Annotated in this window: 79 protein-coding genes and 1 riboswitch; of the genes, 21 read left to right on the top strand and 58 right to left on the bottom strand. The window is 72.7% G+C overall.

What is annotated here, in order from left to right:
- Positions 1 to 308 precede the first annotated feature (308 nt).
- Both IH00_RS0127305 and IH00_RS0127310 read right to left on the bottom strand, forming a co-directional pair.
- Complete coding sequence (locus IH00_RS0127305) at positions 309 to 1,934, bottom strand: amidohydrolase (protein ID WP_031078150.1); 1,626 nt, start codon at positions 1,932 to 1,934, stop codon at positions 309 to 311.
- A gap of 22 nt (positions 1,935 to 1,956) precedes the next feature.
- Positions 1,957 to 2,397, bottom strand: coding sequence for an Lrp/AsnC family transcriptional regulator (locus tag IH00_RS0127310; RefSeq protein ID WP_031078151.1), 441 nt, complete (start codon positions 2,395 to 2,397; stop codon positions 1,957 to 1,959).
- Between the two features lie 204 nt (positions 2,398 to 2,601).
- On the opposite strand from IH00_RS0127310, the gene IH00_RS0127315 reads away from it, so the two are divergent.
- A complete protein-coding gene (locus tag IH00_RS0127315; protein WP_031078152.1) occupies positions 2,602 to 2,985 on the top strand; it encodes a hypothetical protein in 384 nt (127 codons plus the stop codon).
- A gap of 525 nt (positions 2,986 to 3,510) precedes the next feature.
- Positions 3,511 to 3,762, top strand: a complete 252-nt coding sequence (locus IH00_RS37740) for a hypothetical protein (RefSeq protein ID WP_234334981.1) — start codon at positions 3,511 to 3,513, stop codon at positions 3,760 to 3,762.
- Positions 3,763 to 3,775: 13 nt separating this feature from the next.
- Here the strand turns inward: IH00_RS37740 and IH00_RS0127325 are convergent, their stop codons facing one another.
- Positions 3,776 to 4,345: a PadR family transcriptional regulator gene (locus tag IH00_RS0127325; protein WP_031078155.1), complete on the bottom strand. Its 570-nt coding sequence runs from the start codon at positions 4,343 to 4,345 to the stop codon at positions 3,776 to 3,778.
- Positions 4,346 to 4,463: 118 nt separating this feature from the next.
- Here IH00_RS0127325 and IH00_RS0127330 point away from each other — a divergent pair, with 118 nt between their 5' ends.
- Positions 4,464 to 4,937, top strand: a complete 474-nt coding sequence (locus IH00_RS0127330; protein ID WP_052411676.1) for a nuclear transport factor 2 family protein — start codon at positions 4,464 to 4,466, stop codon at positions 4,935 to 4,937.
- Positions 4,938 to 5,043: 106 nt separating this feature from the next.
- Here the strand turns inward: IH00_RS0127330 and IH00_RS0127335 are convergent, their stop codons facing one another.
- From IH00_RS0127335 to IH00_RS0127345, 3 genes are all read right to left on the bottom strand, one after another.
- Positions 5,044 to 6,216 (bottom strand): acyl-CoA dehydrogenase family protein, encoded by a 1,173-nt coding sequence (locus tag IH00_RS0127335; protein ID WP_031078160.1) that lies wholly within the window; start codon positions 6,214 to 6,216, stop codon positions 5,044 to 5,046.
- A gap of 208 nt (positions 6,217 to 6,424) precedes the next feature.
- Positions 6,425 to 6,565 (bottom strand): SCO1431 family membrane protein, encoded by a 141-nt coding sequence (locus IH00_RS42085; RefSeq protein ID WP_107064527.1) that lies wholly within the window; start codon positions 6,563 to 6,565, stop codon positions 6,425 to 6,427.
- Between the two features lie 129 nt (positions 6,566 to 6,694).
- Positions 6,695 to 8,083 carry a peptidase C39 family protein gene (locus IH00_RS0127345; protein ID WP_031078162.1) on the bottom strand — a complete coding sequence of 463 codons (1,389 nt, stop codon included), beginning with the start codon at positions 8,081 to 8,083 and terminating at the stop codon, positions 6,695 to 6,697.
- 223 nt (positions 8,084 to 8,306) lie between these two features.
- Here IH00_RS0127345 and IH00_RS0127350 point away from each other — a divergent pair, with 223 nt between their 5' ends.
- Together IH00_RS0127350 and IH00_RS0127355 are read left to right on the top strand one after the other, a co-directional pair.
- On the top strand, positions 8,307 to 8,942 hold the full coding sequence (locus IH00_RS0127350) for a uridine kinase family protein (protein ID WP_031078164.1): 636 nt from the start codon (positions 8,307 to 8,309) through the stop codon (positions 8,940 to 8,942).
- A gap of 419 nt (positions 8,943 to 9,361) precedes the next feature.
- Positions 9,362 to 11,284: an AAA family ATPase gene (locus tag IH00_RS0127355; RefSeq protein WP_031078167.1), complete on the top strand. Its 1,923-nt coding sequence runs from the start codon at positions 9,362 to 9,364 to the stop codon at positions 11,282 to 11,284.
- Here the strand turns inward: IH00_RS0127355 and IH00_RS0127360 are convergent.
- From IH00_RS0127360 to ribD, 10 genes are all read right to left on the bottom strand, one after another.
- On the bottom strand, positions 11,278 to 12,450 hold the full coding sequence (locus tag IH00_RS0127360) for a hemolysin family protein (protein ID WP_031078169.1): 1,173 nt from the start codon (positions 12,448 to 12,450) through the stop codon (positions 11,278 to 11,280). The two genes, IH00_RS0127355 and IH00_RS0127360, sit on opposite strands and share 7 nt — an antisense overlap.
- A complete protein-coding gene (locus IH00_RS0127365; RefSeq protein ID WP_031078171.1) occupies positions 12,447 to 13,799 on the bottom strand; it encodes a hemolysin family protein in 1,353 nt (450 codons plus the stop codon). The genes IH00_RS0127360 and IH00_RS0127365 overlap by 4 nt, the downstream gene beginning before the upstream one ends.
- Positions 13,800 to 14,064: 265 nt before the next feature.
- Positions 14,065 to 14,538, bottom strand: coding sequence for a PH domain-containing protein (locus IH00_RS0127370; protein ID WP_234334982.1), 474 nt, complete (start codon positions 14,536 to 14,538; stop codon positions 14,065 to 14,067).
- 22 nt (positions 14,539 to 14,560) lie between these two features.
- Positions 14,561 to 15,409, bottom strand: a complete 849-nt coding sequence (gene hisG / locus IH00_RS0127375) for an ATP phosphoribosyltransferase (RefSeq protein WP_031078174.1) — start codon at positions 15,407 to 15,409, stop codon at positions 14,561 to 14,563.
- 52 nt (positions 15,410 to 15,461) lie between these two features.
- The gene (locus IH00_RS0127380) at positions 15,462 to 15,734 is read right to left on the bottom strand and encodes a phosphoribosyl-ATP diphosphatase (RefSeq protein ID WP_031078175.1); all 273 of its coding nucleotides are present in this window, start codon (positions 15,732 to 15,734) and stop codon (positions 15,462 to 15,464) included.
- Between the two features lie 35 nt (positions 15,735 to 15,769).
- Complete coding sequence (gene ribH / locus IH00_RS0127385; protein ID WP_031078177.1) at positions 15,770 to 16,255, bottom strand: 6,7-dimethyl-8-ribityllumazine synthase; 486 nt, start codon at positions 16,253 to 16,255, stop codon at positions 15,770 to 15,772.
- A 46-nt stretch (positions 16,256 to 16,301) separates the two neighbouring features.
- The gene (locus IH00_RS0127390; RefSeq protein ID WP_052411677.1) at positions 16,302 to 17,633 is read right to left on the bottom strand and encodes a bifunctional 3,4-dihydroxy-2-butanone-4-phosphate synthase/GTP cyclohydrolase II; all 1,332 of its coding nucleotides are present in this window, start codon (positions 17,631 to 17,633) and stop codon (positions 16,302 to 16,304) included.
- A complete protein-coding gene (locus tag IH00_RS0127395; RefSeq protein WP_031078180.1) occupies positions 17,630 to 18,268 on the bottom strand; it encodes a nicotinamide mononucleotide transporter family protein in 639 nt (212 codons plus the stop codon). The genes IH00_RS0127390 and IH00_RS0127395 overlap by 4 nt, the downstream gene beginning before the upstream one ends.
- Entirely contained in the window at positions 18,265 to 18,873 is a 609-nt protein-coding gene (locus tag IH00_RS0127400; protein ID WP_031078181.1) for a riboflavin synthase, read from the bottom strand. Before IH00_RS0127400 ends, IH00_RS0127395 begins: the two co-directional genes overlap by 4 nt.
- A 2-nt stretch (positions 18,874 to 18,875) precedes the next feature.
- The gene (ribD, locus tag IH00_RS0127405; RefSeq protein ID WP_031078182.1) at positions 18,876 to 19,937 is read right to left on the bottom strand and encodes a bifunctional diaminohydroxyphosphoribosylaminopyrimidine deaminase/5-amino-6-(5-phosphoribosylamino)uracil reductase RibD; all 1,062 of its coding nucleotides are present in this window, start codon (positions 19,935 to 19,937) and stop codon (positions 18,876 to 18,878) included.
- A gap of 191 nt (positions 19,938 to 20,128) precedes the next feature.
- A riboswitch (FMN riboswitch) is annotated at positions 20,129 to 20,259 on the bottom strand.
- Between the two features lie 241 nt (positions 20,260 to 20,500).
- Here ribD and IH00_RS0127410 point away from each other — a divergent pair.
- The gene (locus IH00_RS0127410) at positions 20,501 to 22,855 is read left to right on the top strand and encodes a chitinase C-terminal domain-containing protein (RefSeq protein WP_031078183.1); all 2,355 of its coding nucleotides are present in this window, start codon (positions 20,501 to 20,503) and stop codon (positions 22,853 to 22,855) included.
- A 509-nt stretch (positions 22,856 to 23,364) separates the two neighbouring features.
- Here the strand turns inward: IH00_RS0127410 and IH00_RS0127415 are convergent.
- Complete coding sequence (locus IH00_RS0127415; protein WP_031078184.1) at positions 23,365 to 24,567, bottom strand: ROK family transcriptional regulator; 1,203 nt, start codon at positions 24,565 to 24,567, stop codon at positions 23,365 to 23,367.
- Between the two features lie 100 nt (positions 24,568 to 24,667).
- On the opposite strand from IH00_RS0127415, the gene IH00_RS0127420 reads away from it, so the two are divergent.
- On the top strand, positions 24,668 to 25,879 hold the full coding sequence (locus tag IH00_RS0127420; RefSeq protein WP_031078186.1) for an MFS transporter: 1,212 nt from the start codon (positions 24,668 to 24,670) through the stop codon (positions 25,877 to 25,879).
- Positions 25,880 to 26,063: 184 nt separating this feature from the next.
- Entirely contained in the window at positions 26,064 to 27,482 is a 1,419-nt protein-coding gene (locus IH00_RS0127425) for a uracil-xanthine permease family protein (RefSeq protein WP_031078188.1), read from the top strand.
- Here the strand turns inward: IH00_RS0127425 and IH00_RS0127430 are convergent.
- Complete coding sequence (locus IH00_RS0127430) at positions 27,461 to 28,666, bottom strand: glycoside hydrolase family 6 protein (RefSeq protein WP_420710926.1); 1,206 nt, start codon at positions 28,664 to 28,666, stop codon at positions 27,461 to 27,463. The two genes, IH00_RS0127425 and IH00_RS0127430, sit on opposite strands and share 22 nt — an antisense overlap.
- Before the next feature lie 112 nt (positions 28,667 to 28,778).
- On the opposite strand from IH00_RS0127430, the gene IH00_RS0127435 reads away from it, so the two are divergent.
- Complete coding sequence (locus IH00_RS0127435) at positions 28,779 to 29,519, top strand: DUF5995 family protein (protein ID WP_052411678.1); 741 nt, start codon at positions 28,779 to 28,781, stop codon at positions 29,517 to 29,519.
- On the opposite strand, the gene IH00_RS0127440 is transcribed toward IH00_RS0127435, so the two are convergent.
- The 4 genes from IH00_RS0127440 to IH00_RS0127455 all read right to left on the bottom strand — a co-directional run bounded on the left by IH00_RS0127440 (position 29,480) and on the right by IH00_RS0127455 (position 34,265).
- Entirely contained in the window at positions 29,480 to 31,171 is a 1,692-nt protein-coding gene (locus IH00_RS0127440) for a flavin monoamine oxidase family protein (RefSeq protein WP_031078191.1), read from the bottom strand. The genes IH00_RS0127435 and IH00_RS0127440 overlap by 40 nt on opposite strands.
- Positions 31,172 to 31,216: 45 nt before the next feature.
- Entirely contained in the window at positions 31,217 to 32,014 is a 798-nt protein-coding gene (locus IH00_RS0127445) for a carbon-nitrogen hydrolase family protein (RefSeq protein WP_031078193.1), read from the bottom strand.
- Between the two features lie 321 nt (positions 32,015 to 32,335).
- Complete coding sequence (locus IH00_RS0127450; RefSeq protein ID WP_031078195.1) at positions 32,336 to 32,791, bottom strand: Lrp/AsnC family transcriptional regulator; 456 nt, start codon at positions 32,789 to 32,791, stop codon at positions 32,336 to 32,338.
- A gap of 10 nt (positions 32,792 to 32,801) precedes the next feature.
- Positions 32,802 to 34,265 carry an amino acid permease gene (locus IH00_RS0127455; RefSeq protein ID WP_031078197.1) on the bottom strand — a complete coding sequence of 488 codons (1,464 nt, stop codon included), beginning with the start codon at positions 34,263 to 34,265 and terminating at the stop codon, positions 32,802 to 32,804.
- Positions 34,266 to 34,560: 295 nt separating this feature from the next.
- Between IH00_RS0127455 and IH00_RS0127460 the strand changes: the two genes are divergently transcribed.
- The 8 genes from IH00_RS0127460 (at position 34,561) to IH00_RS0127495 (ending at position 40,725) form a co-directional block, all read left to right on the top strand.
- Positions 34,561 to 35,628 (top strand): GDSL-type esterase/lipase family protein, encoded by a 1,068-nt coding sequence (locus IH00_RS0127460; RefSeq protein ID WP_039947478.1) that lies wholly within the window; start codon positions 34,561 to 34,563, stop codon positions 35,626 to 35,628.
- Between the two features lie 92 nt (positions 35,629 to 35,720).
- On the top strand, positions 35,721 to 35,948 hold the full coding sequence (locus IH00_RS0127465) for a DUF5133 domain-containing protein (RefSeq protein WP_420710929.1): 228 nt from the start codon (positions 35,721 to 35,723) through the stop codon (positions 35,946 to 35,948).
- Positions 35,949 to 36,154: 206 nt separating this feature from the next.
- Positions 36,155 to 37,054, top strand: a complete 900-nt coding sequence (locus IH00_RS0127470; protein ID WP_031078203.1) for an STAS domain-containing protein — start codon at positions 36,155 to 36,157, stop codon at positions 37,052 to 37,054.
- Positions 37,051 to 37,461: an STAS domain-containing protein gene (locus IH00_RS0127475; protein WP_031078205.1), complete on the top strand. Its 411-nt coding sequence runs from the start codon at positions 37,051 to 37,053 to the stop codon at positions 37,459 to 37,461. Before IH00_RS0127470 ends, IH00_RS0127475 begins: the two co-directional genes overlap by 4 nt.
- Positions 37,445 to 38,017, top strand: a complete 573-nt coding sequence (locus IH00_RS45305) for an ATP-binding protein (protein WP_324615806.1) — start codon at positions 37,445 to 37,447, stop codon at positions 38,015 to 38,017. The genes IH00_RS0127475 and IH00_RS45305 overlap by 17 nt, the downstream gene beginning before the upstream one ends.
- Entirely contained in the window at positions 38,017 to 39,018 is a 1,002-nt protein-coding gene (locus IH00_RS0127485) for an ATP-binding protein (protein WP_031078208.1), read from the top strand. The genes IH00_RS45305 and IH00_RS0127485 overlap by 1 nt, the downstream gene beginning before the upstream one ends.
- Positions 39,015 to 40,268: a PP2C family protein-serine/threonine phosphatase gene (locus tag IH00_RS0127490; RefSeq protein WP_031078210.1), complete on the top strand. Its 1,254-nt coding sequence runs from the start codon at positions 39,015 to 39,017 to the stop codon at positions 40,266 to 40,268. Before IH00_RS0127485 ends, IH00_RS0127490 begins: the two co-directional genes overlap by 4 nt.
- Before the next feature lie 76 nt (positions 40,269 to 40,344).
- Positions 40,345 to 40,725, top strand: a complete 381-nt coding sequence (locus tag IH00_RS0127495; protein ID WP_031078213.1) for an ATP-binding protein — start codon at positions 40,345 to 40,347, stop codon at positions 40,723 to 40,725.
- A gap of 171 nt (positions 40,726 to 40,896) precedes the next feature.
- Here IH00_RS0127495 and IH00_RS0127500 read toward each other — a convergent pair whose 3' ends face one another.
- The 6 genes from IH00_RS0127500 to fmt form a co-directional block, all read right to left on the bottom strand.
- A complete protein-coding gene (locus IH00_RS0127500) occupies positions 40,897 to 41,745 on the bottom strand; it encodes an RNA polymerase sigma factor SigF (protein WP_031078215.1) in 849 nt (282 codons plus the stop codon).
- 153 nt (positions 41,746 to 41,898) lie between these two features.
- The gene (locus IH00_RS0127505; RefSeq protein WP_031078217.1) at positions 41,899 to 43,341 is read right to left on the bottom strand and encodes a GuaB1 family IMP dehydrogenase-related protein; all 1,443 of its coding nucleotides are present in this window, start codon (positions 43,339 to 43,341) and stop codon (positions 41,899 to 41,901) included.
- A gap of 155 nt (positions 43,342 to 43,496) precedes the next feature.
- Positions 43,497 to 44,510, bottom strand: coding sequence for a sugar-binding transcriptional regulator (locus IH00_RS0127510; protein WP_031078219.1), 1,014 nt, complete (start codon positions 44,508 to 44,510; stop codon positions 43,497 to 43,499).
- A 121-nt stretch (positions 44,511 to 44,631) separates the two neighbouring features.
- Positions 44,632 to 45,315, bottom strand: a complete 684-nt coding sequence (gene rpe / locus IH00_RS0127515) for a ribulose-phosphate 3-epimerase (RefSeq protein WP_031078221.1) — start codon at positions 45,313 to 45,315, stop codon at positions 44,632 to 44,634.
- Positions 45,316 to 45,480: 165 nt separating this feature from the next.
- Positions 45,481 to 46,902 carry an RsmB/NOP family class I SAM-dependent RNA methyltransferase gene (locus IH00_RS0127520; RefSeq protein WP_031078223.1) on the bottom strand — a complete coding sequence of 474 codons (1,422 nt, stop codon included), beginning with the start codon at positions 46,900 to 46,902 and terminating at the stop codon, positions 45,481 to 45,483.
- A gap of 35 nt (positions 46,903 to 46,937) precedes the next feature.
- Complete coding sequence (fmt, locus tag IH00_RS0127525; RefSeq protein WP_031078225.1) at positions 46,938 to 47,882, bottom strand: methionyl-tRNA formyltransferase; 945 nt, start codon at positions 47,880 to 47,882, stop codon at positions 46,938 to 46,940.
- Positions 47,883 to 48,109: 227 nt separating this feature from the next.
- On the opposite strand from fmt, the gene IH00_RS0127530 reads away from it, so the two are divergent.
- Positions 48,110 to 48,637, top strand: coding sequence for a hypothetical protein (locus IH00_RS0127530; protein ID WP_031078227.1), 528 nt, complete (start codon positions 48,110 to 48,112; stop codon positions 48,635 to 48,637).
- A gap of 394 nt (positions 48,638 to 49,031) precedes the next feature.
- On the opposite strand, the gene IH00_RS0127535 is transcribed toward IH00_RS0127530, so the two are convergent.
- The 14 genes from IH00_RS0127535 to pyrR all read right to left on the bottom strand — a co-directional run bounded on the left by IH00_RS0127535 (position 49,032) and on the right by pyrR (position 65,676).
- Complete coding sequence (locus tag IH00_RS0127535) at positions 49,032 to 51,182, bottom strand: primosomal protein N' (RefSeq protein WP_031078228.1); 2,151 nt, start codon at positions 51,180 to 51,182, stop codon at positions 49,032 to 49,034.
- Between the two features lie 141 nt (positions 51,183 to 51,323).
- Positions 51,324 to 52,532 carry a methionine adenosyltransferase gene (metK, locus tag IH00_RS0127540; protein ID WP_031078230.1) on the bottom strand — a complete coding sequence of 403 codons (1,209 nt, stop codon included), beginning with the start codon at positions 52,530 to 52,532 and terminating at the stop codon, positions 51,324 to 51,326.
- A 252-nt stretch (positions 52,533 to 52,784) separates the two neighbouring features.
- Positions 52,785 to 53,996 (bottom strand): bifunctional phosphopantothenoylcysteine decarboxylase/phosphopantothenate--cysteine ligase CoaBC, encoded by a 1,212-nt coding sequence (gene coaBC / locus IH00_RS0127545; protein WP_031078232.1) that lies wholly within the window; start codon positions 53,994 to 53,996, stop codon positions 52,785 to 52,787.
- Positions 53,997 to 54,099: 103 nt separating this feature from the next.
- Positions 54,100 to 54,372 carry a DNA-directed RNA polymerase subunit omega gene (gene rpoZ, locus IH00_RS0127550; protein ID WP_003982715.1) on the bottom strand — a complete coding sequence of 91 codons (273 nt, stop codon included), beginning with the start codon at positions 54,370 to 54,372 and terminating at the stop codon, positions 54,100 to 54,102.
- 29 nt (positions 54,373 to 54,401) lie between these two features.
- Entirely contained in the window at positions 54,402 to 54,971 is a 570-nt protein-coding gene (gene gmk / locus IH00_RS0127555; RefSeq protein ID WP_031078234.1) for a guanylate kinase, read from the bottom strand.
- 49 nt (positions 54,972 to 55,020) lie between these two features.
- Positions 55,021 to 55,344 carry an integration host factor gene (locus IH00_RS0127560; RefSeq protein WP_031078235.1) on the bottom strand — a complete coding sequence of 108 codons (324 nt, stop codon included), beginning with the start codon at positions 55,342 to 55,344 and terminating at the stop codon, positions 55,021 to 55,023.
- Between the two features lie 341 nt (positions 55,345 to 55,685).
- Positions 55,686 to 56,528 (bottom strand): orotidine-5'-phosphate decarboxylase, encoded by an 843-nt coding sequence (pyrF, locus tag IH00_RS0127565; protein ID WP_031078236.1) that lies wholly within the window; start codon positions 56,526 to 56,528, stop codon positions 55,686 to 55,688.
- Entirely contained in the window at positions 56,525 to 57,628 is a 1,104-nt protein-coding gene (locus IH00_RS0127570; protein WP_031078238.1) for a quinone-dependent dihydroorotate dehydrogenase, read from the bottom strand. Before IH00_RS0127570 ends, pyrF begins: the two co-directional genes overlap by 4 nt.
- A gap of 75 nt (positions 57,629 to 57,703) precedes the next feature.
- A complete protein-coding gene (carB, locus tag IH00_RS0127575) occupies positions 57,704 to 61,015 on the bottom strand; it encodes a carbamoyl-phosphate synthase large subunit (protein ID WP_031078240.1) in 3,312 nt (1,103 codons plus the stop codon).
- Complete coding sequence (gene carA / locus IH00_RS0127580; protein ID WP_031078242.1) at positions 61,008 to 62,147, bottom strand: glutamine-hydrolyzing carbamoyl-phosphate synthase small subunit; 1,140 nt, start codon at positions 62,145 to 62,147, stop codon at positions 61,008 to 61,010. Before carA ends, carB begins: the two co-directional genes overlap by 8 nt.
- Positions 62,144 to 62,710, bottom strand: coding sequence for a PH-like domain-containing protein (locus IH00_RS0127585; RefSeq protein ID WP_031078244.1), 567 nt, complete (start codon positions 62,708 to 62,710; stop codon positions 62,144 to 62,146). The genes carA and IH00_RS0127585 overlap by 4 nt, the downstream gene beginning before the upstream one ends.
- Positions 62,707 to 63,993, bottom strand: coding sequence for a dihydroorotase (locus IH00_RS0127590; RefSeq protein ID WP_031078246.1), 1,287 nt, complete (start codon positions 63,991 to 63,993; stop codon positions 62,707 to 62,709). Before IH00_RS0127590 ends, IH00_RS0127585 begins: the two co-directional genes overlap by 4 nt.
- A 5-nt stretch (positions 63,994 to 63,998) precedes the next feature.
- The gene (locus IH00_RS0127595; RefSeq protein WP_031078248.1) at positions 63,999 to 64,976 is read right to left on the bottom strand and encodes an aspartate carbamoyltransferase catalytic subunit; all 978 of its coding nucleotides are present in this window, start codon (positions 64,974 to 64,976) and stop codon (positions 63,999 to 64,001) included.
- 121 nt (positions 64,977 to 65,097) lie between these two features.
- Positions 65,098 to 65,676 carry a bifunctional pyr operon transcriptional regulator/uracil phosphoribosyltransferase PyrR gene (pyrR, locus tag IH00_RS0127600; protein WP_031078249.1) on the bottom strand — a complete coding sequence of 193 codons (579 nt, stop codon included), beginning with the start codon at positions 65,674 to 65,676 and terminating at the stop codon, positions 65,098 to 65,100.
- A gap of 197 nt (positions 65,677 to 65,873) precedes the next feature.
- Here pyrR and bldD point away from each other — a divergent pair, with 197 nt between their 5' ends.
- Positions 65,874 to 66,374: a transcriptional regulator BldD gene (gene bldD, locus IH00_RS0127605; protein WP_028431622.1), complete on the top strand. Its 501-nt coding sequence runs from the start codon at positions 65,874 to 65,876 to the stop codon at positions 66,372 to 66,374.
- Between the two features lie 181 nt (positions 66,375 to 66,555).
- Here bldD and nusB read toward each other — a convergent pair whose 3' ends face one another.
- The 14 genes from nusB to IH00_RS0127675 form a co-directional block, all read right to left on the bottom strand.
- Positions 66,556 to 66,984 carry a transcription antitermination factor NusB gene (gene nusB / locus IH00_RS0127610; RefSeq protein WP_031078253.1) on the bottom strand — a complete coding sequence of 143 codons (429 nt, stop codon included), beginning with the start codon at positions 66,982 to 66,984 and terminating at the stop codon, positions 66,556 to 66,558.
- A 2-nt stretch (positions 66,985 to 66,986) separates the two neighbouring features.
- On the bottom strand, positions 66,987 to 67,553 hold the full coding sequence (gene efp / locus IH00_RS0127615; protein ID WP_031078254.1) for an elongation factor P: 567 nt from the start codon (positions 67,551 to 67,553) through the stop codon (positions 66,987 to 66,989).
- Positions 67,554 to 67,628: 75 nt separating this feature from the next.
- The gene (locus tag IH00_RS0127620; protein ID WP_031078256.1) at positions 67,629 to 68,735 is read right to left on the bottom strand and encodes an aminopeptidase P family protein; all 1,107 of its coding nucleotides are present in this window, start codon (positions 68,733 to 68,735) and stop codon (positions 67,629 to 67,631) included.
- Positions 68,736 to 68,851: 116 nt separating this feature from the next.
- Positions 68,852 to 69,694 carry a Pro-rich N-terminal domain-containing protein gene (locus IH00_RS0127625; protein WP_031078258.1) on the bottom strand — a complete coding sequence of 281 codons (843 nt, stop codon included), beginning with the start codon at positions 69,692 to 69,694 and terminating at the stop codon, positions 68,852 to 68,854.
- Positions 69,695 to 69,826: 132 nt separating this feature from the next.
- Entirely contained in the window at positions 69,827 to 70,267 is a 441-nt protein-coding gene (gene aroQ / locus IH00_RS0127630; protein WP_031078260.1) for a type II 3-dehydroquinate dehydratase, read from the bottom strand.
- Positions 70,264 to 71,355: a 3-dehydroquinate synthase gene (gene aroB, locus IH00_RS0127635; RefSeq protein ID WP_031078262.1), complete on the bottom strand. Its 1,092-nt coding sequence runs from the start codon at positions 71,353 to 71,355 to the stop codon at positions 70,264 to 70,266. Before aroB ends, aroQ begins: the two co-directional genes overlap by 4 nt.
- The gene (locus IH00_RS0127640) at positions 71,352 to 71,912 is read right to left on the bottom strand and encodes a shikimate kinase (protein WP_052411679.1); all 561 of its coding nucleotides are present in this window, start codon (positions 71,910 to 71,912) and stop codon (positions 71,352 to 71,354) included. The genes aroB and IH00_RS0127640 overlap by 4 nt, the downstream gene beginning before the upstream one ends.
- Positions 71,909 to 73,093: a chorismate synthase gene (gene aroC / locus IH00_RS0127645; protein WP_031078267.1), complete on the bottom strand. Its 1,185-nt coding sequence runs from the start codon at positions 73,091 to 73,093 to the stop codon at positions 71,909 to 71,911. The genes IH00_RS0127640 and aroC overlap by 4 nt, the downstream gene beginning before the upstream one ends.
- 196 nt (positions 73,094 to 73,289) lie before the next feature.
- Positions 73,290 to 74,177 (bottom strand): shikimate dehydrogenase, encoded by an 888-nt coding sequence (locus IH00_RS0127650; RefSeq protein ID WP_052411680.1) that lies wholly within the window; start codon positions 74,175 to 74,177, stop codon positions 73,290 to 73,292.
- Positions 74,155 to 75,780 carry an endolytic transglycosylase MltG gene (mltG, locus tag IH00_RS0127655; RefSeq protein ID WP_039947480.1) on the bottom strand — a complete coding sequence of 542 codons (1,626 nt, stop codon included), beginning with the start codon at positions 75,778 to 75,780 and terminating at the stop codon, positions 74,155 to 74,157. Before mltG ends, IH00_RS0127650 begins: the two co-directional genes overlap by 23 nt.
- Before the next feature lie 101 nt (positions 75,781 to 75,881).
- The gene (gene ruvX / locus IH00_RS0127660; protein WP_031078273.1) at positions 75,882 to 76,346 is read right to left on the bottom strand and encodes a Holliday junction resolvase RuvX; all 465 of its coding nucleotides are present in this window, start codon (positions 76,344 to 76,346) and stop codon (positions 75,882 to 75,884) included.
- A complete protein-coding gene (gene alaS / locus IH00_RS0127665) occupies positions 76,346 to 79,015 on the bottom strand; it encodes an alanine--tRNA ligase (protein WP_031078274.1) in 2,670 nt (889 codons plus the stop codon). The genes ruvX and alaS overlap by 1 nt, the downstream gene beginning before the upstream one ends.
- Positions 79,015 to 79,347 carry a DUF6167 family protein gene (locus IH00_RS0127670; RefSeq protein ID WP_031078275.1) on the bottom strand — a complete coding sequence of 111 codons (333 nt, stop codon included), beginning with the start codon at positions 79,345 to 79,347 and terminating at the stop codon, positions 79,015 to 79,017. Before IH00_RS0127670 ends, alaS begins: the two co-directional genes overlap by 1 nt.
- 7 nt (positions 79,348 to 79,354) lie before the next feature.
- Positions 79,355 to 79,792: a DUF948 domain-containing protein gene (locus IH00_RS0127675; protein WP_031078276.1), complete on the bottom strand. Its 438-nt coding sequence runs from the start codon at positions 79,790 to 79,792 to the stop codon at positions 79,355 to 79,357.
- 197 nt (positions 79,793 to 79,989) lie between these two features.
- On the opposite strand from IH00_RS0127675, the gene IH00_RS0127680 reads away from it, so the two are divergent.
- The gene (locus tag IH00_RS0127680; protein WP_052411682.1) at positions 79,990 to 82,173 is read left to right on the top strand and encodes an ATP-binding protein; all 2,184 of its coding nucleotides are present in this window, start codon (positions 79,990 to 79,992) and stop codon (positions 82,171 to 82,173) included.
- 96 nt (positions 82,174 to 82,269) lie between these two features.
- On the opposite strand, the gene rpsD is transcribed toward IH00_RS0127680, so the two are convergent.
- Positions 82,270 to 82,884, bottom strand: coding sequence for a 30S ribosomal protein S4 (gene rpsD, locus IH00_RS0127685; protein WP_023589640.1), 615 nt, complete (start codon positions 82,882 to 82,884; stop codon positions 82,270 to 82,272).
- Positions 82,885 to 83,078: 194 nt separating this feature from the next.
- On the opposite strand from rpsD, the gene IH00_RS0127690 reads away from it, so the two are divergent.
- A complete protein-coding gene (locus tag IH00_RS0127690) occupies positions 83,079 to 83,777 on the top strand; it encodes a DUF2470 domain-containing protein (protein ID WP_031078280.1) in 699 nt (232 codons plus the stop codon).
- Here the strand turns inward: IH00_RS0127690 and IH00_RS0127695 are convergent, their stop codons facing one another.
- Positions 83,778 to 85,136: a replication-associated recombination protein A gene (locus tag IH00_RS0127695; RefSeq protein WP_031078281.1), complete on the bottom strand. Its 1,359-nt coding sequence runs from the start codon at positions 85,134 to 85,136 to the stop codon at positions 83,778 to 83,780.
- Between the last annotated feature and the right edge of the window lie 62 nt (positions 85,137 to 85,198).

Below are 85,198 nucleotides of genomic sequence, written 5' to 3' on the forward strand. Positions count from 1 at the left end.
GCAGGGGGGACCCCCATCCGGAAAAACCTTCCCTCGTCCCCGAGGCGCGGACGCTGAACCTGGCTCCGGTGGTGGTGCGCCGGTGCGGCACACCACCCCCCATGACCCAGCGGCGTTCGACGATTGCGGGGAGGCCGACCGGTCGGACGTCCTGTGGTGGACTCGGCCGAACCTACCGGCCGTCGACCGTTCGCTGTCAACACCCGTTCGACCTGCGGTGTTTGATCGAACGACCAGGTCAGCGACGAAGATCCGCAGGTCGTGGACGACCCGGGGCACCGGTGGCCGGTGTACCAATTGTCCCCATGTCACTCGTTCGGTCGCACATGGACGGTCCGCCCGCCGACGACCGTGCGCAGGCAGACGGGGAGGTCACGGCCGGGGGTGAGGTCGGGCAGACCGGGCGTCCCCGAGCGCGGGTCCGTGGACCAGCGGGCGACCCGGTCGTCGGGCGCCTGGACGACGAGTTCACCGGTGCGCCAGACCGCGTAGTCGGCGGGTGCACCGGGCACGAGGATGCCCGCGTCGTCGCGGCCCGTCGCCCGCCAGCCGCCCCGCGTGTGGGCGGTGAACGCGGCCCGCACGGAGATCCGGTGCTCGGGGGTGCGGTGGAAGGCGGCGGCGCGCACGGTGCCCCACGGGTCCAGCGGTGTCACCGGGCTGTCGGAGCCGAAGGCCAGGGGCACCCCGGCGCGCAGGAGCGCCGCGTACGGATTGAGGGTGCGCGCCCGCTCGGCGCCGAGGCGCCGGGCGTACATCCCGTCCTCACCGCCCCAGGCCGCGTCGAAGGCGGGCTGCACGGAGGCGGTGAGCCCGAACTCGGCGAAGGCGGCGATGGTCTCGGGGGTGAGCATCTCGGCGTGTTCGACACGGTGGCGCGCGGCCCGCACCCGGGCCAGGCCCACGGCCTCGGCGGCCCGGCGCACGCCCTCGACGACCGCGCCGACGGCCGCGTCACCGATGGCGTGGAAGCCCGCCTGGAGTCCGGCCTCGGTGCAGGCGGTGACATGGGCCGCGACGGCGGCCGCGTCGAGGTGCGCGGTGCCGGTGTGGCCGGCGTCGGCGTACGGCTCGTGGAGGCAGGCGGTGTGGGAGCCGAGGGAACCGTCGGCGAAGAGGTCGCCCGCCGCGCCGACGGCGCCGAGTTCGCGGATCCGCCGGGCGTCCTTCTCGCCGCTCACGGCCTCGGCCCAGTAGCCGACGACGCGCGGGCCGGGCTCCTGGGCGGCGAGGGCCAGCAGCGCGGCGAAGTCCGCCTCGTCCGAGATCTCGGGGCCGGCGCACTCGTGGACGGTGCCGATGCCGAGCGAGGCGGCGTGGCGCAGCGCCGCGCGCTGCGCCTCGGCGCGCTGGCCGGGGGTGACGGCGGCGTGCGCGGCGGCGCGGACGGCGTGATGGGCGGCGGCGGTGAGCGGCTGGTCCGGGTGGTAACCGGTCAGGCCGGTGATCCCGGGGACGCGGTCGAGGAGGGCACTGGTCACGACGGCGGAGTGGACATCGATGCGGGGCAGGTAGAGCGGGCGCCCCCCGGTGGCTTCGTCGAGTTCCGCACGCGTCGGGGGGCGCTGCTCAGGCCAGCGCGTGGCGTCCCAGCCGTGCCCGAGGAGGACCTGGTCGCCGGGGCGCGCGGCACTGTGCGCGCGGACGAGTTCCAGGGCCTCGGCGAGGGTGCGCGCGCCGGACAGGTCGAGGCCGGTGAGGGCGAGCCCGGTGGCGGTGGTGTGCACGTGCGCGTCGGTGAAGGCGGGGGTCACCAGGGCGCCTTCGAGGTCGATCACCTCGTCCACACCGGAGGCGAAGGCGTCGGCCGCGCCCTCGGAACCCACCCAGGCGACATGGCCCCGCTCGACGACCATCGCGGTGGCGAAGGGGTCGGCGGGGCTGTGGACGTCTCCACCGCGCAGGAGCACGGTGCGGTGTGCGGTCTCGGTCATGGTGACCAGCCTAGATACGCGCTCACACGCGCGGCGGGCGGGCCTCGTACGGAGTGGAGAGGACGACCGTCGTACGGGTGGAGACGCCTGACTGGGAGCGGATCCGGGTGAGCAGGTGCTCCAGTTCCAGCGGAGTGGCGACGCGCACCTTGAGGATGTAGTTCTCGTCGCCGGCGACGCTGTGGCAGGCCTCGATCTCGGAGATGTCGGCGAGCCGTTCCGCGATGTCGTCGGGGGCGCTGGGGTCGAAGGGTTTGACCGAGATGAACGCCGTGAGCGGCAGGCCGACCGCTTCGGGGTCGACGACTGCGGCGTAGCCGCGGATGACTCCGCGCTGCTCCAGACGGCGTACGCGCTGATGCACCGCCGAGGTGGACAGGCCGGTGGCCTTGCCCAGGTCGGTGTAGCTCATGCGCCCGTCCTTGACGAGCAACTCGACGATCTGACGATCCAGCTCCTCCATGCGGTCAACCTATTGCCCCGGACGCCCCGCGGCACAGTCGGCGGCGCCCCGGAGGGGCACCCGCGAGCGCCATGTGACGAATGCCACAGGTTTGCGGACGCGGTCGCCCGTGACCGGATGGTTATCCGGGAGGACGGAAGGGAATTGGTTGCTGTGGTCGAGGCCGCATGAGCCTGGTCGGCCCACCCGAGGGGGAGATTCTCCATGCAGGAGCCTGTTGATTCGGTCGAGACGGACGAGCTCGACGCCTATGACACTTTCGAGATGTTCCGGGTCATCTGCCCGGACTGCGCACAACCGATCGCGCTGCTCGCGGACGAGGAGGTCCTGCCGGAGCACGCGCTGTGCCCCACGCCGTGGAACCCGTTCGTACTGTCGGTGTGTTCCGGCACGGGGCGGCCGGCCTCGGAGGCGCGTCCCGCCGACGAGTCGCTGGACGTCCAGGAGCAGGACACCGGACTGCTGTTGACGCTCCCCCAGGGGCTCGACTGGCGGACGCAGCCGTTCTCGCACGTGGGCGGCCCCGGGTCGCGTCCGATCAAGGTGCCGCGCAGGGCGCAGGTGCCGCGGATGCGGCGCGCCGCCTGACGTCCTCGCGGCGGCCACCCGGTCCCGGGTACCGACCTCCTGCACCATCGCCCGGAGCGCGGCGTGGTGCAGGATCGGGCCGTCCGGGTCGCCTCCCGGCCCCGCTCCCGCCGCAGTGGGCCCGCCGGGCGTCGACGCGGCGGCGCAGCGGGGCCAGCGGGCTCCCGCCGCTCGAGCTCCCGCCGCTCGCGGCCGGACCCGGTCAGCGGTGAGCGGCAGTCCGTCGACATCCCGGCCGCGGCGTCCGTTGGGCGTCACCAGGAACTGACGCTACGTCAGTCATCGCCGCGGAGACCGGACACGGGCCATCCGGCGAGCACGCCGGTGGGCGGCCCCGGCACCTTCCCGGCCCCGGCGCCTTCCCGGTCAGGAAGCCTGTGCCGGCCGGCCTGACGCCGGCAGGGACGCGGGCGCGGAGCCACGGACAAGATCCGCGGGCGGCCGCGGAGTTGGCGAGCGGGAGGCGAACCGGCGCCCGAGTACGGCCGGGGGTGACCAGCCGGGACCGCCGCGCGTTTGCATTGCATGAGCTCGCTGTACTCGACGCACCTCACGAGCGGCTACGGCGTCGGCCACCTGTTGATGCCGTCGGAAGAATCGGTTCCGCACCCCGCCGCGGATCCGCCCATCTACCGCGCCCTCCTGCGGCACTGGGCCGGCAGCGGTCGCACCGTCCCGGGCCGGCGCGACCAGGAGTGGGCCCGGCTCACCGCGACACCGGCGTGGACCCCGCTCGGCGTTCCGGATGCGCGCGAGCCACGGGATCCCAGGGGATGACGCCCGCCGCCGGTCACCGCCGCGCGCGGGCCCGCTGCCGCTCCCGCAGGACCGCCGCGCTGCGTTCGCACCATTCCTGATTGCCCTGTTCGAAGGCGAGGCCGCGCAGGCAGGTCAGATACGGGCCGATGCGCTCGCCCTCACGGAGGAACTCCTCCTCGCTGCGGTCCCCGCGGAGCGTGCGCAGGAGCGAGCCGAACAGTTCTACCTTGGCGCGGGCGAAGGCGGCCCGCTCCATCAGCTCCGCGATGACCTCATCGGCGCCGACACGGTCCGAAGCCTGGACCTTGACCAGCAGGTCGTCGCGGATGAAGGAGGGCTTGGCCGAGGCGGCGGCGAACCGGTCCAGCTCGGCGACGCCGGCTTCGGTGACCCGGAACAGGCGCTTGTTGGGCCGGGTGTCCTGGACCACTTCACGGCCTTCGACGAGCCCGTCCGCCTCCAGCCTGGCCAGCTCCGCGTACAGCTGCTGGGGAAGGGCGTGCCAGAAGTTGGCCACGCCCAGATCGAAGGCCTTGGCCAACTGGTAGCCGCTCAGTTCGCCGTCCAGCAGCGCCGCGAGCACGGCGTGACGCAGCGCCATCGGATGCCCTCCCGCCCGTCTCCGTACCGTCCGGCCCTCTATGCGCCGGGACCCGCCCCATGATACTCAAGGACCGGACTAGTCAGATTATTGACTATGAGAGCACCGAGGAGACGCCATGGCATCCGCACACACCTTCCGCGCCGCCGTCGAAGCGCGCGACCTCGCCGCCCTGGAGGACCTGTTCACCGACGACATCCGCCTCTACAGCCCGGTGAAGTTCACGCCCTTCGAGGGCAAGCGCATGGTGCTCGGGCTCTTCGGCGTGCTGCTGCGCACCTTCGAGGGCTTCCACTACATCGGGCAGTTCGACGGCACGGCCCGGACCAGCACCGACGGAACGGAGGCGCCGTCGGAGATCCTGCTGTTCCGGGCCACCGTGGACGGCAAGGAGATCCACGGCATCGACATGCTGCAGTTCGACGCGGACGGACGGATCAAGGAGTTCACCGTGATGGTGCGCCCCCAGTCCGCCGTCCAGGCCCTGGGCCGGGCCGTCCTCGAGGGGCTGGTCGCCGACGGGCTCGTACCGCGCCCGCCCGCGACCACCGACGACCGCCTCGCCGAACAGGGCCGTGTCCGGACCTCTTGATCCGCTACGAGCCGCACGGCCCGGGGCCACCTGCACGACCGCCCCGGCGGCCCCGGCCTGGACGGTCGGGGCCGCCGGGGCGGCGCGGCGGAAGGGCACGGGGGCGTCAGCGGGACTCGGGGCCGACGACCTGCCGGGCGATGACCATGCGCTGGATCTGGTTGGTGCCCTCGACGATCTGCAGCACCTTCGCCTCACGCATGTAGCGCTCGACCGGGAAGTCCGCGGTGTAGCCGTAGCCGCCGAGCACCTGGACCGCGTCCGTGGTGACCTTCATCGCGGCGTCCGTGCAGAACAGCTTGGCCATGGCCGCCTCCCGCGAGAAGGGGCGTCCCGCGTCGCGCAGCCGGGCGGCGGCGAGGTACAGCGAGCGGCCCGCCTCGATCTGCGTGGCCATGTCCGCGAGCATGAACCGCAGTCCCTGGAAGTCCGCGATGGGGCGTCCGAACTGCCGCCGCTGCGTGGCGTACTCCACGGCCTCGTCCAGCGCGGCCTGCGCGACGCCGATGGCGCACGCGGCGATGCCCAGGCGGCCGGAGTCCAGGGCGGACAGGGCGATCGCGAAGCCCTGCCCCTCGTCACCGATGCGCCGCGCGTCGGGGACGCGCACGCCGTCGAAGTGGAGCTGGGCGGTGGGCGAGCCCTTCATGCCCATCTTCTTCTCCGGCGCGGCGGCGGACAGGCCCTCGGCGTCGCCCGGCACCAGGAAGGCGGTGATGCCGCGGGGGCCCTCGACGCCCGTTCGGGCCAGGACGGTGCAGAAGTCGGCGACGCCGCCGTGGGTGATCCACGCCTTGGTGCCGCTGATGACCCAGTCGTCGCCGTCGCGGACGGCCTTGGTGCGCAGCGACGCCGCGTCGGAGCCGGAGGACGGCTCGGACAGGCAGTACGCGCCGAGCAGGCCGCCGCCGAGCATGGCGGGCAGGTGCTCGCTCCGCTGCTCCTTGGTCCCGTAGGAGGCGAGGGCATGACAGGACAGGGAGTGGACGCTCACGCCGAGGCCGACGGTGAGGCGGGCGGCGGCGAGCTCCTCCAGCACCTGGAGGTAGACCTCGTACGGCTGGTCACCGCCGCCGAAGCCGGAGTCGTAGGGCAGGCCGAGCAGTCCCGACTCGGACAGCAGCGTGAAGACCTCGCGCGGGAAGTGGCCGGCGTCCTCCTCCTCCGCCGCCCGGGGAGCGATCTCCCGCTGGACGATGTCGCGCACCAGGGCGATCAGATCCCTGGACTCCTCGGTGGGCAGCTGGCGTTCCACCGGCTGCCGGGCGCGGTCGGACATTAGGGCGCTCTCCTCCCTGTCGGGCGCTGCGACGGACGCGCGCGACTAGGGTGGGCGGCGCCGCCGATCTCACTGCCACACCGATGCTGCCCTTCCGGATCACGGAAACGAGCTGGCCAGCGGCTGTGGCGCGTTGAGTATGCCCGATCAGCGGGCTCCCGTCACGGGGTGGAAGGGAGCGCTCCGCCGGGGCGGCGGAGCGAGGGGGTCACATGAGGCCGGCGCGGGTGACGAGCATGGCGAACAGGACGACGAGCACCCAGCCCAGGATGTGCTCCAGCAGCTGGGGGCCGTCGTCCTTCGGGCCTCCGGTACGGACGCGGGGGGCGGCAGCGGCGGCAGTGGTCATGGCGTCTCGCTCTGCGTGTGAGTGGGGTGGTCCGGCCGGGGATGTCCCCCGTCGCCAGACCACAGTGCCAGCGAGGGCGGCAATGGGGGTAGAGACGTTCATCACGCCCTCGCTGCCGGGCACATGGGATCAGCGGACGCCGACCGCCTCCAAGGCCTTGCGCTGTGCGGCCGTGGGGCGGGCCGGCCAGTACAGGTAGCAGACGCCCCCTGTGCCGGAGACCACTTTCCCGGAGGCGTTGTGGCGCTTCGTCCGCAGCCAGATGTTCTCCCACTCGCGGCGCCGGTAGACGCGCCGCACGGCCTCGTTCGTGGGTGACGCCGGGTCGTTGGCGATCACGTCCCCGTCCTGTGTGAACCCGATGACGGTCATCAGGTGGCCCGCCGTGCCGTAGCCCGCGCCCGTCAGCTCCTTCTCCAGGAACGACTGGGACGTGATCGCCGGGATCCCGGCGCGGATCAGCGCCTCCAGTTCGGTCAGGGAGCGCAGCCGGGTGACGACGGCGTTCAGGTCGTCGTACGTGGCGGCGTAGGCGGCGTTGAAGGACCAGTTGCCGCACCCCTCGTACTGGTGGTCGTAGGTGTGGCGGGCCGCGTGGCAGACCTGAGGGTCGGCGAAGGCCGGGTTCACCCAGGCGAGCTCGGCCGCGGTCGGCCGGCGGCCCCAGTACTCGATGATCATCTGGGACGAGGTCGGGCTGCACCACGCCTCGCCTCCGTTGGCGTACTCCGGGTACTGCCCGATGTGGGTGTGCTGCGAGTAGCGCGGGACGACCAGCTCGCGGGCGGGTCCCGGCTCGGAGGCGGGCACCGTGAAGCGGTCCGGGACGTCGGACGCCATCGCGCCGAGCCGCCACACCCTCGGGGTCAGCCGGCTGCCGGGTGTGCGGTGGAGGGTGAGCCGCAGCCGGTACGAGACGACGCGCAGCCCGCTCGCGGCGTCGCCGACGGCGAGGGTGTCGGTCCAGACCGCGCTGCGGCCGTCGCTCTGGCCGTCGACGGAGGTCCGCCGGATGTCGCCGTCGCCGGCCGCCCAGCGCCCCATCACGAACCAGGGGGTGTCGGTGCCGTCCGCGTACCGCCCGCTCAGCTCCACGGTGATCCAGGTGCCGGACGGGGTGTCGGCGTTCCAGGAGGCGATGAGCTCGGTGGCCGGGACGGACGGGGTGTGGCGGGGGGAGGTCCAGGTCGCGTACTCCCAGGTGGCGGTGCGTCCCGTGTGCGGATCGGTGTAGTCGGTACGCCCGGCCGGGTCGGTGATCACCAGAGCGGGCCGCAGGTCGGCGACGGGCGACGTGCCGGCGTGCGTGCCGGAGCGCCAGTCCGTGTACGAGGTCCAGGAGCGGTTGTCGATGCCGCCGGCCGCCCGCGGCTCGCCCTGCGGAGCAGGAGCGGCGGCGCCGGTGGCCGGAGCCCCGGGCACGGGGACCGCGGAGGCCGGGGCAGCGGAGGCCGCGGCGCCCCCCGCGACGGCCAGCGCCGCCGCGAGCACCGCCCTGCGCGGCGCGGCCGGCGGCAGCGACGAAGGCCCGGCGGAGGCGGAAGCGGAGGAAGGGAGGGAGGGGGACGGGGAAGGGGACTCGGTCATGGCGGAATGACCCCCAGACGGGTGTACGGACGGGGCGACGAGCGCACGACGGGTGCGCCCACTATCCCGTTCCGGACCGTGCCCGGCCAGCAACCGCGCGTCGCGTCGCGCCACCAATATTGGTCTCCACCTGTGGCTTTGTAGAGTGGGCGGCGTGGAGCCCCTCGACTTCGACCGCCTCGCCGCCGGCCTGCACGCGCTGCCGCCCTCCTGCGGACCGGTGCGCCTCGTCGCCGTGGACGGCCACGCCGGCTCCGGCAAGTCCACGTTCGCGGATCGCCTGGCGGCCGCGCTCGGCGGCGCACCCGTGCTCCACCTGGACGACCTCGCCACCCACGAGGAACTGTTCGCGTGGACCGAGCGGCTGCGGACGCAGGTACTCGATCGGCTGATACGCGGCCACGCGGCGCAGTTTCACCCGTACGACTGGACCCTGCGCCGCTTCGGCCCGCCCCGGCCCCTTGCCCCGGCCCCGGTCGTCGTGATCGAAGGCGTGGGCGCCGGCCGCCGCGCCCTGCGGCCGCACCTCGCGCGACTGCTGTGGATGGACCGGGAGGCCGAGGAGTCCTGGGCGCGGGGCCGGCGCAGGGACGGGCCGGCGCAGGCCGCCTTCTGGGACGGATGGACGGTGGCGGAGACCCGCCATTTCGCGGCGGACCCCTCCCGGCCCTACGCCGACACCCTGGTACGGGAGTGTCCGGAGGGGTACGAGTGGCTGCCAGGACCTGCAGGGACAGCACGTCCCAACCGAATCATCACGGACAGTGACCGACTTTCGCCGCCGTACTAGCCAGTCGGAAATCAGCCTCCCAGACTGCCTCAACTTCGCTTGACCGACGGGGCGCACAGGTCTTACGTTCTCAATGTGCGGCTTTCCGGAGCCGCCGCAGACGCGAAGCCCCCGGTTGTTCCCCCGTGATCGGGGGCTTCGTTCTGCCCTTCACCCCCTCCTCCCCCGCCGCCCGAGTGGCTGACGCTCACCGTCGGTCACTGCCGGCCCGCAGCAGGTGGCGGCGTCCGGGCGCCTTCGGTGGTCCCTTTTGCGCCCTTCGATGCGCACGCCCTGCACCGGTACGATGCCTCTCGGTACACCTCGGTGCACCTCGGTGCGGTCAAATCCCGTTCACGAGAGGGCGATTGGGCAGGCTTCCGGCGGGCGGGCGGCGCCCGGCGGGAACAGGGACGAGGGCACGGCTTGTGGGGGACCCGATGAACTTCGGCACGCAGGGCGGCGTACTCGCTCCTGCCGACCTCGCCTGGCTGCGCGGCGTGGACGCCTACACCATGGGCGCGTATCCGCAGGCCGAGGAGGAATTCCGCACCGCGGTGCGGATCGATCCCGGGATGGCGGACGCCTGGCTCGGGCTGCACGCGCTGCGGGTCGACACGACCACGGCGCTGCTGCGGATGTACCGCAACAGAGTCAGGTTCGGCGAACAGCGCGCCCGCCACCGGCGCACGCTCAACTCCTGGTACTGGCTGGGCTGGTGGGTGCAGCCGGTGCTCGAGAGCCCGCGCGATCTGCTGCTCGCGCACGCCTCGCACTGGCTGGACGGCCGCCATGTGCCCGAGCTGGACCGGGCGCTCGCGGGGCTCCCGCCCGTCGACACCGACCCCCAGGTGCGGTTCCTGCACGCCTGCCGGGCCTACCTGGTCAAGGACTGGGACCAGCTCGTACGCCACACCGAGCCGCTCGTCGACGACCCGCTGCTGGGCATCGAGGCCGGGCTGTTCGGCGGCATGGCACGGGTCCGGCTGGAGATGTACGGGCAGGCCGAGCCGCTGCTGTCCGCGGCGCTGATGCGCTGCCGCAGCGAGCAGCCGCAGCGCAAGGAGTTGCGCTACTGGCTGGCACGTGCGCACGAGGGCACGGGCCGCACCGCCGCCGCCCTCCCCCTCTACCGGGCCGTGCACCGGGTGGACCCGGCTTTCATGGACACCGCGGCGCGGCTGGCGGCGATCGCCGAGTACGACGGGTTCGACGGCGCCGAGGAGGCGGCGGCCGGTCTGGCCGCGGTGTCGCTGGCGGGTGTCGGGCAGGACACCGCGGACGGCGGCCGTGAGGCCGGGGACCTGCCGGACGGCCCCGAGGCGCCGCCCGGCGACGGCCTGCGGCTCGGTGGCGACCCGCAGTCCCCGCCGGTTACGACGGCACCGCCCGCGCCGTCGTACGGCGTGCGGGAGAAGACGGCGGGACCGGGCCGGCCGGGGATCCCCCCGTTCCCCGCGAGCCCGACCGATCCGGAGCTGCTGGGCCAGGCGCTGGCGGAGCTGGAGCGGATGGTGGGCCTGGAGCCGGTGAAGCGCCAGGTGAAGGCGTTGTCGGCGCAGCTGGAGATGGCGCGGCTGCGGGCGGCGCAGGGGCTCCCGGTGCAACCGCCGAAACGTCACTTTGTCTTCTCCGGTCCCTCGGGTACCGGGAAGACCACGGTGGCCCGGATCCTGGGCCGCGTCTTCTACGCGCTCGGGCTCCTCGGCGGCGACCACCTGGTGGAGGCGCAACGCGCCGACCTGGTCGGCGAGTTCCTCGGCCAGACGGCGGTGAAGGCCAATGAGCTGATCGACTCGGCACTCGGCGGGGTGCTCTTCGTCGACGAGGCGTACTCGCTGTCCAACTCGGGTTACAGCAAGGGGGACGCGTACGGCGACGAGGCGCTGCAGGTGCTGCTCAAGCGCGCGGAGGACAACCGCGACCACCTGGTGGTGATCCTCGCCGGGTATCCCGAGGGCATGGACCGGCTGCTCGCCGCCAACCCCGGGCTGTCGTCCCGGTTCACCACGCGCGTGGACTTCCCCTCGTACCGGCCGCCGGAGCTCACGGCGATCGGCGAGGTGCTGGCGGCGGCGAACGGCGACGTGTGGGACGAGGAGGCGCTGGAGGAGCTCCGCTCGATCAGCCGTCACGTGGTGGAGCAGGCCTGGATCGACGAACTGGGCAACGGCCGGTTCCTGCGGACGCTGTACGAGAAGTCGTGCGCCTACCGCGATCTGCGGCTCTCCGTCTGTGCCGGTACGCCGACCCGTGACGACCTGGCCACGCTGCGGCTGCCCGATCTGATGCAGGCGTACGGGGAAGTGCTGTCGGGCCGCGGTCCGATGGACCGCGGCCCGCAGGAACCGCCGGGTTACTGACCGGCGAGCACTCCTTCGGCCTGCGCCGAGCCGGATCCGGCCGGCGGCGCCGAGCCCGTCGCGGCGGCCGGAGCCGCCGCGAGCCGCGTGGACGGGCGGCATTCCGCGCCGGTCACCGGCAGCAGGGGCACGGCCGTGCGGTGGGCGGGGTCGCGCACCTCACCGACCAGCATCTCCAGCACGTCCTCCAGCGCCACCAGCCCCAGCACCCGCCCGGACGCGTCCGCGACCTGGGCCAGGTGCGTCGCCGCCCGGCGCATCACGGTGAGCGCGTCGTCGAGCGGCAGCTCGGCCCGCAGGGTGGCCATGGGCCGCCACACGTGCTGCGGCACGGCCTTGCCCGGGTCCTCCAGGTCCAGCACGTCCTTGACGTGCACGAAGCCCATGAAGACCCCGGTCCCGCCCTCCGCGCGCACCGGGAACCGGGAGTAGCCGGTGCGGACGGTGAGCTCCTCGATCTCGGCGGGGGTGACCGACGGGGTGACCGTCACGAGCGACGCACGGGGGATGAGGACGTCGGAGACCGGGCGGCTGCCCAGCTCCAGGGCGTCCTCCAGCCGCTCCTGCTCGGCCGGGCCGAGCAGTCCGGCCTGCCGGGAGTCCTCCACGAGCCGGCCGAGTTCGGTGCTGGTGAAGACCGCCTCGACCTCGTCCTTGGGCTCGACCCCGAACGCCTTCAGCACCAGCCGGGAGCAGGCCCCGAGCGCCGCCGTCACGGGCCGGCACAGCCGCGCGAAGCCGACCAGGGCGGGGCTCAGCCACAGCGCGGTCCGCTCCGGCGCCGCCATGGCCAGGTTCTTCGGGAGCATCTCGCCGATGACGAGGTGGAGGAAGACGACCACCGCGAGGGCGATGACGTAACCGAGGGGGTGGATGAGCCCCTCCGGCAGGTGCACGGCGTGGAAGACGGGTTCCAGCAGGTGTGCCACCGTCGGTTCGGCGACGGCGCCGAGGGTCAGCGAGCAGACGGTGATGCCGAACTGCGCGGCGGCCATCATCTGCGGCAGGTTCTCCAGGCCGTACAGCACCTGGCGGGCGCGCTTGGAAGCGGCCGCGAGCGGCTCGATCTGGCTGCGGCGCACGGACACGAGGGCGAACTCGGCGCCCACGAAGAAGCCGTTCCCCAGGACCAGGAGGACGGCGAAGAGGAGTTGCAGCACGCTCATCGGGCGGCCTCCGCCAGATCCGGGACGCCGGCGGCGGCACCGGCGGTACGGACGAGCCGGACACGCTCGGCGCGGTAGCGGTCGACCTGGCGCACGGACAGGCGCCAGCCCGGGAGCTCGGCGCGGTCGCCGGGGGCCGGGATGCGGCCGAGCAGATCGGCGACGAGCCCGGCGACGGTCTCGTACGGCCCGTCGGGGACGTCGAGACCTATCCGCTTCAGGGTGTGGACGCGGCAGCTGCCGTCGGCCTCCCAGGCCGGGTGGCCGTCCTCGGCGGCGACGGCGGCCAGCTCGGGCAGCTCGTCGTCCTCGTCGTCGTGCTCGTCACGGACCTCGCCGACGAGCTCCTCGACGATGTCCTCCAGCGTGACCACACCGGCGGTGCCGCCGTACTCGTCCACGACGACGGCTATCGGCTGCTCGCTGCGCAGCCGCTCCAGCAGTGCCTGGACGGGCAGCGTCTCGGGCACGAGGAGCGGCGGCAGGGCGACGTCGGCCACCGGGGTGCGCAGCCGCTCGGCCGCGGGCACGGCGAGCGCGTCCTTGAGGTGGACCATGCCGATGATCTCGTCGATGCGGTCGCGGTAGACCGGGAATCGCGACAGGCCGGTGGCCCGGGTGAGGTTGAGGACGTCCGCGGCCGTGGCGTCGGACTGCAGGGCGCTGACCTTCACGCGCGGGGTCATCAGGTGCTGTGCGGTGAGCCCGCCGAGGGCGAGGGTGCGGACGAAGAGGTCCGCCGTGTCCTGTTCCAGGGCGCCGGCCCGCGCCGAGTGCCGGGCGAGCGAGACCAGCTCGCCGGGGGTGCGGGCGGAGGCGAGCTCCTCGGTGGGTTCGACGCCCAGCAGCCGGACGAGCCGGTTGGCGACGGCGTTGAGCAGCGCGATCACCGGCCGGAAGACGGTCGAGAAGACGTGCTGCGGGCCGGCGACGAACCGCGCCACCTGCAGGGGGCGGGAGACCGCCCAGTTCTTCGGGACGAGCTCACCGATCACCATCTGCACGGCGGAGGCGCCGAGCATGCCGATGAGGACGGCGACGCCGGAGACGGCCCCTTCGGGCAGTCCGGTCGCGGTCAGCGGCCCGTCGAGCAGCTGGGCGAGCGCGGGCTCGGCCAGCATGCCGACGACGAGGGAGGTGAGGGTGATGCCGAGCTGGGTGCCGGAGAGCTGGAACGACAGTTCCCGCAGCGCCCTGACGACGGTACGGGCCCGCCGGTCGCCCTCGGCGGCGGCGCGCTCGGCGTCCGCGCGCTCCACGGTGACCAGGCCGAACTCGGCGGCCACGAAGAAGCCGTTGGCGAGGATCAGCAGGAATGCCGCGGCGAGCAGCAGAAGGGGGATGATCATGCCGCCGCCTCGTGGGAAGGGGCGGCGCAGGTACTACCGGACGATCCGTCCATTGCTGGAGGGAATCACTCCTCGGGTCGCAGGTGCCCCGCCGGCGAAGGTGGTGCTGCCGTGTGCGCGAGGCGGTGGCGCGCTCGGCGCCACCGCCACAAGAGTAATCACGCGCGGGGCCGGTGGGGCAGGGGGCTTGCGTCCGTCCGGGGGACGGGCAGGGACGGGGACGGGAAGGGAGCGGCCTGCCGGGGCCGGGCTGCCCGGCGCCGGGTCAGGCTGTTTCCGTGCCCGTACCGCGGGTCTCGGCGAGAGCCCGCAGGGTGCGTGCGTCGCGGATGGCCTGCTGCTTGCCGATGCCCGGCTGGATGCCGAGCGCGGGCAGGCTCGTGCCGTCACTGAGGTCGAGGAACACCCAGGGGTCGCCCTCGCGCAGGTTGACCCGCAGGATCTCCGGCCACGCCAGCCGGCGCGTCCGAGTGAGGTTGACGACGGTGACGCCGGTGTCGTCGGCCACGACCTTCGGGCGGCTCAGCAGCGCCAGGACGCCGTAGAAGAGCGCGGCGACGAAGACGAAGCTCGCGCGCTCGCCCGGGCCCAGCTTCTCCAGCATCAGGGCGACGGCCGTGATGACGGCGAACATGAGGGCGCCGACGGTCAGCAGGACCACCCGGGTGCGGGTGGGCCGGAACGTGACCGGGAGGGCGGGGAGCTGGATGTCGGACATATCCGCTTCGACCTGTTTCATTCGACCTGGGGTGCCGGTGCGCTCAGAGGCGGCAGGCGTGGATCTCGGTCGTCAGGATCGCGCGTGCGCCGAGGGCGTACAGGTCGTCCATGATGCGCTGGGCCTCCCGGGCGGGGACCATGGCGCGGACGGCGACCCAGCCCTCGTGGTGCAGCGGGGAGACGGTCGGCGACTCCAGCCCCGGAGTGAGGGCGACGGCCTGCTCCAGGTGCTCGACCCGGCAGTCGTAGTCCATCATCACGTAGGAGCGGGCCACCAGGACGCCCTGGAGGCGGCGCAGGAACTGCTCCACCTTCGGGTCGTCGGCGGGGGCGCCGGTACGCCGGATGACGACGGCCTCGGAGGTGAGGATCGGCTCGCCGATCACCTCCAGGCCCGCGTTGCGCAGGGACGTGCCGGTCTCCACGACGTCCGCGATGACCTGGGCGACGCCGAGCTCGATGGCGGTCTCGACCGCGCCGTCGAGGTGGACGACGGACGCGTCGACGCCCTGGTCGGCGAGGTGCTTGGCGACGATCCCCTCGTAGGAGGTGGCGATCGTCATGCCGGCGAAGTCGGCCGGGCCGCTCGCCGTGCCCGGCTTGGTGGCGTACCGGAAGGTCGAGCGGGCGAAGCCGAGCTGGAGGATCTCCTCGGCGTTGGCGCCCGAGTCGAGCAGCAGGTCGCGGCCGGTGATGCCGATGTCGAGCTTGCCGGAGCTGACGTAAATCGCGATGTCGCGGGGGCGGAGGTAGAAGAACTCGACCTCGTTCTCCGGGTCGACCAGGACCAGCTCCTTGGACTCCTTGCGCTGCTGGTAGCCGGCCTCATGGAGCATCGCCGACGCAGGTCCGGACAGTGAACCCTTGTTGGGGACGGCGATGCGCAGCATGGGGTGGGCTTCCTAACTGTGAAAAGGAGTTCTGTGCGAAGAGCGGGCGGGCTCAGAGGTGGGCGTAGACGTCGTCGAGGGAGATCCCGCGCGCGACCATCATCACCTGGACGTGGTACAGCAGCTGCGAGATCTCCTCGGCGGCGGCTTCCTTGCCCTCGTACTCGGCGGCCATCCAGACCTCGGCGGCCTCCTCGACGACCTTCTTGCCGATGGCATGGACGCCCTTGTCCACCAGCTCGGCGGTACGGGAGGTGGCGGGGTCGCCGGTCTTGGCCTTGAGCTCCAGCTCGGCGAAGAGCTCTTCGAAGGTTTTGTTCGCCATGATGGTCCTAAGAGTACGGGGTGCCGCGCGCGCACTCAGCGCCAGGGCTCGCTGACGGTGCGCAGTGTGGCGGCGGTGGCGACGGCGGCGGTGACCGCCTCGTGCCCCTTGTCCTCGTTCGAGCCCTCCAGGCCGGCCCGGTCCAGGGCCTGCTCCTCGGTATCGCAGGTCAGTACGCCGAAGCCGACGGGGACGCCGGTGTCGACGGAGACCTGGACGAGGCCCTGGGTGACGCCCTGGCACACGTACTCGAAGTGGGGGGTGCCGCCCCGGATGACGACGCCGAGCGCGACGACGGCGTCGTAGCCGCGGCCGGCGAGGACCTTGGCGACGACCGGGAGCTCGAAGCTGCCCGGGACGCGCAGCAGGGTCGGCTCGTCGATGCCGAGCTCGTGCAGGGCGCGCAGGGCGCCGTTGACGAGGCCGTCCATGATCTTCTCGTGCCACTGCGCCGCGATCACGGCGACCCGGAGGTCGCCGCAGTTCTTCACGCTCAGTTCGGGTGCGCCCTTGCCGCTCACGTGCGTACTCTCCTCGTGCTTCTGTTCCGGTCTGATCTGGTGGGTCTTACTGGTTGTGGCAGGGGGACGCGCCGGCGGCGGCGTCGAGCCAGGGCAGGTCGTGGCCCATCCGGTCGCGCTTGGTGCGCAGGTACCGCAGGTTGTGCTCCCCGGCCTGGACGGGCATCGGCTCGCGTCCGTTGACGGTCAGGCCGTGCCGGACGAGCGCGCTCGTCTTCTCCGGGTTGTTGGTCATCAGCCGAAGACTGCGTACGCCCAGGTCGGTGAGCATCTGCGCACCGGCGGCGTAGTCGCGGGCGTCGGCGGGCAGGCCGAGCTCCAGGTTGGCGTCGAGGGTGTCCCGGCCGCGCTCCTGGAGTTCGTACGCGCGCAGCTTGGACAGCAGGCCGATGCCGCGTCCCTCGTGGCCGCGCAGGTAGACGACGACGCCGCGGCCGGCCTCGGTGACGCGTTCCATGGAGGCCTGCAACTGCGGGCCGCAGTCGCAGCGCAGCGAGTGGAAGATGTCGCCGGTCAGGCACTCGGAGTGGACACGGACGAGGACGTCCTCGCCGTCGCCGATGTCGCCGTGGACGAGGGCGACGTGCTCGACGCCGTCGACGGTGGAGCGGTAGCCGTACGCCGTGAAGTCGCCGTACGCCGTCGGCAGGCTGACCTCGGCCTCGCGGCGGACGGTCGGTTCGTTGCTGCGGCGGTAGGCGATGAGGTCCTCGATCGAGATGATCGTCAGGCCGTGCTTGCGGGCGAACGGCACGAGCTCCGGCAGCCGCAGCATGACCCCGTCCTCGCCGGCGATCTCGACGATGGCGCCCGCCGGGCGCAGTCCGGCGAGGCGCGCCAGGTCGACGGCGGCCTCGGTGTGGCCGTTGCGGACGAGGACGCCGCCGGGCTGGGCCCGCAGCGGGAAGACGTGGCCGGGGCGGACGAAGTCGGAGGGTCCGGCGACGCCGCCGGCCAGCAGCTGGAGGGTGGTGGCGCGGTCCGCGGCCGAGATGCCGGTGGTGACGCCGTGGACGGGCGCCGCGTCGACCGAGACGGTGAAGGCGGTCTTCATCGACTCGGTGTTGTCGGTGACCATCTGCGGCAGCTGGAGGCGCTCGAGCTCGTCGGCTTCCATGGGCGCGCAGATCAGGCCGCGGCACTCGCTCATCATGAAGGCGACGATCTCGGGGGTGGCCTTCTCGGCGGCGATGACGAGGTCTCCCTCGTTCTCGCGGTCCTCGTCGTCGACGACCACCACGGGGCGGCCGGCGGCGATGTCGCGCACGGCCTGCTCGACCGGGTCGAGGGCGAGGTCGGTGACGTCCCAGAGGGAGCTCGGAGCGGCGGCGCGGACCGGCTCGTCCGGGACGGCGGAGGCAGACGGGCGGGCGGTCATGCGGGTGCTCCTTCCAGAGGGGACTCGCTCGCGCGGGAGCGCAGCCACCAGTCGCGCAGGCCCCACAGGACGAGCGCACCATAGATGACGTAGACGAAGCCGGAGAACGCGTAGCCGTTGGTGAAGTTGAGCGGCACGCCCACCAGGTCCACGAGAAGCCAGGCGAACCAGAACTCGACCATGCCGCGGGCCTGGGCGTACATGGCGACCAGGGTGCCGACGAAGATGTACGCGTCCGGCCACGGGTCCCAGGACAGCGACGGGTAGGCGGTGAACAGGCCGCCGACGGCCAGGGTGCCGACGAGCGCGCCGCCCGCCATCAGGCCGCGCTCGCGCCAGGTGGCGAAGCGCACGGCGATCGAGCCGTCCTGGCTCCGCTGCCGGCCGCGGCTCCACTGCCACCAGCCCCAGGCGGCGACGGCCATGACGACGACCTGCTTGCCGGCGCTGCCGGTGAGGTGGCCGGCGAAGGCGGCGAAGAGGATGAGGCCCGAGAGGAACTGCACGGGCCAGGTGAGGAGGGAGCGCCGCCAGCCGAGCACCAGGGCGACGAGGCCGATGGTGTTGCCGGCCATGTCGGACCACTTGATGTGCTGCCCGAAGGCGGTGAAGGCCTCCGCGTTGAGCCAGTTCACCGGTCGGTCCCCCCGTTCCGGTCCCCGACGAGCCGCTCGACGTACTTGGCGATCACGTCGACCTCGAGGTTGACCGGGTCGCCGGGCTGCTTGATGCCGAGCGTGGTCAGCCCGAGGGTGGTCGGGATGAGGCTGACGGTGAAGTGCTCGCGCCCGGCCTCGACCACGGTGAGGCTGACGCCGTCCACGGTGATGGAGCCCTTCTCGACGACGTAGCGGCTCAGGCCGGCCGGGAGGGAGATCTTCACGATCTCCCAGTTCTCGGAGGGCGTGCGCGCGAGGACCGTGCCGGTCCCGTCGACGTGGCCCTGCACGATGTGCCCGCCGAGCCGGTCGCCGACCGCCGTGGGCCGCTCCAGGTTGACCCGGGAGCCGGTGGTCAGCGCCCCGAGGCTGGAGCGGTCGAGCGTCTCGGCCATGACGTCGGCGGTGAATTCGCCGTCGGCGGTCTCCACGACGGTGAGGCAGACGCCGTTGACGGCGATCGAGTCGCCGTGCTTGGCGCCCTCGGTGACGAGGGGGCCGCGCAGACGGAAGCGGGAGGCGTCACCGAGGGTCTCCACGGCGGTGACCTCGCCCAGTTCTTCGACGATTCCGGTGAACACGCTCAGCGCTCCTTGGGGGTGGCAGTGATACGGAGGTCGGGGCCGATGCGTACGGTCTCGGTGACGTCGAGCCGCAGCGCGTCGGCGAGGGTGGTGATGCCGGCGCCGGCGAGGGTGGCGGGTCCCGCCCCGAGGAGGACGGGGGCGAGGTAGCCGACGACCTTGTCGACGGCGCCGGCGGCGACGAAGGATCCGGCGAGGGCCGGTCCGCCCTCCAGCAGCGCGGAGCGGACGCCCCGCTCGTGCAGGGCGGCCAGCAGCGCCGGCACGGACAGGCCCCGGCCGTCCCTGGGGAGCCGTACGACGCGGCTGTCGGGCAGACCGGTCGTGGCGTCCTCGGCGATCGCGACCAGGGTGGGCGCCGCGTCGTCCAGGACGCGGGCGCCGGGCTTCACGGCGGTGGCCTCGGTGTCGACCACGACGCGCAGCGGCTGGACGACGCCTTCGAGGCCGCGGACGGCGAGGTGGGGGTCGTCCGCACGGGCGGTACCGGACCCGACGATCACGGCGTCGGCCTCGGCCCGCAGCCGGTGGACGTCGGCGCGGGACTCGGGCGAGCTGATCCAGCGGCTGGTGCCGTCCTGCGCGGCGATGCGGCCGTCGAGGGTGGCGGCGTACTTCCACAGCACGTAGGGGCGGCCACGGCGTACGGAGGTGAGCCAGGCGGCGTTGCCGGCCTCGGCCTCGGCCTCCAGGAGCCCGGCCACGACCTCGACGCCGGCCGCGCGCAGGGTGGCGGCACCGCCGGTGGCCTGCGGGTCCGGGTCGCCGACCGCGTACACGACCCGGGCGATGCCGGCCTCGATCAAAGCCTGGGCGCAGGGTCCGGTACGGCCGGTGTGGTTGCAGGGTTCGAGGGTGACGTACGCGGTGCCGCCGCGGGCGAGGACGCCGGCCTGGCGCAGGGCGTGGACCTCGGCGTGCGGACCGCCGGCGCGCTCGTGCCAGCCCTCGCCGACCTGGTGGCCGGAGGCGTCGAGGATGACGCAGCCGACGACGGGGTTGGGGCTGGTGGAGCCGAGGCCGCGGGCGGCGAGCGCGACGGCTCGGCGCATGGCGGCCATGTCGGCCGTGGGGGCGTCCGCTGCGGGGGCCACCGGGTCCTCCTGCCTCTTCGGGCGCGGACTCCGGGGCCTGCCGATGACGACAGGGAGCGGAACGACATCGCACGGGGTCGCCTGCGCCGAGGACACCGGTCGCCGGTGGACGGCGACCAGCGGACATACGGCCGGCACACACCCGTGAGGGTCGCCCGCCGCGCACTGCCTCCCATCCGGACTTTCACCGTCGGTCCAGGAATTTCACCTGGTCAACCGGCCACTGGATGCGGCCGGGTCGCGGACTGTAACCGCCGGTTCGGAATTGCACCGACCCCGGAGTGCGCTGCTGCTGATACAGGGCAAGTGTGCCACGGCCGGTCCTCGCCCATGCGGGTGAATGCTGTGTCCTGGCTCACAGGCCGACCGGTCGGATGAAGTGGTCCAGACCTATTGACCGTCTGGTCTAGTCCTTTTAATGTCTGCGTCACCTCCATGGAGCGGCCCGCCGGTGTGCGCACGCCAGGGCCTCAACTCGAGCCCTTCCCCTCGTCAGTTGTGTGTCCCCACCTCCCCAGGAGGAACCGACCGTGCTGTCCCCCACCCGCGCGGGAAACCGCGCGAGAGCCACGCTGCTCGCGACGGGTGCCGCCGTCGCCGGGCTCCTGCTCGGCTCGCTCTCCGGTGGCGTCTCGCACGCCGCCACCGACCACGAATCCTGTCGCCCCGACGGCCTGTACAAGAGCTCCGGAGTCGACGTCCCATACTGCTCCGTGTACGACGCCGAGGGCCGCGAGAAGATGGGTGCGGACCACCAGCGCCGCGTCATCGGCTACTTCACCGGCTGGCGCACCGGCAAGGACGGCACGCCCGCCTATCTGGCCCCGGACATCCCGTGGGGCAAGGTCACCCACATCAATTACGCCTTCGGCCACATCGACTCCGGCAACCGGCTGTCGGTCGGCACGGACGGCCCGGCGAACGCCGCCACCGGCATGACCTGGCCGGGCGTCGCGGGCGCCGAGATGGACCCCTCGTACACGTACAAGGGGCACTTCAACCTGCTGAACAAGTTCAAGAAGCAGCACCCGGACGTCAAGACGCTGATCTCGGTGGGCGGCTGGGCCGAGACCGGCGGGTACTTCGACGACAGCGGCAAGCGCGTCGACTCCGGCGGCTTCTACTCGATGGCCACCAACGCGGACGGCTCGGTCAACCAGGCGGGGATCGACACCTTCGCCGACTCGGCGGTCGCTTTCATCAAGAAGTACGGCTTCAACGGCGTCGACATCGACTACGAGTACCCGACCTCGATGAAGGACGCGGGCAACCCGCTGGACCACTCCGTCTCCAACGCCCGCCGCGCGGGGCTCGTCAAGGGCTACGCGGCGCTGATGAAGACGCTGCGCGAGAAGCTCGACCGGGCGGGCGCGGCCGACGGCAGGCACTACCTGCTGACCGTCGCCGCCCCCTCCTCCGGCTACCTGCTGCGCGGCATGGAGACCTTCCAGGTCCAGAAGTACCTGGACTACGTCAACATCATGTCCTACGACCTGCACGGCGCCTGGAACGAGTACGTCGGCCCGAACGCCTCCCTCTTCGACGACGGCAAGGACGCGGAGCTGGCGGCGGCGAACGTCTACGGCAGCCAGCAGTACGGCGGCATCGGGTACCTCAACACCGACTGGGCGTACCACTACTTCCGCGGCTCCATGCCGGCCGGCCGCATCAACATCGGCCTGCCGTACTACACGCGCGGCTTCAAGAACGTGCAGGGCGGGACGGACGGGCTGTGGGGCAGGGCGGCGGCGACCACCTGCCCGGCCGGGTCCGGCCTGACCAAGTGCGGTGACGGCGCCGTCGGCATCGACAACCTGTGGCACGACAAGGACGACAACGGCAAGGAGTCCCCGGCCGGCTCCAACCCGATGTGGCACGCCAAGAACCTGGAGAAGGGCGTCCTCGGCGACTACCTGCCGAAGTACGGCTTCGGCGCCGACACCAGGCTGACCGGCACCTACGCCCGCAAGTACGACTCCACGCTGGTGGCACCGTGGCTGTGGAACGCGGAGAAGAAGGTCTTCCTGTCGACGGAGGACGAGCAGTCGGTGGCCCGCAAGGCCGACTACGTGGTCGACAAGGGCATCGGCGGCACGATGGTGTGGGAGCTGGCCGGCGACTACGGCTGGAACGCCGCCAAGGGCCAGTACGAGCCCGGCTCCACGCTGACGTCCCTGATGTACGACAAGTTCAAGGCGGCCACGCCGTACGGCGCGAAGGTCTCGAACAAGGCGCTGCCCACCAAGGCCGTGAACATCGGGGTCGAGTTCGGCGAGTTCAAGCTCGGCGACTCCAACTACCCGATCACACCGAAGGTAAAGATCACCAACAACACGAGGACGACGCTGCCGGGCGGTACGGAGTTCCAGTTCGACTACTCCACATCGGCCCCGGGCAACGCCTCGGACCAGTCCGGCTTCGGCACCAAGGTGATCAGCAGCGACCACACCGGCACCAACGCGGGGGGCCTGAAGGGCGACTTCCACCGGGTCTCGCTGAAGCTCCCGGCGTGGCAGACGCTGGCGCCCGGCGCTTCGGTGGAGCTGTCCTTCAACTACTACCTGCCGGTGTCGACGCCGTGGAACTGGACCGTGAACATCGGCGGCACCACGTACGCACTCGCCGGTGACCTGGCGCGGGGCACGACGGTGACCGAGCCGGGGTCCGGCTCCGCGCCGTCGCCGGACCCGACCGGCCCGAACCCGACGCCCACGCCGACCCCGGGGGCGTGCACCGCGCCCGCCTGGAGCGCGACGGCCGAGTACGGCGGCGGGTCCACGGTGTCCCATGCGTCCCGCACGTGGAAGGCGAAGTGGTGGACCAAGGGCGAGGAGCCCGGCACCACCGGCGAGTGGGGTGTCTGGCAGGACCTCGGCGCCTGCTGACCGTGTGACGGGACGGAGCCCGGCGGTGGAGAACGGCCCTTGCCACCGCCGGGCCTCTCCGCGTCCCACGCCGGGCCGGGCGCGGGCTGCGGAGCGTTGGCGACCGACGTCAACGCCGCGAGGTGCGGTGTCCGGACGCCCGCGTCCCCGGAGGAATCCGGGCCGAGTACGCCGGCAGCGCCGCCGCCCAGCGGCACGCCCACCACTCCCGTCCGCCCTGGCCCACCGCTCCCGTCCGCCCGGCTCCGCGCACCGGATGCCCGGCTCCGCCGCGGCAGGCCGGGGAGACCGCCCAGGACGCGTGCCCGCCCGCCGGCCGGGGCCTCGTCGGTACCGCCCGCCGGGTCCTCGTCGGCGCTGCCCGCGCGGGCGGGTGGTGCCCGGCCGGCTCCGGGCGGTCCGGGCACGTGCCGGGCGGCGCGGGCGGGTGGTGCCCGGCCGCCTCCGGGCGGTCCGGGCACGTGCCGGGCGCGGTGGCCGCCGACGTGCCGCGGCCCCGGGCGGGGGTGTCAGCGCGTGGGGGCGAACAGTTCGTCCTGGGCCTTGTCGCGCACCGTCAGGAGCGCTCCGCGCAGGACCGCCGCGCCGCCCAGGGTGCTCGCGCGGACCTCGGTGCGCAGCGGGGAGAGGGCGGTCAGCCGGGCCTCCACGCGGGCCGCCAGCGCCGGGCCGCCCGCGTGCCCGATCTCGCCGCCGAGGACCACGCAGCCAGGGTCGAGGACCGCGGTGACGGCGGCCGCGCCGAGGGCGATGCGCTCGGCGAGCGCGTCCAGGAAGACACCGGCCCCCGCGGCGAGGGCTCCGCGGACCACCACCGCGCCAGGCGGCTCCTGAACGGGGCCGTCACCCGCCGCCGCCAGGCCGTGCTCCCCCGCCAGGGCGAGGATCGCCGCCGAACCGGCGAGCGCGTGGAAGCCGCCCTCGCAGCCGGTGGCCGAGGGCAGCGTCCCGGTTCCCGGCACCGGCAGGAAGCCGATCTCGCCGGCACCGCCGGACGCCCCCCGCCGGGGCCTGCCGTCGAGCACGACCGCCGCGCCGACGCCGTGTCCGAGCCACAGCAGGACGAAGGTGTCGCGGTCGCGCGCAACCCCCTCGCGCTGTTCCGCGACGGCCGCGACGTTGGTCTCGTTCTCGACGTGGACGGTGGCGGCGGGCAGCCGCTGTTGCAGGACCGGCACCAGCCGCCGGTGCCACGCGGGCAGCTTCGCCGAGTCGCGCAGCTCGCCGGTGACGGGGTCGATCAGCCCCGGCGCACCGATGCCGACGCTGTGCAGCCGGGTCGCGCCGGCCCGGCGGGCGGTGCGCTCCAGCAGGGCCGCCGCGCGTTCCACCGCCGGCTCCGTCCCGGTGCTGGTACCGGTGGCCGGGTCGTCGGCCCGCATGGGCAGGGACGCCTCGGCGAGCGGGACGCCCAGCAGGTCGGTCACGACGACGGAGACGCTGCTCGTGCGGACGTCGAGGGCGGCGAGGTGGGCCTGGTCGGCGACGATGCCGTACAGCCGGGCGTTGGGGCCGCGCCGGTCCGCGCCCGTCTCGCCGACGACCTGGATCAGCCCGGAGCCCTGGAGCCGCTCGACCAGATCGGCGACCGTGGGGCGGGACAGTCCTGTCAGCTCCTTCAGCTGACCTGCCGTCAACGGCCCTTCGTCCTGGAGGAGTCGCAGGGCGAGGCGGTCGTTGATGGCCCGGGCGGTGCTGGGCGATGCGGGCATGACGTGATCCTCTCAGAACTCGTCATATCAACTTACTATCAGGCAGCCTTCCTGATAATTTACCGGGACGGGGAAGGACGGACGGATCCGGGGAGGGCCTGTGGCACAGGGACAGGAGTTCAGCCAGGAGAGGCTGCGGCGGGCACGATTCGCGGTCGCGGCCGTGTTCTGTGTGCACGGAGCCGTCACCGGCAGCTTCGCCACCCGGATCCCCTGGATCCAGGAGCACTCCGGGGTCAGTGCCGGCCTGCTGGGGCTCGCGCTCGCCTTCCCCGCGATCGGCGCCTCGGTGGCGATGCCGCTGGCGGGCGCGATCAGCCACCGCTTCGGCGCGCGCACCGCCCTGCGCGGCCTGCTCGCGCTGTGGACCCTCTCGCTGGTCCTGCCCTCTCTCGCCCCGGACGTCTACGCGCTGTGCGGCGCGCTCTTCGTCTACGGCGCCGCCGCCGGCATGTCCGACGTGGCGATGAACGCGCTGGGCGTCGAGGTCGAGAACCGGCTCGACAAGTCGATCATGTCCAGCCTGCACGGCATGTGGAGCGTGGGTGCGCTGATCGGCTCCGCCTCCGGCACGCTCGCCGCGCACCTCGGCGGCGACGCCCGGCTGCACCACCTCGTCGCGGCCGTCGTCCTCACCGCCCTCGGCCTGTTCTTCTGCCAGGGCGTCCTGGACCTGCGCAGCGCACCGGACGAGGAGCCTCCGCCGCGGTTCGCCCTGCCGCCCAGGTCGGCCCTGGTGATCGGCGCGATCGGCTTCTGCGGGGTGTTCGCGGAAGGCGCGAGCCTCGACTGGTCGGCGGTCCACCTGAAGGACGAACTCGGTACGTCGGCGGGGCTCGCGGCCGCCTCGACCACCGCCTTCGCGCTGACGATGGCGGTGGCCCGGCTGGTCGGCGACAAGGTCGTCGACCGGTTCGGCGCGGTGCGCACCGTGCGGGTCGGCGGCTTCGCGGCGACGGCGGGCGGCGTCCTGGTCGTGCTGGCCTCCCACCCGGTGGCCGCGATGGCGGGCTTCGGGCTCATCGGGCTCGGCGTCGCCGTCGTCGTCCCCCTGGCCTTCGCCGCGGCCGGGCGCAGCGGCCCGAACCCCAGCCAGGCCATCGCGGGTGTCGCGACCATCACGTACACCTCGGGGCTCATCGCCCCCTCGGCGATCGGCGGGGTGGCCGACGTGACGTCCCTGACGGTGTCGTTCGGCCTGGTGACGCTCCTGGCCTTCGGCCTGGTGCTCGGCGCGGGGGTCCTGCGCACCGGCGACCGGACAACGCGCACGCCGTCGAGCACGGCACTCGGGGAGAAGACCCGCGGCTGACCCCGGACCTCCGGGCGGGCACGGAGCGGGTCCCGGACGGGGGCCCGGACGCGGCCCCCGCGGCTGCCACCAGGGCCGTGTCCGGGGCCGTCTACCATGGCCGCTGGTCTTTTTCGGCCGCGCCCCGGCCGGGATCCGGCCCCACGGCGTGGCCGCCCGAACCGGAGAACTGGAGCCACCCCCCATGAACCTCGGCGTGCGCTGGACCCTGCACGGCGACGGACGGACACCCGCTCCCGGAGCCGTCGTCCGCCCCGACGAACGGCTCTCGTGGCCCCGTACCGTCGGACTCGGCGCACAGCACGTGGTGGCCATGTTCGGAGCGTCGTTCGTCGCGCCCGTGCTGATGGGGCTCGACCCCAACCTCGCGATCATGATGTCGGGCGTGGCGACGGTGATCTTCCTGCTCGCCACCCGCGGCACGGTACCCAGCTACCTCGGCTGCTCGCTCTCCTTCGTCGGCGTGGCCGCCACCATCCGCGCCTCCGGCGGTGACAGCGCCACGGTCACCGGCGCCGTGCTGGCGGTCGGCGTCGTGCTGCTGCTGGCGGGCCTGGCGGTGCGGCGGTTCGGCGCGCGGATCATCCACGCCGCGATGCCGCCGGTGGTGACCGGCGCCGTGGTCATGCTCATCGGGTTCAACCTGGCACCGGTGACGGCGTCGACGTACTGGCCGCAGGACCAGTGGACCGCGCTGCTGGTGATGCTGTTCACCGGCCTGGCCGTGGTCTGCCTGCGCGGATTCTGGTCCCGCGTGGCGATCTTCCTCGGGCTGGTCTTCGGTTACGCCGTCTCCTGGGTTTCCGACCTCGTCCTCGGGAAGATCCACTCCCCGCTGGGCGGCCCCGAGGCCGTGGACCACTGGCGGCTGGACCTGTCCGGCGTCGCCCAGGCCGACTGGATCGGGCTGCCGTCGTTCCACGCCCCGGCCTTCGAGTGGTCCGCGATCCTCGTCGCCCTCCCGGTCGTCATCGCGCTGGTCGCCGAGAACGCCGGACACGTCAAGGCCGTGGGCGAGATGACCGGTGACCCGCTCGACGACAAGCTGGGCACCGCCATCGCGGCCGACGGCGCCGCCTCGATCCTCTCCACCGCCGTGGGCGGCCCCCCGAACACGACCTACTCCGAGAACATCGGCGTCATGGCCGCCACCCGCGTCTACTCGACCGCCGCCTACTGGGCCGCGGCCGGCTTCGCCCTCCTCTTCGGGCTGTGCCCCAAGTTCGGCGCGGTCGTCGCCGCCATCCCCGGTGGTGTGCTCGGCGGGATCACCGTCATCCTGTACGGCATGATCGGCCTGCTGGGCGCGCAGATCTGGATCAATTCCGGCGTCGACCTGCGCAACCCGCTGAACCTGGTCCCGGCCGCCGCGGGCATCATCATCGGCGTCGGCGGGGTCAGCCTGAAGATCTCCGACAACTTCGAACTGGGCGGCATCGCCCTCGGCACGATCGTGGTCATCACCGGCTACCACGTCCTGCGCGCCTTCGCCCCGCCCCATCTCAAGGAGCAGGAGCCCCTGCTGGACGCAGGCACCAGCGCGTACGACGACGACAACGGCGGCGGCCGTGACGACGGCGGTCAGCCGGTCGCGAGGTCGTAGGCGTACTCCGGGGTGAACGTGCCGGCCGCGCCCTTGCAGCCGTCCGACTCCCCCGGCAGCTTGACCCACAGATAGGCGTCGATGCGGGGCTCGCCCGTCGAGGTCGTCGGCGGGCGGCCCAGCGCGCGCTCGGCCGGGTCGCACCACTCGCCCGGCGGGGGCGCCCCGTTGCCGTTGCGGCTCGTGTCGATCACCGCGCCCAGGTGCGACGGCCCGCCCAACTCCGCGAGGACGCGCCGGGCGTAGGCCACCTCGTCGGCGGTGCGGTGGAAGTTCGAGACGTTGGTGAAGATGCCGTCGCCGCTGGTCCCGGCCCCCGCCCGGCGCAGGGCGGCGGCCATCTTCCCGGCGGGGTGCCACCCGGAGTGGCCCGCGTCGAAGTAGACCCTCGCCCGGGGGTTGGCGCCCTTGAGGGTTCTGGCCGCGCGGCCCAGCGCGGCGTACCGGGCCGCCCGCTGCTCCTCCGAGAGGCAGTCCGCCAGCGCGATCGCGTCCGGTTCCAGGACCACGACCACCGGCCCGTCGCCGAGCCCGGCCGCGAACCCGCCCACCCAGTCGTCGTACGCGGCGAGGTCGGGCGCGCCGCCCCGCGACGCTCCCCCGCAGTCCCGGTCGGGGATCGCGTACGGCACGAGAACGGGTGTCCGGCCGGCCGCGGCCGCGCCGGAGGTCACCGCGCGGACCCTGCCGGTGATGGTGCCGGGGTCGTACTCGGCGAACCAGACCGCGGCCGGCTGCGCGGCGATGCGCGCCTCGATGAGCGGTCGGCGCGGATCGTCGCGGTGGGCGCGCACCCAGTCCAGCACCCGCGACTGCGGGTGGCGGTAGAGCTCCGCCGATGCGGCGGGGGACGCCGGGGCCCGCTTCTCCTTCGGCGCGGGACGCGGGGAGGGCCGGGCCGGCGGACGCGCGGGGGCGGTGGCCGCGGCGGGCGGCGACGACGAGGGCGGCGACGGGACCGCGGTGGGCCGCGCGGGCAGCGGCACGGGCGCGGCGCTGCTGACGGCCTCCGGTACCCGGGCCGTGCCGTCCCGCCCGCCGCCGGTCGCGGTGAACAGCCCGCCGACCGTGCCGGCGGCGACCACCGCCGACGCCAGCGCCGCCATCGTGTGGCGGCGCGCGGCCCGGCGCCGTTCGATCCGCCTGCGCCGCTCGGCCCGGCGCTGTGCGCGCACGCCTGACACTCCGCTCCCCCTCCCCCACGGTGCCCCGCCGGTCCCCGGCTGCGTTCCCCCGTTTCGGGGAAGCCCGGCGCGATGACACCTCCGTGAGGGTACCGACTGGGAGGCTGCCCCCATGGGGCAGATCGAGCAGTTCACCGCCCGCACCCCGTCGGTCGGTCCGGTCGTGGCACGGATGCGCGCGTTCCGCTCGCTGTGGCCGCCGGAGGACGGCGTAGCGGTCTTCAACCGCGTCTACCTGGCGGTCACGGAGGAGATCGACCGGCGGATCGACGCGGGCGCGTTCGGGGACCGGCGGGCCGCCGCCACGCTGGACGTGCTGTTCGCCGAGCGCTATCTGACGGCTGTGGACACCGCGTGCGCGGGCGGTGTCCCGCCGGCGTGCTGGCGGCCGCTGTTCCAGGCGCGGCGCCATCCCGGCCTACGGCCGCTGCAGTTCGCGCTGGCCGGTATCAACGCGCACATCGGGCACGACCTGGCGCTGGCCGTGGTGGACACCTGCCGTACGCTCGGCTGCGAACCGCCCGACCTGGAGAAGGACTTCGACCAGGTGGGCGATGTCCTCGCGGTGCTGGAGGAGCACATCCGCGAAGAGCTGATGCCGGGCCCCGATCTGCTGGAGATCGCCGACCCGCTGACGCATCTGCTGGGCTGCTGGAGCCTGGAGCGGGCCCGGGACGGAGCGTGGCTCGCGGCCCGGACCCTGTGGCAGCTGACCCGGCTGCGGCGGCTGCCGGAGCTGGCCGAGGAGTTCACCGAACGCCTCGACCGCTCCGTCGGCCTGGTGGGCCGGATGCTGCTCACCCCGCTGGTGGCTCAGTCCTCCGGGAGCTCGACCGGCGCGATCTCGTCGTAGACGTCGCCCGGGCCGGGGTTCGAGGCGTCCGTCCCGCCGCCGAAGTGGTGCATGACGCCCCACACGGCGTTCAGCGCGGTCTGCACGGCACCCTCGGCCCAGCCGGCCGTCCAGGAGATGTCGTCGCCCGCGAGGAAGATGCCCCGCTTGTCCTCGGGCAGCCGGTCCTGCATGAAGTGCGTGAACAGACGGCGCTGGTAGCGGTAGTGGCCGGGCAGGTTCGCCTTGAACGCGCCCATGAAGTAGGGCTCGTTCTCCCAGGACACGGTCACCGGGTTGCCGATGATGTGCTTGCGGATGTCGACCTTCGGGTAGATCTCGCCGAGCGACTTGAGCATGACCTCCATGCGCTCCTGCGCGGACAGCGGCAGCCACTTCAGGCTGTCGTCGCACCAGGTGTACGACAGGCAGATGACGGCCGGCTTGTCGGGGCCGTCGTCCAGGAGGTACGTACCGCGGGTCATGCGGTCGGTGAGCGTCATCGACATGACGTCCCGGCCGGTCTCCTCGTCCTTGTCCAGCCAGAACGGCCGGTCGACCGGGACGAACAGCTTGGAGGACTCCATGTAGTGGGTGCGCTCCATCGCCGTCCAGTGGTCGATGGGGAACAGCGAGTCGTCACAGGCGATCTTGGACAGCAGCATCCAGGACTGGGCGGTGAAGATCGCCGCCTGGTACGTGCGGATGTCACCGTTGGCGTCGGTGACGGTGATGCGGTTGCCGGCGGTGCGGTGCAGGCGGGTGACGGCGGGCCTGGGGTCGCCCTCGTGCAGCGACTTCAGCGACGTGCCGTACGGCCAGTGGACGATCTTCTCCGGCTCGCGCTCCCACAGGCGCAGCGGGAGCTGCTGGGAGCCGCCGACGATGCCGCGGTGGTGGTCGTCGGCCTCGGTGTAGACGACGCGGAGGATCTCCAGGATGGAGTTGGGGAAGTCGGTGTCCCAGCCGCCGGTGCCGAAGCCGACCTGGCCGAAGATCTCCCGGTGGCGGAAGGACTTGAACGCCTCGGACTCGCACAGGAAGCCGTAGAAGGTCTGGTTGTCGAGCTTCTCGACGAGCTTCGCCCAGATCTCGCGGATGCGCGGGACGTCACGCTCACGCATGGCGCGGTTCATGTCGGAGAAGTCCGCGCCCTCCTCCAGGCAGTCGTTCCACGCCTTGGCGACGTCGCGGTAGACCTGCGGCAGGTCCTCGATGGTCTGCGCGTAGTGCGACTCGCCCTTGAGGTCGACGACGGTCGAGGGGGTGGCCTCGGCCAGCGGGTTCGGGAACGGCCGGGTCTCCAGCCCCACGAGGTCGATGTAGTGCTGGAGCGCGGTCGAGGAGGGCGGGAAGCGCATGGCGCCCATCTCGGCGGTCAGCGACGGGTCGCAGCCCTCGAAGCCGACGGTGCGCAGCCGCCCGCCGATCTGGTCGGCCTCGTAGACGACGGGCTTGAGGCCCATCTTCATCAGCTCGTACGCGGCGACGATGCCGGAGAGCCCGCCGCCGATGACGGCGACCTCGGTGCCGTGCTCGGTCGCGGGTATCTGGCCGAGCCCGGCCGGGTGGGCCAGGTAGTCGTCGTACGCGTACGGGAAGTCCGGTCCGAACATGGTGATCGGCGGCTGCGCGTCGGTGTGCTGGACGGCGGTGGGCACCGTGGACGTCATGGGGTACGGACTCCTTGCGGGGAAAGCTGGTGCGGAGGGGGAAGCTCAGATCAGGGAGGTGTAGAGGCCGGGGCGGCGGTCGCGCAGGTAGGGGTTGGCCTCGCGCGAGGCGCGCAGCAGCTCCGGGTCGACGTCGCCGGTGACCAGTTCCTCGGCGCGGCCGGCGCGGGCGCGGGCGGTGCCGTCGGGGCCGGCGAGGGCGGACAGGCCGACGAACTCGAACTCGCCCTCCTGCCCGGTCCGGTTGGCGTACGCGATGTACAGCTGGTTCTCGAAGGCGCGCACCGGTACGACGGACTCGGCGACGACCTCGGCGGGGTGCATCAGCGCGGTGGGCACGAGGAGGAGCTCGGTGCCGGCCAGGGCGTGCGCCCGGACGTTCTCGGGGAACTCCACGTCGTAGCAGATCATGAGGCCGACGCGCAGTCCGCCGAGCTCGGCCTGGACGACCGGCTGGTCGCCGGGGGTGAAGGAGGCGGTCTCGAAGCCGCCGTAGAGGTGGGTCTTGCGGTAGCTCAGGAGCCGGGTGCCGTCCGGTCCGATCAGCTGCGCGGAGTTGTACACGGCCTCGCCGTCGCGCTCCGGGTACCCGTACGCGACGGCGAGGCCGTGGCGCTCGGCGATGTCGGCGACGGCGTCGGCGGAGTCGCCGTCGGCGGGCTCGGCCAGCCGGGCGACGTCGTCGCCGATCGCGTACCCGGTCAGGAACATCTCGGGGGCGACCAGCAGACCGGCGCCGGTGGCGGCGGCGCGGGCGGCGGCCTGGTCGAGGGCCTTGAGGTTGGCGGCGACGTCACCGGGCTGTCCGGAGCTCTGGAGCAGGGCGGTGCGCAGCGGCGGCATCGGCAGACCTCTGTCGGGTGCGTAACGGGGAGGGGAAGGCGTCGCGAAGACGTTCAAAACGGTACGGTCCGGTGTTCTTCCCGGACAAGGCGTGAGCGTTGCGGACCGGCGAGTGATCCGTTGCGCGTAGGGCACCCTCGGCGGCGATTCGTTGCACGCCTGTGCCGGTGGGGCCGTACGGGTGCCCCGGCCGCGCCGCGGAGGCGTCGGCGATCAGGTCGCGGGGGTGGTGGAGGGGGCGCCGGGCCGCGGCCACACCGCAGGGGCGGGGCGCCGTCCGGAGCAGCGGGGCGCCGTCCGGAGGAGCGGGGCCGGCGGGCCCTAGGCCGGTGAGCCGGACGAGAAGCGCCGCAGGAGCGGTGAGAGCACCAGCACCGATTTGGTGCGCTCGACGAACGGTTCCCCGGCGATGCGCTCCAGCACGCGCTCGAAGTGGCGCATGTCGGAGGCGAAGACCTGGACGATCGCGTCCGCGTCCCCCGTGACGGTGGACGCGGACGCGATCTCCGGGTAGCGCTCCAGACCACGCTGGATGGTCTCCGGCGAGGTGTTGCCGCGTGCGTAGATCTCGATGAAGCCCTCGGTCTCCCAGCCGAGCGCCGCCGGGTCGACCCGGACCGTGAAGCCGGTGATGGCTCCCTCCGCCCGCAGCCGGTCCACGCGCCGCTTGACGGCGGGCGCGGACAGACCGACGAGCGAGCCGATGTCCGCGTAGGACCGGCGGGCGTCCTCGGCGAGGGCGTGGACGATACGTTCGTCGAGATCGTTCAGTCGCACTGGGGGTGGGTCACTTCTCTGCGGTGGCCAAACGGGAGCGGCTCATGCCGTAGAGGAAGTAGAACACGAGACCCACGGCCATCCAGATTCCGAAGACCACCCAGGTGACGGAGTCGAGGCTGAACATGTTGTACGCGCAGAACAGGAAGCCCAGCACCGGGAAGAGCCAGCCCAGCGGCACCTTGAAGGTGCGCGGCATGTCGGGGCGGGTGCGGCGCAGCACGATCACCGCGATGTTGACCAGGGCGAAGGCGAAGAGCGTGCCGATGCTGGTGGCGTCGACGAGCTTGCCGAGCGGGATCACGGAGGCGAGGGCGCCGCAGAACAGCGACACGATGACCGTGTTGAGGCGCGGGGTGCCGGTCTTGCCGCTGACCTTGCCGAAGGCCTTGGGGACCAGGCCGTCGCGGGACATCGCGAACAGCACGCGGGTCTGGCCGTAGAGCACGGTCAGGACCACGCTCGCGATGGAGATGACGGCGCCGGCGGCGAGCAGGGTGCCCCAGAACGTCTGGCCGCTGACGTCGTTCATGATCGCGGTCAGGGATGCCTCGGAGCCCTCGAACTCCTTCCAGTTCCAGGCGCCGACGGCGACGGCGGCGACCAGGACGTAGAGCGCGGTGACGATGATCAGCGACAGCATGATCGCGCGGGGCAGGTCGCGCTGCGGGTTCTTCGCCTCCTCACCGGCGGTGGAGGCGGCGTCGAAGCCGATGTACGAGAAGAACAGGCTCGCTCCGGCGGCGCTGACGCCGGCCATGCCGAGCGGCATGAAGTCGGCGTAGTTGCCGGACTTGAACCCCATGAAGCCGACCGCGCAGAAGAGGACCAGTGCGGCGATCTTCACCACGACCATGATCGTGTTGGCGCGGGCGGACTCCTTGGCGCCGCCGAGCAGGAAGACCATGGCGAGGAGGACGACGATCAGGCCGGGCAGGTTGATGATGCCGCCCTCACCGGGCGCCGAGGAGAGCACGGCCGGGATCGTGACGCCGATGGTTCCGTCGAGGAGCTCGTTGAGGTACTCGCCCCAGCCGACGGCCACGGCGGCCACCGACACGCCGTACTCGAGGACCAGGCACCAGCCGCACACCCAGGCGACGAGTTCACCCATCGTTGCGTACGCGTACGAGTACGAGGAGCCCGCGACCGGTATGGAGCCGGCCAGCTCGGCGTACGACAGTGCCGAGAAGAGAGCGGTCAGTCCGGCGAGCACGAACGCCAGGGTGACGGCCGGGCCGGCCTTGGGCACGCTGTCGCCGAGGACCACGAAGATCCCGGTGCCGAGCGTGGCGCCGATGCTGATCATGGTCAGCTGCCACATGGACAGGGAGCGGCGGAGCGTGCCGCCCTCACCCTTCCCACCCTCTGCGACCAGCGTGTCCACCGACTTGCGGCGGGTGAGTGCGGAGAGCCGGGACGCCTTCGTCGCGGATGGCTCGGTGGCGGGAGGGGCTGCGCCTTGGTCCAGCACTGCGTACGGCTCCTTCGTGGCTGCGGGTCGAACGACGGCGACTCGCGGCGGCTCGCGGGTGGGTTGCGTCACACCCGCGGGGGAAGGGGAACCGCCGAGCAGGCGGTCGCCGCCACTCCTGGTACGGGGCACGAGCCTAAGGGCCGGACTTCGCGCTCGTAATGCATCGTTGTTGCGCATCGACGAATGATCATTGCGCGCTCGGGGCACAGACGGGGAAACATTGCGCCCTGCCGCACGAATCGACACATTGAGGCCGGGAGCAGGCACTTTCGCCGAGCGGAGGAGACCCCCGATGAGCTGGCTGGACCCGGTGCCGTTCCTGCGCGGAACGGCGTGGCTGGACGAGGGCCGTGCCGTACGCGCCGACCCCGGCGCCCTGGACCGGCTGCCGTGGGACACCGCCGCGCGGGCGGCGCTGCCCATCGGCGTACGGCTGGAATTCACCGCCTCACCGGGGACCCGGGCCCTCGAGATCCGCTACCGGCCGGCCGCGCCGGAGGAGGCGGGCATCGGCGCGGTGGCGCCCGACGGGCCCGACGGGCTGCGTGAGCTCGCGCACTGCTTCGCGCTCTGGCAGGGCGACCGCTGCCTGCGCGAGCGGTGTCCCGAAGCGGCGCCGGCCTCCCCCGGCGAGCAGACCGTCGTCACGCTGGAGCTGCCGGCGTCGGCCGGGCCCTTCACGGTCCACCCGCCCGAGACGCGGGCCCCGGTGCTGCTGGGCCTGCGCGCGGTCGGCGGCGCCGTCGCGCCCGCGCCCCGGCGCCCGCGGTGGGTCGTGCACGGCGACTCGATCACCGAGGGCTGGTGGGCCACGCGGCCGGCGTACGCCTGGCCCGCCGCCGCCGGGCGGGCGCTCGGCCTGGACGCGGTGAACCTGGGCTACGCCGGCTCGGCGCGGGGTGAGCTGCCGGTGGCCGAGCAGCTCGCGACCCTCCCGGCCGACCTGCTCACCCTCGCCTACGGCACCAACTGCTGGTCGGGCACCCCGTTCTCGGCGCCGCTGATGTACGAGACGACGCGGGCGTTCGTCGCGCTCGTGCGGCGCGGCCATCCGGACACGCCCCTGCTGGTGGTCTCGCCGGTGCTGCGCCCGGAGGCCGAGACCACCCCCAACGCCCTGGGGGCGACGCTGGCGGAGCTGCGCACGGCGATGGAGGAGGCCGTCCGGGACATGACGGCAGGCGGGGACACGCGGCTGTCGCTGCTGCCGGGCCGCGACGTGCTGGGCCCCGAGCACCTGATGGACGGGCTCCACCCGGACGACGCGGGCCACGCGCGGATCGCGGCGGCGGTCGTGCGGGCCATGCGCCCGCTGCGCGCCGCGGCGGACGGAAGTGGCGTGCGTCACGCGGTCGGGTAGCGGCGGGAATTCGCGGGAATGACCGCCGGGACTCCGGGTAGACGCGCTCTCGGCCGGTGACACCCCGCTCAGAGGAGGAAAGCGTCGTGCTGATGGCCCACCCGACGGTCCTGCGCGGTCTCGTGACGCGCTACGAGGCGCTGTCGGCCGCCGACTCGGCGGCCGCGAGTCCGTCCGTCCTGCGTCAACGCGAGGACGTCGCCTACACCTTGTGCGTATCGACCGGCACGCGCGACGTGCGGGACGCCCTCCGGGTGGCCAGGCGCGTCCTGGAAGCGGCGGAGGGCCGGGACGCCCCCGTGGCGTCCGCCGCGCGCTGAAGCGGGCGGGGGAGGCGGCGGGACGCGGCCGGCCGCCGCCCCTCCCTGCCGAGCGACCGGATCGTTTTCCCCGGGAGGTCCGGGGTGATTACGATCCAACGGCCGTTGAACATGAGAAGCAGGCCGGGCGGCCACCCCTCACCGATGCTTCCGGCACTCCCGTCCGGAAAGCCCGCCCGCCCCGTTTCCGAATGCGAGAGGTGCTTGTGAACACCAGCGAATCGAGCGCGCGGGAGCGCCTGTGCGAGGCCCTGCGGGAACGCGAGGAGGAGATCGCGGACCAGTGGGTCCGGCTCCAGCTGGAACAGGCGGTGCTGGGCACCGACATGAGTGAGCACGAGGTCCGGGAAGAAGCCGATCTGCTCATCTCCGCCCTGGCGACGGGGCTGGCGGGCGACACCCCGGTGGGGCGGCTCGTCTCGTCCAGCAACGAGCTGCGGCAGGCGGTGATAGAGCTCTCGCTGCGCCGGGCGCGCGCGGGCGTCTCACCGACCGCCACCTCCATGGCCGTCCTCTCGCTCAAGGAAGTCCTGCTCGCCGCCGTCCAGCACACCACCCGCGACTCTGCCGAGCTCTTCTCCGCCGCCATCGTGATCAACCGGCTGCTGGACGCCGCCGGCGTGCTCTCCTTCGAGACGTACGTGGAGGGCCGCGAGGAGATCATCCAGCGGCAGAGCCGCCAGCTCCTGGAGATCTCCACGCCCGTCGTACGGCTGTGGCGGCACGTGCTGGCCGTTCCGCTGATCGGCACGCTGGACACCACCCGCACCCAGGTCGTGATGGAGAGCCTGCTGCAGGCGATCGAGACCAACGAGGCGCAGGTCGCCATCATCGACATCACCGGCGTCCCGGCCGTCGACACCGCCGTGGCGCAGCACCTGATGCACACCGTCAACGCCGTGCGGCTGATGGGCGCCGACTGCGTCATCAGCGGCATCCGGCCGCCCATCGCCCAGACGATCGCACAGTTGGGCATCGACTTGTCGACCATCCTCACCCGGGCGACGCTGGCGGACGCCCTCGCCGCGGCGATCCAGCTCACGGACCAGCCGAGCGTGGACTCCGCGGTGTCCGGTCACCGCCCGCCCCGGCCGGTGACGGCGTGACGCCCCCCCGCGCCACAGGCGTACCGATTCTCCGGCTCGGTGACGTGCTGATCACCGGGTTGCTCAACGAACTGGACGACCAGTCGGCGGTGGCGTTCACCGACGAACTCACCGAGCGGATCGCCTCCGACGGCGCCCGCGGCGTGCTGATCGACATCTCCCGGCTGGACATCATCGACTCGTTCGTGGCGCGCACGCTGATGGAGCTCACCACCATGGCCCGCCTGCTGGGCGCGCGGGTCATCGTGGCCGGGATGCGGCCCGCCGTGGCCATCACCCTGGTGGAGCTCGGGCTCCAGCTGACCGGTGTCGAGACCGCCCTCAACGCGGAGCAAGGCCTGACGGCCCTCGGCTGGCATCGTTTGCCCCATCCCGTGGGGGAGGTCCGACGTGGCTCTCCGCAGTGAACGGCTGGCGCCGGGCGCGGAACTCGTCGCGCAGCGCAGGCCCGCCGCCGGCGGCGACCCGGACGGCCACGGCGCCGCCGGCCGCCCGGCGGGGCACCCGGGACGGGGTGCCGGGGCGCCGGACGACGACCCGTCCACCGGCGGTTCCCTCCAGGACGGTCCGGCACGCTACGACGTCGCCTCGGAGGAGGACCTCCTGACGGCGCGCCACGCCGTCCGCGCCGCGACGGTGGCCGCCGGGTTCGGGCTCGTCGACCAGACGCGCATCGTGACCGCCGCCAGCGAACTGGCCCGCAACGCCTATGTGCACGGCGGCGGCGGGGTGCTGGAGCTGGAGCTCGTCGCCCGGGCGGGCCGGCGCGGGCTGCGCCTCACCGTCGAGGACCACGGCCCCGGCATCCCGGACGTGGAGAAGGCCCTCGCCGACGGGTTCACCACCGGCACGGGTCTCGGCCACGGCCTGGGCGGTGCGCGCCGGCTCATGCACGAGTTCCAGGTGCGCAGTGCCCCCGGGGAGGGGACCACCGTGGTCGCCACCCGCTGGAACGACCGCTGATGTCCCTCACCACCCACATCCGCGTCGACCACTACAGCGCGGTCCAGCTCGCGGCGTCCGCCGCCCGCCGCGTGGCGGTCGAGCAGGGACTCAGCGGCGCCCTGCCCGACCGGGCGGCCGTGCTCGCCAGCGAGCTCGCCAGCAACGCCGCCCGGCACGCCGTGAGCGGCTCGCTGTACGTGCAGCCGCTGCCGCTGCGCCGGGGCGTGGAGGTGCTGGCCGTGGACCGGGGGCCGGGGATGGCGGATCCCGAGCGGTGCATGGCCGACGGCTTCTCCACCGGCACCTCGCTCGGCTCGGGCCTCGGGGCCGTACGGCGGATCGCCGACGAGTTCACCCTCCGCTCCAGGGAGGGGACCGGGACCCTGGTGTGCGCGCGGCTCGGGGAACCGGGCGACGCGCCGGCCGACGGCGACCCGGTCGCCGGGGCGGTGCGGGTCCCCGCCGACGGGGAGGATTCGTGCGGGGACTCCTGGGGCGTGGCGGTCACCGACGGTGCCCACACGGCCCTGGTCGTCGACGGTCTGGGCCACGGCACCGCCGCGGCCGAGGCCGCGGATCTCGCGGTGCGCACCTTCCACCGGGACCCCGCCCGCCCGCTGCCGGAGCTGCTGCGGTCCATGAACCGGGCGCTGCGGCGCAGCCGGGGCGCCGCGGTGGCCCTGCTGCGCCGGACGGAGGACACGATGGAGCTGTCGTCGGTGGGCAATGTGCGCATCGTGCTGCTGACGCGCGACGGCGTGCGGTACCGGTTCGGCGGTCAGCCGGGGGTCGTGGGCTGGAACATGCCGGAGCCACGGGTGCAGCGGATGCCCGCCGAGCCGGGCGTCGTCCCGCTGCTGCACAGCGACGGTGTCGACGACCGCTGGACGCACTCCCCGTCGTCCTTCCTCACCGCGCTGCCCGCTCCGCTGCTCGCCGCCGCCCTGGTCCACGAGCACCGGCGCAGCCGCGACGACGCGACCGTGCTGACCCTCGGCCCGGTGAGGAGCCAGCCATGAAACGGCAGACGACCACGCACCACTCCCTGGCCGGGCTGCGCGCGACGGTGCGCCGCCTCGCGCACCGCGCGGGGCTGTCCGTGGAGATCCGCTACCGGCTCGCGCTGTCGGCGACCCGGGTGGCGGCCGAGGAGCTGGCGGCCGGCCGGCCCGTGTTCCTGGAGACGGTGCCACCGAGCCCACCGGAGGACTGCCGGCTGACGGTACGGCTCCACCTGCCGTACGCGCCGCACCGGCCGTCCCTGGAAGGGCTGCCCCTGCCGGCGGAACGGACGCCCGGGCCCGCCGCCGTGTGGCGGGTGCCCACCCCCTCCCCCGCGCCCCGGCGCTCCTCCCCCTCCCCCGCGGCGGAGGCGTCCGGCGACGGCGGCCCGCCGGGGCTGGTGGAGCTGCTGGAGGAGGAGCTGGGTGCGGCGGTCGAACGTCTGGACGCGCTCGCGGCGGAGCACCAGCGGCTCAAGCACGAGATGGCCGAGACGAACAGCGGCGTGCTCGCCCTCTACGTACAGCTGGAGGAGCGCGACGAGCAGCTGCGCCAGGCGCACGGCCGGATACTGCGGCAGCTGGAGGACGCGCTGCGCCCGCCGCCGGTGCGGGTGCCCGGGCTGGAGATGGCGGTGCACTACGAGCCGGCGGAGAAGCACGCCCCGACCGGTGGGGACCTGTACGACTGGTTCGTCCTGCCCGACGGCACCGTGCACATCACGGTGGTCGACGCCCTGGGGCACGGGCTGACCAGTACGCGCAGCGCGCTCAACGTGACGCACGCCGTCCGGACGCTGGCGCTGGAGGGCCACCCGGTGGAGTCGATCGTGGCGCGGACGGACGAGGTGCTGGCCACCTTCGACCACGAGCTGATGGCCACGGTGCAGCTGGTCCGGCTCGACCCGGTGAGCGGCGGACTGGTGCTGGCCAACGGCAGCCACCCGCCCGCCCTGCTCGTCCGGGCGGACGGGGCGACGGAGCTGCTGGAGGTGCGCGGCCGGGGCATCGGCTTCCCCCTGCCCGGCAGTGAGCGGCTGCTGCGCGAGCGGCTGGCCCCGGGCGACCTGCTGGTGCTCTACACCGACGGGCTCACCGAGAGCCGCCGCGACCCGCGCGAGGGCGAGGAGCGGCTGGCGAAGGCGGCACGGCGCCACCGGCACCTGCCCATAGAGGAGGTCCCGGCCGCCATCGCGGCGGAGATGCACACGGTCATCCTGCACCCCGACGACACCGTCGCCCTCACGGTCCGGCGCAGCGGCGGCTGACTCCGCCGGGACGCGGTTATCCGCCGGTGGGCGGGTATGCGAGCGGTGATGTGAAAAGGAGCTTCCCGTGTATGTCATGGAGTCGCCGCCCGAAGACAGCGCCTCGGCCCGTTCGGTGACCGTCCGGTTCCTGGCGGAGCACTGTCCGTGGGCCGATCCGGCCGCCGTCCAGCTCGTCGTGACGGAACTGACGACGAACGCGCTGCGCCACACCGCCGGCTGGTGGCGGCTGCGGCTGCGTGCCGAGAGCGATGAGCTCACGGTGGAGCTGGACGACTCCAGTACGCGTCTTCCCGAGGCGCGGGTGCCGGACTTCGGGGGCCGTGGCGGTTTCGGCTGGCCGATGGTGCTGAACCTGGCGGGCCGGGTGGAGGTCCGCCGCCACGCGGAGGGCAAGACCGTACGGGCGGTGTGGTCGCGCCCGGGCATCGTGGCGGGTCCGGCCGCGGCCGCCTGAATCGTTTCCGCGTGGTTCCGTCCGAATCGTTTCCGCGTGGTCCCGTCCGTCCGTCCGTCCCGTCCGGCCTGCGACGGACGCCGCTCCGCGGACGCTCCCCGGGATGCCGGACTCCCGGCCCCGCGCCGGTACGGGACACGGCCCCGCGGGCGGGGCCGTCGGCCCGAGGTCTCACTCCACCGCCAGGAGCCCCTCCCGCAGCCTCGCGGTGATCCGTGCGAGCAGCCGCGACACATGCATCTGCGAGACGCCCAGCTCGGCGCCGATCTGTGCCTGGGTCATCTCCTCCACGAAGCGCATTCGCAGGATCCGCCGGTCCCGCTCGTCGAACTCCTCGATGAGCGGCTTGAGCGCCTGGACGTTCTCCACGATCTCCATGTCGTGGTCGAGCTCGCCCAGCCGGTCGCCCAGGGTCTCCGACCCCGGGTCCCCCGCGTCGTCGAGCGGCAGGTCCAGCGAGCCCGCGGAGTACCCGTTGGCGGCGACGAGCCCCTCGATGACCTCGTTCTCCTCGACGCCCAGATGGGCGGCGAGCTCGGCGGGGGTCGGGGAGCGGTCCAGCTGCTGGAAGAGCACGTCGGTGGCGCGGGCCAGGTCGATGCGGAGCTCCTGGAGCCGCCGCGGCACGTGCACGGACCAGCTGGTGTCACGGAAGAAGCGCTTGATCTCACCGATGACGCACGGCATCGCGAAGGTGGTGAACTCCACCTCGCGGCTCAGCTCGAAGCGGTCGATGGCCTTGATCAGCCCGATCGTGCCGACCTGGATGATGTCCTCCATCTGGTCGGAACGGCTGCGGAAGCGCGTCGCCGCGTACTTGACCAGGGAGAGGTTCAGCTCGATGAGGGTGTTGCGGACGTACTGGTACTCCTCCGTGCCTTCCTCCAGCACGGCCAGCCGCTCGAAGAACTGCTTCGAGAGTTCCTTCGCGTCCCTCGGGGCCACCTCGGCCGGGTTGGCTACGTCCGGCAGTGCGGTTCGGTCGGCGGTACCGGTCGAGATCGTGGTCGCGATGGACACAGTGCCCCTCCCCTTCGGTGTTCGAGTATTCGGCCGCGCGGTTCGTGTACCCCGACTCGCTCCGCCCACACGTGCGGATGCGCGAAGGAGCCGCCCCCGGTCCGGGAACGGCTCCTCTCGGTCGTGCGGTACGCGCCCGGGGCGCGCGGCTCGTCAGCTCCAGCTGGCGTGGAGCGGCTTGCCCTCGGCGTAACCGGCCGCGCTCTGGATGCCGACGACGGCCTTCTCGGCGAACTCCTCCAGGGAGCCCGCACCGGCGTACGTGCAGGACGAGCGGACGCCCGCGATGATCGAGTCGATCAGGTCCTCGACGCCCGGACGGGTCGGGTCGAGGAACATCCGCGAGTGGGAGATGCCCTCCTCGAACAGCGCCTTGCGGGCCCGGTCGTACGCGGACTCCTCGCTCGTGCGGTTGCGGACGGCGCGCGCGGACGCCATGCCGAAGGACTCCTTGTAGAGGCGGCCGTCGGCGTCCTGCTGGAGGTCGCCGGGGGACTCGTACGTGCCGGCGAACCAGGAGCCGATCATGACGTTGGACGCACCGGCGGCCAGTGCCATGGCGACGTCGCGCGGGTGGCGCACACCGCCGTCGGCCCAGACGTGCTTGCCGTACTTCTTCGCCTCGGCGGCGCACTCCAGCACGGCGGAGAACTGCGGCCGGCCGACGCCGGTCATCATGCGGGTGGTGCACATGGCGCCGGGGCCCACGCCGACCTTGATGATGTCGGCACCGGCCTCGACGAGGTCGCGGACGCCTTCGGCGGCGACGATGTTGCCCGCGACGATCGGGACGTGCGGGTCCAGGCCGCGGACGGTCCGGATCGCGCTGATCATCGACTCCTGGTGGCCGTGCGCGGTGTCGATGACCAGCGTGTCGACGCCCGCGTCGAGGAGCTGCTTGGCCTTGCCCGCCACGTCGCCGTTGATGCCGACGGCGGCCGCGATGCGCAGCCTGCCCTTGTCGTCGACCGCCGGGGTGTAGAGCGTCGCGCGCAGGGCGCCCTTGCGGGTCAGGATGCCGGCGAGGCGGCCGTCGGCGTCGACGGCGGGCGCGTAGCGGCGGTTGTGGTGGTCGAGCGTGTTGAACGCCTCGCGCGGGTCGATGTCCGCGTCGAGCAGCAGCAGGTCCTTCGACATGACCTCGGACAGCTGGGTGAAGCGGTCCACACCGGTGAGGTCCCGGTCGGTGACGACACCGACCGGCCGCTGGTCGGCGTCGACGACCACGCCGGCGTTGTGCGCCCGCTTGGGCAGCAGCGACAGGGCGTCGGCGACGGTCTGGTGCGGGTCGAGGACGATCGGGGTGTCGAGCACGTGGTGACGGCTCTTGACCCAGGAGATGACGTCGGTGACGACCTCGATCGGGATGTCCTGCGGGATGACGACGAGGCCGCCGCGGCGGGCGACGGTCTCGGCCATCCGGCGGCCGGCGATCGCGGTCATGTTGGCGACGACCAGCGGGATGGTGGTCCCGGTGCCGTCGGGCGATGCGAGGTCCACGCCCTGGCGAGAGCCCACGGCCGAGCGGCTAGGCACCATGAACACATCGTCGTACGTGAGGTCGTACGGCGGCTTCAGGTCATTGAGGAAACGCACGTGCTGAACATCCCAGTCGTTCGGAGTTGGCCCCCGGGCATTTCAGCCGGGGGGAAAACGCACGTACTTCATTGTCCCATGGCACCGGCCGTACGGACCCCGGGCGGAAGCTCCAGGCCGCGCGGGGCGGCCTGGTGCGTTCCTCCGAAGCCGGGTCACGCGTCGGGGTCGGCGCGGTCCAGGGCGGGTCGCGGCCCGGGCGTGAACTCCGTGAGCAGGTGGTCGGCGGCGGACGTGTCCGTGACCAGGCTGGTGACCAGTCCGGAACGCAGGACGGCACCGATCGCGGCGGCCTTGCGCTGCCCGCCCGCGATCGCCACCACCTCGGGGATGCGGCGCAGCCGGTCGGCCTCGACCGTGATGCACCGCTCGCCGAGGTCGCGGCCGACGCGGCGGCCGTTGGCGTCGAAGAGGTGGGCGGACATCTCGGCGGCGACACCGAGCGAGGCGTAGTGGGCGCGCTCCTCGTCGGTGAGCATGTCGTGGACGGTGGAGATGCCGGGCTCCCAGGAGCCGATGGAGACCGCGGCGACCGTCACCTTGTCGAAGTACTCGAAGGCGCGGGCGATGCCGGTCTGGCTGCGCAGCGCGGCCGCGGTCGCCGGGTCGGGCAGCAGCATCGGCGCGTAGATGGGGTGCGCCTCGCCGCCGGAGACCTGGGCGGCACGCCGTACGGCCTCCACGGAGCCGCGCTCGGCGGTGCCCGCGTCGTACACGCCGGTGAGCTGCACGACCGTGCACGGCGGGAGCCGGTCCAGGGCGGCCGCCATGTGGATGGTCGACCGGCCCCAGGCGAGGCCCAGGACGTCGCCCTCGTTCACGAGCTCGCCGAGCAAGTCGGCCGCGACCTCGCCGAGGTTCTCCGGGTCGGGCGATTCGTCCTCGCCCTCCGGCGGGGACTCGACGACGACCGCGTGCCGCAGCCCGTAGCGGGCGCGCAGCGCATCGGAGCGCTCCGCGTCGAGCTCGGCGGGCACGCGGATCTCGATCCGTACGAGGTCGCGCTCGAGGGCGGTTTCCAGGACCCTGGCCACCTTGAAGCGGCTGACGCCGAACTCCTCCGCGATCTGGATCTTGGACTTGCCCTCGAGATAGAAGCGACGGGCCATGGCCGCCGCCTGCACGAGCTCCGCGGGTCCCATCCGCAGGGCTGGCCGTCCCGCCGACATTGCAGACACCGCGATCTCCTCACTGCTGTTCGCACTCCGGATTGCCATCCTTGCAGATCCGGCGTGCCGTGATCAGTCCTGTTGGTTTGCGTTCACCAGGGCGTTGCCGAGCGGACCGCCCTCAGTGGGCGCAGGCCCACGCGGCCCCGGCGGTGGCCCGTGCGGCCTTGTCGCGCAGGGCCCGCACGGCGGCGGCCGGGTCCTCGGCCCCGTACACCGCCGAGCCGGCGACGAAGACGTCGGCGCCGGCCTCGGCACAGCGCTCGATGGTGGCCTCCGAGACACCGCCGTCGACCTGGAGCCAGAGCTGGAGTCCGTGCTTGGAGATCAGCTCCCGGGTACGGCGGATCTTCGGCAGCATGATGTCGAGGAAGGCCTGCCCGCCGAAGCCCGGCTCGACGGTCATGATCAGCAGCATGTCGAGCTCGGGAAGCAGGTCCTCGTAGGGCTCGATGGGCGTCGCGGGCTTCAGCGCCATGGACGCCCGCGCCCCCTTGGCGCGGATCTCCCGCGCCAGGCGCACGGGCGCGGCGGCGGCCTCGACGTGGAAGGTGACCGACCCGGCGCCGGCCTCCACGTACTGCGGGGCCCAGCGGTCCGGGTCCTCGATCATCAGGTGGCAGTCCAGCGGGGTGTCCGTCGCACGCCGCAGCGACTCGACGACCGGCACGCCCAGGGTGAGGTTGGGCACGAAGTGGTTGTCCATGACATCGACATGGAGCCAGTCGGCGCCTTCCACGGCCTTCGCCTCCTCGGCGAGACGGGCGAAGTCGGCGGACAGGATGCTGGGGTTGATCTGGGCCATGGGCCAAGCCTGCCACGTCCCATGGTGTTTCTTTCACCCGATGCCCGGCCGGGAGCGTTCCGGCCGGGCACACAAGCCGCAAGGCGGGCGTATCGCTCCCCCTCCGGGCCGTTCACCGTCCCGTCCCGGCAGGGCCGGCACGGCGCGGCCGGGACGCGAGGGCGGTCAGTCCGTGCGCCGCAGCAGCGCCAGGTACATCGCGTCGGTGCCGTGCAGGTGCGGCCACAGCTGTACGTCGGGTCCGTCGCCGAGCGCCGGGACGTCCGGCATCAGCGGCCTGGCGTCGATCAGCTCCGCGCCGCCCTGCTTCTTGAGGACGTCGTCCACGACGACCCGGGTCTCGGCCAGGTGCGGCGAGCACGTCGCGTACCCGACGACCCCGCCCACCCGTACCGCCTTCAACGCCTCGGCGAGCAGGGTGCGTTGCAGCGGGGCGAAGCTCTCCAGGTCCTCCGGGCGGCGGCGCCAGCGCGCCTCGGGGCGGCGGCGCAGCGCACCCAGGCCCGAGCACGGCACGTCCACGAGGACGCGGTCGAAGGAGCCGGGCTGCCACGGCGGGCGCGTGCCGTCCGCGGTGATGACCTGGTACGGGCCGGGGTTCCCGGCCAGCGCGCGGTCCACCAGCCGGGCGCGGTGCGGCTGCTTCTCGGCGGCGAGCAGCGCGGCGCCGCGCTCGGCGGCCAGGGCGCCCAGCAGGGCGGCCTTGCCACCGGGGCCCGCGCAGCCGTCCAGCCAGCGCTTGTCCGGGCCGTCCAGCGGGGCGTTCGCCAGCGCCACGGCGACGAGCTGGCTGCCCTCGTCCTGGACGCCCGCGCGGCCCTCGCGCACGGCGTCGATCGCGCCCGGCTCGCCGCCCTCGGCGAGCCGTACGGCGTAGGGCGACCAGCGGCCCGGCAGACCGGCCTCCTCGCCCAGCACGTCCAGCAGCTCGTCGACGGTGGAGCGGCCGGGGCGGGCCACCAGCGTGACCTCCGGGCGCTCGTTGTCCGCCTCCAGCAGGTCCTCGATCCCGGCGCGGCCGCCGCCGAGCGCGTCCCACAGCGCCGAGACGACCCACCGCGGGTGCGAGTGCACGACCGCCAGGTGGTCCTCGGCGTCCTCGTCGTAAGGCGGGGCCACCTCGTCCAGCCAGGCGTCGAGGTCCCGCTGCGAGATCTTGCGCAGGACGGCGTTGACGAACTTGGCGCGGCCGTCGCCGAGCACCACACGAGCCAGCTCGACGCTGGCCGAGACAGCCGCGTGCGTGGGGATCCGCGTGCCCAGCAGCTGGTGCGCGCCGAGCGCGAGCACGTCCAGCACCGGCGGGTCGACCTCGCGCAGCGGCCGGTCGATGCAGGCCGCGATGATCGCGTCATACGTGCCCTGCCGCCGCAGCGTGCCGTACACCAGCTCGGTCGCGAGCGCCGCGTCCCGCCCGTCGAAGCCCTCCTTCTCGCGCGCCTTGCGCAGCAGCGGCGGCAGCACGAGGTTGGCGTACGCGTCACGCTCGTCGACGGCGCGCAGCGCCTCGAAGGCCAGCATGCGCACCGGGTCCTTCTTGGGGCGGCGGTACTGCTTGGGGGGACGGCGACGGGACTGCTCGCTCAAAAGGTGCTCCGCTTTCCGGTGAGGCTCGATCCCCTTCAGCCTACGTCGGTCCCGCCGAGCTTCTCGCCCGCGGTGATCCGCACACCACGGGCCCAGTCGGCGCCGCGCATCGGCTTCTTGCCCTGGGGCTGGACCCAGAGGAGCTCGACGGCGTGCGAGCCGGTCCCGACGTACACGTTGTTCTTGGCGGCCGACAGCTCGCCGGGCGCCAGGTCGGTGCGGTCGGGCACCGGGGCGGCCTGGACGACCTTGAGCCGCTCGCCGCGGAAGGCCGACCAGGCGCCGGGCGCGGGGGTGCAGCCGCGCACGACGCGGTCGACGCGGAGCGCGGGGGCGGTCCAGTCGATGTGCGCGTCCTCGACGGTGATCTTGGGAGCGAGGGTGACGCCGTCGGCGGGCTGCGGTACGGCCTCGAGGGTGGCGTCCTGGATGCCGTCCATCGTCGCGACGAGCAGCCCGGCGCCGGCGAAGGCGAGCCGGGTGAGCAGGTCGCCGCTGGTGTCGGTGGGCCGCACCTGCTCGGTGACCACGCCGTAGACGGGCCCCGAGTCCAGTCCCTCCTCGATCAGGAAGGTCGAGGCACCGGTCACCTCGTCCCCGGCCATGATCGCGTGCTGTACGGGCGCGGCGCCGCGCCAGGCGGGCAGCAGCGAGAAGTGCAGGTTCACCCAGCCGTGCGCGGGGATGTCGAGCGCCGCCTTGGGCAGCAGGGCCCCGTACGCGACGACCGGGCAGCAGTCGGGCGCGATCTCCCGCAGCCGGGCGAGGAAGTCCTCGTCACGGGGCCGGGCCGGCTTGAGGACCTCGATGCCCTCCTCCTCGGCGCGGCGGGCTACGGGACTGGCGACCAGCCGGCGGCCGCGCCCGGCGGGCGCGTCGGGGCGGGTGACGACAGCGGCCACCTCGTGCCGGTCCGAGGCGATCAGGGCGTCCAGGGCGGGTACGGCGACCTCGGGGGTGCCTGCGAAGACGAGCTTCATCAGTGGCTGACTGCCTGTCTGTTCGGGGGCGGTGGTGAGCAACGCACCAGTCTATGCGCCGGTGCCGCGGGGGGCGTACGGAGCGGCGTGCGCCCTGCGTATATGCGGATACGCCCCCGCAGCGTGACCCCGACCGCAGGTGGAGCGTTGGTCAAGCAGAGATTGACCGAAACGGGCCGCCCCGGTGCGGCCCACCCCTTTTCAACGCCGGTTCGAGAGGCTTGTAAATGGCCGACCACGCAACCCACGACGCCCAAGCCCGGGCAAGCCTGCACCTGTTGGTGCGGGACATCGAGCGGGTCCGCCGGCAGGTGGACGCACTGCGCACGCTCACGGCCCAGCTGGGCAATGTGTACCGCCCGCGGCGATCCGGCCCGTCCACGGGCTTCGTCGTCTACGGCAGGGCCCCGGCCCCGACCGTCAGGCTCGCGCAGGAGCTGCGGGACAGCGTCGAGACCCTGGTGACCGCGGCGGTCGACTTCGACCGGTCGCTGGGGTTCTCGTGGGACGCCGTGGGCTCGGCGCTCGGGGTCACCAAGCAGGCGGTCCACCGCCGCTACGGCTCACGCCGTCAGCAGACGGCCGCGCAGGAGGCGGAGCACCCGTCGGAGGCCGGCGCCACGCGGACGATGCCGGTGGCCCCGCCGTCCGTCCCCTCCGTCCCCGCGGCCCGCTCGATGCCGCCGCAGCCGACGGCGGGCTCGCTGCGCGAGGACCCCCGCCCCAGCGCCTTCCCGGCCCCCCGCAACGGCTGACGCTCCCCCTTCGGCCGCCCCGCCGCCCCTCACGCACGGCGGGGCGGCCGTTCCCGTGCGCTCGTTGCGGGGGCGGGCGCCTGACTGCGTGCGCCTCCCGGCGCTCGCCTCCCCGCGGGCCCTTCCTGGCAGGCATTCCCGCGCGGACACTCCCCGGACGCCCGTCCGACCACGAGCGCCTCCGGGCGCTCGCCTCCCCGCGGGCGCCTCCAGGGTGGCGCTCCCGGGCGGCGGCCTCGTACGGGCGCTTCGACGCGGCCGATTCCGCAGGGCCCTACCCCAACGGGCCCTCCCGCGCGGCCAACCCCGCGCGGGTCGTACGCCCGCTCGTGCGCCGGAGTCACGTCACGCGTGCGTTCGTGCGCTGCGGGCGCGCGCCGGCGCCGACGCCGCCTCAGCCGATGTCCGGCGGGTCGACGCGGACGCGGACCGGGTCCGCCGCGCCCCGCGCGAGACGCCCCGCCTGCGCGGACTTCAGCGCGGCGGCCAGCGCGGCACCGCTGCCCGGCGGGACGCGCAGCAGCGCCCGTTCCCACACCTCGCCCGGCGGAGGATCGCCCGGGCGGCGTGGCGCGCCCGGCGGTGGGGGCGGCAGGGGCACCGGCCCCAGCACCTCCGTCTCGTGCGGCAGCTCCGCGGCCGCGAGGAACGCCGCCACCGCCTCCGCCCGCCCGGTCACCGACGCCATCCGCGAGACCGGGGGGAAGCCCAGCTCCGCCCGCTCGGCGAGTTCCCGCTGCGCGTGGCCCACCGGGTCCCAGCGGACCAGCGCCTGCACCGGCCGCAGCGTGGGCTCGGCGACCACCACGACCGTGCCGCCCTCGCTCTGGCTGCGCACCAGCGAGGCCGCGTCGATCCAGCGCCGCAGCGCCTCCTCACCGGCGCGCAGGTCGGGCCGCCCGAGCATGGCCCAGCCGTCGAGCAGCAGCGCCGCCGCGTAGCCGCCCTCCGCGACCGGCTCCGCGCCCGGGGTGCTCACCACCAGCGCGGGCCGTGCGGGCACCGAGTCCAGCACGTGGTCCCGCCCCGACGTACGGACCGGTACCGCCGGGAACGCCCGCCCGAGTTCCTCCGCCGTGCGCCGGGCGCCCACCACCTGAGCCCGCAGCCGCGTGGAGCCGCACTCGACGCAGTGCCAGCCCGGGGCGCCCCGTCCGCACCAGCCGCACCGCAGCTCCTGCTGCTCCGGCGCCTCCAGCGGCCCCGCGCAGTGCCGGCACCGTGCGGGTGCACGGCACCGCTCGCAGGCCAGCTTCGGTACGTACCCCCGCCGCGGCACCTGCACCAGCACCGGCCCGGACTTCAGGCCGTCCCGTACGGTCTGCCAGGCCAGTGACGGCAGGCGGGCGGCCCGGGCGGCCTCGTCCCGCGCGAGCTCGCCGTCCCCGACGGTCCGCACGAGCGGCGCGGCGGCGCGCACCTGGTCGCGGGGTGCCACCAGCGGCCGTGCCCAGCCGCTCTCGACGAGCTGCGCGGCCTCCACGGTGCAGCTCGTGCCGCCCAGGAGGAAACCGCACCTGTCGTGCGCGGCGCGCAGCAGCAGCACTTCGCGCGCGTGGGGCAGCGGCGCGTGCTGTTCGCTGTGGCTGGAGTCCCCGTCGTCCCACAGGGCCACGAGCCCGAGATCCGCCACGGGCGCGAACATCGCCGCGCGCGTGCCGACGACGGCGCGCACGGCACCGCGCCGCACCGCGAGCCACTGCGCGTACCGCTTCTCGGGGCCCGCCTCGGCGGTCAGCAGCGCGTGCCGCCCCTCCCCCAGTATGTCCATGAGGGCCGCGTCCACCCGCGCGGCGGCCCGCCCGTCGGGCACCACGACCAGGGCGCCGCGCCCGGATGCCAGGGTGGCGCCCACCGCCCGGGCGAGCTCCTCCGCCCAGTGCGGGCCGGGCAGCGCGTTCCACACGGCCCTCGGCGAACCGCCCTGCGCCAGGGAGCGCAGGAAGGCAGCGCCCTGCGCGTACCGCTCCCACGTCCCGGCGCCGGGTGCCGGGGGCGGCGGCAGCGGCTGCGGCGACGGCCGCCCCTCCGCACGGGCGTTGCGCGGCGGGATCGCCAGCTGCAGCACATCGGCGAGGCTCCCGGCATACCGGTCGGCCACCGCCCGGGCCAGGCCCAGCAGCTCCGGACTGAGCACCGGCTCGGGCGAGACGACGCCGGCGAGCGCCGCGAGGGGTCCGGAGTAGTCGGACTCGGCCCGCCGCTCGACCAGGAACCCGTCGATGAGCCGACCGCCCTCGCGCCGCCCGTCCCGCACCTGGTGCGACCCGGCCCCGAACCGCACCCGTACCCGCACCCCCGGCTGCGCCGCGGCGTCGAGCTCCTCGGGCACGGCGTAGTCGAAGAACTGGTCGAGGTGGAGCACGCCCTTGTTCACCACGACGCGCGCGACGGGCAGCTCCTTGGCCAGCGCCGCCCCCCGCCATGTCCGGGGCTTGGCCCGCGGCACCTTGGCCTTGCGCACGGTTTCGCGTATGAGCGCGAGCTGCTCGGGCGGCTCGGCCGCCCCGCCGCCGCCCTCCGGCTTCCCGTCCCCGCTGCTCACAGCCACATTCCTACCAGACCTCACTGACACCGCCCGCTGCCGCGGCGGGGCGGTGCGGGCGCCCCGGTGCACCGTCCCGGGAACGCCGAAGTCCGGCACCCGTTGCGGGGTGCCGGACTTCGGCGAGCGGTGCGGGGCGGGCTACAGCCCGGCGGCCTTGCGCAGGGCGTCCACGCGGTCGGTGCGCTCCCAGGTGAAGTCGGGGAGCTCCCGGCCGAAGTGGCCGTACGCCGCGGTCTGGGCGTAGATCGGGCGCAGCAGGTCGAGGTCGCGGATGATCGCGGCCGGGCGGAGGTCGAAGACCTCGGCGATGGCGTTCTCGATCTTCTCGGTCTCCACCTTGGCGGTGCCGAAGGTCTCGACGAACAGACCGACGGGCTCGGCCTTGCCGATGGCGTAGGCGACCTGGACCTCGCAGCGCGAGGCGAGACCCGCGGCCACGACGTTCTTCGCGACCCAGCGCATGGCGTAGGCGGCCGAGCGGTCCACCTTGGACGGGTCCTTGCCCGAGAAGGCGCCGCCGCCGTGGCGGGCCATGCCGCCGTAGGTGTCGATGATGATCTTGCGGCCGGTCAGGCCGGCGTCGCCCATCGGGCCGCCGATCTCGAAACGGCCGGTCGGGTTGACCAGCAGCCGGTAGCCCTCGGTCTCCAGCTTGATCCCGTCGTCGAGGAGCTGCTTGAGCACGTGCTCGACGACGAACTCGCGGATGTCGGGGGCGAGCAGCGACTCCAGGTCGATGTCCGATGCGTGCTGCGAGGAGACGACGACCGTGTCGAGGCGGACGGCCTTGTCTCCGTCGTACTCGATGGTGACCTGCGTCTTGCCGTCGGGGCGCAGGTAGGGGATGGTGCCGTTCTTGCGGACCTCGGTCAGGCGCTTGGACAGCCGGTGGGCGAGGTGGATCGGCAGCGGCATCAGCTCGGGCGTCTCGTCCGACGCGTACCCGAACATCAGGCCCTGGTCGCCGGCGCCCTGCTTGTCGAGCTCGTCCTCGTCGCCCTCGACCCGCTTCTCGTACGCGGTGTCGACACCCTGCGCGATGTCCGGGGACTGCGCGCCGATGGAGACGGAGACACCGCAGGAGGCGCCGTCGAAGCCCTTCTTCGAGGAGTCGTAACCGATCTCCAGGATCTTGTTGCGCACCAGCGTGGGGATGTCGGCGTACGCCTTGGTCGTCACCTCGCCGGCCACGTGCACCAGGCCGGTGGTGATCAACGTCTCCACGGCGACACGGGAGGTGGGGTCCTCCCGCAGCAGCGCATCGAGAATCGTGTCGCTGATCTGGTCAGCGATCTTGTCGGGGTGACCCTCGGTCACGGACTCCGAGGTGAAGAGACGACGGGACACAACGCTCCCTGGGTTTGCAGCGGCTGCTGGCTGATCGTTTGCGGACCGGCAGGGGGCTGCGCCCCGCGTCGTTCCGTGGACAGTTTATCGGGCACTCCCGTCCGTCGGACCAGGTGTCTCGCACCGTGGGAGTCGGATCGGCCACGTCGAGCTCCCTGAGGCGCGTGTTCCGCCTCCCCGTCCATGAACAGAACGCCGGTCTTCATACGGTTTCATCCCGCCGACGGGACGAATGTGACATTCATCGGGGTTTCATGCGAATCGCCCCAGACGGGGGACGACGAGATCCCAGACGGTGTCGGCGAGCGCTTCCTTGGGGCCGTAGGGAACAGGCGTCTCGGTGCCGTCCGCCGCAAGCACCACGGCCTCGTTCTCCGCTGATCCGAAGGTCTTGCGCTCCCCCACCTCGTTCACCACGAGGAAGTCGCACCCCTTGCGGCGCAGCTTCTCCCGACCATTGGCCAAAACATCATCCGTCTCGGCGGCGAATCCGACCACGACTTGATCAGGTCGGGCCCGCTCGGCGGAGATCTCGGCCAGGATGTCCGGGTTGCGGACCAGAGCGACGGGCGCCGGCTCCTGGCCCTCCCGCTTCTTGATCTTCCCTTCGGCGTACGTGGCGGGACGGAAGTCCGCGACGGCCGCGGCCATCACCACGGCGTCCGCGTCCGGAGCCGCCTTGAGCACGGCCTCGCGCAGCTGCACGGCGGTCCCGACGTGGACCACGTCGACGCCGGCCGGGTCGGCCATGCCGGTGTTCGCCTCGATGAGCGTCACCCGGGCGCCCCGCGCCGCCGCGGTCCTGGCCAGGGCGTACCCCTGCTTCCCGGAGGAACGGTTCCCCAGGTACCGGACCGGGTCCAGCGGCTCACGCGTACCGCCCGCGCTGATGACGACGTGGCGGCCCGCGAGGTCGGGGGCGGCGGCGCCGCGCGCCAGCACCCGCCGGCAGACCTCGAAGATCTCGTCGGGCTCGGGCAGCCGGCCCTTGCCCGTGTCGGCGCCGGTGAGGCGGCCCACGGCGGGGTCGACGACCACGGCGCCGCGCCGCCGCAGCGTGGCGACGTTCTCCTGGGTGGCGGGGTGCTCCCACATCTCGGTGTGCATGGCGGGGGCGAATACGACCGGGCACCGCGCGGTGAGCAGGGTGTTGGTGAGCAGGTCGTCGGCGAGCCCGTGCGCCGCCTTGGCCAGCATGTCGGCGGTGGCGGGGGCGACGACGACGAGGTCGGCCTGCTGTCCGATCCGCACGTGCGGGACCTCGTGCACGTCGGACCAGACCTCGGTGGCGACCGGATTGCCGGAGAGGGCGGACCAGGTGGCGGCGCCCACGAAGTGCAGCGCGGAGCCGGTCGGGACCACCCGCACGTCGTGACCCGACTCGGTCAGCCGCCTCAGCAGCTCGCAGGCCTTGTAGGCGGCGATGCCGCCGCTGACGCCCAGGACGACCTTCGGCTTGTGCACTCGTGCCTCCTCAAGGCAATGACACACCGCAATGACACACCACAGGCCCGGCGGACGGTTCCCGCCGGGCCTGCGAACGACGTGCTGAAACGCTGGGTGCTGCTTACTGTGCCGGGCCCTCGACGGCCTCGGAGGTCAGCAGACCCGCGTTGATCTCGCGCAGGGCGATCGAGAGCGGCTTCTCGTGGACGTGGGTGTCCACCAGCGGACCGACGTACTCCAGCAGGCCCTCACCGAGCTGCGAGTAGTACGCGTTGATCTGACGCGCGCGCTTGGCCGCGTAGATCACGAGGCTGTACTTCGAGTCAGTGGCCTCGAGCAGCTCGTCGATCGGCGGGTTGATGATGCCCTCGGGCGCAGTGATGGAAGAGGACACGCTCTACCTTCCGAAAAAGTGGACAAAGATCAAACAACTCGCATCAAGGCTAGCAGCTCACGCGCCACGTCCTCGACCGAGGTGTTGACCAGGGTGGTGTCGAACTCGGATTCGGCCGCGAGCTCGATCCTGGCGGCTGCGAGGCGGCGCTCGATGACCTCCGGCGGCTCGGTGCCCCGACCGGTGAGCCGGCGGACCAGTTCGTCCCAGCTCGGCGGTGCGAGGAAGACCAGCTGGGCCTCGGGCATCGACTCGCGGACGAGCCGGGCGCCCTGGAGGTCGATCTCCAGCAGGACCGGCTCGCCCGACTCCAGCCGCTCCATGACGGCGCGGCGCGGAGTGCCGTAGCGGTTGCCCGCGAACTCGGCCCATTCCAGCAGCTCGCCGTTGGCGATCAGCTTGTCGAACTCGTCGTCGGTGACGAAGTAGTACTGGACGCCGTCCCGCTCGCCGGGTCGCGGCTTACGGGTCGTGGCGGACACCGACAGCCAGACCTCGGGGTGCACCTTGCGCATATGAGCGACGACCGTGCTCTTGCCGACCCCGGAGGGGCCGGAGAGCACGGTCAGCCGCGGACGTACGTCCGATGTTGCAGCCATGGGGCGATTATTCCAGGTTTACCTCGGTGCCCCGGACCGGCCCCGGAACTCAGGCTCCGGTGCCGCCGAACTCGCGCTCCAGGGACGCGATCTGGTTGGAGCCGAGGCCACGCACGCGACGGCTCTCGGAGATGCCCAGCCGCTCCATGATCTGCTTGGCGCGGACCTTGCCCACGCCCGGCAGCGACTCGAGGAGGGCGGACACCTTCATCTTGCCGATGACGTCGTTCTTCTGGCCCTGCTGGATGACGTCGTGGAGGGAGGCACCGGAGTGCTTGAGTCGATTCTTGACCTCGGCCCGCTCCCGGCGAGCCGCGGCGGCCTTTTCGAGCGCGGCTGCGCGCTGTTCAGGGGTAAGGGGCGGAAGAGCCACGCCTACGTCACCTCGGATGTCGAACTGTCGGATACGGACCGGTGAGGAACCTAGTCGGCCCACACCAGGGGAGCAACGAGCAACGCAGTGCACGTTGGCTCTGCGACGGAGACTAGCGGCCATGGCCGCCGGAGTCAGCGAGAACAGACGAAAAGTCCTGGTCAGGATCGAGACAGCGCGACATAACAGGCATATCGCCTCGGTTTTGGGGGCGAATCCGGCGAATGAAGATCATCAAGGGTGTTCCAGCCCCTGTGAGACGCGTCACAAGGAGCGAAAACGGCAGCCCGCGGCCACCGGGAACGTGGCCGCGGGCCGGTGCGCGGGAGCCCCCGCGCCGGTCAGGAGCCGGTCGCCTCGCGCACCTCGTCCGCGTACCGCAGGGCCGCCCCGCGCAGCGCCGCCGCGTCCGGACCGTGGCGCAGCACGCCCCGGCTGACGTTCGGCACGACGTTGCGCACGGCGGCGCCGAAGACGCGCGGCAGGTCCGCCGGGGTGGCGCCCTGCGCGCCGATGCCGGGTGCGAGCAGCGGGCCGTTGATGTCGAGGTCGTACGAGGAGAGGTCCCCGAGCGTGGCGCCGACGACCGCGCCGAAGGAGCCCATCGGCCGGGCTCCGGCGTTGTCCCGGGCGAGGTGGGCGAGCATGGTCGCGCCGACGGTGCGGCCGTCCTCGCGCGTCGCCCGCTGCACCTCGGCGCCCTCCGGGTTGGAGGTGAGCGCGAGGACGAAGAGCCCGGCGCCGCTCTCCCGCGCCAGGTCGACGGCCGGCTTCAGCGAGCCGTACCCCAGGTACGGGGAGACGGTCAGCGCGTCCGAGAAGAGCGGGGAGTCCTTGCGCAGGTAGGTCTCGGCGTAGGCGGCCATGGTGGAGCCGATGTCGCCGCGCTTGGCGTCCATGACGACCAGCGCGCCCGCGTCGCGCAGGTCCGCGACGGCCCGCTCCAGGACGGCGATGCCGCGCGAGCCGAACCGCTCGAAGAAGGCGCTCTGCGGCTTGAAGACGGCGACGGTGCCGGCGAGGGCGTCGACGACCGTGCGCGTGAAGGCCTCCAGGCCCGCCACGTCGTCGTTCAGGCCCCAGTCGGCCAGCAGGGAGCCGTGCGGGTCGATGCCGACGCACAGCGGGCCACGGGCGTCCATGGCGGCGCGCAGCCGGGCGCCGAAGGGGGCGAGCGGGCTCATGCGGTGGCCTTTCGGGTGTCGGCGCCGACGGCCTCGGCGAGGGAGGCGTACGGGGAGGCGTGCAGCCGGGCGGCGAGGCCCTTGTGGATCGCGCGGGCGTAGAACGGGCCTTCGTAGATGAAGGCGCTGTAGCCCTGGACGAGGGTGGCGCCGGCGAGGATGCGCTGCCAGGCGTCCTCGGCGTTCTCGATGCCGCCGACGCCCACGAGGGTGAGGCGGTCGCCCACACGCGCGTAGAGGCGGCGCAGGACCTCCAGGGAGCGCGCCTTCAGCGGTGCCCCGGACAGGCCGCCGGTCTCGCTCGTCAGGTACGCGGGGGACTTCAGGCCCGAGCGGCCGATGGTGGTGTTGGTGGCGATGATGCCGTCCAGGCCGAGCTCGACCGCCAGGTCGGCGACGGCGTCGACGTCCTCGTCGGCCAGATCCGGCGCGATCTTGACGAGGAGGGGCACGCGGCGGCCGGTGACGGTGCGGTCGGCGGCCTCGCGGACGGCGCTCAGCAGGGGGCGCAGGTGCTCCACGGCCTGGAGGTTGCGCAGGCCGGGCGTGTTCGGCGAGGAGACGTTGACGACGAGGTAGTCGGCGTGGCGGGCGAGCCGCTCGGTCGACTTCACGTAGTCGGCCACGGCCTCGGCCTCCGGGACGGCCTTGGTCTTGCCGATGTTGACGCCCACGACCGTCCGGAAGACCGGCACGCGCGCGCGGAGGCGGTCGGCGACGGCCGCCGAGCCGTCGTTGTTGAAGCCCATGCGGTTGATCAGCGCCCGGTCCGGCACCAGGCGGAAGAGGCGCTTCCTGGGGTTTCCGGGCTGCGGCTCGCCGGTGACCGTGCCGATCTCGACGTGGTCGAAGCCCAGCATGGCCATGCCGTCGATGGCGACGGCGTTCTTGTCGAAGCCGGCCGCGAGGCCGAAGGGGCCGTGCATGCGCAGGCCGAGCGCTTCGGTGCGCAGCTCCTTGTGGCGCGGGGCCAGGACGGCGGCGACGAAGGTGCGCAGCACGGGGACGCGGGCGGCGAGGCGGATCCAGCGGAAGGCGAGGTGGTGCGCCTGCTCGGGGTCCATCCGCGTGAAGACGAGGTGGAAGAAGAGCTTGTACATGTGTGTCCTCATGAACGACTTCATGAGAAGGGGGACACCGGTCTGCTGCCGGTGCCCCCCTCCCCCGTGGGCTGGTCAGTCCTCGCGGGCCGCGATCAGGTGCTGGGCGTGTTCCTGGAGGGAACGGACCCCGACCCCGCCGTGGTTGAGGGCGTCGATGCCCTGGACGGCGGCGGCGAGCGCCTGGACCGTCGTCAGGCACGGGACGCCGCGCGCCACGGCCGCCGTACGGATCTCGTAGCCGTCGAGGCGGCCGCCGGTGCCGTACGGGGTGTTGACGATGAGGTCGACCTCGCCGTCGTGGATGAGGCGGACGATGGTCTTCTCCCCGCCGGGGCCCTCGCCCTCGGACAGCTTGCGCACGACGGTGGCGTTGATGCCGTTGCGCTTGAGGACCTCGGCGGTGCCGGAGGTGGCGAGCAGCTCGAAGCCGTGGGCGACCAGCTCGCGCGCCGGGAAGATCATGGAGCGCTTGTCGCGGTTGGCGACCGAGATGAACGCGCGGCCCTTGGTGGGCAGCGGGCCGTACGCGCCGGCCTGCGACTTGGCGTAGGCCGTGCCGAAGACGGCGTCGATGCCCATGACCTCGCCGGTCGAGCGCATCTCCGGGCCGAGGACGGTGTCCACACCGCGGCCGTGCACGTCACGGAAGCGCGACCACGGCATCACGGCCTCCTTGACGGAGATGGGCGCGTCCAGCGGCAGGGTGCCGCCGTCGCCGTGCTTCGGCAGCAGGCCCTCCGCGCGGAGCTCGGCGACGGTGGCGCCCAGCGAGATACGGGCGGCGGCCTTCGCCAGCGGTACGGCGGTGGCCTTCGAGGTGAAGGGGACGGTCCGGGAGGCGCGCGGGTTGGCCTCCAGGACGTACAGGATGTCCCCGGCCATGGCGAACTGGATGTTGATCAGGCCGCGGACGCCGACGCCCTTGGCGATCGCCTCGGTGGAGGCGCGCAGGCGCTTGATGTCGAAGCCGCCGAGGGTGATCGGGGGCAGGGCGCACGCCGAGTCGCCGGAGTGGATGCCGGCCTCCTCGATGTGCTCCATGACGCCGCCGAGGTACAGCTCGGTGCCGTCGTAGAGGGCGTCGACGTCGATCTCGATGGCGTCGTCGAGGAACCGGTCGACCAGGACCGGGCGGTCCGGGGAGATCTCGGTGGACTCGGCGATGTACGTCTCCAGGCGCGCCTCGTCGTAGACGATCTCCATGCCGCGGCCGCCGAGCACGTACGACGGGCGGACGAGGACCGGGTAGCCGATCTCGTCGGCGATGGCCTTGGCCTCGGCGAAGGTGGTGGCGGTGCCGTGCTTGGGCGCCGGCAGGCCGGCCTCCAGCAGGACGCGGCCGAAGGCGCCGCGGTCCTCGGCGGCGTGGATGGCCTCGGGGGAGGTGCCGACGACCGGTACGCCGTTGTCCTTGAGCGCCTGGGCGAGGCCGAGCGGGGTCTGGCCGCCGAGCTGGACGACGACGCCGGCCAGCGGACCCGCCTGCTGCTCGGCGTGGACGATCTCCAGCACGTCCTCGAGCGTCAGCGGCTCGAAGTACAGGCGGTCGGAGGTGTCGTAGTCCGTCGAGACGGTCTCGGGGTTGCAGTTGACCATCACGGTCTCGTAGCCGGCGTCGCTGAGCGCGAAGGAGGCGTGGACGCAGGAGTAGTCGAACTCGATGCCCTGGCCGATGCGGTTCGGGCCGGAGCCCAGGATGATGACGGCGGGCTTCTCGCGCGGCGCGACCTCGCTCTCCTCGTCGTACGAGGAGTAGAAGTACGGCGTCTTCGCGGCGAACTCGGCGGCGCAGGTGTCGACCGTCTTGTAGACCGGGCGGACGCCGAGGGCCTGGCGGACCTCGCGGACGACGTCCTCGCGCAGGCCGCGGATGGCGGCGATCTGGGCGTCGGAGAAGCCGTGGCGCTTGGCCTCGGCGAGCAGGTCGGCGTCCAGGCGGTCGGCGGCGGCCAGTTCGTCGGCGATCTCCTTGATCAGGAAGAGCTGGTCGACGAACCAGGGGTCGATCTTCGTCGTGCCGAAGACCTCCTCGGGGGTCGCGCCGGCGCGGATGGCCTGCATGACGGTGTTGATGCGGCCGTCGGTCGGGCGGACCGCCTCGCGCAGCAGTTCGTCCTTGTCACCGACCGGGCCGGTGAAGGCGAACTGGCTGCCCTTCTTCTCCAGCGAGCGCAGGGCCTTCTGCAGGGCCTCGGTGAAGTTCCGGCCGATGGCCATGGCCTCGCCGACCGACTTCATGGTCGTGGTCAGCGTGGAGTCGGCGGACGGGAACTTCTCGAAGGCGAACCGCGGCGCCTTGACGACGACGTAGTCGAGGGTGGGCTCGAAGGACGCCGGGGTCTTCTCGGTGATGTCGTTGGGGATCTCGTCCAGCGTGTAGCCGACGGCGAGCCGTGCCGCGATCTTGGCGATCGGGAAGCCGGTGGCCTTCGACGCGAGCGCGGAGGAGCGGGAGACGCGGGGGTTCATCTCGATGACGATGACCCGGCCGTCCTCGGGGTTGACCGCGAACTGGATGTTGCAGCCGCCGGTGTCGACGCCGACCTCACGGATGATCGCGATGCCGATGTCCCGGAGGATCTGGTACTCGCGGTCGGTGAGCGTCATCGCCGGGGCGACGGTGATGGAGTCACCGGTGTGCACGCCCATGGGGTCGAAGTTCTCGATGGAGCAGACGACCACGACGTTGTCGTGCTTGTCGCGCATCAGCTCCAGCTCGTACTCCTTCCAGCCGAGGATGGACTCCTCCAGGAGCACCTCGGTGGTGGGAGACAGCGTCAGGCCCTGGCCGGCGATACGGCGCAGCTCCTCCTCGTCGTGGGCGAAGCCGGAGCCGGCGCCGCCCATGGTGAAGGAGGGGCGGACGACGACGGGGTAGCCGCCGAGCGTCTCGACGCCCTTGAGGACGTCGTCCATGGAGTGGCAGATCACCGAGCGGGCGGACTCGCCGTGGCCGATCTTGGCGCGGACGGCCTCGACGACGCCCTTGAACAGGTCGCGGTCCTCGCCCTTGTGGATGGCCTCCACGTTGGCGCCGATGAGCTCGACGCCGTACTTCTCCAGCACACCCTGCTCATGCATGGAGATCGCGGTGTTGAGCGCGGTCTGGCCGCCGAGGGTGGGCAGCAGCGCGTCGGGGCGCTCCTTGGCGATGATCTTCTCGACGAACTCGGGGGTGATCGGCTCGACGTAGGTGGCGTCGGCGATCTCCGGGTCGGTCATGATCGTCGCCGGGTTGGAGTTCACCAGGATGACGCGCAGACCCTCGGACTTGAGGACGCGGCAGGCCTGGGTGCCGGAGTAGTCGAACTCGGCTGCCTGGCCGATGACGATCGGGCCGGAGCCGATGACCAGGACGGACTGGATATCGGTGCGCTTAGGCACGCTCGGCCTCCATCAGGGATACGAAGCGGTCGAAGAGGTACGCGGCGTCGTGCGGGCCGGCGGCCGCTTCGGGGTGGTACTGGACGCTGAAGGCCGGCTGGTCGAGCAGCTGGAGGCCCTCCACCACGTTGTCGTTGAGGCAGACGTGGGAGACCTCGGCGCGGCCGTAGGGGGTGTCGGACACCGTGTCGAGGGGGGCGTCGACGGCGAAGCCGTGGTTGTGCGCGGTGACCTCGACCTTGCCGGTCGTGCGGTCCTGCACGGGCTGGTTGATGCCGCGGTGGCCGTACTTCAGCTTGTAGGTGCCGAAGCCGAGCGCGCGGCCCAGGATCTGGTTGCCGAAGCAGATGCCGAACAGGGGCGTCTTCCGCGCCAGGACGGCCTGCATGACGGAGACGGGGCCGTCGGCGGTGGCGGGGTCGCCGGGGCCGTTGGAGAAGAACACACCGTCGGGGTTGACGGCGTACACCTCCTCGGCGGTGGCGGTGGCGGGCAGCACGTGCACCTCGATGCCCCGCTCGGCCATCCGGTGCGGGGTCATGCCCTTGATGCCGAGGTCGACGGCGGCCACGGTGAACTTCTTCTCACCGATGGCGGGGACGACGTACGGCTCGGTGGTGGCGACCTCGGCGGCGAGGTCGGCGCCCTTCATCTGCGGGGCGGCCTGCACCTTGGCGAGCAGGGCCGCGTCGTCGGCGACGGCGTCGCCGGAGAAGATCCCGACGCGCATGGCGCCGCGCTCGCGCAGGTGGCGGGTGAGGGCGCGGGTGTCGATGCCGCTGATGCCGACGACGCCCTGGGCGGCCAGCTCCTCGTCGAGGGTGCGGCGGGAGCGCCAGTTGGAGGGGACGCGGGCGGGGTCGCGGACGACGTACCCGGCGACCCAGATCCTCCCGGACTCGGGGTCCTCGTCGTTGACGCCGGTGTTGCCGACGTGCGGCGCGGTCATCACGACGACCTGGCGGTGGTACGACGGGTCGGTCAGGGTCTCCTGGTAGCCGGTCATGCCGGTGGAGAAGACGGCCTCGCCGAAGGTCTCCCCCACGGCCCCGTAGGCGCGGCCGCGGAACGTGCGGCCGTCCTCCAGGACGAGTACGGCGGGAACCCTGGTTCCCCTGGTGGAGGTCGTCATCGTGCGGTGCCTTCCGTCGTGCTTGCGTGGTTCATGGAGGTGATGGCCTCGACCCAGGCGGTGTGGTCGGCCGCCGTGTCGGAGCGGAAGCCGGAGTCGATCAGCGTGCCGCCGTGCTCCCAGGTGACGACCAGCAGACCGCCCTCGGCGAGGACCTTGCCCGCGATGCCCTTGTCGAGCCGGGCCCCGCGCAGCTGCCCGGCCGGCACGAAGAAGTCGCGCGCCCCGGGGCGTACGACGTCCAGGCCGGCGTCGGTGAGCGTCAGCTCGGCGCGACTGCGGGTACCCAGTCCGTGGGCGACGATCCGGTCGAGCCACTGTCCGGCGGTGGTGGAGCCGTGGTAGCGGCCGCTCATGGTCAGCCGGGAGGCGCCGGGCGCCTCGGGCGCGGTGGGGAGGTCCGGGAGGCCGGACTGGAGGCTGCCGCGCCACTTCCAGCCCTGGCGCATCAGCCAGTAGACCAGGGCGATGAAGAGCAGCAGTCCGGCGACCCAGCCGAGCCGGGCGGCCCAGTCGGTCACCTCGGCGGATTTCTGCTCCGCGGCCAGTTCGAAGAGTGTCACGCCAGCTTCCCGTCCATCAGCGTCGCCCGGCCCCGCAGGAAGGTGTGGGTGACGCGCCCCGGCAGCTCACGGCCCTCGTAGGGGGTGTTGCGGCTGCGGGAGGCGAAGCCCGCGGGGTCCACGGCTCCACGGTATGCCGGATCGACCAGGGTGAGGTTGGCGGGCTCACCAGCCGAGACGGGGCGGCCGTGGCCGGTGGCCCGGCCGATCCGCGCGGGCGCGAAGGACATGCGGTCGGCGACGCCGGCCCAGTCCAGCAGCCCGGTCTCGACCATGGTGTGCTGGACGACGGAGAGCGCGGTCTCCAGGCCGACCATGCCCATGGCGGCCGCGGCCCACTCGCAGTCCTTGTCCTCGTGCGGGTGCGGGGCGTGGTCGGTGGCGACGATGTCGATCGTGCCGTCGGCCAGGGCCTCGCGCAGCGCCATGACGTCACGCTCGGTGCGCAGCGGCGGGTTGACCTTGTAGACCGGGTTGTACGTGCGGACCATCTCGTCGGTCAGCAGGAGGTGGTGCGGGGTGACCTCGGCGGTGACGTCGATGCCGCGGGACTTGGCCCAGCGGACGATCTCGACGGACCCGGCGGTCGACAGGTGGCAGATGTGGACGCGGGAGCCGACGTGCTCGGCGAGGAGCACGTCGCGGGCGATGACCGACTCCTCGGCGACGGCCGGCCAGCCGCCGAGGCCCAGTTCGGCGGAGACGACGCCCTCGTTCATCTGGGCGCCCTCGGTGAGGCGGGGCTCCTGGGCGTGCTGGGCGACGACGCCGCCGAAGGCCTTCACGTACTCGAGGGCGCGGCGCATGATCACGGCGTCGTCCACGCACTTGCCGTCGTCGGAGAAGACGGTGACGCCGGCGGCGGACTCGTGCATGGCGCCGAGTTCGGCGAGCTTCTTGCCCTCCAGGCCGACGGTGACGGCGCCGATGGGCTGCACGTCGCAGTAGCCGTGCTCGCGGCCGAGCCGGTAGACCTGCTCCACCACGCCGGCGGTGTCGGCGACCGGGAAGGTGTTGGCCATGGCGAAGACGGACGTGTAGCCGCCGCTCGCGGCGGCGCGGGTGCCGGTGAGCACCGTCTCGGAGTCCTCGCGGCCCGGCTCGCGCAGGTGGGTGTGGAGGTCGACCAGGCCGGGCAGCAGGACGCGCTCCCCTGCCTCGACGACGGTCGCGCCCTCGGCGCTCAGACCGGTGCCGACGGCGGCGATGGTCTCGCCGTCGATCAGGACGTCCTGGGCCTCGCCGCCGAGTACCTTCGCACCACGGATCAGGATCTTGCTCATCTGTCTTACTTCTCCTCGGTACGGGGGTTGGCGACGGCGGATTCGTTCCCGCCCAGCAGCAGGTAGAGGACGGCCATGCGGATGGAGACGCCGTTGGCGACCTGCTCGACGACCGTGCAGCGGCCGGAGTCGGCGACCTCGGCGGTGATCTCCATGCCGCGCACCATGGGGCCGGGGTGCATCACGACGGCGTGCTCGGGCATCCTCGCCATCCGCTCACCGTTCAGGCCGTAGCGGCGCGAGTACTCGCGCTCGGTGGGGAAGAACGCGGCGTTCATCCGCTCGCGCTGGACGCGCAGCATCATCACGGCGTCGGACTTCGGCAGGGTGCTGTCGAGGTCGTACGACACGTCGCAGGGCCAGCTCTCGACGCCGACGGGGACGAGGGTGGGCGGGGCGACGAGGGTGACCTGGGCGCCGAGGGTGTGCAGCAGGTCGACGTTGGAGCGGGCGACCCGGCTGTGCAGGACGTCGCCGACGATCGTGATGCGCTTGCCGGACAGGTCCTGGCCCAGGCCGGCGTCGCGGCCGATCAGGCGGCGGCGCATGGTGAAGGCGTCGAGCAGGGCCTGGGTGGGGTGCTGGTGGGTGCCGTCGCCGGCGTTGATGACGGCGGCGTCGATCCAGCCGGAGGTGGCGAGCCGGTAGGGGGCGCCGGAGGCGCCGTGCCGGATGACGACGGCGTCGACGCCCATCGCCTCCAGGGTCTGCGCGGTGTCCTTCAGGGACTCGCCCTTGGAGACGGAGGAGCCCTTGGCGCTGAAGTTGATGACGTCGGCGGAGAGGCGCTTCTCCGCGGCCTCGAAGGAGATGCGGGTGCGGGTGGAGTCCTCGAAGAAGAGGTTGACCACGGTCCGGCCGCGCAGGGTCGGCAGCTTCTTGATCGGCCGGTCGGCGACCCTGGCCATCTCCTCGGCGGTGTCGAGGATGAGGACGGCGTCGTCGCGGGTGAGGTCGGCGGCCGAGATGAGGTGGCGCATCATCGGGGTTTTTTCTCCGGTTTTGTGGAGTTGGAGGCCCGAGGGGTGTCCCGTCGAGGGGCCCGGGAGGCATGCGGGCGCGCAGCACGGCGCGCCGTACGCGGTGGGTCGTACGGAGCGCGGGCTACTGCTCGCCGGCCGGGGCGGTCTCCCGCACGCCGAGCAGCACGGTGTCGCGACCGTCCTCCTCGGCGAGCTGGACCTTGACCGTCTCGCGCAGCGACGTGGGGAGGTTCTTGCCGACGTAGTCGGCGCGGATGGGGAGCTCGCGGTGGCCGCGGTCGACGAGGACCGCGAGCTGGACGGCGCGGGGGCGGCCGAGGTCGCCGAGCGCGTCGAGGGCGGCGCGGATGGTGCGGCCGGAGAAGAGCACGTCGTCGACGAGGACGACGAGGCGGCCGTCGATGCCGTCACCGGGGATGTCGGTGCGGGCGAGCGCACGGGCGGGGCGCATGCGCAGGTCGTCGCGGTACATCGTGATGTCGAGCGAGCCGACCGGCGTCGTGCGGCCGGTGATCTGCTCGAGCTTGTCGGCCAGCCGGCGGGCGAGGAAGACGCCCCGCGTGGGGATGCCGAGGAGGACCACGTCGTCGGCGCCCTTGGCGCGTTCGACGATCTCGTGGGCGATGCGGGTCAGGACCCGCGCGATGTCGGGGCCCTCGAGGACGGGGCGCGCGGCATCGGACTGCTGAATGGCGTCCATACGAAACGGACCTCCTTCTCCGCCTCACGGGACGGACCTTAAAGGACGTCGGAATTGCGCCATCCACGGTACCAGGGCGGAAGGAGTGCTCCCGCCCCACCCCCGGAAGAGAGTCGGTACGGACCATTCGGCTTGACGCAGCCAGGTAACGCTGCGTAACCTCACAGTGAGTTACCACTCTTCGTCCCGGGAGCTATATGTCCAGCGAATACGCAAAACAGCTCGGGGCCAAGCTCCGCGCCATCCGCACCCAGCAGGGCCTCTCCCTCCACGGGGTGGAGGAGAAGTCGCAGGGCCGCTGGAAGGCCGTGGTGGTCGGTTCGTACGAGCGCGGCGACCGCGCCGTGACCGTACAGCGCCTCGCCGAGCTGGCCGACTTCTATGGCGTCCCGGTGCAGGAGCTCCTGCCGGGCACCACGCCGGGCGGGGCCGCCGAGCCGCCGCCGAAGCTCGTCCTGGACCTGGAGCGCCTGGCGCACGTCCCGGCCGAGAAGGCCGGCCCGCTGCAGCGCTACGCCGCGACGATCCAGTCGCAGCGCGGCGACTACAACGGCAAGGTGCTGTCGATCCGCCAGGACGACCTGCGCACCCTCGCCGTCATCTACGACCAGTCGCCGTCGGTCCTCACCGAGCAGCTGATCAGTTGGGGCGTTCTGGACGCGGACGCGCGTCGGGCGGTCGCCCACGAGGACGCCTGAGCCACCACCGGTTCAGCAGAAACGTTGCCGCCGGGTGCGGCGGGAGCCCCTGGGCATCCCGCCGCACCCGGCGGCTTTCTGCGTGCCGCGACGGGCCGGCCGGCCCCCGGGTACGCCGAAGGGCCCGTCGCGCGCGATACGCGCCACGGGCCCTTCGTGCGGGTCGTTCCGGCTCGGGAGGTCAGTCCCGGCGCAGGCTCGGCTTCAGGTCCTTGAAGCGGCCGAGGAGGCCGTTGACGAACGACGGGGAGTCGTCCGTGGAGAACTCCTTGGCGAGCTGCACCGCCTCGTCGATGGCGACGGCGTCCGGCGTGCCGTCCTCCCAGATCAGCTCGTACGCGCCGAGGCGCACGATGTTCCGGTCGGCGACCGGCATCCGGTCGAGCGTCCAGCCCACCGTGTAGGTGGAGATCAGCTCGTCGATCCGGTCGACGTGGTCGGCGTAGCCCTCGACCAGCTGCATCGTGTACTCGCTGACCGGCGGCTGCCGGTCGTCGGAGCGTGCGTGCCGGATCCAGTCCGCCAGGACGTTCCGTACACCGGTGCCGCGCTGGTCGGCCTCGAAGAGGATCTGGAACGCACGCTTGCGCGCGTTGCTCCGGGCAGCCACGGTTAGCTGTTCACCCGGCCGAGGTAGTCGCCGGAACGGGTGTCGACCTTGATCTTCTCACCGGTGGTGATGAAGAGCGGGACCTGGATGGTGTAGCCCGTCTCCAGGGTGGCCGGCTTGGTGCCGCCGGTGGAGCGGTCGCCCTGGACGCCCGGCTCGGTCTCCTGGATGGTGAGCTCGACGGCGGCGGGGAGCTCGACGTAGAGCACCTCGCCCTCGTGCGTGGCGACGGTGGCGGTGAAGCCCTCGATCAGGTAGTTGGCGGCGTCGCCGACGGCCTTGCGGTCGACGTGCAGCTGGTCGTAGGTCTGCATGTCCATGAAGACGAAGTACTCGCCGTCCATGTACGAGAACTGCATGTCGCGGCGGTCGACGGTGGCCGTCTCGACCTTCACACCGGCGTTGAAGGTCTTGTCGACGATCTTGCCGGAGAGCACGTTCTTGAGCTTGGTGCGCACGAAGGCCGGGCCCTTGCCGGGCTTGACGTGCTGGAACTCGACGACGGACCACAGCTGGTCGTTGTCGAGCTTGAGCACCATGCCGTTCTTGAGGTCGTTCGTGGTGGCCACGGTTGCGGAATCTCCTGGACTGACGCTGGTGGACGACCGAGGCGTGGTGCCCTGCGCGCTGACAGGGAGCGAGCCCTAGAGCGCGAGCAGCTCCTTGGTCGTGATGGTGAGTAGCTCGGGTCCGCCGTCCGCCTCCTGGCGTACGACGAGCGTGTCATCGATCCGGACCCCGCCCCGGCCCGGGAGGTGGACCCCCGGTTCGACGGTGACCGGCACACAAGCGTCCAGTTTACCCATGGCGGAGGGGGCGAGCTGCGGGTCCTCCTCGATTTCGAGCCCCACGCCGTGTCCGAGGAACGGTGCGACCGCGTCGGAGTACCCGGCCGCGTCCAGGATCTGGCGGGCGGCGCGGTCCACGTCGCGGTACGCCGCACCGGGTGCGAGGGCTTGCCGGGCGGCGCGCTGAGCGGCGAAGACGAGGTCGTAGAGCTCGATCTGCCAGTCGGCCGGCGCGGTGCCGATGACGAAGGTGCGGCCGATCTCGCAGCGGTAGCCGCGGTAGTTGGCGCCGAGGCAGACGGACAGGAAATCACCTTCCTCGACGCGGCGGTCGGAGGGCCGGTGGCCGCCGCGGCCCGCGTTGGGCCCGGTGGCGACGGAGGTGGGGAACGCGGGGCCGTCGGCGCCGTGGTCCACCAGGCGCCGCTCCAGTTCCAGCGCGAGGTGCCGTTCGGTACGGCCCACCAGGATGGACTCGAGGAGCTCGCCGAGCGCCTGGTCGGTGATCTCGGCCGCGATGCGCAGGCAGGTGATCTCGTCCTCGTCCTTGACGATCCGCTCCTGCTCGATGGCGTGGCCGAGGTCGCTCAGGCGCGTCCGGGGCGCGACCGAGCTCATGGCGCGGTGGCGGGTCACGGTCAGGTGGTGCTCCTCGACGGCGAGCGCGTCGGCCCCCGCCTTGGCGGCGAAGTCGACGGCCGCCACCGCCGGGTCGCCACCGGACGGCGGCAGGACCACCTGGCGCAACTGCTCGTCGAGACGGCCCTCGGCCGGGTCGCCGGTGGGCGGGCGGGGGCAGACGAGGACGTCGTCCCCGGCGCCGACCAGGAGCACCGCGCCGGGGGGCGAGCCGCCCGCGAGGTAGCGGACGTTCGCGGGGCGGGAAACCAGGGCCGCCGCTGTCCCGGACGCCGCGCACCGGTCGCGCAGCCGCGCACGGCGGACCGCATACACCTCTGACATGTCACGAGCCTACGAGTGCCCGCGCTCCTCGGCAGGTCGGGCAGGTCCGGACGGGGCGCGCCGGCGCTCGGGACGGACCGGGAGCGGCGCCCGGCCGGGCGCCGCCCGCGCGGAGCTCAGTACGCGGGCGGGCTGGAGATGGCCCGGGCCAGCACGTCGTCGAGGACGCGGGCGGTGGTTTCGACGTCGTACGTCGAGTTGTCGATGATCGGCAGACCCGACCCGTACCAGCCCGCCATGCGGCCGTGGATGCCGGCGACCTCCTCGTCGGAGAGGCGGCGGTTGCCGCTGCGCTCGGCGTTGCGTTCCAGGACGATCTCCAGGCCGGGCAGGAGCACCACCGGGAGCAGGCCGGGGCCGACGTGCCGCTTCCAGCCGCCGAGGCCGACGACGGGCCGGTCGGGGAAGACGGCGTCGTCGAGGATGCAGGAGATCCCGTTGGCCAGGAAGTTCCGCGCGGCGAAGCCGCAGGTGCGGCGGGCCAGCCGGTACTGGGCCTCGGACTGGTCGTTCCAGCCGTCCTGGGGGTCGGCGAAGCCGGCGCACACCCATTCGCGGACGTCGTCGAGGCTGATGTGCGCGGTGGGGACCTGGCGGTTCCTGGCCCAGTACCGGGCGACGGTCGTCTTGCCGGCGCCGGCCGGGCCGATGAGCAGCACCGCGAGGGTGGCGCTCCCGGTGCCGTGCCCGGGATGCGGGGGCGTCGGGGCGGCCACCGGTCCGCCGGGCGGCAGGTGGATGTGGCCGGTGGCGTCCCGCGGCGGCGCCGGCTGGGCGGGCGCGGCCTGCGGGGCGGTGGCGGTCCAGCCCGGGGCGGGCGGGGTGTGCGGGACGGGCGGCGGTGGCCCGTGCGGGGTGGGGGGCTGGGGAAGCGGGGGGTGTGCGTGGTTCATCCATGCGGCGGCCGCGTGCCTCGGCTGGTGGGGGGGCGGAAGCGGAGCCCCCACTGCGTGCTGCATCCGGTGCCACTCCGTCTCGTCCGATCGGCGCTGGTGGGGCGGCCGTTGGGGTCGCCCGTCACCGAACCGTACCCTCCCCGGCCGCCGCAGTGGGAATGGCCGGGGCGGGCGGGCGGTGCCCGGTGGCCGGGGTCAGTCCGTGAGTTCGTCGGCGAGGGCGCGCAGGGCGAGCCGGTAGGAGCCGATGCCGAAGCCGGCGACCGTACCGCTGGCGACCGCCGCGACGACGGAGGTGTGCCGGAACTCCTCGCGTGTGTACGGGTTGGAGATGTGCACCTCGATGAGGGGCGCGGTGCGCTGCGCGGCCGCGTCCCTCATCCCGTACGAGTAGTGCGTGAAGGCACCGGGGTTGAGGACGACCGGGACCGAGCCGTCGGCCGCCTCGTGGAGCCAGCGGATCATCTCGCCCTCGTCGTTCGTCTCGCGCACGTCGACGTCGAAGCCGAGCTCCTTGCCCAGGGACCGGCAGGCGTCGACCAGCCCGGCGTAGGAGGTGGAGCCGTACACGTCGGGCTCGCGCGAGCCGAGGCGGCCGAGGTTGGGGCCGTTGAGCACCAGCACCCTGCGGGTCACTCGGAGACCTCCCCGTAGGCGGCGACGAGGACGGCCGGGTCGGGGCCTTCGAGCACGGTCGGCTTGGCGAGGCCGTCGAGGACGATGAAGCGCAGCAGGTCGCCGCGGGACTTCTTGTCGACCTTCATGGTCTCCAGCAGCTTGGGCCACTGGTCGCCGCGGTAGGTCAGCGGCAGGCCCACCGCCTCCAGGACGGTGCGGTGGCGGTCGGCGGTGGCGTCGTCCAGCCGGCCCGCCAGGCGGCCGAGTTCGGCGGCGAAGACCATGCCGACGGAGACGGCGGCGCCGTGGCGCCACTTGTAGCGCTCGTTCTTCTCGATGGCGTGGGCGAGGGTGTGGCCGTAGTTGAGGATCTCCCGCAGCCCGGACTCCTTGAGGTCGGACGACACGACGTCGGCCTTGACCCGGATGGAGCGCTCGATGAGCTCCGCGGTGTGCGGGCCCCCGGGGGTGCGGGCGGCGGCCGGGTCGGCCTCGATGAGGTCGAGGATCACCGGGTCGGCGATGAAACCGGCCTTGATGACCTCGGCCAGGCCGCTGACGTAGTCGTGGACCGACAGCGAGTCGAGGGCGGCGAGGTCGCACAGGACGCCCGCGGGCGGGTGGAAGGCACCGACGAGGTTCTTGCCCTCGGCGGTGTTGATGCCGGTCTTGCCGCCGACGGCCGCGTCGACCATGGCCAGCACGGTCGTCGGTACGGCGATCCAGCGCACCCCGCGCAGCCAGGTGGCGGCGACGAACCCGGCCAGGTCTGTGGTGGCGCCGCCGCCGACGCCGACGATGACGTCGGTGCGGGTGAAGCCGGTCTGGCCGAGCGCCTTCCAGCAGTACGCCGCGACCTCGGCGGTCTTGGCCTCCTCGGCGTTCGGCACCTGGATGGCGATCGCGTCGTACCCCTGCTCCGCGAGGTCGGCGCGCAGCGCCTCGCCCGTCTCGGCGAGGGCCTCGGGGTGGATGACGGCGACGCGCTTGGCCCGGGGGCCGACGAGGGCGGGGAGTTCGCCGAGCAACTGCCGGCCGACGAGCACCTCGTACGGGTCGGTGCCGGCCGTGCCGCCGACCTGGATACGGGTCACTGCCTGGGTCACTTCTTCTCCTGCCGGGGGTCCGGGGCTTCTCCCCCGGGAGTTGCCGTCTTCGGTCCGAGTGCGTCCAGGACCGCCTGGGCGACCTCGTCGGGGGTCTTGTCGTCGGTGGCCACCACCGCGCGGGCCACCTCGGTGTACAGGTGCCGGCGGGCCTCCATCAGCTCGCGCCACTGGCGGCGCGGGTTGACGGCGAGCAGCGGGCGGGCCGTGTTGAGGCCGACGCGCCGCACCGCCTCCTCGACGTCCATCGACAGGTAGGCGACCGGGAGCCCGGAGAGCAGCGCGCGGGTGCCGGAGTCGAGGACGGCGCCGCCGCCGAGGGCGAGGACCCCCGTGTGCTCGGCGACGGCCGTGCGCACGGCTTCGCGCTCCAGCTCGCGGAAGTGCTCCTCGCCGTCGTCGACGAAGATGTCGGCGATCTCGCGGCCCTGGGCGGCGACGATGTCGGCGTCGGTGTCCCGGTAGGGCACGCCGAGCCGTTCGGCGAGCAGCGCGCCCACGGTGGACTTGCCGGAGCCCATCGGTCCGACCAGGACGATCAGCGGGCCGGTGCTCACCGGATGCGGAGGTTGTCGAGGTACGAGCGGACGTTGCGGCGGGTCTCGGCGACGCTGTCGCCGCCGAACTTCTCCGCGACCGCGTCGGCCAGGACCAGCGCCACCATGGCCTCGGCCACGATGCCGGCGGCCGGGACGGCGCACACGTCGGAGCGCTGGTGGTGCGCGGCGGCGGGCTCGCCGGTGACGACGTCGACGGTCTTCAGCGCCCGGGGCACGGTGGCGATGGGCTTCATCGCGGCGCGGACGCGCAGCAGCTCACCGGTGGTCAGGCCGCCCTCGGTGCCGCCGGAGCGGCCGGAGGTGCGCTTGATGCCCTCGGGGGTGGAGACGATCTCGTCATGGGCCTGGGAGCCGGGCACACGGGCCAGCTCGAAGCCGTCGCCGACCTCGACGCCCTTGATGGCCTGGATGCCCATCAGGGCGGCGGCCAGCCGGGCGTCCAGGCGCCGGTCCCAGTGGACGTGCGAGCCGAGGCCGACGGGCACGCCGTAGGCGAGGACCTCGACCACGCCACCGAGGGTGTCGCCGTCCTTGTGGGCCTGGTCGATCTCGGCGACCATCGCCTTCGACGCGTCCGCGTCCAGGCAGCGCACCGGGTCGGCGTCCAGCTTCTCGACGTCGGCCGGGGTCGGGTAGACCCCGTACGGCGCCTTGGCAGCCGCCAGCTCGACGACGTGGCTGACGATCTCGATGCCGGCCGTCTCCTTCAGGTACGAGCGGGCCACGGCGCCCAGCGCGACGCGCGCGGCGGTCTCACGGGCGCTGGCACGCTCCAGCACGGGGCGGGCCTCGTCGAAGCCGTACTTCTGCATGCCGGCCAGGTCGGCGTGGCCGGGGCGCGGCCGGGTGAGCGGGGCGTTGCGGGCGGAGTCGGCGAGCTCGGCCGGGTCGACCGGGTCGGCCGACATGACCTTCTCCCACTTGGGCCACTCGGTGTTGCCCACCATGACCGCGACCGGCGAGCCCATGGTGAGACCGTGCCGGACGCCGCCGAGGAAGGTGACCTCGTCCTGCTCGAACTTCATGCGCGCACCGCGTCCATAGCCGAGCCGGCGCCGGGCCAGGTGGTCCGCCACCATCTCCGTGGTGACCGGGACGCCGGCGGGAAGGCCCTCCAGCGTCGCCACCAGTGCGGGGCCGTGCGACTCCCCCGCGGTCAGCCAGCGCAACCTGCTCAACGGTGCTCCTCATGCTCGCGCCTCGACTGGGACGGCCGGCCGGGTGCGCGGCCCTGGCCCGCCTCACCTCGATCCTCCCACGTCCCCGGCCCTCACCGGTCGGCGGTCCAGCAGTCGGACGCGTCCGTGGACGAGGCGCGGCCCTGGTGGGGGGCGGTGCGCGCGGTCCGGCCGGAGCCCGGGACCGTCTCCCGGTTCAGCCCTGGTGGCCGGCGCGGGCGGGCGGTCCGGGAGGCTCCTCCTGGTGACCGGCGAGGGCGTGCTCCCCGGCGGCCCTCATGGCGGACAGCGGGACCGGCGAGCGGCCGGTCATCTGCTCGACCTGGAGGACGGCCTGGTGGACGAGGAGGTCGAGGCCGCCGACGACGGCGCCGCCGCGCGCCGACCAGGCGGCCGCCAGCGCGGTGGGCCACGGGTCGTACAGCACGTCGAAGAGGGTGCCGGGCCGCTCGGGGACCGCGGCGGCGAGGGCGTCGGTGGTTCCGGCGGGGGTGGTCGCGATGACGAGCGGGGCCCGGAAGGCGTCCGCGGCCCGCTCCCAGCCCGCGGTGCGGACGGGAACGCCGAGCCGCGCGCCCCAGCCGCGCATCTCGGCGGCGCGGGCCTCGCTGCGGACGTAAGCGGTCACCGGCCCGGTGCAGATGCGGGACAGTGCGGCGAGCGCCGAGGAGGCGGTCGCGCCGGCGCCGAGGACGGCGGCGGACGCGACCTCCTCCACGCCCCGCTCGCGCAGTGCGGCGACCATGCCGGGGATGTCGGTGTTGCCGCCGATGCGGCGGCCGTCCTCGGTGAGGACCACCGTGTTGACCGCCTCGACGGAGGCGGCCGTGTCGGTGATCTCGTCGAGGAGGGGTATGACGGCCCGCTTGAGCGGCATGGTCAGTGACAGCCCCGCCCAGGAACCGTCCAGCTTCTCGAAGAACCCGGGCAGCCCCGACTCGTCCACCTGGAAGCGGTCGTACGACCAGTGCGTGAGGCCGAGCTCCCGGTAGGCGGCCCGGTGCAGGACCGGGGAGAGGGAATGGGCGATGGGCGATCCGAGGACGGCGGCCCGGCGGGCGTCAGTCCCTGCCCTTGCTGTCATTGAATTTGTCCTTCAGCTTCAGGAACTCGGCGTGTGTCTTCGCGAATTCCGTCTTGTTCATGCCGTCGGTCGCGACGAAGTACATCCAGCCGTCCTTCGTCGGGTTCATGGCGGCTTCCAGGGCCACGAGGCCGGGGTTGGAGATCGGCCCGGGGGTGAGACCCCGCTGGGTGTAGGTGTTGTACGGGTCCTGATTGCTGTTGATCTCGGACTCGCTGATGTCGATGTTGCTCTCGCCCTGGAGGTAGTTGAAGGCCGAGTCGAACTGCAGGAGCTGGTTGGTCTCGCTGTTCGTGGGCTTGAGCCGGTTGTACACGACTTCGCTCATCCTGCGGAAGTCGTCGTCCGTCTTCCCCTCGGCCTGGACGAGGCTCGCGACGGTCAGCAGTTCCCAGGGGTTCTTCAGGCCGAGCCCCTTGTACTTGCCCTCCAGGTCCACCTTGCCGTACTCGGCGTTGGCGCGCGCCACCATCTTCTTGAGGACGTCCTCCGGCTTGGTGCCCTTGGCCACCGGGTAGCTCGCCGGGAAGAGGAAGCCCTCGAGCGGGTCCTTGACCTCGGGGTGGCCGGTGGCCCACTCCGGCAGGCCCAGGTTCGCGGCCTTCTTCGCGGCCACCGTCGCGGTCGTGCCGGACTTGACCCCGAGGCGCTTGTCGATCTCGGCGTAGACCCAGGAGTTGCGCTTGCCCTCGGGGATGACCAGGGAGTTGCGGCTGGACGGCTGCAGCATCAGGTCCACGGCGCTCGCCGCGGACATCTCCTTCTTGAGGGTGTAGACGCCGGCCTGGATCAGCTTGCCCCGGGGGTTCTTGTCCTGCGCGGAGACGAACGCGCCCTGGCTCTTCACCACGCCGTTCTTCACGAGGATCGCGGCGATCTCGTAGCCGCCGGCGCCCTGCGGGATCTCGACCTGCACGGTTTCGGCGGTGCCCGTGCCCTCGAAGTCGGGCGCCTCGCCGAACCGGCTCTGCCAGAACTGGTAGCCGAAGTAGGCCACGCCGCCCGCGCCGCCGACCAGGACGAGCGCGACCACCAGGCAGGCCACGCCGTTGCGGCTCTTGCGCTTCTTGGTCTTCTTGGACTTCTTCGACTGGTCGCGACGCTCGCGGCGGGTGCCCGCGGGCTCGTCGCTCCCGGGCCCGCGGTCCTCGTCGCGGTCGTCGTCACCGTCCGAGAAGAACGGGTGGTTCTCCTCCTCCGGCTCCTGGTACTGCTGCGGCTCGTCGTGCGCCGGCCGCTGCTCGGGCGCCCGCCGCCGGCCGGGGGGCTGCGGCGGCGGGTACGCCTCGGGGGTGCCGTAGAGGTCCGGGCGCTGGCCGCCGTAGGGGTCGGCCGGGCCGGGGGGCGTTCCGTAGGGCATCGCCGTCTGCTGGCCGCTGTCCCAGCCGCCGTCGTACTGCTGGCCGTTCTGGCCGGCGTACTCCTGGTACTGGTACTGCTGCTGCTCGCCGTACGGGGCCTGGTGCTGCTGCTGGTGCTGTGCCTGCGGCTGCTGGTAGTACTGCTGGGCGTCGGCCTGCTGACCTCTCCATCCCTGGTCCCCGTACAACGGGTCCTCGGGATGCCACGGTTCGGAGCCGGAGCCCCGTCCATATCCAGTCATCGATCCCCAAACGGCCGCGAGGCTTCCGGACGATCCGCCTCTACGTTGTGCGGTGGTTGTTCGAACGCCACCGCATCGCGCGGAACGTTACCGTACCGCGATCAGATGACCACTTCGACGCTCTCTCCAGGCGGATTACCGGATACCCGTTCGGACTCCAAAGCGTTCTGGAGGATGATCACAGCGGCTGCCTGATCGATGACGGACCGGCCCTTCTTGGACTTCACGCCCGAGGCGCGCAGGCCCTGGGTCGCGCTCACCGTGGTCATTCTCTCGTCCACCAGCCGCACGGGCACGGGTGCGAGGGCACGGGCGAGCTCCTGGGCGAAGGCACGGACCTTGGCCGCGGCCGGGCCCTCGCCCCCGCTGAGGGAGCGAGGGAGCCCGACCACGATCTCGATCGGTTCGTACTCCTCGGTGATCTGCTTCAACCGCCGGTGGGCGGCCGGGGCGTCGCGTCCCGGCACGGTCTCCACCGGCGTGGCGAGGACCCCGTCGGGGTCGCACGAGGCGACCCCGATCCGGGCGTCCCCGACGTCGATCGCGAGCCGGCGGCCCCGTCTCATCAGACGGTGTCCGCGACGAGCCGCTCGACGGCGGCGATGGCGTCGCCGACGGCCTCCGCGTTCTGACCGCCGCCCTGGGCGACGTCCGGCTTGCCACCACCACCGCCACCGAGGGTCTTGGCGGCCGTGCGGACCAGGTCACCGGCCTTGAGGCCGCGTTCGCGGGCGGCCTCGTTGGTGGCGATGACCGTCAGCGGACGGCCGTTCGCCAGGGTGAACAGGGCGACGACGGCCGGGCGGTCGCCCGGGATGCGGCCGCGCACGTCCAGGACCAGCCTGCGCAGGTCGTCGGCGGTGGTGCCGTCCGGGACCTGCCCGGTCACCAGGGCCACACCGCGTACGTCCTGGGCGCCCTGGGCGAGCCCGGCGGCGGCCTGGAGCACCTTCTCCGCGCGGAACTTCTCGATCTCCTTCTCGGCGTCCTTCAGCTTGGCGAGCATGCCGGAGATCTTCTCCGGGAGCTCCTCGGGACGGCCCTTGACCAGCTCCTGGAGCTGGGCGACGACCGTGTGCTCCCTGGCCAGGAAGTTGTACGCGTCGACACCCACGAGGGCCTCGATACGGCGCACACCGGAACCGATCGACGACTCGCCGAGCAGCTTCACCAGGCCCAGCTGGGCGGTGTTGTGGACGTGCGTACCACCGCAGAGCTCCTTGGAGAAGTCGCCGATCGTGACCACACGCACGCGCTCGCCGTACTTCTCGCCGAACTCGGCGATGGCGCCCTGCCGCTTGGCCTCGTCGATCGCCATGACCTCGGCGTGCACGTCCAGCTCTCGGGCCAGCACCTCGTTGATCTTCTGCTCGACGTCGGTCATGACCGCCTGCGGAACGGCCGACGGCGAACCGAAGTCGAACCGGAATCGACCGGGCTGGTTCTCCGAACCGGCCTGGGCGGCCGTGGGGCCGAGGGCGTCACGCAGCGCCTGGTGGGTCAGGTGCGTGGCGCTGTGGGCACGGGCGATGGCCCGGCGGCGCCGTACGTCGATCGTGGCGTAGGCGGTGGCCCCGACGGTCACCTCGCCGACCTGGACGGAGCCCTTGTGGACGGAGACGCCCGGGACCGGCTGCTGGACGTCGCGCACCTCGATGACGGCACCGCTGTGCAGCCGGATGCGGCCGGTGTCGGCGATCTGGCCGCCGCCCTCGGCGTAGAACGGGGTGCGGTCGAGGACGACCTCGATCTCGTCGCCCTCGGTGGCGGCGGGCGAGGGGACGCCGTTGACGAGCAGGCCGACGACGGTCGTCTCGCCCTCGGTGTTGGTGTAGCCCACGAACTCGGTGGCACCGGAGGTGTCGGCGATCTCGCGGTAGGCGGAGACGTCGGCGTGGCCGGTCTTCTTGGCCCGGGCGTCCGCCTTGGCGCGGTCCCGCTGCTCCTGCATCAGGCGGCGGAAGCCGGCCTCGTCCACGGACAGGCCCTGTTCGGCGGCCATCTCCAGGGTGAGGTCGATCGGGAAGCCCCAGGTGTCGTGGAGCAGGAACGCCTTGTCGCCGGAGAGCACCGTGCCACCGGCGGCCTTGGTCTCGGTGACGGCGGTGTCGAGGATGTTGGTGCCGCCCTTGAGGGCCTTGAGGAACGCGGCCTCCTCGGCGAGGGCGACGGTCTCGATGCGCTTGCGGTCGGTCTCCAGCTCCGGGTACTGCTCGCCCATCGTCCTGATGACCGTGTCGACGAGCTCGCCGACGACCGGGCCCGAGGCGCCCAGCAGGCGCATGTTGCGGATAGCGCGGCGCATGATGCGGCGCAGCACGTAGCCGCGGCCCTCGTTGCCCGGCGTGACGCCGTCACCGATGAGCATCACGGAGGTGCGCATGTGGTCGGCGACCACGCGCAGCGAGACGTCGCTCTCGTGGGCCTGGCCGTAGCGCACACCGGTGAGCTCGGTGGCCTTGTCGATGACGACCTTCAGGGTGTCGGTCTCGTACATGTTCTGCACGCCCTGGAGGATCATCGCCAGGCGTTCGAGACCGAGGCCCGTGTCGATGTTCTTGCTCGGCAGGTCACCGAGGATCTCGAAGTCCTCCTTGGAGGTGCCCTCGCCGCGCTCGTACTGCATGAAGACCAGGTTCCAGATCTCCACGTACCGCTCGTCGTTGACGGCCGGGCCGCCCTCGGCGCCGAACTCGGGGCCGCGGTCGTAGTTGATCTCGGAGCAGGGGCCGCAGGGGCCGGGCACGCCCATGGACCAGAAGTTGTCCTTCTTGCCCAGGCGCTGGATGCGCTCGGCGGGGACGCCGACGACGTCACGCCAGATCTGCTCGGCCTCGTCGTCGTCCTGGTAGACGGTGATCCAGAGCTTCTCGGGCTCCAGGCCGTAGCCGCCGTGCTCGACGGAGCCGGTCAGCAGCTCCCAGGCGAGCTTGATGGCGCCTTCCTTGAAGTAGTCGCCGAAGGAGAAGTTGCCGCACATCTGGAAGAACGTGCCGTGGCGGGTGGTCTTGCCGACCTCCTCGATGTCCGGCGTGCGCACGCACTTCTGCACGCTGGAGGCGCGGGTGTACGGCGGCTTCTCCTCACCCAGGAAGTAGGGCTTGAACGGCACCATGCCGGCGTTGACCAGGAGCAGAGTCGGGTCGTCCGCGATGAGCGACGCCGAAGGGACGACGGTGTGCCCGCGCTCCTCGAAGAAGCTCAGCCAGCGGCGGCGGATTTCAGCCGACTCCATCAGTGGTCCTCATTCCGGTTGTTCGAGTGGTGGTGGGGATGGGGGTGGGGGGCGCCGTCGAGCGCCGCGGACCGCCGCGGCGCGGGGAGCGCCGGATCGTCGACCGGTGCCGCCAGACCGAGCGCCTCGCCCAGTTCCGCTTCGCGCTGGAGCATGCCCGCCCGGACGTCGAGCGCGAATTCCTTGAGCCGGTGGCCGGTTTCGATCGCCTTGTCGGCGGCCTGCGCGGCGAGGCTCTCGGGGGTCAGCTGCTTCAGCTTGCGGTTGACCTTGGTGGTGGCCCACACACCGGCTGCGGCGCCGGCGGTGAACCAGAAAGCACGGCGGAACATCCCTGCGTCAGCCCTTCCGCTTGGTCCTGTTGCTGCGGGCCGACGGAACCGTACGGCCGACGATGACCGTGCGCCGGGACGGTCCGGCCGGCTTGTCGTCCTTGTTCCGGCTCATCGCCCGGCGTACGCCGTAGCCGAAGGCCGCGACCTTGACCAGCGGTCCGCCGAACGTCGAGGCGACCGTGGTGGAGAGCGCGGAGGCGTTGGACGTGACCTCCTGGACGTCCGACGCGATGGCGTCCACCCGGTCGAGCTGCGTCTGCGCGGCGCGGACGGTCACGGAGGCGTCCGCCAGCAGCGGGACCGCCTGCTCCGTCACCTCCGCCACGAGTCGGGTCGTCGCCCTGAGCGTCTGGGACAGCCTCACCAGCACCACGGCCAGGAAGGAGACCAGGATCGCCCAGAAGACGGCCACCAGAATCCCGGCAACCTCTCCACCGGTCACTGCGCACCGCTCTCTGCTCGTCGATTTCGTCGAACTCGGTCGAACTTGTCGCATGAATGCTTCGAAAGTCGTCCTCCGAGCCTATCGCGCCCGCAGTCGCTCCCCGTACCGCATTCCGCGTGGCCCGCAGGGGGAGCCCGACGGTCCGATTGTACGGAGCGCAGTCACCTCGGTACGCTCCGTGTTCCATGTGTTCCATGCGACGGCGCAACCTCCCGGCCGAGCTGAACCGGTTCGTCGGACGTGACCGCGAACTCGCGGACCTGGCAGGCCTGCTGACGGACTTCCGGCTCGTCACGGTGGTCGGCGTGGGCGGGGTGGGCAAGACGCGGCTCGTGACGCATGCGGCCGCAGCGGTGGCCGCGGAGGCGAAACGCTACTGCGACGGGGTCCGGCTCGCCGAGCTGGCGACGCTGCGCGACCCGGGGCTGCTGGAGCACGCGCTGGTCGAGGCGCTCGGACTGACGGACCACACCTCCCGGCCGCCGCGGGAGGTGCTCGTGGAGCACCTCGCGGATCGCCGTCTGCTGCTCGTCCTGGACGGCTTCGAGCACCTCGTGGAGGGCTGCGCCACCCTCGTACGGGAGCTGTTGCGCCGGGCACCGGGACTGACGGTGCTGGCCGCCGGGCGCAGACCGCTGCGGGTCCGCGGGGAGGCCGTGCTCCCGCTGGCACCGATGTCCGACGAGGACGCGGTGCGGCTGTTCCTGGACCGGGCCGCCGCGGCCGTGCCCGGCTTCCGCACGGGCGGTGGGGACCCCTTGGCCGTACGGGAGCTGTGCCGCCGGCTCGACGGGATCCCGCTGGCGCTGGAGCTCGCGGCCGGGCGGCTGCCGGCGCTCGGTCTGGAGGGGCTGCTGCACCGGCTCGACGACCGCTTCCAGCTGCTCACCTGCGGAAGCCGGGGCGAGACGGACCGCCACCGGACGCTGCGGCTCGCCATCGGCTGGAGCCATGAACTGTGCACGCCCGAGGAGCGGCTGCTGTGGGCGCGGCTGTCGGTGTTCGCCGGGCAGTTCGACCTGGAGGCCGCGGAGTACGTGTGCGGCGGGCCGGAGCTGCCGGCCGAGCGGGTGCTGGACGTGCTCGCCGAACTGCTGGCGCAGTCCGTGGTGCTGCGGGAGGACGCGGCGGCGGGCGTGCGGTACCGGATGCTGGACACGGTCCGGGCGTACGGCGCGCAGTGGCTGGCCGAGCTGGGTGACGAGGACCGGCTGCGGCGGCGCCACCGCGACTGGTACCTCGGCCTGGCCGCCTGGTGCGAGCTCGACTGGTTCGGCCCCAAGCAGGCGGAGGTGGCGGCGTGCACGGACAGCGCCCTGCCGAACCTCCGGGCCGCGCTGGAGCGGTGCCTGGACGAGCCGGAGGAGGCGCACCTGGCGCAGCACCTGGCAGGCACGCTCTGGTTCTACTGGGTGGGGTGCGGTCGCCTGGCGGAGGGGCGGCACTGGCTGGACCGGGCGGTGGTGCTGGAGTCGACGGGGCACGCCCGGGCGCGGCTGAAGGCGCTGTGGGTCCTCGGGTACGTGGCGATCCTGCAGGGCGACAACACGGCGGCGGGCGCGGCGCTGTACGCCTGCGAGGAGGACGCGGCACGGACGGGCGACGCGCTGGCCGCCGCGTACACCACCCACCGGATGGGCTGCCTGGCGCTGCTGTCCGACGAGATGCCGCGCGCCGAGGTGCTGCTGGCGCAGGCGGCGTCGGCCTACCGCGAGCTGGGCGAGCTGAACAGCCAGGTGCTGATGGGCCAGGTCGAGCTGGCCATGGCGAAGGTGTTCCTGGGGGACCTGGAGGGCGCCGTGGCGCTCTGCGAGGAGGTCCGGGAGGTGTGCGAGGAGCGCGGCGAGCAGTGGACCCGCGCGTACGCGCTGTACGTGCTGGCCTATGCGGCATGGACGCGTGAGGAGCACGGTGAGGCGCGGCGCCTGCTGGGCGAGTGCATCACCATCGACCACACCTTCCACGACCTGGTCGGTCTGGTGCTGGCGGTGGAACTGCTGGCCCTGGTGACGGCGAGCGAGGGTGATCCCGCGGAGGCGGCGGTGCTGCAGGGCGCGGCCGCCCGGATGTGGGAGGCGGTGGGCCTGCCCTTGTTCGGTTCCGGCCACTTCGGCGCGCCGCGGGCGCTGTGCGAGCGGCGCGCGGTGGAGCTGCTGGGCGCCGAGCGCTTCCGGTCGTACGAGGCGGAGGGGCGCGCGCTGGCCCTGGACGCGGCGGTGCGCCGGGCCCTGTCGGGGCGCGCGGCGGCCTCGGCGCGCTCCTCGGTGCGGGGTGTACACGCGCTGCGCCCGCCCCGGCGGCGGCCCGCCGCGTCGCCTCACCCGGGCGAGGGGCCCGCCGCGTCGCCGGCGCCCCACCCGGGCGAGGGGCCCGCCTGACACGGAGGGTCCCGGGGAACGCGGAAGCCCGCCGGCCCCGCCGCCGGGAAGGCGGAGGGACGGCGGGCTGACAACCGCGGTGGTACTGCGCCAGGATCAGCGGGCGTAGTACTCGACGACCAGCTGCTCGTCGCAGATGACCGGGATCTCCTTGCGGTTCGGCTCACGGTCCAGGCGGAAGGCCAGGGCCTTCAGGTTCACCTGGAGGTAGCGCGGGGTCTCGCCCTCGGGGGCGAAGCCACCCTCGCGCGCGACCTGGAAGAGGGTCTTGCTGCGGCTGCGCTCGCGGACCATCACGACGTCGTCGGGACGGACGCGGAACGACGGCTTGTCGACCTTCTGGCCGTTGACCTCGATGTGGCCGTGGACGACCATCTGGCGGGCCTGGTAGATGGTGCGGGCGATGCCCGAACGCAGGACCAGGGCGTCGAGACGGCGCTCGAGCTCGACGACCAGCGCCTCGCCCGTCTTGCCCTCGGCCTTCTTGGCGCGGTCGTAGGCGCGGGCCATCTGGCGCTCGCTGATGTCGTACTGGGCGCGCAGACGCTGCTTCTCGAGCAGACGGACCTTGTAGTCCGAGTTCTGCTTGCGGCCACGGCCGTGCTCACCCGGCGGGTACGGGCGGGCCTCGAAGTACTTGACAGCCTTCGGCGTCAGCGCGATACCGAGCGCACGCGACTTCTTGACCTTGGGACGCGACTGGTTAGGCACGTTCTCCAGACCTCCGATATAGGTTAGGTTAGGCTTACCTTAATCAAGGAGATCGCATGTCGAGCCCTGGGAACACCACGCGCATCACAGACAGCAGCACAAAGAACGACGCTCCCGCTTCGCGGAGCATCGATGTGACGGAGGTCCGATCAGCTCATGGTCAGCCGCGTCCCAGCGGGCTTGAAACCGCCCGGATGCCGTCAGCAGCCGAGCGCACACGAACTCTCGTACAGAGTACATGCTCCGCGGTGCTCATCGTTCCCGGGGCCGAGGGCGCCCGCCCCGACCAGCTCGTCCCCCACGCCCGCACCGTCGGCACGGACGGCGAGGTCTTCCTGCTCTTCCTTGCCGACGCCCCGCCCGTCCGCGCCGCCACGCACGCCCAGGACGACGAACTGCCCGCCGTGCTCGAGCTCACCGACGTCGCCCCGGTGGCGGTACCGAACCGCATCCGCGGCCGCGCATGGGTCTCCGGCTGGCTCACCTGCGCGCCCGGCATCGCCGCGCCCGGCCTGATGATGCTGCGGCTCGAGGTCGGCGAGGTGTACGTGGACGACCTGTGGGGCGACGCGGCGGTCGACCCCGAGGAGTTCACGCACGCCCGGCCGGACCCGCTCGCCGCGTACGAGACCGATCTGCTCCAGCACCTGGCCGCCGCCCACGACGACCACCTCCAGGCCCTGAGCTCCCTGCTGGGCCACCGCGCCGACGGCCCGTCCGCCGTGCGCCGGGTGGTGCCGCTGGCGCTGGACCGGTTCGGGCTGCGGGTGCGGTGCCGGGACGCGGCGGGACGCTCCTTCGACGCGCGCTTCGACTTCCCCGAGCCCGTACGGGACGTACCGGGCCTGCGCCGAGCCATGCACACGCTCTTCGAGGCGGCGGCGCACGGCTGACTACGCGCCGCCTTCGCCCCGCAGCCGCTCGCGCACCTTCTCCACCACGTCCGCGTACCGCGCCTCCGCGCCGTACCGGGTCGGCTCGTAGTAGCGCTTGCCGTGGATGGCGTCGGGGGCGTACTGCTGGGCGGCGATGCCGCCGGGGACGTCGTGCGGGTACACGTACCCCTGGGCATGGCCCAGCTTGGCGGCGCCCTTGTAGTGGCCGTCCCGCAGGTGCGGCGGGACCGGGCCTGCCAGCCCGCCCCGGACGTCGGCCTGGGCGGCGGCTATCGCCGTGGTCGCGGTGTTCGACTTCGGCGCCAGCGCGAGGGCGATGGTGACGTGGCTCAGGGTCAGCGCCGCCTCCGGGAAGCCGATCATGGCGACGGCCTGTGCCCCGGCGACGGCGAGCGGCAGCGCCGTCGGATCCGCCAGCCCGATGTCCTCGCTCGCCGAGATCATCAGCCGCCGGGCGATGAACCGGGGGTCCTCCCCCGCCTCGATCATCCGCGCCAGATAGTGCAGGGCCGCGTCCACGTCCGAGCCGCGGATCGACTTGATCAGCGCGCTCGCCACGTCGTAGTGCTGGTCGCCGTCCCGGTCGTACTTCACCGCCGCCCGGTCGACCGTCTCCTCCAGGGTGGCCAGGGTGATCACCGGCTCCCCCTTCGCGATGGCCGCTCCGGCCGCCGCCTCCAGCGCGGTCAGGGCCCGGCGGGCGTCGCCGCCCGCGATCCGCAGCAGATGCGCCTCGGCGTCCTCCGGGAGTGTCACCGCGCCGCCCAGGCCGCGCTCCTCCGTGAGCGCCCGCCGCAGCAGCCCGCTCACGTCCTCGTCGGTGAGGGGCTCCAGTGTCAGCAGCAGGGAGCGGGACAGCAGCGGGGAGATGACCGAGAAGTAGGGGTTCTCGGTGGTCGCCGCGATCAGCGTCACCCACCGGTTCTCCACGGCCGGCAGCAGTGAGTCCTGCTGGGCCTTGCTGAAGCGGTGGATCTCGTCGAGGAAGAGGACGGTCTCCTTGCCGAAGCCGCCGGCGGCGCGCCGCGCGCCGTCGATGACCGCGCGCACCTCCTTGACGCCGGCGGTGATCGCCGACAGTTCCACGAACCGCTTGTTGGTCGCCTTGGAGACCACGTACGCCAGGGTCGTCTTGCCGGTGCCGGGCGGGCCCCAGAGGATCACGGACGAGGCGCCCGCCGGGCCGCCAGCGCCCTCGCCGACCAGCCGGCGCAGCGGGGACCCGGGCTTCAGCAGATGCTGCTGGCCGACGACTTCGTCCAGGGTGCGCGGGCGCATCCGGACCGCCAGCGGGCTGCTGGACGGGTCCTTCTCCTGGCGTTCCTCGGCTGCGGCGGTGAAAAGGTCGGGCTCCACATCCAGAAGCCTATGTCAGCCCACCGACAGTCCCGGCGGGGCCGGTCGCCCGGCCGTCAGCC

This window comes from Streptomyces sp. NRRL S-118, assembly GCF_000716335.1.
Classification (GTDB): Bacteria; Actinomycetota; Actinomycetes; order Streptomycetales; family Streptomycetaceae; genus Streptomyces.

Bases quoted from the DNA above. Each gene is read 5' to 3' on its own strand.
- IH00_RS0127305 (WP_031078150.1), bottom strand. From the start codon at position 1,934: ATGACCGAGACCGCACACCGCACCGTGCTCCTGCGCGGTGGAGACGTC.
- IH00_RS0127310 (WP_031078151.1), bottom strand. From the start codon at position 2,397: ATGGAGGAGCTGGATCGTCAGATCGTCGAGTTGCTCGTCAAGGACGGG.
- IH00_RS0127315 (WP_031078152.1), top strand. From the start codon at position 2,602: ATGCAGGAGCCTGTTGATTCGGTCGAGACGGACGAGCTCGACGCCTAT.
- IH00_RS37740 (WP_234334981.1), top strand. From the start codon at position 3,511: ATGAGCTCGCTGTACTCGACGCACCTCACGAGCGGCTACGGCGTCGGC.
- IH00_RS0127325 (WP_031078155.1), bottom strand. From the start codon at position 4,345: ATGGCGCTGCGTCACGCCGTGCTCGCGGCGCTGCTGGACGGCGAACTG.
- IH00_RS0127330 (WP_052411676.1), top strand. From the start codon at position 4,464: ATGGCATCCGCACACACCTTCCGCGCCGCCGTCGAAGCGCGCGACCTC.
- IH00_RS0127335 (WP_031078160.1), bottom strand. From the start codon at position 6,216: ATGTCCGACCGCGCCCGGCAGCCGGTGGAACGCCAGCTGCCCACCGAG.
- IH00_RS42085 (WP_107064527.1), bottom strand. From the start codon at position 6,565: ATGACCACTGCCGCCGCTGCCGCCCCCCGCGTCCGTACCGGAGGCCCG.
- IH00_RS0127355 (WP_031078167.1), top strand. From the start codon at position 9,362: ATGAACTTCGGCACGCAGGGCGGCGTACTCGCTCCTGCCGACCTCGCC.
- IH00_RS0127360 (WP_031078169.1), bottom strand. From the start codon at position 12,450: ATGAGCGTGCTGCAACTCCTCTTCGCCGTCCTCCTGGTCCTGGGGAAC.
- IH00_RS0127365 (WP_031078171.1), bottom strand. From the start codon at position 13,799: ATGATCATCCCCCTTCTGCTGCTCGCCGCGGCATTCCTGCTGATCCTC.
- IH00_RS0127370 (WP_234334982.1), bottom strand. From the start codon at position 14,538: ATGAAACAGGTCGAAGCGGATATGTCCGACATCCAGCTCCCCGCCCTC.
- hisG (WP_031078174.1), bottom strand. From the start codon at position 15,409: ATGCTGCGCATCGCCGTCCCCAACAAGGGTTCACTGTCCGGACCTGCG.
- IH00_RS0127380 (WP_031078175.1), bottom strand. From the start codon at position 15,734: ATGGCGAACAAAACCTTCGAAGAGCTCTTCGCCGAGCTGGAGCTCAAG.
- IH00_RS0127390 (WP_052411677.1), bottom strand. From the start codon at position 17,633: ATGACCGCCCGCCCGTCTGCCTCCGCCGTCCCGGACGAGCCGGTCCGC.
- ribD (WP_031078182.1), bottom strand. From the start codon at position 19,937: ATGGCCGCCATGCGCCGAGCCGTCGCGCTCGCCGCCCGCGGCCTCGGC.
- IH00_RS0127415 (WP_031078184.1), bottom strand. From the start codon at position 24,567: ATGCCCGCATCGCCCAGCACCGCCCGGGCCATCAACGACCGCCTCGCC.
- IH00_RS0127425 (WP_031078188.1), top strand. From the start codon at position 26,064: ATGAACCTCGGCGTGCGCTGGACCCTGCACGGCGACGGACGGACACCC.
- IH00_RS0127435 (WP_052411678.1), top strand. From the start codon at position 28,779: ATGGGGCAGATCGAGCAGTTCACCGCCCGCACCCCGTCGGTCGGTCCG.
- IH00_RS0127440 (WP_031078191.1), bottom strand. From the start codon at position 31,171: ATGACGTCCACGGTGCCCACCGCCGTCCAGCACACCGACGCGCAGCCG.
- IH00_RS0127445 (WP_031078193.1), bottom strand. From the start codon at position 32,014: ATGCCGCCGCTGCGCACCGCCCTGCTCCAGAGCTCCGGACAGCCCGGT.
- IH00_RS0127460 (WP_039947478.1), top strand. From the start codon at position 34,561: ATGAGCTGGCTGGACCCGGTGCCGTTCCTGCGCGGAACGGCGTGGCTG.
- IH00_RS0127465 (WP_420710929.1), top strand. From the start codon at position 35,721: ATGGCCCACCCGACGGTCCTGCGCGGTCTCGTGACGCGCTACGAGGCG.
- IH00_RS0127485 (WP_031078208.1), top strand. From the start codon at position 38,017: ATGTCCCTCACCACCCACATCCGCGTCGACCACTACAGCGCGGTCCAG.
- IH00_RS0127490 (WP_031078210.1), top strand. From the start codon at position 39,015: ATGAAACGGCAGACGACCACGCACCACTCCCTGGCCGGGCTGCGCGCG.
- IH00_RS0127495 (WP_031078213.1), top strand. From the start codon at position 40,345: ATGGAGTCGCCGCCCGAAGACAGCGCCTCGGCCCGTTCGGTGACCGTC.
- IH00_RS0127510 (WP_031078219.1), bottom strand. From the start codon at position 44,510: ATGTCGGCGGGACGGCCAGCCCTGCGGATGGGACCCGCGGAGCTCGTG.
- rpe (WP_031078221.1), bottom strand. From the start codon at position 45,315: ATGGCCCAGATCAACCCCAGCATCCTGTCCGCCGACTTCGCCCGTCTC.
- fmt (WP_031078225.1), bottom strand. From the start codon at position 47,882: ATGAAGCTCGTCTTCGCAGGCACCCCCGAGGTCGCCGTACCCGCCCTG.
- IH00_RS0127530 (WP_031078227.1), top strand. From the start codon at position 48,110: ATGGCCGACCACGCAACCCACGACGCCCAAGCCCGGGCAAGCCTGCAC.
- gmk (WP_031078234.1), bottom strand. From the start codon at position 54,971: ATGGCTGCAACATCGGACGTACGTCCGCGGCTGACCGTGCTCTCCGGC.
- pyrF (WP_031078236.1), bottom strand. From the start codon at position 56,528: ATGAGCCCGCTCGCCCCCTTCGGCGCCCGGCTGCGCGCCGCCATGGAC.
- IH00_RS0127570 (WP_031078238.1), bottom strand. From the start codon at position 57,628: ATGTACAAGCTCTTCTTCCACCTCGTCTTCACGCGGATGGACCCCGAG.
- carA (WP_031078242.1), bottom strand. From the start codon at position 62,147: ATGACGACCTCCACCAGGGGAACCAGGGTTCCCGCCGTACTCGTCCTG.
- IH00_RS0127590 (WP_031078246.1), bottom strand. From the start codon at position 63,993: ATGAGCAAGATCCTGATCCGTGGTGCGAAGGTACTCGGCGGCGAGGCC.
- IH00_RS0127595 (WP_031078248.1), bottom strand. From the start codon at position 64,976: ATGATGCGCCACCTCATCTCGGCCGCCGACCTCACCCGCGACGACGCC.
- pyrR (WP_031078249.1), bottom strand. From the start codon at position 65,676: ATGGACGCCATTCAGCAGTCCGATGCCGCGCGCCCCGTCCTCGAGGGC.
- bldD (WP_028431622.1), top strand. From the start codon at position 65,874: ATGTCCAGCGAATACGCAAAACAGCTCGGGGCCAAGCTCCGCGCCATC.
- IH00_RS0127620 (WP_031078256.1), bottom strand. From the start codon at position 68,735: ATGTCAGAGGTGTATGCGGTCCGCCGTGCGCGGCTGCGCGACCGGTGC.
- IH00_RS0127625 (WP_031078258.1), bottom strand. From the start codon at position 69,694: ATGCAGCACGCAGTGGGGGCTCCGCTTCCGCCCCCCCACCAGCCGAGG.
- IH00_RS0127650 (WP_052411680.1), bottom strand. From the start codon at position 74,177: ATGACAGCAAGGGCAGGGACTGACGCCCGCCGGGCCGCCGTCCTCGGA.
- mltG (WP_039947480.1), bottom strand. From the start codon at position 75,780: ATGACTGGATATGGACGGGGCTCCGGCTCCGAACCGTGGCATCCCGAG.
- ruvX (WP_031078273.1), bottom strand. From the start codon at position 76,346: ATGAGACGGGGCCGCCGGCTCGCGATCGACGTCGGGGACGCCCGGATC.
- alaS (WP_031078274.1), bottom strand. From the start codon at position 79,015: ATGGAGTCGGCTGAAATCCGCCGCCGCTGGCTGAGCTTCTTCGAGGAG.
- IH00_RS0127670 (WP_031078275.1), bottom strand. From the start codon at position 79,347: ATGTTCCGCCGTGCTTTCTGGTTCACCGCCGGCGCCGCAGCCGGTGTG.
- IH00_RS0127680 (WP_052411682.1), top strand. From the start codon at position 79,990: ATGCGACGGCGCAACCTCCCGGCCGAGCTGAACCGGTTCGTCGGACGT.
- IH00_RS0127690 (WP_031078280.1), top strand. From the start codon at position 83,079: ATGCCGTCAGCAGCCGAGCGCACACGAACTCTCGTACAGAGTACATGC.